Below are 115,343 nucleotides of genomic sequence, written 5' to 3' on the forward strand. Positions count from 1 at the left end.
TTAAAATCACATTTACATTGGGAAGAGGGCATGGATGATTCTATGCTCTCTTTTTATCTAGAATCAGCAAAAAAATATGTTATTACTGCTACAGGTAAGGAAGTTGAATACCTGGTAATAATGGTTGCTGGCATTATGTACGAATATCGGGTGTCTGAAAAGGAACTCGAAGAAGCCTTAAATGCGTTAACTCCTTTCTTTGTCCAGGAGGTGTATGCAGATGCCGAAGAGACAGACGAACAATCTTAAGTGGACAGCTGAATTAATGCTCCTTAGTGAAACAATTGATCCAGACACGGACCGTCCTATTTTGGACTACGTAAAAGTAAGGGATATACGGTATAACAACTTAGGGGTTACTTCTACAGACAAGATTTTTGCAGATCGTGATACGAATGAGATTGTTAAAAAGATTGAAACTCGTTTAGATCGTTCTGTGGAAAATAACCAAAAAAATTATCGTGTGAAGGTTGCAGAAAGAACCTACAACATTGAAAGAATTTATGTACGAGAACAGGATAGAGTGATGGAGGTGTCATTGTCTTATGCAGATTAATTTCCAAGAATTAAGAGACATTATGAAACAATCTGGTTTGCCTGTGTATCGTGATGATGCTCCTACTACTGCAACCTATCCCTATATCGTTTACGAATATGTCAATGAGACGCACAGAAGGGCTTCGAATAAAGTTTTAAAGTCTATGCCCTTATATCAGATCTCAATTATCACAAATGGAACAGAGAGGGATTATGAGCCTTTAAAAAAGGTGTTCAATGATAATAGAGTGGAATACTCCATGTTCACTGGCATTCCCTATGATGAAAATGACGATACAATTACTCAATTTATCACCAATGTTAGGTGTGTGAATTAATTATGGCAGCTAATAACAATGGATTTGCACAAGCATTAGAAGATATAAATACTATTGTTCGAACGAACCAAACAGTAAGTAAGACGAATCTCGAAAAGGCTGCTGAATATTTTGTGAGCAAACTGGACGAAAAAATTCCTATGACTACAAAAAATAAAAAGCATTTAAGAGATAGCTTAAAGGTTGTAGTTAAAGAAGATTATGTCTCCGTGCAATTTGAATCTGATTTATTTTATTGGTATATGGTAGAACATGGCCATAAGAAAGCAAATGGAAAAGGAAGAGTAAAGGGACAACATTTTATTCGAAATACCACTGATCAAGAGCAGGAAAAACTTTTAGATTTAATGATGGATAGATTATAGATTAGGAGTGAAAAATAATGCCAAAAGCTAAAGAAATGTTATACCCAGTTGGTGTTGAAAATCTTTTTATTGCATTTATGACAGATGGAAAGGATACTGCTGATGTTGCTCCAACATATGACGAGCTTATTTATAGCCTTCCAACTATTGAAACAATCGGAATAGCTGGTGCACCTACAACAGCTAGAAAATGGGCTAGTAATAAGATTTTTGTGAACGTTACAAAGAATGGTCAATTCACATTGACTTTAGATCATACTGCTATCCCAGTTGAAGTTGCTGATAAAATGAATGGGAAAACAGCTGAAAAAGGTGTGGTATTTGAAACTGCCGCTTTAATTGAACTACCTTATTTTGCTATTGGATTTATTGCACCCCTTAATGATGGTTCTAAAATCGCTCGCTGGTATCCTAAATGCCAGGTAACAACGAATGATGAATCTTATACAACAAAGAATGATGAAACCACAATTCCTACTCAACAACTTGTTATGACTGCAACCCCATTATTGTTCAATGATGTAACAAAAGTTGATTTTAATAGTGCTCGTGATTCTGCAACTGGAGTAACAGCAGAAGACTTTATGAAACAAGTTATAACTTCCCAAGCGCAATTAGCTACATTAGGTAGCTCTGCCCCAATAGATGGAGGTGAATAATAGTTGGCTAGATTAAGTGATTTAGTAAATGTCAATATCAACAGGGATGAAATAAAAATACAGGGAGTAAGTATCCCTGTTATTTTTACAATGAAGTCATTTCCTTTTGTAGAGGAAGCATACGGAAAGGCATATCATATATTCGAAAAAGATATTCATAAAATGTTAACTACAGGTACTGTAGTTCTCGGTAAAAAAGAAACAAAATTGATGTATTCACTTATATATGCAATGGTGAAAAGCGGCGGAACAGATTGTACTCCATATGAATTAGAAAACTCCATTCCTATTGCGGACTTAGAAGGAATATTTCAAACGGTGTTAGATATCTTTAACAGACAAAATTTCCAAACGGAAGATATGGAGAAGATTAAAACTGAAAAAAAGTAACGAACATACTAACAAAAAATGATGAATCTCAGTCTGAATTAGATTGGGATTTTTATTTTTTTGTTGGTAATACGTTACTTAATTTAGATATGGATACATTTTGGAATATCACTCCTAACCATCTTCTTAAACAATTCATTTTATTTTTACGATTCAACAATCCAGATGCATTAGTTAAAGAAAAACAGGTTTATACATTAGATCAGACTCCATACCTGTAAAAAGTGAGGTGAGAATATGGCTGATCGTGAACGTGATGTTGTTCTTAATTTTAAGATGGATGGTCAAATACAATATGCTCAAACTCTTAAGCAAATAAATTCGGTTATGAATACAGCAGCTAAAGAATACAGAAATCATATTGCAGCAATGGGCCGTGATGCTTCTGAAACAGATAAATTAAGAGCAGAAAAGAAGAAGCTTGAAATCCAAATGGAAGGTGCTTCAAAACGTACAAGATTACTTCGTGATGAGTATGAAAGAATGGCAAATGATACAAATACCACAACCGAAGAACTAACTAAAATGTACAACAAATTGTTAGATGCCGAAAAAGCAGAAAATAGTTTGCGTACTTCATTGGATCGTGTAAATGCTGGTTTGTCTGATCAAGCAATTGAAGCGAGAGATGCGAAAAGTAAAATAGAGGATTTAAAAGATGAAAACAAATTATTAGAAGCAGAGCAAAAAGCTTTGACAAGTTCTTTTAAATTGCAACGGTCTGAGTTGGGTGATAATGCCAGTGAAGCTGAAAAGTTAGAACTTGCCCAAAAACAATTAAGAGAACAAACGGAATTAACTGACAGAGTAATCAACAATCTCGAAAAGCAATTAGAGCAAGCTAAAAAGGCCTATGGAGAAAATTCCATTGAAGTAATGCAGTTAGAGACAAAACTAAATGATGCCAAGACTACTCTTCGAAACTTTAGTACACAGTTAGATAGAGTCGAAGACAGTAGTGATGATGTAGGAGAAAGCTTAGAGTCCTTAGGGCAAAAGATGGACCTTAACAATATGATGGAAGCAACTCAAATGTTACAAGGAGTTACTGACAAACTCTTAGATTTACAAAAGGCAGCCTTCGAAACAGCGTTAGAATTTGGAGATTCTCAGACGTTTTTGCAAGCAAATTTAGGTGTTACAGCAGATCGTGCTGAAGAACTGAATGAAATTGTAGAAAATGTGTTCAGAAATGGTGTAGTTGGTTCTGTTGATGAAGCAGCCGAAGCTGTTAGTTTAGTAGGCAAGTCTTTTAAGGATCTAAACAATACTGAATTAGAAAAATTGACGAATAGTATTGTAACTATCGCAAAGCGCACAGGAACAGATGTACAAGAAAATGTTGTTGCTGCACAAAAATTAATGTCGGAATTTGGTTATAGTGGCGAAGAAGCAATGGATTTAATTGCATATGGATATCAAAATAACTTAAATAAATCAGGAGACTTCTTAGACACCATTAACGAATATTCCCCATTATTTGCAGATGCACAATTCAGCGGTGAACAAATGCTAGATGCGATAAAAGAAGGCTTAGACGGTGGTGCCATGAATGCCGACAAAGCAGCCGATGCTATTAAAGAAATGCAAATCCGTTTTGGGGATGGTTCTTTTAAAGATAAGATTGATATGTTTTCTAAAGGAACTGCTGACCTTTTTAAAAAGTGGGAAAAAGGCGAAGTTACCATGACCGATGTAATGAATAGTATCCAAAAAGATATTCAAAAAATGGATTCCTCTAAACAACAGGAAGCTCTAACAGCTCTTGGAACCCAATTCGAAGATCTCGGGATTCGCGGTACTGTATCCATTTTAGGTATTGGTGATGCTATGGTGGATGCAACAGGTAAAGCGGAAGATATGGCCAAAAAAAGCCCGGGAGAAGAATGGGAGTCCTCATTACGTGAATTGCAATCTTCTATGGTGCCAATTGGACAAATACTTGTTGATAATATAACTCCAGTAATAGACGGATTAGCGAAAATGGGGGAATGGTTTGAAAAGCTACCTGGACCAGTACAAAACTTCATTGTTGTTTTTGGTGGAATTATTACGGTAGCAGCTGTTTTAGCTCCACTGATCTTAGGTGTTGTTGTAGCAGTGAGCGCACTGGAAATTGCATTGTTACCTATTATAGGAATAGTAGTTGGTGTGGCTGCTGCTATCGCTGGTGTTATTCTTGTAATCAAAAACTGGGGAGAAATAACCGATTGGTTAGGCGATAAATGGGACCAGTTCACCGGATGGCTTTCAGATGGAACTTCCAAACTCGCTAAGAATTTTTCTGAAAAGTTTACAGAAATAAAAGAGGGTACGGTAAATAAATTTAACGAACTAAAAGATAAATCAATTCAAAAAGTAACAGATTTGAAGAATAAAGGAATCGAAATGATTGCTTCATTTGCAAGAAACGGTATTAAAAAAGCAGTCGAAATGAAAACAGGTTTTACTAATAAAGTGGAAGAGCTAAAAAATGGAGCAATTAACAAGTTTAACAATCTCCGTGATCGAGCAGCAGAAATTATGAAGACAACAAAAGAAAAAATACTATCTCCAATTCATGCTGCACGTGATGCAGTTAAAACAGCTGTAGAGAAAATGAAAAGTTTTTTCAATTTTAATTGGAAGTTACCTTCGATTAAAATGCCAAGATTCTCGGTAAGCGGAAGTAAAAACCCACTAGATTGGATAGAACAGGGAGTGCCTAAATTAAGCGTTAAATGGAATGCGAAAGGTGGTATCTTCACTCGTCCAACTATATTTGGTGAGAATAACGGACAATTACAAGGAGCTGGAGAAAGAGATCCAGAGGGAGTTTTACCTTTAAACGAGGAAACATTAGGAGCAATCGGTAAAGGGATCGCTGCCACAATGCAACAATCTAGAGGGGATAATAGACCAATTATTTTCCAAATAGACGGTAGAACATTTGCTCAAGTAATTGGTCCATATACAGATGCAGAAGGCGGTATACAAATTAGAAAAATAGAAAGAGGGTTGGCATAGATGTATGGTATTAAGTTTAATGGAAAACATTCATATACTGATATGGGCTACACTATGCCAATTGATGAAAGGGAAATAGGTTTTCCAAGCAAAGAAAAAATCTTAGTGAAGGTTCCCTTTTCTAATGTTGAATATGATTTTAGTGAAGTTTATGGCTCGCAAACTTATTCATCAAGAATGTTGAAATATGGTTTCAATGTTCTAAAAGAAGGTAACTGGACACATCAAGCCATGGAATTTCAAAAAACTAAGTTGATAAATTGGCTTATGAATAGCAACGGAAAACAAAGGCTATATGATGACGATATTCCAGGTTATTATTTTTTGGCTGAGGTAGAAAGTGAAGCAAGTTTTGTGGATGACTTTGAAACAGGTACTCTTTCAGTAACATTTAAGGCATATCCGTTTATGATTGCAGATCTATCAGAAGGACACGATATTTGGGATGAGTTTAATTTTGAATTAGATGTCTCTCAACAAGTGGACTTTACAGTAACAGGAACATTATTAGTCACATTGATTAATAATGGTACACCAGAAGTAGTGCCGGAAATAATATCATCTAGTCAAATGAAATTGGTTAAAGAAGGAACTACTTATACAATTAATGCTGGTGTTACAAAAAGTAGTGAATTGGTACTCAAAAGCGGTGAAAATGTAATTAATATCACTGGAAATGGTAAGATATCTTTTAAATTTTACAAGGAGTTGATTTGATTGTATAAGGTTACGATTATTAATGACGGTAAAGAAACAGTCATTCATTCTCCTGTTGTAAATGAACTGAAACTACCTTCAGGAATAATAAAAAAAGCGATTAATGCTATAGATTCCTTCATTTTTTCATTTCACTTAAATAATCCTGGATATGGAAAAATGAAGCCATTAAGAACGTTAGTCAATGTATTAAATATAAAGACAGGTAAATATGAATTTGAAGGACGCGTGTTGGGACCTAGTGAACAGATGGACCCCAATGGACTAATTATTACTTTTTATGAATGTGAAGGAGAATTAGCCTATTTACATGATTCTCAGCAACGTCATTTAGAGTTTAGAGGAACACCAAAGCAGCTCTTACAGTCGATAATCAGTTATCATAATCAGCAAGTAGAAGAATATAAACGTTTTGAGGTTGGAGAAGTAACAGTAACCAATTCAACAAATAATCTATATCTCTACTTATCTGCTGAAAAAGATACTTATGACACAATAAAAGAAAAATTAATTGATAATGTTGGTGGCGAACTTCAAGTCCGAAAGGAAAATGGGGTTCGCTATTTGGATTGGCTTGTGAAAATAGGTGTAGACAGCAATACAGAAATTAAAATTGCGAAGAATTTACTTACTATGACTAGAGATGTGGATCCATCGACTATAATAACTCGTTTAACTCCACTTGGAACTCGTATTGAGTCCAAGGAAGAAGGAGCGACAGATGCTAGTGAAGCCAGATTGACCATTGAATCTGTCAATGGCGGTAAACCCTATATAGATAATCCTGCTCTCGTTGCTGAATTTGGAATACAAGGTGGTTCGGTTATTTGGGATGATGTAACAATTGCTAGTAATTTATTGTCAAAAGGAAAAGAATGGTTTGCTAATCAAAAGACTTCACTCAATCAATATCAAATATCAGCTATTGATCTGTCTTTGATTGGATTGGATATTGATAGTTTTGTGGTTGGTAATACTCATCCTGTCATTAATCCCATAATGGCAATTGATGAGCGTCTAAGAATTGTAGGGAATTCCATCGATATAAACGAAGTTGAAAACTCTTCTTTAACAATTGGAGATAAGTTCAAAACTCTTTATCAATATCAGAGTGAAGCAAATAAAGCACAATCTAAAGTTGCAGAACTTCAAAATGCAGTATCTCAACAAACAAACAGAATAGGCTCAATTTCGACTGAATTATCTTTAACTAAGGAAGAATTGAATTCAACAAAAGAAATGCTACAGCAAACGCAAGAACGATTAGAAAGTTATGAAAATATCACGGACGAAGATATTACATCAATTAATCGATCTGTAAGCGACTTATTAGATGCTATTAATGACATTGAACAAGCAATTGCTGACATACCACAATACCAATTAGCTACAAGTACAACAGATGGCCTTATGAGTGCTTCTGATAAAAGCAAATTAGATTTAATTAAACTTTTAAACTCGATTGATTTAGATGTGTTAAAGGATAAATTAGATTTAATTACTGTTTCATCCCCAGTTAATTTAGATACTTTAGTAGAAAGAGTTACAAAGTTAGAAGAAGGAGGGCAATAAATGGCATATAGAGATCCGACCCCTGTATCACCTAGTAAAATTGATTACAATAAAAGCAAAGTAGATCCACGAGTTTCTAATTATACAAAGCAAGTTAGAGAAAAACAGCATGGTATAGACACACGAGAAGCTATGGCAAGAGCCGAGGAAATATCAAGTGTAGTATCTACTGAAGCGAAAGAATTAAGCGAGAAAACTAAAGTTAGACAAGATGTGTTAGAAAAGCAATTCGATGAACAGATAGAAAATATGACATTAGAAGATCCATCATCTGCCGAAATAGTTGCTGCACATGTAAATGCTAATACTGGGGAAAGTTGGACGACCGTTGGCAGAAGGTTAGATGATGAAAATAAAAAAGTTAACGAACAGTTGGGAGAGGCTGGAGTTTATCCTAAAGCATTAGGAGCTAAAATAGATGGCTCTACAAATGATACGGGTTATATTAATGAAGCCATAGCGACAGGGAAAAAGTTACTTGGTAATGGGAAGGCTGTGGTTACAAGTATAGAAGCGCCAAAAGGCTTTGATTCTTCAAATACTCTAAAAATTATAAGAGAAAGTGATGGGTATTTATATAACTCTTACGCGGATAAATACAATAGATTAGTATTTGGACAAGAATATTTATCTTATTTTCACCGTCGTATTGCTGCTGGTAGTAGTGTATCCATCTGTTTTAGTGGAGATTCTACAACTGCTAATACAGGATTTATAAATGGGTATAAAATAAATGAACTTATACAAACATTAGCAACCAATGATGGATTTTATAATGTAATGACTGTCAATCGAGGTCAGCCTGGTAAAACATCATGGGATTGGATTAATGATTATCTTGACGGAGACTTAGCAGTAAATGCAGACATGATGGTCATAAGATGGGGGATTAACGATCCAGAAAAAGGCTCTGATTTAGATGATTTTATGAAAAATATGAGGGCTGGGTTAGAAAAAATTCGTCAAACCAAAACTTACGCTCAAATGTCGGTAGTTCTAATGATGCCTAATACAACTAGTGATCATGAACACGGTCGCGGTGAGGTGTGGTATGAAAGTATGGTAAATGGACTAAAACGACTTGCTAGAGAATTCCAGTGCGTATTTATTGATACTTATGCTTATTTACAGTCAAGTCGTAATGCTTATGATTACATGGATAGCGCATATGATGGGGCAAGCTCAATACATCCAAAAGAAATAATGAATATTTGGATAGCAGATATTATTTATGAAACAATTTTTCCGAGGGCAATGAAGCTACTTTTTGCACAAACTGAACCAATATCTTTGGCAGGATCTTTACAAAACGGCTGGTTTGTTCCAAGTGGATTTAGATCACCCGGATACTGGTTTGAAAATGGCTCCATTAAATTTAGAGGAGTAATAAAAGCAGGTATCCTTACTACAGGTACAACTATATTTACGTTACCTATATCTTTGGCAACTGCAACGTTTTTAGATGTTGGAACTCGTGGTGGGGGCGGATCATTAATGCTTGATATTAATGGAAATGTAAAAATTGAAACATTAATTCCTCCTCAAAGTGGGGACCAGTGGGTTACCTTTGAAGGTGCAGAAGCAAAATTAAATAGAAACGTTATTAATTTACCTTAGAAAGGAGATTATACGATGGGATTGTTAAAAAGAAATGTTCAAATGGATAATGGTCTAGTTGCTCCAACTGTGTATTACAATATTTCTTATTTTCAAGGTAATAAAGAAAATGTAACTTATAATGTTTATGCATATGCCTCCCGAGAATCTTATTTGACTGGATTTCCTTTGTTGTTTACGCGTTCATATAATTTTCCCTTTACTTCAGGTGATATAATTAAAAGTGGTTATATTCATCTTAAAGATTTAGCTGAATTTAAGGATGCAGAGGATGTAATTGATTAGTTTACTTAGTAATAATAAAAAAATTTAATTTTGTGATAGAATTGAGGGAAACTTACAAAAAAAGGAGAAATAACAAAATGTTTGGAAAAGTGGATCCTGATAAATATCTATATCATTTCACTTCATACACAACAGCATTAGAGTATATATTACCTCAAAGAACTTTAAGAATTAATTCATACTCAAATATGAATGATCCAAGAGAAAGTAAAAAATGGAATTTTAATGTTTCATATTCTAGGGATAAATTAGATTATATAGGGTTTAATGAAATTCAAGAAAAATTCCATTCTAATTTAAAAATGAAAACTAAGGTACTATGTTTTACAAAGGACAATCTAGATTTTAATGAAATGGAGTTCATGACTAGAGGATATTTACACCCTAGAATGTGGGCTCAATATGGTGGTAATCATAAAGGTTTGTGTTTAATGTTTGATAAATCTAAGCTAGCAAAAATTATTGATGATAACCTTTCACCGAAAGGAGACATTTATCAAGGCGCAGTTAGATATGGCAAGTTTTCAATAAATCCATTTCATGTAGATTATGATGAATTAAAATCATTAGGATATGAAAAATTTATTAAAAAACAAGTTAAAGAAAATTATCAGGAACTATATTTTGAAAAAATGTTAGATTGGAAGGATGAATGTGAATACCGTTGGGTTCTCGTTTCTGATGAAAATAGTGAATTTGAATATGTTCATTATAAGGATTCTTTAGTAGCTATTATTTTAGGAGTTGATTTTCCACCTGTATACGAAACTATTATTGAAAGTTATTCTAAGAAGTTTAAAATTAATGTAGTTAGAATGTATTGGAATAATGGGCAGCCTAGTGTATTGCCTGTATATATGTTTGAAAATGAGGAACTAACGGATTTCAAAAAAGTATTTTAAGAATTGTGAAGTAAGCACATTAACTGAAAGAAGGAAATAACTCCCTAGTGTCGAATAATGTTGCAAGGGAGTGGTGTTATGAGTGAAGAGTACTTTCATGTGTCTAGAGACGATCTTAAAATTGGTTCGATATTAGAAGCTAAATATGGACAAATCATACAAGATAGCCGATATTTTATGTTTAACGATTTAAACTATTCTCAGTATCTAAAAGAAATGATAATTGAAGAGGAAAGGGTACAATCTTTCCCTAAAATACCTTCTAGATTAAAGTGTATATATGTCGTTGACAGTATAGAGCTTGCTAAGAAATATTTAAAGGAGTTTAATAAAGAGTTTATTTATAGAGTTAAAATTACAGATGGAATAATTCATAAAGTGGATATGAAATGGATGGATTATAATAGACAATCTCTTGAAAATATAAGAGAGATAGCTAGGAGATATTTTAGCGGACAAACAATAGGACAAGATACTTTTATTGAATGTTTAGTTGAAGGCACGGTTGTTATAGAAAACAAAATTTATATCTAATAGTACCCATCTAGGGTACTATTTTTTATTTCATTCAAGGAGGTGAGTCCATGATTACAGAGAGAAAAGGGGGATGGGAAAATGCTAACAGAGGTGCCTACATTGGAAGAGATAGTTGATGATCACGAAGGAAGGATAAAAGCACTTGAAGATTATCAGAAGGAACAAGAAAAGCTAAATCAAGAAATTAAAACACAGTTATTAGCTACTGAAAACACTGTTTTAAAGGAATCTGGGAAACAACAAGGTTTAGTGCAAAAGCTACTCGATCATGTCTTAGAAGAGGATAAGGAAGACCGTAAATCATCTAGGAACAATAAGACATATACACAACAGCAAATATGGAAAATAGCAGGAGTCCTTGCAGGAAGCGGAGGGCTTTTTTATTTATTGCTGGAAAAATTATTAGCTAGATAGGGGGGGGAACTGTGAAAAAGAAACTAAGCGCCTTACTAGAAGTGCGTAAGATTATTGCGTTGTCTGTGATAATTTTGTTTATAATCTTGTCACTTAAAAATGTACTACAAACAGATTTTATACAAACTGTGATAGTAACTATTGTGTCTTTTTATTTTGCTAAATCAACAGCACTAGACAAATCAAATGAGTAGCTTAATAGCTGCTCTTTTTCTTTTATAAAAAATAAAAAAATGGAGAGTGAAGTAAAAATGACGAAAATTTTAGGTATTGATGTATCAACTCATAACGGTAAACCAGACTGGGCAAAAGTTAAAGCTGATGGAGTTAAATTTGCAATGATCCGGATGGGGATTGGTAGTGATATTTCATCACAAGATGATAAAGAATTTGAACGAAATGTTAGTGAGTGTGACCGTTTAGGTATACCTTGGGGAGCATATTTATATAGTTATGCATTAAATGTTAACGATGCAAAAAGCGAAGTAGAACATGCAAAGCGCTTGCTAAAAGGGAAGAAACCAACTTATCCAATCGCATTTGATATGGAAGATGCAGACGGATATAAAAAGAAAAATGGAATGCCTAGTAATTCTACATTAGTTGATATTTGTGAAACCTTTTTAAGTGCCTTAGAAAAAGAAGGTTACAAAGTTACTTTGTATGCAAGCTTAAGCTGGTTAGATAATCAACTAAATAACAGTAAGTTAGACAAATATGACAAATGGGTTGCCCAATGGGGGCCTAAATGTACGTATGGTGGAGAATACTCATTATGGCAGTACACAAGTGATGGAGAAGTAAATGGTATTGATGGAAGAGTAGACCTGAACTATTCTTACAAAGATTTTGCTGCTAAATCTGTTAGTGAAACTAAAAAAGAGACGAAAAAAGAAGTGAAAAAAGAAGTAAAGTCTAAAACAGCGACAGTAAAAACTTATCAAGTAACTAAACAACATAATGGTTATGCTACTGCTAACGATGCTAAGTATAAGAAAAATAAAAAGACAACTGTACCAAAAGGTAAATACTATGTCTTTAATGAATCTCAAGGAATGATTAACGTCACAACTAAAAAAGGGGTGCCAGGTAGCTGGATTAATCCTTCTGAAACTTCTGCTAAAGCAACTAATCCAGAATATTATGTTGTAAAAAACAATGATAATCTTACTAAGATTGCTAAGGAATATAAAACATCAGTAGCTTCTATTTTGGCGTTAAATCCAAGTATCAAAAACAAAAACCTTATTTATCCAAAACAAAAAATTAGAGTAAAGTGATTATTATAAGCCCTGCTCTTAATTGAGTAGGGCTTATTTTCTTTTTATATAAAGTTCTCGAACCTTTTCAGTAATATCATTTGTCTCATTATAAATTATCTTTCTAAGAGTGACCTTATTAACGTTATCTCTAATCAATTTGTCACAAGCAATCTTAGCAACTCTTGCTGCTTCTGCATCTGGGTTTACTTCATATTCAAAAGAATCTACTTCATAATTGCCACGTTGTAAACTGTTGTTTGAACCTAATCCAGGATAGTGAGTAGTGTAATATATAGCGATATGTATTTGCATAATTATCTCCTTTAAAAAAAGCCCTTCTCTAATGAGTTGGGCAATTTCTTTATATATTTAGGATTTGCTTTTTCTTTAGATCAAATTCCTCTTGAGTAATAATTCCCTCATCTAACAAGGATTTCAATTCTTTAAGAGAACCGAGATCAGATTTAGAACTTTGATTTTTCATTCTTGCTTCTATTTCAGATTTTAACTTTAAAGCTTCTTCATTTTGATTTCTCTTAAACTTAACAGCATTTTGTGGTTGATCTACTGTTCTTAAAATCCCCACCATAGAACTTCTTGGAGTTGATAATTGAAGATAGCCATTTGAAGTTAAAGAAGCTTCTTTAAATTTGATTTCTTGGATTTGACTATATAACACTTTAGTATCTCCACGCAATGCCTTATGTATCATTAAATCATTCTTTCCTCTTTTGAAAATTACACCATCATCGGTTAATTCTACAGTTGTGTTTGGCTTCTTAAAAGTGTAACTCATTTACATTCCCCCACTATATTTATACCTGTATTGTACAGTTAGTATAAATTTCTTTCCATGGATTCGACAAAAATAGACATAAGATTATTCGTCTTTCCATTCATATAGTTCATCGACTTTAACATTCAATAATTTAGCTAATTTAAATAACTTTGGAGTAGGGGGATATACTTTTCCGTTTCTCCAATTGGACAAGGTATTTCTTGATATCTCCATATATGACATAACATATTCGTTTTTGAAAGGAGATTTGTCTATTTTCTCTCCAACCTTACATATCAACATATTCATCACCTATTAATTACTTTCCACAAGTAGATGAGAAATCCTTTAACAATATAGTGAGTAATAATTTTACAACTATTTTGTGATAGACAGGCATAATAGTATTCCAAATCCCATACCATTTACTATACCAAATGAATTACCACCCTAGTAGCTCGTTCGGGAATATGCCAGATACTATTATATCTTTCTTTAAAGCTATTATTTTGAATGCTAGATAGATGGGATAGATTCTAAAGAATCTATAAAGAGGTGGCGCAGGAAGGAGGAAACCAACTTGATTTTTGAAGTGATCACAACAGCTATCATGGGAGGGCTTGCCTTTCAAGCTCACTTGTCAAAGAACGGATTGAGTAACGACTCTAAAAAACTAAATAAAATTTTTGCTCTTTCAGGTCTTAATGTGAAGGATGGTAAACAGACTTTAACCACTCAATTAGTGAAGAAACGTAATTACGAATGGGGTACAGAATATCGCTATCGTATTCCACTAGGTAGAAGTTTCGAAGATTATTTATCTAAGCAAAAATCAATTGAAGCAGGATTAAATACACGTTCAGTAAAGCTTCAATTAAGAGACCTAAAAGCGCTCAAATTAGACTCGAAAATACTTTCGAATATAAGAAGCCTATATCAAAAAAAACTCGCTGACAGGAAGGAAATAGAGCTCGCTTATGATGGTATGTTAGTTGTCAGAGTATATAACGAGCCAATGCCAAAATTAGTGGATATGTTCGAAGGCAAAGCATGGGAAGTACCAATAGGAATTATGAGAGAAAAGAATAAATATATCCTTCATGATTTTGAAAAGATTCCACACTTTGTATTAGGTGGAGCTACTAGGTACGGTAAATCGAATCTTATTAACGGAATAATTACGTCTCTAATTAAACAGCAGCCGAATCATGTCAAACTACATCTTGTGGACTTAAAAGGCGGGGTGGAACTGTGTGACTATGAAAAAATTAAACAGACAGTATCAATCGCATATGAGCCGGAAGAAGCTAGGGATATATTAGAGAATGCTTATAACGAAATGAGGAAGATGCAGCAGAGGGTAAGAGAGATAGGGAAAAAGAATATACAAGAAGCTGGGATATCAAAAAGGCATTTTATCTTCATTGATGAAGTTGGGGAATTGAATCCAGAAGAAGCAGTGGATCGTGAAGAAAAAGAATTAAAGAAACAATGCCAAAAGTATATGAGTCAAATATCAAGGCTGGGAGCTGGACTTGGTTTTAGGCTAGTATTAGCAACGCAGTATCCAACAGGCGACGTTATCCCAAGACAATGCAAACAAAATAGTGATGCAAAACTATGCTTTCGTGTACAGTCTTCCACAGCTTCAAGAGTTGTGTTAGACGAAACAGGAGCAGAACAATTGCCACAAATAAAAGGTCGTGCAATATATCAAACAGCAGATAAAAGAGTCATCGTTCAAACACCATTAATTACTCCAAATGAAATTCAATCCACAATTAATCCACACATCATAGAAAAAGGAGGCAAGAAGATTGAAACCTCTAAACAGCCGACAAGAAGCAATACTATTGTCATTGAAAAAACTGGACTTTCTTAATCGTGATCAGCTGCAAATCATCCACAATCTAGGGAAAGTACGAAACACTAACAGAATCCTAAAAGAACTATCTCCATACTTAGAATCATTCCGGGAAGAGTATTCCACCATTTATTATTTAAACAGCGAAGGAAGGGCATATGTGAACTCTAACAAGGTACGTAGAAAGAACCCTTTTGTTAATCACACTATCCTTAGAAATTACTTTTATATATTTGCTAAAAAACCAACTGAATGGACTAATGAAGTGAAAATAAGTGATGGTATCACAACTTTAATAACTGATACCTGGTTTAAAGCAGGAGGAAAATATCATTTCTTAGAAGTGGATTCGTTGCAAAAAATGAAAGAGAACAGAGTGAAAGTAAATAACTATAAAGCCTTGTACACAGCTGGACATCTAGCAAAACACTTCGGCTATTTTCCACCTTTAATATGGCTTACTACGACTCAGTTACGCAAAAAACAATTAAAAGAATTGTGTAAGGAATTGCCTTGTGCTGTCTATATGATTGATGAAATCAAATAAGGGAGAGATTCTAATGGAGACTATCGCTTTTAACGACTTTATGAGTCGCAAATATAAAGAAGATCAAGTGAAAGAAAAGAAAAAATCTAGTGTAGGCAAGGTTATAAGAAGAGTAGGTACATCTATTACTATTCCATTGTTGTTAGCTAAACCAGCCTTTGCTGCTACTCCTGAAGCTATTCCAGTTGGCGCTAAAGAATGGATGGGAGAACAGGCATTGTCTACATTGGCCCATGCATTGGATCCATTAGTTGATGTTCTTGTTGCTTTATCATTTCCAGTAGCGAGCGTAATTATTGTAGGTGGTTGTTTCTTCTTTATGCTAGGGAACAGTGAGAAGGCTTGGAGTACAATCCAAAACGCAGGCTTAGGTTATGTATTGATTCAGATATCTCCATTGATATTAAATGTCTTGAAACAGATTGGTAGTGCTATATAATTAATAAAAAGGATTTCTAATTTATAAAATGTCTTTTATCGGTGTTGGAGTTCCGCCTCCAACCCATATGGCAGCAATTTGCCCTAAAGCAGTTAATGTGCTTATTCCACTACCAATTGCATGGGCAAACAGACCGGCAATAGAACCCGCTAATGAAATGCCGGAGAAGCCAGAACCATCTAAGCCGGTAATAACTCCTACAGCTGTAAGCGTAACGGCGCCAATTTCTTTCGTTAATGGAACAGTGGAAGCAAGAGCAACACCGAGATCATTGACGATTCCGTGGGATTCTTTTGGTAGAAAGTCTCCGATAATTGTACTAAAACCAGAGTCACCTAAATAGAAGAAGGCAGCGATTGGAATAACCGGTCCAAATACTTTAAAACCAAATTGGAATCCTTCGATCAAATAAGTCGTTGTTTTTTCCAAGCCTTTATTTTTATAGCTTACTAATGTTATTAAAAGAAGAATAAAAATGGACGTTCCACCAACCAGCGCGGTAGCATCTCCCCCTTGTAAATCTAATAAAAACATGGCTGCAACGTCAAGAATATAGAGAATGGGAATTAGGATGGCGAACAGTTTCTTTTGTGTATTACTCAGTAGTAATTTATTTACTTGGGGAAGAATATCTGATTTATTAATAGAGGTGACTCCAGTTGCAAAAGTCAGTGTTCCTCTTTTCATATCGCGTTTAATAAAATAGAACGCAGTAATAGTTGTCACAACCCCCATAACAATCACAAGGGGAATACTTGCATGCATGACGTCTTCGACAGGTATGCCGGCAGCATCTGCTGTAAGTTTCGGTGCAGCTTGGATGATAAAATCTCCTGATAAGGCAATTCCATGGCCGAACAAATTCATCGCCATTGCAACGGCAATTCCTGGCAGACCAACCCGTAAAGCTACTGGTAAGAGAACAGCACCAATCAATGCTACTGCGGGGGATGGCCAGAAAAAGAAAGAAATGAGCATCATTACTATTCCGATCGTCCAATAAGCGAGTCCAGGTGAACGAATAAGTTTGGAAAAGGGAGAAATCATTACATCGTTAATACCAGTTTTCGTCAAAATTCTACTCATTGCCACAATAATAGAGATGACAGCAATAGTAGGTAACAATTCTGTAATGGCAAAGATGAAACTATTGAAAATACTGCTAATCGAGGTACTTAAGGATCCGGTCGCTGTTATCGCTAATAGAAAGATTCCAACGATACAAATAAAGGTAGTATCTCTTCTGATTACCATAAAGCCGATGATAAAGACAATAAAAAGTACATATATCCAATGAAGTGCCGTTAATTCGATCCCCAAATAAATCCAGCTCCTTTCCCGATTTGAAGTCAATGATGCTATAGGCATCTATCACTATTCGGTTAATACAGATTATGTGGTTATAGGTAAAAGGTGATTGGTTCCTTTTTAAAATATAGTGTGTTTCACTTCATAGCCTTGGAATGGGAGGAAGGAGCTGATCTAAAACTCATGGAAGAAAAATTGGCCAAAGACTCCTTCTTAAGATGGAGAAAAAAACATCGAAAGAAGGAACAAAAAATTACATAATGGTAGTACAATAGATTTGTAGTTGAAAGAGCACTATTTTTTAGAATTACACAACAATTCTATATTTAGATGTCTAGGAAAGAAGGGGAGTTTTTGAGAAAATCAATCTCCAAAATAATGTTTTCAATTAGTTTACTTATTGTAGGAGTAATTTTATTACTTGTTAATATTGGTGTCATTTCCTTGGAAATAAAAAAATTATTTGTCATAATATATCCGTTTTTGCTGCTTGTTTATGGGCTGCTTTCTCTCTATCAAATAACATTAAAGCAAAAAAGTAATTTATTTTTCACTTTATTTATTCTTACTTTCGCTACTCTTCTCCTTTTGGATCGTTTTCAAGTATTAGAATTTAGATTTATTGACTTTTGGAAGTTATGGCCATTAATTCTTATTTTAATGGCACTTGGACTCATCAAACCTAAGTTCACTTTTGAGGATGACAGTGGTGGAAAAAGTTATACAAAGAAATCCAACCTCATGGGAGATGTTAAATATAATACAGATAATTGGGCTGTCGAACCGATGGAGATTTCTCATGGGTTAGGGGATGTCTATATTGATTTTAGCAAAGCTTTTATTCCTGAAGGAGAAACCGAGCTGTTTATCCATGCGAGGATTGGTGATGTGAAAATTATTGTTCCAGATGATCTAGCCATTTATGTTCATGCCGAAGTGAAAATTGGAGAAGTACGAATTCTTCAGTCGGTTAAGGAAGGAATTGGAAATACTTTAGAGCATAAATCTGCCTATTATGAAGAGGCAATAAAAAAAATAAAGCTAAATATTTTGCTTGATATAGGCGATATTACAGTGCAAAAGGTATAAGGGGGAAACATGAGACAGACAATTAGTCGTTATGGATATTATCGAAATATCGTTTTAACAAGTTTGAGTATTTCTTTGCTGCTATTTATTAGTATCTATTTATTTCCGAATTTTGTAACGTCTAGGATAGGGAATATTATTTTTGCTGTCAACTGTTTTTTTCTGATAACATTGGTGGGTTTTTATTTTGCCTTTAAATGGAGCGGCAAAATAAAGAAACAATTAGATGAAATATTTTGGTTTATATCGTCTTTAAGGAGAGGAAAAATACCGCAAAAAATGCTGCTTGCATCAAGTGAGTATGTTTATGATGTAAAAGAAGAACTTAATCAACTTGCTGATTATCAACAAGAGCAAATTCATTCTTTGCAGAGATTAGCAAATGAAAAAACAACGCTTGGACAAACAGCCCACAATGCTGCAGTAATAGAAGAAAGACAACGACTGGCAAGAGATTTACATGATGTTGTTAGTCAGCAATTATTTGCATTAAATATGATGTCTTCTGCTGCATATAAAATTTTTGACCAGGATCCTGCTTTAGCAAAGCAACAGTTACAGGAGATTGTTTCGATTGCAGGCAAGGCGCAAGGGGAAATGCGTGCATTATTGCTTCATCTAAGACCAATTGAATTAAGCAATGATACGTTGTGTGATGGCATAATCAAACTTATTCAAGAGCTGAAAGGAAAAACAATGCTTCATTTTTCTGCAAGCATCGATGAAATAGATGGTCTATCTACGGCTGGGCAGGAACATCTTTTTCGCATTGTTCAAGAGGCTTTATCCAATGTGCTTCGTCATTCCCATGCAGATAAAGTAAGAATCATTTTGGAAGAGCGAGGTGAATATGCTTCTCTACATATAAGTGATAATGGCAAAGGCTTTGATCCGACGATAGAGAGGATTGCATCATATGGGTTAAAGACAATGAGAGAGCGCTGTGAGGAAATTGGTGGTGTGATGGAACTTCGATCAAAAATTGGGGAAGGTACCTATATTGATATTAGAGTGCCAACAAAGGGGTGGGAAAATGATTAGAGTGGTAGTGGTTGATGATCATGAAATGGTGAGAAAAGGAATTATTTCTTATTTAATGACAGAACCAAATATTCATATTGTAGGAGAGGCAAATAGTGGTCAGACGGCAGTTCAGCTTGTACTCAAGGAGAAGCCGGATATTGTGTTAATGGATTTATTAATGGACAATGGGAATGGTATCGAAGCGACAAAGGATATTTTAAAGGGGTATCCTAGCTGCAAAGTTATCATTATCACAAGCTTCTATGATGAAGCACAAGTTATTCCGGCAATAGAAGCAGGCGCATTTAGTTATTTATTAAAAACAGCAAGTGCTACAGAGGTTGTACGGGCAATTAATAAAGCTTATAGTGGCGAAGCAGTGATTGAGCCAAAGGTTGCTAACGTGATGGTGAAAAAATTGCGAGCAACAGAAAGAAAACCACATGATGATTTAACAGAAAGAGAATTAGAAGTATTAATGTGCATTGGAGAAGGAATGACTAATCAGGCCATTAGTGAAGAACTATATATTGGAATCAAAACAGTAAAAACACATGTAAGCAATATTTTATCGAAATTAGCAGTAGCCGACCGAACCCAAGCTGCTGTATATGCCAATAGAAATGGCATTATTAAAACAAGATAGTCATAAGTTCAGGTGGCTACTGGATTAATTACGCTTTTTCTTCATCTGGAATTGTTAATTGTACGAAATACGGTTTTCCATTAAAGATAGAATGCTGGGAACTATTCCAGCTTTTTTCATTACTTTTACCAATAGGAGCTTCTGCATTTGCTTCTTGCTGTTTCCATTTTATATAATTCGCTTTTTCTTCCCATAGACAAAAGAGGATATATGTGTCTCCTTTGGCAGGGCGAAGGAAGCGAATAGCTGTCATTGCTTTGTTTGCGATAGATGTGAAGTATTTCATCATCTTATGTTCGAAAACAGGTTTATTTTCTTCACTTACTGGAATATGATTCATGGTAATAAATCCTTTATTTTCTAACATTCCATAACTGAATAAAATGTCATAGCTTCTTGGTTCTTGGAAGAAAGAAGGAGCTTGACTTTCGTGTAGTAGTATCGCCCGATCGCTGGCTTCTTCCTGCATTAATAACAAGGTTTCAGTCGAAAATTTATTTTCGTATTTCTTCCCTAAATAATCATAGGTTCCGCTAGTAAGATAAATATTCACTAATCTCCCTCCAAGTTATAAGGATATATAAAGCATACAATAGAAAGGGGAAAGTTACGATAGATCCTCTTAAATTACCCATAACTAATGAAATACTCTTATTTGTTTATATTAACATTAACAAACCATGTTATTCGAGATAGCTGGTTTCATTCAAAGCTTTTCCCTTATGTTCTTATGATTTAACTTTTTGTGTGCGCTACCACATAATTCATAAGAGGTGTAATCTCCTTTATTTTTGGGTAAAAAATGTCTAAATTGTGACAAAGTGATAAGTTATCTATGCAAAGATAGTAAAAAAGATATATTATTGAAATATATGCATGATTGAGAATGAATATTTTTACATATAGTAAGGAAAAAAGAATGGAATGTCTAGGACAGGCATTCCTTTTTATTGGGATGGTAATAACTTGGAAAGAAACATAAAAAATTAGTTTAAAAACTTTTTACTTGCATATTATTTATAAATATTATAACTTAATAATTATTATAAATAACATTGATCACTATATAGAATGAAATACATACCTTTGAAAGGTGGACATCAAAAGGATGAATAAACAGATGAAAGATACATTTATTAAAGCGGCAAAAGGACAGCCCACTGAATATGTTCCGGTATGGTATATGCGACAGGCAGGTCGTTCGCAGCCTGAATACCGAGCAATTAAAGAGAAATATTCTTTATTTGAAATAACGCATCAGCCAGAGCTATGTGCTTATGTTACGAAATTACCGGTTGATCAGTATGATGTCGATGCTGCAGTATTATATAAAGATATTATGACACCACTGCCTGCCATTGGGGTAGATGTGGAAATAAAATCAGGAATCGGACCTGTGATAGAGAATCCTATTCGGTCAATGGAGGATATTACAAGACTTGGTATGTTACATCCTGAGCAAGATATTAAATATGTCCTTGACACGATAAGACTGCTTACAACCGAGCAATTAAATGTTCCGTTGATAGGCTTTTCCGGTGCTCCTTTTACTCTTGCTAGTTACATGATTGAAGGTGGACCATCCAAAAACTATCATAAGACAAAAGCGTTTATGTATGCTAAACCAGACGCTTGGCATGCTTTAATGGAAAAGCTTGGTGATATGGTGGTTACTTATGTGAAGGCGCAAATTAATGCAGGTGCTAGTGCGATTCAAATTTTCGATTCATGGGTAGGCGCATTAAATGTGGAGGACTACCGCTTATTTATAAAGCCTGTTATGCATAGAATTTTTTCTGAGCTGGAGAGTGAAAATGTTCCCTTCATTATGCACGGAGTCGGGGCGAGTCATTTGGCACTTGAATGGAATGAGCTTTCCTTGGATGTAGTTGGCTTAGATTGGCGCTTACCTATATCAGATGCAAGGAAAATGGGAATAACTAAAGCTGTCCAAGGAAATCTAGATCCCGCAGTCCTTCTTGCACCATGGAGTGTTATTGAGGAAAGAGCGAAACAAATCATTGAACAGGGAATAGAACAGCCAGGCTTTATCTTTAATTTAGGACATGGTGTGTTCCCAGATGTAGATCCAGCTGTGTTGAAAAAATTGACTGGTTTTATTCATGAATATTCCGGTGACTTACTAAGTAAGCGTGCGCGCAAATAAAAGATATATTAAGGATAGCTAAAGTTAAAAAAATACAAAATAATACAATGAAATGAGGTAATGAAAAATGAGTCGAAAAAAAATGGGCCTTCTTGTTATGGCATATGGAACACCATATAAGGAAGAAGATATTGAAAGATATTATACAGATATTAGACATGGAAGAAAGCCGACAGATGAAATGCTTCATGATTTAAAGAGTCGCTATGAAGCAATTGGAGGAATCTCTCCATTAGCAAAAATTACGATGGAACAAGCAAAGGGACTAGAAGCGCATCTTAATGAAATACAAGACGATATTGAATTTAAAATGTATATAGGATTAAAGCATATTGAGCCATTTGTAGAAGATGCAGTAAAGATGATGCATGAAGATGGAATCAAAGAGGCAGTGAGTATTGTGTTAGCCCCTCATTACTCTACCTTCAGTATTAAGGCATATAATAATCGTGCAAAAGAAGAAGCAAAAAAATTAGGCGGCTTAACCATTCATAGTATTGAAAGCTGGTATAAGGAGCCAAAATTTATTAGCTATTGGGTTAATCAATTAAAAGAGACCTACGCTAAAATGTCGCAAGAAGAACGAGAGAATGCAGCGTTAATTGTCTCTGCACATAGTTTACCAGAAAAAATCCTTCAATATGGAGATCCATATCCAGACCAATTAAAGGATACAGCAGAGTTAATTGCAAAGGGAGCAGGTATTTCTACTTATTATCTAGGCTGGCAAAGTGCGGGGAATACACCAGATCCTTGGCTTGGTCCAGATGTTCAGGATTTAACAAGAGATTTACATGCAAAATATGGATATAAAGCATTTGTATATGTGCCAGTAGGATTTGTAGCGGAACATTTAGAAGTCTTATATGACAATGATTATGAGTGCCTTGTTGTGACAGAAGAAGTTGGAGCAAGCTATTATCGACCAAAAATGCCAAATGCTCAGCCGGAATTTATTGATGCATTAGCGACAGTGGTTTTAAAAGAAATTGCAGTGCCAATTAAAGGATAAAATGCCTCAAAATTATTTTTTGTTGATGCTATTATGTTGTAAACGGAACCAAGTGATTTTTTCGAAAATCACTTGGTTTCTTTTGTTGCAACGAGTTTAACTCTGTGATATATTCTTTTTTGTACTAACTGACCGAAATGTTATTTTAGTCAGTTTTTTTGATAAATCAATAATTAAGCTGTAATGGCGAATAAATGGATGGAGATAAAATTTATTCTACATAACTGGAGAGACTATCTTTATTCGCATGGAAAGAAAGAGGTGGAATATTTGGCTGTTGACCGTAGGAAGCTTATTTTAGAAGCGGCGACTAAATCATTTTCTATGTTTGGTTATAAAGCAACAACTATGGATCATGTTGCTAAAATTGCAAATGTAGGTAAAGGAACGATTTATACTTTTTTTAAGAATAAGGAGGAGCTCTTTTTTGAAATAGTTAATGATTTAATTACAGAAATGAAGGAAAGAGCTGATGAGTCATTTGATTCTTCTTCTACGTTTATGGAAAATGCCCATCGTGCAGTGATGAATATGCTTGAATACCGCAAAGAGCATCATCTGACGGTTAAGCTTTTTCAAGAACAGCGTGAAATTGGTACGCTGGAAGTAAAAGAAGTAATTAGCCATTTAGAAAATGCGATCTTAAATTATATGAAAACACGTGTACAAGAAGCAGTAGATAAAGGAGAAATTCACACACAGAATCCAGAGCTGACATCCTTTATTATTATTAAAGTATACTTAGCGCTCATTTTTGAGTGGGAGAAACATCATCCACCGCTTACTACAGAGGAAATCGCATCGAGTTTTGAATTACATCTATTTCATGGAATAGCAAATCCGCTTAATAAATGAGAAAATAGTCCGTTAGTTATTTTTCTTTTAACAAGCTACTAGAATTGTTTTTTAAAGGATAAATGATTGATTAAAAATGGAGGGAATTATATGAAACAAAGTTTACTAAAGGCAGAGCTGTCCTCTATTTTTAAAAATAAAATGGTGCTGATCTCTGTTATCGCTATTGTGTTTGTTCCAATACTATATGCAGGTATTTATTTATGGGCCTTTTGGGATCCTTATGGAAACTTAGACAAATTGCCTGTTGCTGTTGTAAATGAAGATACAGGGACAGAGATGAATGGAAAATCATTAGATATCGGAAAAGATTTAGTAGAAAATTTAAAGGATAGCGAAGACTTTAATTTTAAATTTGTCGATAAAGAAACTGGTTATAAAAATTTAGAAAATCAGAAGTATTATATGCTGATAGAAATTCCAAAAGATTTTTCAAATAATGCGACAACATTGCTTGAAGATAATCCACAAAAATTGGACCTGAAATATGTTTCTAATCCAGGATATAATTTTATTTCTTCTCAAATAGGGAATTCCGCAATTGAAAAAATAAAGCAAGGTGTTAGTAAAGAAGTGACAGAAACTTATGCGGAATCTATTTTTGAAAATATTACGAAAATGTCAGACGGCTTAAAAACAGCAAGTAATGGTGCAAAAGATTTAAAAGATGGAACAGATAAAGTAAAGTCGGGTACCGAAGAAGTGTATAAAAATCTAGAAACACTTGCTGAAAAGTCTATACAATTTTCTGATGGTGTTAATAGTGCTAATAATGGAGTGAAAGAGCTCGCCAATGGAGCAGATGATTTAAATCAAGGATTAACGCAATTGCAATCAGCCCAAGGGAAATTAAATGATGCTGCACAGAAATTGCAAGGGGGAGACCAGGCAATTCTTGATGGTGTTTCGCAAGCGAAAGATGGAATCAACACAGTTAAAGCCAATATTCCTTCGTTAATTGAAGGGACAAATAAGCTGCAAACAGGCTCCAATACTTTAACGCAAGGCTTAACAGACTGGAGCGATAAATCAGCACAATTGGCTGCTGGAGCTAATCAGTTGCATGAAGGTGCAACAACCTTACAGGAAACAGTTAATGCGATAATGCCCATGCTGCAAGGTTTACCAGAAGAAAATAAGCAACAGCTTGTAGCAGCACTTAAAGGGTTGGTGGATGGCAGTTCTTCCATTGCCACCAATACAAAAGCGTTAAGTCAAGCAGCAGACCAGCTGGCAGCAGGCGGAACAAGCTTGTCTAATGGCATAACAGACTTAAATAAAGGGCAAAAACAATTGCAAACAGGCATTAATCAGCTGAGTGATGGAAGCAGCCAGCTAGAAAATGGGGTAAAACAGCAGGTAGCTGGTCAGGAACAATTTGTGGCTGGTATGAATAAGTATGCTTCTGAATTTGCAAAAGCTGTTAATGGTTCTACTAAATTGTCCACTGGTGCAAACACCTTAGTATCAGGAATGAATACACTTGCAACAGGATCGAATGCTTTATCAGATGGAACCGATTTGCTAAAAGACGGATCAAAAAAATTGGTAAATGGAACATCTTCTTTATTAGATGGAAGCAAGGAGCTTTCGTCTAAATTATCAGACGGAGCTGAGGAAGCAAGTTCCATCCATTCTGATGAAAAAACATATGACATGATAGCAGAACCAATCTTAGTTGACCAAGATAAAGTATCGGATGTGCCAAACTATGGAACAGGCTTAGCGCCATATTTCATTTCGCTAGGACTATTTGTTGGTGCATTAATGCTCTCTATTGTGTTCTCTTTTGCAGAACCAGAAGAACAGCCGAGAAGTGGAATTCGTTGGTTCTTAAGCAAAACGATTATTTTGATTGGGGTAGGAATCTTACAGGCTTTAGTTGCCTGCTTTGTATTGCTAGTCATCTTAGGAATGGAAGTGGAAAGTGTACCATTATTTATCCTATTTACCATTCTAACTAGTTTAGTATTTTTCTCGATCATTCAATTTTTGGTTACTTTATTTGGAAATCCAGGACGATTTATTATCGTCATCATCATGATTTTCCAATTAACAACTAGTGCGGGTACTTTCCCGTTAGAGTTAATACCAAATGTTTTACAACATATTCACAATCTCTTGCCAATGTCTTATTCAGTAGCTGGATTAAAAGCAGTTATCTCTACTGGTGATATGGACTTTATGTGGCATAATGCAGAGATTCTTGGTATTTATCCACTTATATTCTTTGCGGGTACAGCTGCTTACTTTATTTTTAAATACAAACGGTATTATACAAATAAGGAAGTAGAAGTAACGGTAGAATAATTTGAAAAAGCTGCTAACTTTATATCTTCCTAAGTCACATCTATTGTGCGAAGCCTTGATAGAGTGTGGGGAAGATACATAGTTGCAGCTTTTTATATTGTGCTTAAAATATCACTCCAATTCTTAAACTTTGCCAATTCTATGAAAAAAGTACAAATGAAGTGATTATTTCCCGTTTTTTCGTTATAGTATAAAAGGGTAATTAAATTCGGGAAAATTGGATATAATTCTACAAAATTATAAGGGGTGTCTTTTTATGCTGTTTATAGATAATAAAGGGATAACAGATCCACGCATTAATCTAGCAATTGAAGAGTATGCTTTGAAAAACTTAGACATAAATGAAACGTATCTTTTATTTTATATAAATGAACCTTCTATCATTATTGGGAAAAACCAGAATACGATAGAAGAAATTAATACTGATTATGTAGAATCAAATGGCATACATGTTGTTAGAAGATTATCTGGTGGCGGTGCCGTCTATCATGACTTAGGTAATTTAAGTTATAGCTTTATTACAAAAGATGACGGGAATAGCTTCCATAACTTTAGAAAGTTCACTGAGCCTGTTGTTCAAGCACTTAAAAGCATGGGAGTAAATGCTGAATTAAGTGGTCGTAATGATCTTCTTGCTGAAGGTAGAAAAATTTCTGGCAATGCACAATTTTCTACAAGAGGAAGAATGTTTACGCATGGAACATTATTATTTGATTCTGAAATGGATCATATTGTGTCAGCATTAAAAGTGAAAAAAGACAAAATTGAATCTAAAGGGATCAAATCAGTAAGAAGCAGAGTAGCGAATATTACTGAATTTCTTCCAGAAAAAATATCTATTCAAGAATTTCGCAACCTATTATTAAGCTATCTCTTCGATGGGGAAGAGAATATTCAAGAATATGTCTTAACAGCAGAGGATTGGGAAAAAATTCATCAATTATCTAAAGAAAGATATCAAAACTGGGATTGGAATTATGGCAAATCTCCTAAATTCAATTTACAGCATTCTCATCGTTTCCCAGTTGGTCAAATCGATGTAAGATTTGATGTAGTAAAAGGAATTGTGAAAAACTGCAAAATTTATGGTGATTTCTTTGGAGTTGGCGATGTAGAAGATATTGAAAAACGACTGATTGGGGTCCGCTATGATCGCTCCGAATTAGAAAAGGCATTAGACGACATTTCTATTAAGCATTATTTTGGAAATGTGACAAAAGAAGATTTTCTGCAATTGATTTATTGATGAGATAGAAGAATAAAAAAAAGCATCTTAAATGATAGGAGGTATCTTATTATTTTAGATGCTTTTTTTATACCCTTTTTGAAAGTAAGAGTGCAACGGGGAGCTGGACACGCTTTTTTTACATCAAAATAAATAGTGGAAATATCTCCTTTTAGTTCTAAAACAATCCTTTTTGGACTACTTATTAATAATAGGTTGTACTAGGCTGGCAGGAGGGAGATTATGACTAGAAAAATTGGCTTTTATGCAGTAGTTGCCTATGTGTTATATGGTTTGTTTTTTTATTGGTATTTATTTCAATATACTAGTCCAGCTTTACCCTTTGAATATCAAGGATCTCAAGCAGATCCAAGTACTTTTTTAAATAGCAGAGAATTGGTATTAAGTGAGGAATATTCACGGGTAAGGAACTTCTTGTTTTTTATTTCTACACCATTTGAATGGCTTTTTTACTTATTTGTTTTGTTATTTGGCTTTTCCAAAGTATTTAAAAAATGGGGAGAGGCTTCTGCGAAATATAAGTCGATGCAAACGGCTATTTACTTATTCTGGCTGAATATTACTGCCTTTATTATCACCTTTCCACTTAGTTATATTAGTTACTCTGTATCAAAAACCTATCATATTTCTACCCAGAGCTTTCCTTCTTGGATGAAGGATCAATTTATTGATTTTTGGGTGAATTATGTCATTCTGTTTCTTATTGTTTCCGTTTTATACTGGCTAATGAACAAGAGTCAAAAGAGATGGTGGCTTTATGCCTGGGTTCTATCCATTCCTTTTACCTTATTTCTCACGTTTATTCAGCCTGTCGTCATTGATCCGCTATACAATGATTTCACTCCTTTAAAGGATAAAGAATTAGAGGCAGAGATATTGAAGCTTGCGAGTGCTTCTGACATTCCAGCCGATCATGTTTTTGAAGTAAATATGTCAGATAAAACGAGTGCATTAAATGCTTATGTTACAGGAATAGGGAGCAATGCAAGAATTGTGCTGTGGGATACTAGTTTAAAGGAATTAGAGAATGACGAAATTTTATTTGTAATGGCACATGAAATGGCTCATTATGTAGAAAAACATATTTATATAGGAATAGGTATCTCCTTATTTACCTCTTTATTTGGTTTATATTTCATTTATAAATTGCTGCACTGGATTGTAAATAGATGGGGGGCAGCACTTAAAATTGCAAAAGTAGAGGATATACAATCCTTTCCTTTAATTCTTTTATTAACTTCCATGCTGCTATTTGCTGTAAACCCATTAACTAATGTCATTTCAAGATATGAGGAAAAAAGAGCTGATCACTATGCGGTCGAATTAACAGAAAATCCAGAGGCTGGTATTGTGACATTTCAAAAGCTAGCAAAAACGGGACTGAGTGAAGTAAATCCACCTTTATTGGTGAAAATATTCCGCTATAGCCACCCGACGATGCTGGAGAGAATTAGTAAGTTGGAAGAAGAAAGCATTCGATTACAAAATCAGAAAAAATAATAATACAAAAATAAAGGATGACTCAAAGAGTTTAATCATCGTAGTGATTAGGCTCTTTGGGACATCCTTTGGCTTTATTTATTGGTATTATCAAGTTCCGAAGCGCTTACATAATAAGTTAAATTCGTTGCTCAGTTCGTTAAATGTTTTTCTGTCATGTTCATCAATGGCTTTATCAATCAAGGACATCAAATTTGCTTTTTCATTTTTTAATTGAATTTCAGAAAGCAACATTTCAATATAGAGGTCTTTTACATAAGTATTTGTGTTTTTTTTCTGGCCACTTAACTTTGTAAACTCAGTATAGGGCTTATCATTCATTGTCTTTCCCTCCTGATGCCTTTTTAATATTATATGGGAAAAATTGATAATTATCAATTTGTTTTTTTAAAATTATGAAATTTGATTATAAAGTATGTCTATATTCTGAAAAATTATTTTGTCTTAAGATTCATTAGGTAAAAAGTGCTATTATAGGGGAAGATTACTAAAAAAGGAGGATTTATAGTTGGAAGAAAATTATTTAATAGTCGAAAAGTATTATATTAATTATCATACGCTTGCAGTCTTACCATACATTGTAGCTAATGGCGATATCTATTCAAAGGTATATGAACATAATAATGTTTTTTTATGCAAACGTAGTCCATTAATGATTGTGAAAGCAACATGTGGTTATCTGGGAAGTTCTTACGAAGGAAGAAGGGAGGGAACTCGCCAACTAATGACCTATTATCATAAGCTGCCAATTGTAATTGATGATTTTAATTCCGTTTATTTTTTTCCCACTCATTCTCCTAGAAATAACAACTGTGCATGGATTTCTCTTCATCATATTCTTGATACCAAAAAAATAGAAGCCTCTAAAGTGAGAATAACATTTCAAAATTTGCAAAGTGTAGAAATAGGGGTTTCACTCTATACCCTAAGAAATCAAATAATGCGGACGAACTCTCTTAAAACATTACAGCGTTATAATCATGAAGCAAGTATTAATCCTAAGTTAACATATAAAAGTTTACTGGTGGATAAACAAAAAAAATTAGCAGAAGCTCAAGGGATGTATAAAAAAAAGTAGGATAGCAATTTAATCTTTTTTTATTTGTTTTTGTTAGCTAATAGTAAACCTTTTGTATAAATAATGCTCCAATAATTCTTGAACTTTATTGCGAAGGCGGGGGTTAAAGTAGTTATGATATTCTTCATAGCCGTTATAAATAAATAAAAACATGGTAAATGCTTCATCACGATTTACTTCTTGAATCTTCATTGTATGCTTATACATATAACTCTTCGTTTTTTTTAACTCCGATTGTACTACTTTCATTGCATTTTCGAGTAGATCTATATAAGGTTGTTTTAATTTTAAATTACTTATTTTGATGACCTGCAGATCTCGATTAAGTATTGTTAAAAGCATAGGAAGATAAATAGCTTTTTCCATAACATCTCTTTCTATTTCAGGAATTCTTGTCATACTCGTTACCCCTTTCCTTTCACATAAACAGAACATTTGTTCTTTGTTTATGATAATACCTTTTTTATTTCCTATTTTCAAGTGAATAATGACAATTTTAGAGTGGCTTACAGAATTGCTTCAATAATGTACAAAGCTCCCTTGCTATCTTTGATAAAATATAAAAGAAAAAAGACAGCTTAAGAAGGGAAAAGTATTTCAGTTGTCGAAATATATAACTACTTTAATTAAGGAAGGAAGATGGAAGTGAAAGAAAGTAAAAGAATAAATGCAGAAGATTTGTATGAATTAAATTCTGTGGTGGATCCTCAAGTAAAAGGGGAAGAGTGTTTGTATGTAGTCACTTCCATTTGCCAAGAGACTGATAAGTATTATTCCAATATTTATTATAAAGATCTAAACACACTTGAAACAATGCAATGGACGTTTGGGAAACATCAAAATCATTCTCCAAGATGGTCACCGACTGGAGAAGAAATTGTCTTTATTTCTAATCGATCTGGAAAAAATCAATTATTTTTATTAAGTAAAAAAGGTGGCGAAGCGGAGCAGCTTACTTATTTAGTGAATGGAGTAAGTAATCCTGTATGGTCACCTGATGGCACAGAAATAGCTTTTCAATGCCATTTTAAAAAAGAAGAGACAGTAGACGATAAAGAGATGAAAACAGATGAGAAGGAAGAAAAGCTCTCTGCTCTAGAAGTGACAAATATGAAATATAAATCAGATGGAAAGGGTTTTTGGGATGGCAGCTATGATCATATCGCTGTCTTAAATATTAAGAATAAAACAATCAAACAACTTACTTCTGGAGAAAATAATTATTATTTGCAAAGCTGGTCACCTAATGGTCAATACATAGCAATTAGTGCAGATGAAAGCAAAGAAAAGGACTTCAGTTTTATCTCTGATATTTATCTCTACAATAGAAAAGAAGAAAGTTGGAAGAAGATAACGGAAAGCAACGGAAATTATGGAAAAGCCACATGGACCCCTGATAGTAGAAGATTAGGATTAATAGGGAGTGACAGAGAGTATGAAAATGCCACTCTATCACAGCTATGGGTGTATGAGGTAGAAGCTGATTTTCTCCAATGTTTAACACCAGAATGGGATGTGAATGTTGGGGATTATGCAATCGGTGATTTTCAACAGGGAACTGTAACACCTGGTATGCTGTGGGGAGAGGACAATGAAAGCTTTACCTTTTTAGCAACAGATCATGGAAATACAGTTGTTTATTTTGGAAATACTTCTGGAGCGATCTATCCATCTCTTATTGATAACCAGCATGTATATGGCTTATCTACAGGAGGCAGTCTAAAAAAAGCGGTGGTGGCCATTAGTACACCTACACATCCCGGAGATTTATATACATTAAATTTAGAGACTGGAGAAACTAAGCAAATAACCAATGTAAATAAAGTGTTTGTGGAAACACGGGCATTTTCTGAAGCAGAACCGCTTCAATTTACGTCTCGGGATGGTTGGGATCTTCATGGGTGGTTAATGAAGCCACAAGGTTTTAAAGAGGGCGAAAAATATCCGATGGTAGTAGAGATTCATGGAGGACCGCATGCAATGTATGCTAATTCTTATTTTCATGAATTTCAAACATTAACATCCAATGGTTTTGCTGTACTATTTATTAATCCGAGAGGAAGCCATGGATATGGACAGCAATTTGTAGATGCTGTCCGTGGAGACTATGGTGGAAAGGATTATGAAGATATTATGGATGCCATTGATTATGCAATAGAAACATTTGATTTTATTGATGCTTCTCGCCTAGGGGTTACAGGAGGAAGCTATGGCGGCTTTATGACAAACTGGATTGTTGGACATTCAGACCGTTTCAAGGCAGCTGTTACACAGCGCTCCATCTCTAATTGGATTAGTTTTTATGGGGTAAGTGATATAGGGTATTACTTCACAGATTGGCAAATAAAAGCAGATTTAAATGATATAGAAACACTGTGGAAGCATTCTCCGTTAGCCTATGTAAATAACATACAAACACCTTTACTAATATTACATAGTGAAAAAGATTATCGTTGTCCAATTGAACAGGCAGAACAGTTGTTTATTGCCTTGAAGGTACAAAAGAAAAAAACAAAATTTGTCCGTTTTCCAGAATCAAATCATGAACTTTCCAGAAGTGGCAAACCTGCACTTCGAATAGAGCGATTAAACTATATTAACAATTGGTTTTTAGAGTACGTATAATTAATCAATAAAAGAGGGCGCCGTTGGGTGCCCTCTTTTATTGATATGGGATAATTCTTTTGGAATAAATACTTTGATTTTAAGAGGAGCGTATATGGAGACAGAGAGAGAAAAGGACAATGTTACCTTGCGATGTAATTTTAAGCAGAAAAAAATGTAGAATGGAACATTTTTTGATATGATAGTAAAAAGAAAGATAATGACGAAGAAATTAAGGGGCTAGATAAAGCATAGGAATTTACATGGAAAAGAAGGTCTATAAATTTTTTGCAAAGGCTACAATTAATAATGAAATAATTAAAAAATGAGATTGATATAGAAAGGATTAAAAGAAATGGGGAGAGAAGAATATAGAAAAGGAAAGAAAAGAAGGAGATTACGAAAAGGAAGAGTTTTTTTCCTGTTCCTTATTCTATTTATATTAGCTGTAACTATATATAGTATTTTTCAATATAAGCAAGGTGAGAAGCAATCGTTAGGGAAGATAGGAATAGACGAGGTTAAATATGAATTTAATGGGGAAAAAGATAGTAGCGGAGGCACAAATATTCTTTTATTGGGAAGTGACCAGCGTAAAGGGGAAAAACAATCTAGAACCGATACGATTATGATTGCCCAATACCATCCAGATAAAGGTACATATAAAATCATATCGTTAATGAGAGACATGTATGTAGATATACCAGGATATGGACAAGGTAGAATAAATACAGCTTATACGGTAGATGGTCCTGAATTACTAAGACAAACCATTAAACAAAATTTCGATATAGATTTACAATATTATGCAATTGTCAATTTTGAAGGATTTGAAGCAGTAATTGATGAAGCATTCCCAAATGGTGTAGAAATCGATGTAGAGAAGCAAATGTCTAAAAATATTGGTGTGACATTAGAGCCGGGACTACAGCATTTAAATGGAAAGCAGTTACTGGGATATGTACGTTTCCGACATGATGCAGAATCGGACTTTGGAAGAGTAGCAAGACAACAAAAGACATTACAAGCGATCGCTGATCAGGTTTCCGCTGTTCAAACATTTGCTAAATTGCCTAAATTGGCAGGGGTTATTATGCCATATATTAATACGAGCATGGATACTGGTGATATGCTATTTATCGGCAAAGATTTACTGACTTCAAAAAGTCATGAGGTAGAATCGTTAAGAGTTCCAGTAGACGGAACTTTCCAAGATATGAAAGTGAATGGGGCTGCTGTATTATCTGTCGATTTAGAAGCAAATAAAGCAGCGATAAAAGAATTTTTAGCGCAATAAATGGAGTTTTTTTAACATACTCTTTATATTTAATTAGCGATGTACGAATTAAAATGGTATAGGCAGAGGGATTTTGGGGCTGCCAATGTTAAAGCGAAAATGTCTATATAAGGAGCGGAAAGATCCTTGTATTTTATTAGATTAATTAAAAAATCAACACTATTAAAAGAATACACATACGAAAAGATGCGTAAGTTATACAAGGGGTTTTGTGCTCATGGATATGAACTTAATTAAAGAATGGTTTACGCTTGAAAGAATAATGGATTTAATTGATAGTTATCGTTCATTTGGACCGTTGCCAGGGGTCTTACTTCCGCTGATAGAAGCGTTCTTTCCTTTCTTGCCGCTGTTTGTTTTTATTATGGCTAATGTGAACGCATTTGGGTTTTGGCTGGGATTTCTCTATTCATGGGTTGGAACAATTTTAGGAGCATTGCTTGTATTCTCTATCATTAGGAAATATGGAAAGAAAAGAATGCTGAGATTTTTAAGTAATCATAAAAAAGTGCAGAAGCCAATGATCTGGATTGAAAGACATGGATTTGGCCCATTGTTCTTGCTTTTATGTTTTCCATTTACACCATCTGCACTTGTAAATATAGTAGCTGGTTTATCGAGAATTAGTACGAGCCAATATATTCTGGCAGTAATTGCGGGTAAGCTCGTTATGATTAGCACGATTAGCTTTATCGGTTATGATTTACGCTCCATGATTGCCCAGCCATTACGTACGATACCTGTCGCGATTGCTATCTTTATTCTTTGGTTTATTGGAAAAAGGATCGAAATTAAAATGAATAATGTTGGGATTGATGAGAAAGAGAGAAGCCATTAATAAAATGGTTTGTAAATATTGTTTGGAGGAGATAGAGGTTGAAAGAAGCAATAAAGAAAGAAAGCATAGAATGGTTAAAGGCATTTGCTATCGGAATTATCATCTTTATTATAATTCGTGCTTTTTTCTTCTCCAATTATGTAGTGGAAGGTGAATCGATGATGCCTACCCTGCAGGACGGAAATAAATTAGTTGTTAATAAAGTTGGTTATAAAATGACTGACTTTAATCACTTTGATATTATTGTTTTTCATGCAAATAAAAATGATGATTATGTGAAACGAGTAATTGGCATCCCTGGAGATAAAGTAGAGTATAGAGATGACCACCTATTTATAAATGGGAAAAAGTATGAGGAGCCTTTCTTAGATGATTACCGAAAACAAGTATCTTCTGGAAGGCTGACAGGGAATTTTACATTAAAAGAGATTACTGGTGAAGCTACAGTTCCAAAGGGGAAATTATTTGTATTAGGGGATAATCGATTAGGAAGCTGGGATAGCCGACATTTCGGATTTATTTCTATTGACCAAGTAGTTGGGAAAGTAAGCTTGCGCTATTGGCCATTTAATGAAATACAATTTTCTTTTTAGGGAAGGGTGGACGTAAGCATCTTTTTTTAAATAAATAAATAGCCAAAAATTATATGAATCTTTTTTTATAATTGTTTGGGTCTATCTTAAGCTGGGATAATTATGTCCCAGCATCTTTTTTTTGTTAAAACTAGCTCTTCGAAAAAGAGAAAAATTATCCAGCAGCACTTTTCTATAGAAACATGTGTTTCTATGTTATGATGATAATTACATAAAAGGAATAATGGAGATAGAAAAAAAGGGGGTTATTGGATGACTGTTCGCTTATTAACAGGTCGGTCTGGAACCGGGAAAACAACGTTCTGTATAGAAGAAATTCAAGCGAAACTTGCTGAAAATCCAGAAGGGAATCCGATTATTTATATCGTTCCAGATCAGATGACCTTTATGTCAGATCAACGTTTATTGTCTGGCTCGAATGTTCAGGGAATGTTTCGTTCGCAAGTATATAGTTTTACCCGCCTTGCATGGAGAGTACTGCAAGAAACAGGCGGAATCAGCCGCTACCACATTAATAGTATGGGTGTAAGCATGCTGATTCGAAAAATAATAGAAGAGAATAAAAATGAACTAACTCTATTTAAAAAAGTTGCCGATAAGAACGGATTTATTGATCAGGTAGAACAATTAGTCACGGAGTTTAGACGATATACTGTTACTCCAGAGGAACTGTTAGCAACGAAAGCGCAATTAGCAGGAACAAAAGAATCAACCAAGGCTTTACAGGATAAAATCAGTGACCTTGAATTAATCTATGAAAAGTTCGAAGAAAGAATTATTGGGAATTACATTGATGGGGAGGATTATTTCCGTTTGCTTGCGGAAAAGATTAGCGAGTCCTCTTATTTGCAAAAAGCTGAAATTTATATTGATGGTTTTTATAGCTTTACACCTCAAGAGTATTTAATCATTCAGCAGTTAATGCATACATGTGAAAAGGTCACGATTACGAATACACTCGATCCTTTTTCTTCCCAAAATGATGACTTAAGTTTATTCCGAATGACTACAGAATCCTTCCAAACTATTCAAGCGATGGCTAAGCAATTAGGAGTAGAAGTCGAGGTTGTCAAACTCGCAAAATTCAAAAAAAGTAGCCATCCATCGTTAGTTCATATAGAAAGTCATTTTGATAGCAGACCAGCTAGAGCTTTTACTGAAGATGCAACTATTAAATTTGCTGAAAGCGTAAATCCGCGTGCAGAAATAGAAGGGATTGCACGGGAAATCGTAAAACTTGTTAGACATAAGAATTACCGCTATCGAGAGATTAGTTTACTGTCTCGAAATTTGTCAGCCTATCAAAATATTATAGAAACTGTATTTAGAGATTATCATATCCCTTTTTTTATTGATCAGAAAAGTAGAATGCATGATCATCCTTTGGTGGAGCTGATCCGTTCCTCTTTAGAAATTTTCGATACAAATTGGCGCTATGAGCCGGTGTTTCGTTCGATAAAAACGGAGTTACTATTTCCACTTCATGAACGTAAAAATAAGATTAGAGAAAAAGTAGACAGGCTTGAAAACTATTGTCTTGCATATGGAATAAAGGGAAATAAGTGGACTTCAAAAGAACGCTGGAAGTATCGAAGAATTAAGGGGCTGGAATTTGAACAAGGTGTACAGACGGATGCAGAAAAGGAATTCGAACAAGAATTAAATGAACTGCGTCTCTCTTTAACTGCTCCTCTAATCCGTCTTCAAAACCGTTTGAAAAGAGGAAAAACTGGTAGAGCGAAATGTGAAGCACTATATTTATTTTTAGAAGAGCTTGAAGTGCCGGTGAAGATGGAGTATTGGAAGAATGAGTTAGAGAGCAAAGGGGAGCTAGTAAAAGCTGGAGAGCATGATCAAGCATGGAACAGTATAGTAGATCTATTAGATCAATTTGTGGAGATACTCGGGGAAGAGGAATTTTCAACAAAGCAATTTGCAACGGTGATTAGTGCAGGGCTAGATACATTAAAGTTTTCTCTTGTTCCTCCAGCACTGGATCAAGTATTGATTGCTGACTTAGAACAGTCTCGTTTAAATGATATAAAGGTTGCGTTTGTTATCGGTCTAAATGAGGGTGTTTTTCCATCGAGATTTCAGGATGAGGGAATACTTGCAGACACAGATAGAGAATCATTACAACAAAAAGGGATGAAGCTTGCTCCTACAAGCAAAACAAGGTTATTAGACGAGGAGTTTCTTGCATACAAAGCATTTACAACGCCAACGGATTATCTTTATTTAACCTATCCACTAGCAAATGATGAAGGAAAGTCTATCTTGCCATCTACTTATATCAAAAGAATGCAGGATCTATTTCCAAAAGCTGAAACTGTCTATTATATGTCTGATCCGAAAGAATTGTCAGAAGAAGGCCAGCTTGATTATGTGGTTCATTTACAAACAACTTTGTCTTACCTTACTGGCCAGCTTTATTTGAAGAAAAGAGAGTATCCTATCTATGATTTCTGGTGGGATGTTTACAATGAGTATATCGAACACCCAAATTGGAGAGAACCAGCCAAAAAGGTTTTTTCTAGTTTAACTTATCAAAATAAAACCGAGAAATTATCGGAACAAACAAGCAGTGAATTGTATGGAGATACTATTTCAGCAAGTGTTTCGAGAATGGAGTTATTTCATGCTTGTCCATTTTCGCATTTTGCTACCCATGGATTAAAGCTCCGCGAACGGCAAGTATATCGTTTAGAAGCACCTGCTATTGGTGATTTATTTCATGCAGCCTTAAAATATATTGCGGAAACAGTTATGCATCAAGAGTTAATGTGGTCTAGTTTAACAAGAGAGCAATGTGAAAGTTTAGCAAGAGATGCGGTAGAAATGCTCGCACCTAAATTGCAGAATGAGATATTGCTTAGTACTAATAGACATCATTATATAAAAAGAAAGCTAGAACAAATCATTAGCAGAGCTTCTCTTATTTTAAGCGAACATGCCAAACATAGCGGTTTCTCGCCAATTGATTTAGAACTTGAATTTGGACCAAAAGGTAAGCTGCCATCGATTTCTTTTCCGCTGAAAAATGGCACAAATATGAATCTGATTGGTAGAATTGACCGTGTTGATAAGGCTGAAGTTGGGGATGAAGTATATTTACGTGTAATTGACTATAAATCAAGTGGTCAAGAATTAAATATGAATGAAGTTTACTATGGCTTGTCCTTACAGATGCTTACTTATTTGGACTTAATTATTACAAACAGCACAATTTTGGTGGATAAGAAAGCGAGCCCGGCTGGAGTATTATATTTTCATGTTCATAATCCGATGATTTCAAGTAAAAAAATCCTTACATTAGATGAAATTGAAGAAGAGCTATTAAAGAAGTTTAAAATGAATGGGTTAATGCTGGGAGAAGAACGAGTCATTCAGTTAATGGATGAAACATTGGAAAAAGGGAATTCGCCAATTGTCCCGGCAGGTTTTAAAACTGATGGCACCCTTACGAAGGCATCGAAGGTAGCTACAAGAGACGACTTTAGCAAAATGCAAAAATTTGTACGTCACAAATATAAAGATTCAGGAAATAAGATTATTAGTGGAGAAGTAGGTATAGAACCTTATCGATTAAATGACAAGAAGCCTTGTACTTTCTGCTCGTTTAAGTCTGTCTGTCAATTTGATGAAGCATTAGAAACAAATCAATATAGACAATTGCCAGCCTACTCAAAAGACGAGGTACTGCAATTAATTAGAGAGGAGGCTAATACAAGTGAAAGAGATTAATATACCGGACAAGCCAGCAGATGTTACCTGGACAGATGATCAGTGGAAAGCGATTATGTCTAGTGGACAGGATATCTTAGTCGCAGCGGCAGCTGGCTCAGGTAAAACAGCCGTATTAGTTGAAAGAATGATTCGAAAAATCGTTTCCGATCAGCCAATCAATGTGGATGAATTGCTCGTTGTTACGTTTACGAACGCATCAGCAGCAGAAATGAAGCACCGGATCGGCGAAGTGCTGGAAAAAGAAATCAATGCAAATCCAGCCTCCCAGCATTTAAAAAGACAGCTGGTACTTTTAAATAAAGCCCATATCTCCACCATACATTCTTTCTGTTTAGAAGTTATTCGAAAATATTATTATCTAATTGATTTGGATCCAGGCTTTAGAATTGCTGATGAAACAGAAGGACAATTATTAAGAGATGAATGCTTAGAAGATCTTTTTGAAGAGGAATACGGGAAGGAAAATAATCTCGCCTTTTTTGATCTAGTAGATGCTTTTACAAATGACCGCAGTGATGATGCTTTGCAGCGAATGATTCAAGAAATATATGATTTTTCCCGCTCTAATCCATTTCCGTCTGCTTATTTACAGTCTTTAATCGAGATGTATGATAGGAAAGAAGATGCAGATATTACTGAATTGCCATTTATGAAGCATTTAATTGATGATGTGGAGCTGCAGCTAGAAGGTGTGAGGAAGCTGCTTGAGTATGGCTACGAATTGACAAAGCTTCCAGGAGGTCCCGCCCCGAGAGCGAGCAACTTCTTGGACGATTTAGAATTAGTCTCTATTTTAGAAAAGGCAAAGGCGCATTCCTGGGAAACTTTATATGAGGCCATGCAGTCATTGAAATTTTCACGGGCAAAACCTTGCAAAGGAGACGAATATGATCCAGCGCTAGTGGAAGAGGGACAAAGAATCAGAGATCGCGCAAAAAAAATATTGCAAGAAATGCAAAGCGATCTTTTTACAAGAAAACCACAGAACTTCTTAAAGGATATGGCGGCGATGAAGCCACATGTAGAGACACTTGTTTATTTAGTGGAGGCCTTTGGGCAAAGATTCCAACAAATAAAAATGGATAAAGGGTTAGTGGACTTTGCTGATTTAGAGCACTTTTGTCTAGCTATCTTAAGTCAGCCAGAAGAAAACAATACGGAGCTTATTCCATCAGAAGCAGCATGGTTTTATCGAAATCAGTTTAAAGAAGTGCTTATCGATGAGTATCAGGATGTAAACTTAGTGCAGGAATCTATTTTAAAGCTAGTAACAAAGGATAGTGAGTCGGAAGGAAATCTATTTATGGTTGGCGATGTAAAACAAAGTATTTATCGCTTCCGATTAGCAGAGCCTAATCTATTCTTAGCGAAATATCTTCGGTTTCAAGAACGGGAAGATGCTGGTTATAAAATCGATTTAGCGAAAAATTTTCGCAGTAGAAAAGAAGTATTAGAAGGAACTAACTTTCTCTTCAAACAAATTATGGGTGTAAAAGTAGGCGAAATCGAATACGATGAAAGTGCAGAATTAAAGCTAGGTGCAAGTTATCCAGAAGAAACTCCTTATCCGATTGAAGTTGCATTAGTAAATCAGCGTGATTCAAGCGAAGACATGGAGATGGACGGAGAATCAACGGGACTTGATGCAGCAGAACTGGAACAATCCCAATTAGAAGCAAGAGTAATTGCTGAAAAGGTAAAAGAATTATTTGAAACAAACCAAGAGGTATATGACGCAAAACAAAAAGCATATCGACCAATTCGTTATAAGGATATGGTCATCTTATTGCGATCCATGACATGGGCTCCGCAAATAATGGAAGAATTAAAGCAGTATAATATCCCGACCTATGCGAATTTAACAACTGGCTATTTTGAATCCACAGAAGTGGATATCATGATGTCTTTACTAAAGATTATCGATAATCCATATCAAGATATTCCGCTTGCTTCGGTTCTTCGCTCTCCCATCGTGGGATTAACCGAAGAGGAATTAAGTAAGCTGCGGATTGCCAAGAAACAAGGAGCTTTTTATGAAGCTATCCAAGCTTTTATTCAATCCAATAATCAGAAAGAAGAAGCTTTGTATGCAAAAATAAGACCATTCTTTGATAAATTTGCAGATTGGCGCTCTGAGGCAAGAAGAGGGGCGTTATCTGAACTAATTTGGAGGCTTTATCGAGAAACATATTTTTATGATTTTGTGGGGGGATTACCAGCAGGAAATCAGCGTCAGGCGAATTTGCGTGCACTTTATGACAGGGCTCGGCAATATGAAGAAACATCGTTTCGCGGGTTATTTCGCTTCCTGCGATTTGTAGAGAGAATGAGGGATCGCGGCAATGATTTAGGTGCTGCAAGAGCTTTAACCGAACAAGAAGATGTTATTCGAATTATGACAATTCACAGCAGTAAAGGTTTAGAGTTCCCATTTGTATTTATGGCAGGGTTGGGCCGGAATTTCAATACAATGGATTTAAGAAAGAACTTTTTATTGGATAAGGATTTAGGTTTTGCTACGAAATATATTGATGCCAAAAAGCGAATATCTTATCCGTCCCTCCCGCAAATTGCATTTGCTAAAAAGAAAAAAATGGAGTTGCTGGCAGAGGAGATGCGCGTCTTATATGTTGCATTAACTAGAGCAAAGGAAAAGCTGATTTTAATAGGTGCGGTGAAGGATATCGAAAAGGCAAAGCAGAAATGGTCCCAAATCGCAGGGCATTCAAACTGGCTTTTAAATGAATTTGATCGTGCCCAAGCGAAGTCATACTTAGATTGGATCGGTCCTGCATTAGTAAGACATCGTGACAACAAATGGATTCATTTAGAAAGTTGGAGTGAGAAAGAGGAAATTTCTTTCCATCCATCTAATTGGGAAGTGAAAATTCTTCAAAAAGAGGAGCTTCTAAACCGATCGGTGGAGGAAGAAAATAAAGAAAACGAATGGCTAGAAAAAGTATCGGAAGGAAAGCGAATGGATCGTTCCTCTGTATATAAAGATGACATTAAGGAAACTTTCGGATGGTCCTATTTTTCCAAGGAAAGCACCTCTCATCGCTCTAAGCAGTCTGTATCCGAATTGAAGCGTCAAGGAGAACTGCGGGATGCTCAAAGTGGGACAGATCTTGCTAAGAAATGGAAGCAAACGGTCTGGAATCGACCGAAGTTTATGCAGGAAAAAAAATTAAGCCCCGCAGAAATCGGAACTGCTATGCATATGGTTATGCAGCATGTAGATGTAAAAGCGATAGTTACAGAAGCTAGTCTGACGCAATTATTAGAAGATATGGTCAAAAAAGAACTATTATCGTCTGAGCAGGCAGAAGTTATTGATATTGCTTCTATTTTATCCTTTTTCCAATCACCTTTAGGAAAAAGAATGCAGCAGGCACCAAAGCTTGTAAGAGAAATTCCTTTTAATATTGCTTATCCAGCAAGCCGAGTATATGCAGACTGGCAGGGAGAAGAAGAGCCAGTTCTCGTTCAAGGAATTATTGATGTATTCTTTGAAGATGACTTAGGTACTGTATTGCTTGATTATAAAACAGACACAATATCTGGTCGTTATAAGAGTGGATATGAAGAAGCAAAACCAATATTAGAATCACGCTATAAAGTGCAAATAGAGCTTTATACAGAAGCATTGGAAAAAATCTTAAAGCGAAAAATAGAAGAGAAATACTTATTCTTTTTTGATGGTGCACATGTGTTGAAGTTGTAAAAATTCTCGTGTCCTATTCGTATAAAATGGCCTCCTGCAAAGCTTGTAGGAGGCCGAATTAATGTAGAAAGCGGAGTGGGATATTTATTAATTATTACCGGAAATAGGCTGATCAACCCCGCTGCTATCTGTATAATTGCTGGAATTGACTGCATTATTAGTGATTACAAATGCACCATTATTTCCAGTACCTGAACCTACTGTTGATTTTGCGTTGTCCTTAGGAGAAATAAATAGAGAATCTCCAAATTGCACAATTCCCTCTCCCGTGTTAACAATTTGAATCGGACCTATTATAGTAGGCATAATTATTTCCTCCTTGAAAAATATAATGGAACCTTAAGGGGCTTAGCAGCTAGTTATTTGCAACAACTGGTTGATCAAGTAAACTTGTATCTATATAGTTACTAGCGTTTAATCCATTATTTGTTATAATAAATGCTCCCGTATTGGAGGTACCAGAGCCTAAGGTTGCCTTTGAATTTCCTTTTGGAGAAATAAATAATGAATCCCCAAATTGTACAATTCCTTCCCCTACGTTAACAATTTGTACTGGTCCTACAATTGCAGGCATTTTTTTACCTCCTTGTTTCTATAACATGTTATTAGTTTATCTTTAGCCAGTATGGCCTATTAACATGGAAGATTTGGCTTTATAAAAGAAAGTGTAATTCCGAATGCATACACAATGGCATCTTTTTGATTATTCCGGTGCTGATGTTTCCACGTCTGAAATAGGCGAACCAGAGAGAGCCGTGCCAGTAACAGAGACAGAACTTTCACTTGCTGACATATCTAATTGGCCAGGTTCATTTAATGGAATTAAGTTATTTCCAGCTTCTGTCGCCATATCTTGCTCGAATTGACGAATGTGTTTAATTCTTGCTTCGGTATATATATGACGGCAATTCCCTATTTGAAGCAAGGAAGCAGAAGATATTCCTGTAATATTTATATGATGAACTTTAATAATCGGTTTAAGATTTTCAAAATGACATTCTACATTTTCCATAACCGGAATTAACGGGATAGGCTCCTTAAAAACATCATAGTCTTTATAATCACTTTCCGATCCATAAAAGAGTTCCTTTTGTCTTTGAACAGCTATAGCACGTGAAAGGGCTTGATGGTAAGTGGCGTCACCAAGCTCCACAATGGAAGAAAAGGACACAGTACTAATATTAATCGAATCGACAACAGAAGTACGTTGAAACATCATTAAATTTTGGGATGCAGTGGAACAAAGGGACCGATAATGAGAGATTCAGCAGGTGTATCAAAGGTGGAAGCTAATTGAATAGTTTGGGCATCACCCACTAAGCAGATAGAGGAGCTTGCAACCCCAATAATATTTATATTTCCTACTTGAAGCTCTCGATTGTATACTTGAAAATTCATTCTTTTCCACTTCCCTTCATATTATCCGGTATATTGCTTAAAAATAAATGCACGCCATTTTCCATTTCTTCCTTTAACGCTTTGATAATCGCTTCATTTGTTAAAATACTTCCATTTTGTTTACGGTTAGCACCTTGTTGTAAGTAATATTGAATTCTAGTGGGCAATTGTTTAGAAATATCATCTTGAATAAAGGTGACATATGATTCTTCTTCAGACATATTCAACTCTAATTGTTTCTTTCGAATGATATCTGGTAGTTCTAATTGAATAAATTGATTCATTTCCTCTTCTATATCCATAGATCGATTCATCATTTGCTTTGGATCAATTGGCGGATAGAAAGGGGCATGTGATTGACTAATTGGTGAACTTGGATTAATAGCCAGCTCTTCGATGTTGCTTAAATCCTCAGGGTTAAGTCCAATATTTAACGTTCCTTCTAACGTCTCTACTTTTAATTGGTCGAAGCTATAATCTATTCGTTCAATATGAACGGTTGGTTTTTCTTTTATCGCTGTAAGATCGTTGGTTAAGGCAGCCACTTGTTTCTCTAAATCGATTATTCTCTTTTCAAGCTGCTGTAAATAATGACGCATTTTTTCGCTGTATTCATAAAAATCATATGACAATTCTATCCCCCCTTTCCTTCGTGAAAATTAGTCCTATTTACGAGGAGACTGCAAGGGAACTGCTGGCGTAAAAACTGTTTCTTCTTCTGCAATGTTTAGTCCCGGCTCACTTGGAGAAAGCTCAGGAGCCGATTCTGTGAATCCACCTGTATTATATAAATAAGAAGCGGGTTTAATAATACCTGCACTTCCTATTTGTAATACGGAAGAGTTAGAGATACCTCCAATTTTAAGTGTATTTATTACGATAGATTGTTGAATAAAGTAATTCATGTTCACACACCTTTTAGTCTACTTACGCTACGCATTTGCTGCAATTGGCTGATCTATGCCATCATTATCATACGTATTAGTAGAACTACGATAGTTAGTAACATTTAATCCATCACCCGTATTAAAAGAGCCAGATCCAGAAAAAGTTTTCGCGCTAGAGATAGGCATCATTTTGTATACATCACCAATATTAAAAATAGAGCTACCTCCAACTGATATAACTTGAGCTACTCCAACAATAGCTGGCATATACAACATCCTTTATCCAATATTCTTATACATACTATGGAACTCAACGGAATAGGTGATACATTTACCTAGATAGATAACTTCACCAGTGAGTTTCCTTATCGATATTGATGGGTTAGTTGAACCATTCGGCCCATTACTAAGGCAATTCTTTCACCCGTCCTAAAGTCTTACTGTTCGTTATGAGTGGAGATTATCTTCTCTTAATTAGCCTATTCTTATGAATGGTTGTACTATGACAAGAAAACTGTCCATATGGATTGGCAAAAAATACTTATGACAGGACTATATTTTTTGTTAGGTTTTTTCTATTTGGAAAAAACATTTAGAAAGTTTATAATTTTCTTAAATGAGATAGCATGAAAAATGGAGGAGAAGCGAATTGAAATTTGCGACAGTTGCTATAGAGGAAAGAGTTTTGGTGGGGATAGTGGAGAAGAAGGGAATATTATCTTTAAATGATGTAGAGGAAAAACGTTCAGGAAGACGTCCTTATGCAGATGATCTTGTGATATGCCTAGAACAAGAAGATTTTTTAGAGAATGTGAAAGGTTTAATCGAATGGGTGGAAAATCAAAATAATAAAGATAATCTTTTTATACCAATCGAGAAGGCGAAGTTTCTAGCACCTATTCCTAGACCGCGAAAAAATATCTTTTGTGTTGGCAAAAATTATGAAGAACACGCAATAGAAATGGGAAGTAAAGCGGACATTCCTGAGCATGTGATGATTTTTACGAAAGCTCCAACAACGGTTATTGGTCATATGGGGGACATTATGGAACACAAACAAGTAACGGAGCAGCTTGATTATGAAGGGGAACTAGCTATTATTATTGGGAAAAAAGGAAAAGGAATTGAGAAAGAGAAGGCATTGGATTACATATTTGGCTATACGATCTTAAATGATATCACCGCTAGAGATCTACAGAAGAAGCATAAGCAATTTTTCATTGGAAAAAGCTTAGACACGACGGCGCCAATTGGACCATGGATTGTAACAAAGGATAAAATTTCTAATCCGAATGAATTAAATATTATTACTAAAGTAAATGGAGAAATAAGACAACAATCTAATACAAAGCATTTTATTTTTCCGATCGAGGAAATAATAAGTGTATTATCTAAAGGGATGACATTAGAACCTGGAGATATTATTGCCACAGGAACGCCTGCTGGAGTTGGGAAAGGATTTAACCCGCCACGCTTCTTAAAGGCTGGGGATAGCATTGAAATATCAGTGGAAGGCATTGGTACATTGATAAATCAAGTGGTAGCTGAGGAATAATGAGTCGAAAATAGAGCGATTAAAGCGATCTATGTTAAAATAATGGAGAAAAGGAGGGGATATATATGAGTTCAACAGATGCTCATGTACTGACATGGATTATCGGGCTAATTCTATTTGCCTTGTCATTCGGTTTACATAAAGCAGGAAAAGAAAAAGGAAGTAAAATCGTACATATGGTGTTACGGGTAGTGTATATTCTGATTATTGGTTCTGGAATTGGCCTACTTGCCAAAACAGGGATGGATTTCATGCATACAATTAAGATGCTTGTAGGCATTTGGGTTATCGGTATGCTTGAAATGGTACTTATTCGCACTAAAAAATCCGAAAATACAAAAACACTATGGATTTTATTGGTAGTTTCTTTTGCGCTTGTGTTAGTGATTGGATACAGCATTTAATAGAAACGAGCTTGTAGAAGAGATATCTTTTACAAGCTTTTTTATAAAAGAAGATCAAGGAGAAAAGGGAGAAACAATGAAGGACTTTTCGATAAAAATAGTGGTTCTGATTTTTTTATGTTTGGGCGCTTTATATCAGGCATATAACATTGATGCTTGGCATTTTGCTATGCACTTATTTCTATTTTCAATTATTATAGGATTCTATTTTCTCGTTCCTGTATTTAAAAGAAAAAGCATACCGTTTCTTGCTATCGTTGTTATGCTTGAATTAATCCTGTTTACAGTAGGAAGAGAGTTATATAGCTATCTATTACTAATGCTTTTGTATTTTATGATAGTAATGAGTAGGTATATATCAACCAATTTATTTCGGATTGTTATTAGCTTGTTTCTTATAATAAATGCTGCAACAGTTATTATAATTTCTCCCTATTTAGCTTTGATTTGGATAAGTTTTCTCCTGTTAATCTCCTATTTACTTATACATGCAAATGAACTGGAGGAGGATTATCGCCAAATAAGAAATACATATGAATCTTTACTAAATGATTATCGTATACAGAAAAGACAATCTTACTATAATGAGCATGCAGCAAGAGTGGAGGAGAGAAATTTAATTGCCAGACAGATGCATGATTCCGTCGGTCATAAATTGACTGCTTTAATGATGCAAATCGAACAATTTTGGATTAAGGAGAAAAAGGATCAATATTTAACTTTGAAAAATATGACAGCTGACAGCTTAGAAGAAACAAGAAAAGCAGTACGTCTTTTACAAGTAGAAGAGCCAAGAGGAATTGCTTCTATTATTACGCTGATAAAAAAATTGGAAAGTGAAAACAATATTCACGTCCATTTTACAACAAAGCAGGGGGTACTCCAAGCAAACCTGAGTAATAAACAAAGTGCTGTTCTCTATCGATCCGTACAGGAAGGTATCACCAATGCAATGAAGTATGGAAGTTCGAAAGCTGTCCATATTACACTAGGTGTTTCCCCGATTGGGCATTTGACATTTGAAATCAGAAATCCTTATATTCATAAGCATCCCTTTCATTATGGTTTTGGTTTAGAAAATATGAAAAAAAGAATAGAAGAAAGACATGGGAAATTAGAGGTTCTTCAATCAAATGGAGAATTTATCCTGCAAGGAAATATTCCTGTTGGGGAGGAATGAAGATGATTCGCGTGTTAATTGCGGAGGATCAAGCAATTGTTAGAAATGGCTTAAAGATGATTATTGAACAAGAAGAAGACATCAAGGTGGTTGCTGAAGCGGAAAATGGAAAAGAAGTGTTGCTTTTATTAGAAAAAACAATCGTTGATATTGTTTTAATGGATATTCGTATGCCAATTATGGATGGAATGGAAGCAACGAAACAAATTCGTCAGCAATTTCCACATATAAAAATACTTATCCTCACTACTTTTAATGATGAGGACTACGCAATAAAAGCATTCCAAGAAGGAGCAAATGGTTTTCTGCTAAAAACGACAGATAATACTACTTTAGTAAATAGTATCAAAAGTTGTTTGTCGGGTGGCATGTCGATACATGATCAAGTTGCCGCAAAATTAATGCCAAAGCTGTTAAAAAAAGAGAACATGCCTGAGAAAGAACGGGATCAGACGGTTGTGTTAACAACACGGGAAATTGAAATCCTCAAAAAAATAGGCCAAGGGAAAACAAATAAAGAAATTTCCCGTGAGTTATTATTATCTGTTGGAACGATTAAAAATCACATCACTCAAATTCTAGCAAAATTAGAATTAAGAGATCGAACGCAATTGGCTATATATGCGGTGCGGAATGATTATATTTGATCTCCTTGCCTGCTAAGTAATAGGAAAGCGAAGTGGAGTCATTTGCGGCTGCTTTCTTTTAACCTTCTTTTTTGAAATCAAAACCCAAACGATTATACAAGAGGTTTATTAACATTTCTGTATAATGGTTCGGGTTTATATGCTGACTGAAATAGCCTCATTATGCTTTAGAAAGGTGAATAAACCCTTCGCCAAAGACGTCTCTTACATCATGAATGGTAATAAAAGCATCCTCATCTGTTTGTTTTACTATTTTCTTTAGTTTTACAACTTCTTGTTTATTAATAATAATATAGAGTATTTCCTTGTTCTCTTTTGTATAGTAGCCATGACCTGATAGTACAGTAACGCCACGGTTTAATTGTTCGTTTACTTGATCCGCAATTTCAGCAGGATGATTGGAAATAATCGTGACTGCCTTCTTCGGATTAACTCCTTCTATCACAAATTCCATCACCTTTGTTCCCACATAGAGCATAATAATTGTCAGCATCACACCTTCTGCCTTTATTAGGAAGAAGGAGGCGAAAACAACAAGGAGATCAAAAAACAGTAAGCCATAACTAATACTCCAGCCGAGATATTTATTGGTTAGTCTTGCTAGAATAGTCGAGCCAGCTGTTGTCCCGCCTACTCTTATAATTAATCCAATTCCAACTCCGGCAAATACACCGCCGAAAATAACATTAACAAATAATTCGTCAGAATGGATCGACCATGTCTCTGTTAGATGCAAAAATAAAGAGTTGAAAAAAACAGCAATAATGGTATAAATAATCATTTGTTTATTTAAGAATTTATAACCGATTATAAGCAGAATGGTGTTTAAAGCAAAGTTGACGATACCTGGAGACCATTGAAATAAGTAATAAGCTATAATGGCTAACCCGGTTACTCCTCCTTCTCCCAAATCATTAGGAATAACAAATAAATTGACAGCTAATGCAAAAAGGAAGGCTCCAAAAATAATCACTAGGATATCCTTTCCGTATTTTTTCATGAAAAAAACCTCCAATAATAACAGAAACTTAATGCAAACTATTACCAGTATAATAAAGAGAGAGCCTAATTCAAAGGAAAAGTTTTAGAAGTGATTAGATTTAGTTACTCAATTGGATAAATGTTGGTATAAAAGGGATAGATGCGGAAAATATGGAGAAGGGAGTTTAAATGGCGCTGTAATCTTTGTAAAAGACACCATGAAATAGAGAGTAGGCGAAAGACAGGGGTTTTCATGTAGTCTAATAGAAAGAGAAGTATATTCAGCCTGTGGGGATAATCACAGATATTTATATTTATGGCTGGGAAACTTATGTCCCAGCCAAAACATAAATTTAAGTCAGTTCATTGGAAAACTTATGTTTCTAAAGAAGTATTTGATGGGAACTGCTCTTCGATTATTTTTGTAACCTTCACTTGGCTGATTCTGCGGTCCACAATTTCCTCGACTTGAAATTCGAAATTGTTAAAGAGGATGGTTGGTTTTTCATTCTCGTTAGGAATATAGCCAATCTTGCTGATGAGAAAACCACTCAATGTATCATAAATTTCTATCGGCAAGGTAATTTTCAATAATTCTTGCACATCATCTAGACTGATAGTCCCTTGCAATAAATAGGTATGTTCCCCGATAATCTTAATCTCAGGAGGTTTTGGTTCATCATATTCATCAAAAATATTGCCGACGATTTCTTCCACTAAATCCTCCATTGTCACAATACCGTCTGTTCCACCGTATTCATCAACGACAATTGCGAAAAGGACATTATTTTTTTGCATCTGGATAAATAGTTCATCAATTCTTTTTGATTCTAATACAAAATATGGTTCGCGAATAATCTTACTTAGTTGAAAAGAGGTCTCTTCTTTCCCCATATATGCTAAAAGATCTTTAGAATGGAGGATACCGATAATATTATCCATATTTCCCTCATATACGGGATAGCGAGTATACATTTCACGATTCACAAGAGTAGCTATCTCTTTTAACGTATAATGGGAAGGAATAGCTACCATATTAGAGCGATGGGTCATAATATCTGTGACATCTTTATTATCCAATTCAAAAATATTATGTATCATCATTCGCTCATCTTCATCAATACTTCCTCTTTCATTTCCTACATCTATCATCATTTTTATATCTTCTTCTGTTACTTCCTCCTCTTCATCATCTGGACGAACGCCGAAAAGCCGTGCAACTAAATTAGTAGAGAAAGTTAAGAACGCGACAAATGGTGCTGTTATTTTAGAAAGCATTGTTAGAGGACTTGCAGCGAACATCGCAATTCCCTCTGCTTTCTTCAAAGCAACTCGTTTAGGAACTAACTCACCAAAAACAAGCGTGAAATAAGATAATAACAGTGTAATAATAATGACGGAAATAGAATCAAGCAAACCTTTAGAGAGAGGAATCCCCATCCTTAAAAATAACTCTGTTAAGTGACCAGAAAAGCTGTCCGCGGCAAAGGCACTGGCTAGAAATCCTGCTAAAGTAATTCCAATTTGGATTGTCGCCAGAAATTTACTCGGCTCTGACAGCAATTTATGGACTATTATAGCCTTCTTATGACCTGTGTCAGCCATATGTTTAATTTTATTGTCATTTAAGGAAATGAGCGCAATTTCTGCTGCAGCAAAGAAAGCGTTTAAAGCAATTAAGATGACCAGAACTAAAATGCCCAAATCTTTCAGCTCCTTTCCGATGAGTATCTTTTATTTGTTTTACCCTTTTTAAACGAAAGTATGCTTGTTAATAAGCAGCAGCTTATTGCATTAGCATAAAAAGAAATGACTGTAGTAAATGACTATAGTCATTTTATTTTTGGAAAAAAATGACCTTTAGGTATAGGAATGGAAGAGTCTTTTCTTTATTCTGTATATAGAAAGGATGATTGCCTTGTTAGAAATAATGAATTTATCTAAATCATTTAAAGGGAAGCAAGTTGTGAATTCTGTCAATTTATATTTAGAGCGTGGAGAAATTGTAGGCTTACTTGGACCGAATGGTGCAGGTAAATCTACAACAATATCTATGATATCTTCTTTGGTTTCTCCTCAAGAGGGGGACGTACGTTTAAATAATGAAAGTATTTTAAAAACACCGCAGGCATTACGGAAGGTTCTTGGAGTAGTACCACAAGAACTTGCTGTTTATATGGATTTATCTGCTCGAGAAAACTTACTATTTTTCGGTAAAATGCATCGTATTCCTAAAAAAATTTTACAGAAGAGAGTAGATGAAGTTCTTGAAATAATTGGTTTAAAAGAACGGGAAAAGGATTTGGTCAAAACCTTCTCAGGCGGAATGAAACGAAGATTAAATATTGGTGTTGCTTTAATCCATGAACCAGAAATTATTATTATGGATGAACCAACTGTTGGAATTGATCCACAATCCAGAAATTATATTTTAGAAACAGTAAAAAGACTAAATAAGGAAAAGCAAATGACAGTTCTTTATACAAGTCATTATATGGAAGAAGTAGAGTTTCTTTGTAATCGAATTTATATTATGGACCATGGTGAAATCATTGCTTCGGGAACGAAGGAGGATATTAAAAATATTCTTTCGGCAGAAACAGCCATTAACATTAAGGTGGAAATCGTCAAACATGAATTTACAGAAGCCCTCCGTCATCTTGAAAGCATTAAGAATATCTCGATTCAACAATCAGTGATTACGGTTATTGTACCAAGGGAAGTGAATTTGTTAAAAGATATATTGCGGATTGCCGAAGAACAGAAGACAAATGTACTCTCTGTAAATATTGAGGCGCCTACTTTAGAAGATGTGTTCTTGCATTTAACAGGCCGTCAATTAAGAGATTAGGAGGATTCCAGATGCTTTGGCAAATGATAAAAAAAGAATTATTACTGATTTGGAGAAGACCCCGAGAGCTGGTTGTCTTGTTGTTAATGCCATTTGTGCTTATCACGATTCTTGGCAGCGCATTAGGAGCTTTGGATAATGATAGCGAAGTGGAAGTAAAAGCGAAGCTAGCTGTGGTGGTAGAGGATCAAGAACAGCAAGCCCAACAAGAAATAATAGAAAAAATAAACCAGTCTCCTTTAAGCAATCAAGAGAAAAATGCAAAAATAGCGCATATTCAGGCTCTGCAGCCGATAGCTACATTTATGAAAGCAGTCGGGGAAAGTCCTGATTTGAAGAAATTCCTTTCCGTTACGGAATATAATGACCGGACCAAAGTAAAGGAAAAGGATTTTGACGGTGTATTATTGATTCCCGAAGGATTTACTTCTGACTTTTATACGAATTTTTTAGAGGAAGAAACCGATCTTCCATCGTGGATAATAAAGACAAAAAACCAAGAGTCCCTTCAGGCAACTATTATTGAGGATATTTTGGCGAATTATCAAAAAGAGTGGACGTATCTAAAGACAGCCCAAGATCTTCAAATTGATTATTCAACATTAGTTAGCGAAAAAGCAAATGGACAAATCAAAAATATCGAAAAGAAAAAGGAAATCAGCGCTTTTGCTTATTATGGAGTGGGCATGTCTGTGATGTTTGTATTCTATATATCTACAACGGTAGCAGGCTTTGCGTATCAGCAAAAAGAAGAGCTTTTGTATGAACGTATCTTACTAGCAAATGTTCCGAAAATCATGTTTTTTGCTGGTATTTTTATCTCAGCCTTTATTCTGTCTTTTTTACAGCAGACCATTCTGTTTAGCTTAATAGCATTGATTTATGGAGTCGTCTTTTCTAGTATGATAAATCAATTAATTGTTATTTTAACGGTAAATCTAATGGCAGCAGCATTTGCTACTATAGCAACTGCAATTTCCTTTGCTGCTAAGTCACGAAATGTGGAAAGTATTTTTTCTTCTTTAATTGTCCCTATTCTTGCGTTTATTGGCGGCAGCTTTTTTAATGTTAGTGCGATTGGTGGATTTATGGAAACATTAGGCGAATATTCTCCAGGAGGAGCAGCACTTACTGCCTATTTAAAAGCATATCAAGGCTACCCATTGGTGGATTTATGGAGCCATCTTAAAGCAATCCTCCTATTTTCTCTTGCTTTGCTGTTGATTAGTGGGATTACCTTGAAAACAAGAGGAGGGGTTCGCCGATGAATGCAATTTTATGGGGGAAATGTAAGAAATTTATCAGACAGCCGGGTGGATTTATTATAACCTCCTTCATTTGTATCGTTTTTGCTTATTTAGTTGGAATCTCCTCTTTCACAAAAGTAGAAGTGCCAGTTTATACAGAACACTCGGAGAAAACAACTGATATTCTAGAATTTTTAAATCAAAGTGAAAGTTATTCGTTTGTTATGTATACAGAAAAAGAAGTAAAGGAACAGTTAGGAAAAGGAAAAACAGATATGGGAGTGGCGATAAATCCAGATACTTATACTATGTTTCGAGTAGCTGATACGTCCAATGTATTAATGGTTCAAAATTATCTTCAAACCTATTATGCGAATATGCTTAAGGAAAAGGCGCTGATCAATGAAGCTGCGGATAAAGAAGAAGCTAAAAGGGTGCTTGCACATAATAAAGAGACACCAATTATACCTGTTGAAACAGAACAAACATTAACGGAAAAGGAAGCAAGCTATAATCAATCGCTCCAGTCGCTCTTTGGGTTTACTTTATTCTTTTGTATTTTTACCGTTTCCTTTACTGTTATTGAAATTCTAAGAGATAAACAAAATGGAATATGGGATCGATTTATCTTATCCTCTACTTCCAAAGCACAAATATATTTGGGGCATTTATTATTTAGTTTTTTAATAGGTTATGTCCAAATAATCATTATTTTTCTTCTTTTTAAGTATGGATTAAATATTGATTTTAATGGAAATTTCCATCTGGTATTTGTTCTAATCATTCCATATTTGTACGCTATTGTAGCATTGACTATTCTCTTAACAGGTCTTGTGAAAACACCAAGCCAGTTTAATGCCTTCATTCCGTTGGTATCTGTGAGCTTTGCGATGCTAGGCGGAGCCTACTGGCCAATCGAAATTGTTACATCCAAAATAATGATTTTGTTATCTAAAGTTGTTCCTATTACTTATGGAATGGAACTATTAAAAAAAGGTGTTATCGACAGTGCTTCTTGGAATGATATCATGGTTCCAGCAGGGATTCTTTGTTTGATGGGAACAATTATGCTAGGTATTGGTATTCAGCTTATAGAAAAAAGACATGTATAAGAAAATATAAAGTGGAATATTTCGAAAAAATAAAAAATAGTGTATAATAAAGGAAAAAGATTTCCAAGTTTAGGAAGAGGGAGCTGGAACAGTTGATCCGAAAAATAGTGAAAGGCTATTTATATGTTGTAGTTCTTCCTTTGACATTTTTAATCTCTGTTATTTTTGAGCCGAGTGGAAATCTTGTTTGGTTAACAAATGACACCATTAGAGATTTGTAGGGCTTAATGGTAGTTGATAAGCTTCTGATAGTCTTTATAGAGATTAACAGAAGGAATAAAGGAGAGAATATGAGATTATGAAATCGCTGGAACATGAAATATAAAACCATTATTGTAGAGGACCTCCTCCCTATTCTTTATTGAAAAATAAAAAATAGGGAGGAATAAAAAGTGAAAGATATTAATTTTCATAGGTATTTAGAGGAAATAAACGAGAAGTTTTCAGGATGGGACTTTTCTAGCATTTATGATACAGGCAGAATCCAAAACAGCATGATTTCTTGGTCTTACGGGAGCAAAGTGATTTCTGCGATGCAGGAGGCCACAGCTGTATTGGATATGGGAACGGGGGGAGGAGAGTTTCTTTCTTTATTGAAAGGCTATTTTCCAAGTACCATTTATGCGACTGAAGGGTATAAGCCGAACGTACCGATTGCCAAAAAGAAGCTAGAGCCTTTAGGAGTGAGAGTGATGGAAGTGGTTGATGAGAATGAATTGCCATTTCCCGATAATCATTTTGATTTAATCATTAATAGACATGAGTCTTACTCCGAGAAAGAAGTGAAAAGAATTTTAAAGCCAAAAGGTATTTTTCTTACCCAGCAAGTTGGAGGTTTAGATTGCAAGGAAATAAATGACTGGTTTGAAGTTCCGCTCAATCCTGAATTTAAAGAGTGGAAACTTTCCATTGCTCTCAACCAGTTTCCTAATGCTGAATGGGAGGTTCTGGAGCACCAGGAGGAGTTTCCTGTCCAGCGTTTCTATGACTTGGGCGCACTTATTTATTATTTAAAGGCGATACCTTGGCAAGTTCCTGATTTTAGTGTGGAAAAGTACCAAAATGAACTCTATCGTTTGCATCAGTACATCGAAAAAAACGGCTTTTTTGATGCCAGCCAATCTCGTTTTTATCTAAAGATGAGAAAGAAATAACATAAGAACTATACGAGAAACTCAGTTAATACCTTAAAGGTTTAGCTGAGTTTTTTTTAGTTTTTCTAAAAAAAGGAAAATTTATTACAAGGAGAATGGAGAAATGTTACAATAAAAGAAGGATTAATTCTTTTTTTGTAAATTGGAACAATTATGAAAAGGGAGGGGAGTTAGTGGCTGTGGAAGAAATCATTACGATAAAAGGACTATGGAAAAACTATGGTGCAAAGGAAGTTTTAAAAGGAATAGATCTTCATGTTTCTCGAGGGGAGATTATTGGATATATTGGGCCAAATGGGGCTGGGAAAAGTACCACTGTTAAGATTCTTCTTGGGATTGAAACGTATGTCAAAGGGGAAGTAAAACTTTTTGGTAAGGAGATTAACCAAAATTCTATCGAATATAAACGGAGAATTGGTTATGTGCCAGAGATAGCAGAGGTTTATGATAATTTAACTGCATATGAGTATTTAACCTTTATTGGTCAATTGTATGGGATGAAGGTTGAATTTGTTGATCAAAAAGCCCAAAAGTTAATGGAACTCTTTGGAATTGGGGAGGTCTATCATTCAAGAATATCTTCTTATTCAAAAGGAATGCGGCAAAAACTACTAATTATTTCTAGCGTATTGCATAATCCGGATATTTTATTTCTAGATGAACCCATCAATGGGCTTGATGCCAATAGTGTGATGATATTTAAAGAAATTCTTGCACAGCTGGCATCCTCTGGCAAAACAATCTTTTATTCTTCGCATATTATGGATGTGGTAGAAAAGATAAGCAGTCGGATTATTTTATTAAATGACGGAAAGGTTGTAGTAGATGGAAGCTTTAAAGAGCTGCAGGCACAAAATCAACAAGGTAGTTTAGAAGGTATCTTTAACCAACTTACAGGCTTTTATAATCATAGAGAAATAGGTGAATCCTTTGTGTCTGTTGTGCAAGAGGTGCAGACATGACAGATTATAAGGTATTAAAACTTCTTGATCACTTTAAAGCTTTTTTTCTGAAAATAGGCATCGATTATGAGGTGTTAAGAGCCATTTTGCAAGTAAAGCTTATAATGGATCAACGGAAGCTGCCAACTATCTTTTCACAATCCATTCAAAAGAAAGAAAAAAAAGAGGATAAATACGCCTATATCAAATCTTTGTGGTTATATGCCTTAATGGGATTAATTCTTATTCCCTTTATGGCTTTCGGGGATAATTATCTTTTTCAAATGAGTATCTCTTTTGGAATCATTTTATTTCTTGTTATGACCTCTATGATTTCCGATTTTTCTGCTGTCTTATTAGATGTTCGCGATAAGCATATTGTCCATTCGAAGCCAGTTAATAGAAAAACCATTAATGCAGCGAAAGTGTTGCATATAATGATTTATTTGTCACAACTAACGATTGCCATAACGCTTGTTCCGCTAATGGTAAGTTTGATCAAACAAGGAATCGTCTTTTTTCTATTAACCATTGTTCTTCTTGTGTTAGCCAATTTATTTATTGTTGTTATGACAGCATTATTATATTTGGCTATTTTGCGTTTTTTTGATGGGGAAAAGTTAAAAGATGTTATTAACTATGTGCAGATCGGTCTATCTATCATGATTATGATAGGGTATCAGATTGTAATTCGAAGCTTTGAATTTGTTGATTTAAATATTATTTATGAAGTGCATTGGTGGCATCTATTCATTGTTCCTATGTGGTTTGCAGGACCGTATGAATGGGTTTTGAACGGAAATACGGAAATGATGATGATCCTTCTTGCGACAATCGCCTTTGTTTTACCGATCCTCGCTATTATTATTTATGGAAGGCTAGTTCCTGTTTTTGAGAAAAGTTTAGAAAAATTAACAAGTCAAAGTAAGGCGAGAAAAAGAAAGATATTGAAGATTAAAGAGTGGGTATTATCGCTATATATAAAAAGCAGGGAAGAAAAAGCCTTTTATCATTTCACAGAGCAAATGATCAGCCAGGAAAGAGATTTTAAGCTAAAGGTTTATCCGTCAATCGGTTTTTCGATCGTTATTCCCTTTTTATTTCTTTATAGTGGAACGAATTTGGAGGATATCGATTTTTCCACGAGTTCGGCTTATTTAACGATTTATTTTACCATGATTAATATCCCAACAATTATTTTTATGTTGAGGTTTTCCGGAAAATATAAAGGGGCTTGGATTTTTACTATTCTCCCCGTCGCTGACTTTTCTGCGTATTATAAAGGTTCATTAAAAGCAGTCATTAGCAAATTATATTTACCTATTTATTTTTTATTAAGCTTTGTGTTTTTATTTCTGTTTGGAATAAGAATTATTCCTGATTTGCTAGTAGTCTTTCTATCTGCTTTCTTTTATGCTATTGTTTGTAATTTGTTATTAGATAAACAAATCCCTTTTTCACTGTCTTTTGAATCAGGTGGAAATCAACAAAGCTGGAGATTATTCCTTCTGCTCATTCCATTGCCGATTTTAGCAGGTATCCATTATATCAGTAGTACTTTTCCTTATGGTGTATATATTTACGCTCTGTTGCTTTTCTTTGTAAATCTTTTATTTTGGAAGAAATGGAAGCCTTAGCAGATAGTGTCGTTTTTAAATCCCCTAGTTTAACTATATTTAGACTAAGGGATTTTCTTATATTTTAAAAAGAAAAGCGATCTATTAATTCCGTACTTTTTCTTTGATGCTCTCTGTTCTGTGTGTAATTTATTTGATACAAGCTGGAAAATAAGACATTAAGTACATAATCAATGGATACTTGTGATGCAAAGGTAGCGATTTTGTCTGTTTCTTTCTTTTCTAAAGCTGGTATGGTTAAAACAACATCTGCCATTTTGGCTAATTTACTTTCAGGAAAGGCGGTTAACAATAAAATCGGCACCTTTCTTTCTTTTAATATACGAGCAGCAATGAAGTCCTCATTTGATTTAGCTTCATAAGTAATAAAAAAGGCGCAGTCATTTCTTTTAATGTTAACAGTGTTGTTGGCAAATTCATTACGGGCCGTTGCGATTATGGCATATTTATTTATCTTCAAAAGTTTATTTTGGAAACTTTCGGCCCGAATTTGCGAATCTCCTACAGCATACATAAAGATGCGGTTTGAATTGTATAGATACTTAGTCATTTTAAAAAGGGATTTTTCCTTTAAGAGCTCATAGCTTTCTTTGATGGCCTGTTGCGTTAAATACATCATATCCTGGCTGATTTTCATAAGAGAAGCATCATCCTCAAATGGGATATTCGGATTAATTTCAGATAAAACATGGTTTTTTTGCTCGATCGATTTAACAAGCATAATTTTAAAATCTTTAAAGCCCTTCATTCCTAACTTTTGTGCAAAGCGAATGATAGAAGTATGAGAAGTAAATGTTTTTTGTGCTAACTCTTGGATTGTCATTCTCTCAATTAAGTTAGCATTCTCCAAAATATATTTTGCAATATTTTTTTCTGCTGCTGTATAATCCGTTCTATTGGCAATTTGTTTTAGCAACAAATCGGCTCACCCCTTTAAAATTGAACATTTTGTTCATTAAATCAGCTTAATTTCAGATGGAAGCTTGAACATTTTATCCTAAATCCATTAATGCAAAAGCTTTACATGGAATTCTCTGTTATTCCATCCTATAATAATCCCATTAAGGAAAAAAGGAGTGCCTTTTATGCTGACAATTGGATACATAGGAAATGGCAAAAGTACAAATCGGTATCATCTTCCTTTTACTTTACAAAGAGACCATATTAAGGTGAAAACAATTTATCGTAGAAACCCAGCCCATGATACATGGAAGAAACATAAACATATTCATTATACTACGGATTTAAATGAGATACTCAAGGATCAAGAGATTCAATTACTCGTAGTAACAACATCTCATGACTATCATTATGCATTTGCTAAGTTAGCTTTAGATCATAATAAACATGTGCTAGTGGAAAAGCCATTTATGATGTCGGTAGAAGAAGCCGAAGAAATATTCCTATATGCAAAAGAAAAAGGACTTGTTGTTCAATGCTATCAAAACCGCCGTTATGATTCAGATTTTCTGACAACAAAAAAAGTGATAGAGAGTGGTAAATTAGGAGATTTATTAGAAGTAGAATTGAATTATGACTATTATCGACCAGAAGTGCCAGAATCAGTCCAGGTTTATAATAATTATCGCAGCTTTATGTACGGACATGGTACCCATACGATCGACCAGGTCATATCTTATTTTGGAAAACCGCAGCATGTTCATTATGATGTAAGACAATTACTAGGACAAGGACGAATGAATGACTATTTTGACTTAGATTTTTATTATGATCAGTTAAAGGTTTCGATTAAGTCAAGTTACTTCCGTCTAAAAGAAAGACCAAGCTTTGTTGTTTACGGTAAGAAGGGAAGCTTCATTAAACATTCGAAAGATAGACAAGAGGAACATTTAAAACTTTTCTATATGCCTGATGGAGAGAGTTTTGGGATAGACCAACCAGAACATTATGGTACCCTAACTTATATAGATGAGAACGGAGATTACCATGAAGAAAAAGTTGTATCAAAGGCAGGGGATTATGGGCGAGTGTATGATGAAATGTATAATACAATCATCCATGGGGAAGAAAAAATAATAAAAGATGAGGAAACGCTATTACAATTGGCAATTTTAGAAGCGGGAATGAAGGGATGTAAATAAAATGAAACTTGGAATAGTGGGAGCAGGAAAGATTGTTCAAGATTTATTACCTATGTTTAAATCTATTCCACAAATTGACTTGATGGCGATTTTTGGAAGACCCAATAAAAAGGGATTTTTGTTAGACTTACAAAAGGAATATCTTATAAACAAAATATATGTTGATTATAAAGAGATGCTTGCAGATACTGATATAGATGTCGTTTATATAGCATTGCCTAATCAGCTTCATTATTCCTATACAAAACAAGCTTTGGAAGCCAGAAAACATGTTATTTGTGAGAAGCCTTTTACCTCTAATTTAAAGGAATTGCAGGAATTAGAAAAGATTGCCCAAAGGAATGATCTTTATTTAATAGAAGCAATTACTAATCAATATAGAGGGAATTTTTTACAAATAAAAGAGTTGCTTCCTAAGTTAGGAGATATCAAGGTGGTAGAAGCAAATTATTCACAGTACTCCTCACGTTATGATGCTTTTAAAGAGGGAAACATTTTACCAGCTTTTAATCCAGAGATGTCAGGTGGCGCCTTAATGGATATTAACAGTTACAATATTCATTTCGTTGTTGGATTATTTGGAAAACCAATGGAGGTGCAGTATTATCCCAATTTGTCACGAGGGATTGATACCTCTGGAGTCTTGGTTTTAGAGTATGAGCGCTTTAAAGCGGTATGTATAGGTTCTAAAGATAGCAGGGGAGCATCATTTGCGACTATTCAAGGCGATAATGGCTTTTTGACAATTGATGGGCCTGTTAACAGCATAGATTCATTTACTATCAGCAATGCAAGTAATGTAGAAGAGAAGATAAATAAAAATGAGCATAAACATCGAATGTATGAAGAATTTGTTGCATTTGAAAAAATAATACGCGAGAAAAACAAAAGTGAAATGCTAAAAAGACTAGAACATAGTCTTCAAGTGATGGAGATTCTTACAATGGCAAGAAAAAAGGCAGGAATCATTTTTGCTGCCGATAAAGGGATAAACGAATAGGCTTGAAAGAAAGTCTTCTATATAATAGAGGACTTTTTTAATTGGGAAGGAAGCAACGAGGAAGGTAAGGGAAACAAGTGACTGTTTCCCAATGCATTAAAGTAAGTCCTTCTCTTATAAATAATAGACTTTGAAAATAATGTCCTGTGGGTGATTTCCGAATTTCTTCCCAAAAATAGTGGCGCCTCCAACATATTCAGCATCTTCTTTCACTTCAATTCGAAATGTCCAGCGATCACAGTTGTCATCCAATTCATTGATGGTAACTGCGGATATTGGATCTCCATCAATATATGTACCATGGTTTGTAATTCGCAGTGTTTTAAGAAGCCCGTATTGATTTAGATTATGCGGCCACCATTCAGGTGTAAGTTTACCTCGTGTATCTGCAAAGTCTCCAGGACTTCTCCAAGTTCCAAGTTCTAATCCATTTAGTGAAAAGGTAATATCAGAAGGCCAATTATCATTAGAAAATGGAAATTCTGAACACACTTCTAAACTAATTTCAAATTGCTGGATTTTTTCTTCCTTTTTTAAAAAGTTTGGGATGGTGTATTGGATAAAGCCTTGAGTAAACCACAAAATTTCTGCTTCCACTCTTTTTGGATCCATAAAGAGTTTCGGTTCATCTACTCTGCCAATAAAATCCTTTTCAGAAGCTAATCCACAGGTTGGTTTTAAATCATAATCTGTGTAATGACCAATTGGAACAGAGGTTTCGTAAGAAGCAAAAGAATGATAGATTTTCTTCGGAAAATTGATTTCGATGTGGTCTACTTTTAACATGGAAATTTTTTGTAATCCGGACTTTCCTGGAATCTTTTCAGTCTTTATTAGACCTGCATCTTCTAATTTTTTTACATGCTTTGTTACAATTGCACTGCTGATGCCCAATTCTTTGGCAAGCTCTTTTATATTCATTTTATTTTTAGACAGTAACTGAATAATTGTCATTCGAACTTCACTTGCTAAAGCTTCGTACACGACTAAAGAGGATTTATCGATCCCCAATTGCATATAGACCCCTTCTTTCAGTATGTTTGATTAACTGTAAAGTTTCTTTCTTATACAAAAAATAACACGGAAATTAATCTCTGTAAATGTTTTCTTTTAATCCAAAGAATGATTAATATTAATGTTAATATTTTTATTGATAAAGTTTATTAAGTTTATAGTATCATTATCTTAAATATTATTTAATTTAATATGCCTTAAGGCAGAACGGAAAGCAGTTGGTGTCATGTTTTCTGTTTGCTTAAATACTCTCATAAAATATTTCTCATCTTTAAAACCACAGTCGGCAGCAACTTTCGTAACAGTATCATTCGTGTTTAATAATAATGATTTTGCCTTCTCTAATCTAACTTGAAGAATAAATTGGCTAATTGTTGTTCCGATATTTTTTGAAAAAGTATGTGATAAGTAAGCTTTATTATATCCAAAATGATTGGCGATTTCTTCTATTGTTAAGGGGTGATTGCTGTTCATCCGAATCCATTCTTTTACATAGTGTAAGAAACGATTATGTGGTTCTCTCTCTGCAGAATCTTCATAGACACTACGGGCTTCCTCACTAAGCTCTAATAGGATAGCTGTTACTAAATAATCAAGAAAACCATTATTTGTTTGAGATGATTTCATGCTTGCGATTAATTGATTTAACAAAATGATGGTTTTAGAAAGATTCATTTCAGATGAATACAAAGGTAAATATATTTCTGGAGAGGAGCTTTTTTGTGCGTAGGGATTTGAAACAGCCTTTTTTCCTTGTGGAAGATAAAAGTGGAACCAATAGAATGATAGGCCCTTTTCTGAGTGTTTACTACCTTTAAAGGATGTGTTGGCAGGAATGAAAAGAAATTCATTTTCTTTTAATTCATATGCGGTATTATCTACCTCTAAATAGAGAGTACCAGAAATACATAGGATAATTTCTTCATTTGGATTTTTTCTTGGTGCATGAGACCATGGAACATCTGACACAAATAAACCAGCTGAATGAAAGGGTACCGCTCCTGTTAGACGGGAAAGTATATACGTTTCTTGCATCTTTTTTCCTCCTTTTGAAGATATGGTAGCATGATCATCTAGTTTATGTCCACCACATCTATTTGTTATCCTACTTACATCATACGTGAAAACAGTTAAACTATTGAAAACGGTGTCAAAAAGGAATGGAGGAAGTAAATTGTTAAGTGAATTTGCCTTAAACAAGGTGCATATAAAGGATACATTTTGGAATTATTATGTCAAAAATATTAAGCACAAAACAATTCCCTTTCAATATAAAGTGATGGATAACGATATGGATATTAATATTGAGAGGGAAAGAGAGGATGAGAGTTTACCAGCAGAGAAAAGCAATGCTATCGAAAATTTTCGCATAGCAGCTGGATTAAAAGGTGGAGAACATTACGGCTGGTTTTTTCAAGATAGTGATGTGTACAAATGGCTAGAAGCAGTTTCATACAGTTTGCAAATTTCTCCAGATAAGGAATTAGAGGAGCTTGCTGACAGTGTCATCGATTTAATTGGCAAGGCACAAGAAAAAGATGGCTATTTACAAACTTTTTTTCAAGTGAAATTTCCTAATAGAAAATATCGTGAGCTGTACTATAGTCATGAATTATATTGCGCTGGACACTTAATTGAAGCGGCTATAGGCTATACAGAAGCTACAGGGAAAAGAGCATTATTGCAGATTGCATTAAAGGTAGTAGACAATATTGCAAAGCATTTTGGTTATGAAGAAGGAAAAATACAGGGAGCTGATGGTCACCAAGAAATTGAACTAGCGTTAGCAAAATTGTATGAGTTTACTGGGGAGAAGAAATATTTAGATTTAGCAGCCTTCTTTATAGATGTGAGAGGAAAAGATCCATTATTCTATGACAAGCAAGTAGAGCAAAACAATAAAGACGGAATAACAAATGAGCATCCAAAGATTGATTTAAAGTATTTACAAGCATATATTCAGCCGAAAAAGCAGACAACAGCAGTTGGCCATGCAGTTCGAATGTTGTATATGGCAACTGGGATGGCAAGGATTGCAAAACATTCAAACGATGAACAACTATTTATGGCTTGTAAAGAAATTTGGCGGGACGTTATCAAGAAGAAGATGTATATAACTGCTGGTGTTGGTTCTACTGTTCATGGGGAGGCATTTACAGGTGAATATGATTTGCCGAATGACACCATGTACTGTGAGACATGTGCCTCTATCGCTCTTATTTATTTTGCGTATGAGATGTTTAAAATAGAACAAAAGGCAGAATACATAGAGATTATGGAACGGGCATTATATAATGGTGCTCTTTCTGGAGCATCTATTGATGGAGAACATTTTTTCTATGTGAATCCACTGGAAGTATATCCGTCCATAAGTAAGAATAATCCTGGGCAAGGGCATGTGAAGTCCCAGCGGCCAAATTGGCTTGGTTGTGCTTGCTGTCCGCCAAACTTTGCGCGAACAATCGGTTCCATCCAGCGTTACTTTTATACATGGGATGAAGAAAGACAAATCATTTACAGCAATCTATTTGTTTCTAGTAACCTAGACTTTCCGGGAGGCACCTTAGAGCAAATGACAGAATTTCCGAAGCAAAATAGGGTGAAATATCGCCTCAAAACGGATGGGCAATTAGTTACTTTAAAAATTCGTATTCCCGAGTGGCTAAAAAATCCATTACTATATGTGGAAGGAACTACAATCGAAATAAATATGATTGATGGCTATATGGAATTAAAAAGGAAGTGGAATGGAGAAATAGTGGAACTTGTCTTTGAGACACCAGTGTTGGCTGTCACGGCAAATCCTAACGTAGTTGCCGATGTTAATCGTATAGCTATACAAAGGGGCCCTTTTGTTTACTGTGCAGAATCGATAGATAATGAAGAGAAACTACAAACCTATCATATCAACCCCAAAAACCTTGAATGGGCAAAGGTATGCTATCAGCCAGGTGTATTAAATGGGATTACTCAACTTATGGTGGAAGCAGATCATGAACTAGTCGATAGAAGTTGGCATGAAACATTATACCAATTTAATTTCAGGGGGAATACAGAAAAGAAAGAACTTACACTCATTCCTTATTATTCCTGGGGAAATAGAGGAGAATGTGAAATGGTTGTATGGCTATATAAGTAGAGTGCTTAAAGCATAAGGATAGATAGACTTCCTTATGCTTTTTTACTTTTTTGGAGAAATAATGGATACATGGGAGAAGGCTTCCTTCTTTCTGGAAGCATGCTGACTATAACAATAGTAGTTGGTTTTAGAGAATGGAGTAAGCTTTTGAATTCTGATAAAATCAAGTTAATTATCTTTAGAAAGAGTGCAATCAAATGAATAGGGGGGGATAGGATTGAAAGAAGAGAGAAAGTTTCATCGGCCGTTTGGGGTGTATGGGGTTAACACGGAAAATGATAAATTACTCGTAATACATAAGAAAAGAGGACCTTATGCTAATCGCTTTGATTTGCCAGGAGGAAGCTTGGAACCAGAGGAAAGTTTGGCGACAGCCATGAGGAGAGAGTTTCTCGAAGAGACGGGGATAAAGATTGCCATAGAGAAGCAAATAGGTATGGCTGATTTTTTATTTCCTTGTATATGGAGAGAATATACTCATATTCATCATATCGCTGCTTTTTATACAGTAAGGAAAGTAGGCGGGGAAATTTCAATACCAAAGCAATTTGAAGGACAGGATTCGTTTGGTGCGGAATGGGTCGCCTTAAACGATCTGTCTATACATAATGCTTCTCCACTTGTGCTAAAGGCAATAGAGTGGATACAAACAGGTTCAATTGGACTTGAAGTAACTTGGTTTGAGAAATGGGAAGTGAAGAAATCCCTCCAAATAGAAGGAAAAAAGGAGAGCACAGATGATTATTAGAAAAGCGAAGGATGAGGATGCCAAAAGGATTGCAAAAGTACATGTAGATAGTTGGCGCACTACTTATAAAGGAATAGTTCCGGATTTATTTTTAGAAAGGCTTAATTATGAGGAAAGAGAAGAGATATGGAAGAAAGCAATCCCGACTGGAAGTGTCTTTGTTGCTGAAAATGAAACTGGAGAAATTATTGGTTTCGCTAATGGAGGAAAAGAAAGAAGCGGACAGTATCCAGGTTATGTTGGTGAGTTATACGCCATCTACCTTTTGGAAGCATTTCAAGGACAAGGGATTGGAAGCTTGTTAGTAAAAAAGGTAATGGAATATTTAAAGGAAATCGGTCTCTTCCCGATGATTATTTTGGCTTTAGCAGATAATCCGGCTTGTAAGTTTTATGAAGCCAATGGCGGGAAAAGAATCGGGACTGAAGAAGTTGAAATAGGCGGCAAAAAATTAACGGAAGTTGTTTTTGGATGGAAATAAGGGAGCTTCGATTGCTTATCAGACAATGAAAACTGTCGGCAGGCATTCATTCTGTCGACAGTTTATTCAGATCATTTTTAAGAAGTCAATTTTTCCACAATCATTCGTTTTCCAGTATTTAAGGTGAATTCAAAGCGGTCTGTGCTTTTTTCATTATAAAAGAAATGATGATTAACACTACAAAGTCCTTCTTCATTATCAAAAATCATCATATTAACCCCGTTCTTTCGTTTTTCATCCTTTAAAAAAGTAAGATGATTATAACAGTATATACAATCGTATATGGAGAACTTCATCGAATTTAAAGTAGTGATAAACTGATAAAAGCTATCGTCGCTTAAGTCGTCTAATAATTCTTCTAAAGCAAACACAAGGTGTTTTCTTATGCGGATAGGATCTTCGTGCTCTAGAAAATGAATGGTACCAGAAACATTTACTTTGCCATCCTCCAGGAGAATGCCTTTTCGCCAGCGATTGAAAGAACGTATCTCAATTTCTTGGTGTAAATATTCATCCAGCATGGCTGCTTCTTCTGTTTCTTCATCAAAAAAAATCCATTGATTATTTATATATTCGACTGTACCTTTCGTAAAGGCACGTGTTTGAAATTCAATAAGTTTTGATCTATGCTGATTGTTCATTGTAAACCTCCCAAAGATTACACGCCCATAAATTCTTTTTAGACAGATAAACAAAATTTTATAACTAATCCTTCTTTTTCCTTCCTTAAAACATTGAAAACGATTAATTTCTCTTTTTTGAATGGAACATATATAAACCTGTTATGGACAAATAACCATTTTTGATTTGGTGCATAGAATACCTCATACTGATTGATTGGTATCTAATCATAAGTTCCACGAAAGAAAGGATGATAATCATGTGTGGAATAACAGGTTGGGTTGATTACAAAAAAGATTTAAGAAACGAGTCGGAAATTTTATCGGCTATGGCTGAAACATTGGCAAAAAGAGGCCCTGATGATACAAATGTTTGGACTGCATTACATGCAGGATTCGGTCATAAACGCTTAGTGGTAGTAGATCCGCTAAATGGTATTCAACCAATGACAAAAGAAAAACAAGAATTTCACTACACTATTTGCTACAATGGTGAGTTGTATAATACTGAAGACATAAGAAAAGAATTACTAATAAAAGGATATTCATTTCAAGGTCATTCTGATACAGAAGTTTTACTTACTTCCTATATGGAGTGGGGAGAAGATTGTCTGCAATACTTAAACGGAATATTTGCTTTTGCTGTTTGGGATGAGAAACGGAACTCCTTATTTATTGGAAGAGATCGTTTAGGAGTGAAACCATTATTTTACACGGAAATTAGCACTGGTTTTATTTTTGGGTCGGAATTGAAGGCATTACTAGCCCATCCAAATGTGAAAGCAGAGCTGGATAGAGAAGGGTTAGCTGAGGTGTTTGCACTTGGACCTTCTCATACACCAGGAAGTGGTATTTTCAAAGGGATTAAAGAGCTTCGGCCAGGGCATGCATTAAAATTTACTCAGGATGGACTTAAAGTATGGCGTTATTGGAATGTGAAGAGTGAAGAACATACGGATACTTTTGAGGAAACGGTCGAAAAAGTACGCTTTCTTTTTAAAGATGCTGTGAAAAGACAATTAGTATCAGATGTACCATTAAGCACGTTTCTTTCAGGTGGAGTGGATTCAAGTGCTATTACAGCAATTGCTTCCATGGAATATAAAAGAACAGGGAAAGGACCGCTTCATACGTATTCCATCGATTATGAAGGCAATGATAAGTTCTTTAAAGCAAATGAATTTCAGCCAAATTCAGATGGTGTGTATATAAAAAAAATGACAGATACATTTGGAACCATTCACCATAATTGTATCATCACCCAAGAGACATTAGCTGACTTTTTACATGAGGCAGTAACAGTCAGAGATGTGCCTGGTATGGCAGATGTAGATTCTTCCCTTTTATGGTTTTGTCGAGAAATAAAAAAAGACTTTGTCGTTAGCTTATCTGGGGAATGCGCAGATGAAATTTTTGGAGGCTATCCATGGTTTAGAAGAGAGGCCGATTTGCAAAGAGGAGGCTTTCCATGGATGAGATCGATCCAAGAACGACAAAACTTATTGAAAGATTCGTGGAGCAATAAATTGCAATTAGAAGATTATATGATGGATAAATATAATCAAACCATTGCAGAAACACCAAAGTTAGCAGGAGAAAGTAAAGAAGATGCTAAGCGTCGAGAATTGTTTTATCTCAATCAATTATGGTTTATGACTACTTTATTAGAGCGGAAAGATAGAATGAGTATGGGAGCAAGCCTAGAGGTGCGTGTACCATTTGCTGACCATCGTTTAGTTGAATATGTGTGGAATGTACCATGGGAAATGAAAAATTACATGGGAAGAGAGAAAGGATTATTACGGAAAGCGTTAGAAGGAATCCTACCAGATGAAGTGCTCTATCGCAAAAAAAGTCCATATCCTAAAACACATAATCCCATTTACACAAAAACAGTAAGTGATATGCTGAAAAGTGCTTTAGCAGATAAAAGTTCTGTTTTATATGAATTCTTTGATAAGGAAAGTCTCACCGAAATTATTGAAACAGAAGGCTCTGCATTTAAAGAACCATGGTTCGGCCAATTGATGACAGGTCCACAATTACTTGCCCATTTAGTACAAATCCATTATTGGTTTAAAGACTATCAGATTAATATTGTCGAATAAAATAGTGAATAATTAAACAATCCCTAGCTAGCAGGAATGACTCTGCTAGCTAGGGATTGTTATGTGATTTAACCTTCTTGATTAATAGAATAAATAATAAAAAGCAAGGGAAGGCAAATTGCAAAGGTATATATAGGAGATACGGAACAACCACTGCACCTTCTCGAACATGGTCATTTATTTCCATACTAATGAAAATAGAAAACATCGAAATAAGACAAATAATAGGTACAACATAGAAGCGATAGGGCTGTTTAAAAATATATTCTAATCCCTTTAAGCCGGAATAAATAAAGATAGAGCTCTTGATAACTATTCCTAATATGATAATAAAAACAGCTAGAGCATCTATTCTTTCAATAAACTCTCCAATTGAAATAAGTCTTGTCGTACTTAAAAGGGGAAATGTAGCCCTGGAGGAAGTATTAATCCCTAATGATAAAATAATAATTAATGTAGCAATGGTGAGCAAAAAACCTGATACAGCTACGGAAGCTAGAACAGATTTTTTTCTCCATTTTACATTCGTTATGAGAGGAAATATACACGTCATAACAAGCATTTCTCCATAAGGTCTACTCACTTCGATTGGAAATATAGCCTTCACTATTGGTAGTATCCCTCTTGCTAATACAGGTTGAATCTTTGTAATAGACAGATTGCCACTAGCAAATAAAAAGATAATAAGCAAGATCAGAAATACTGCTGAGTATGGAGTAAATATTTCTGTTGTCCGCCCTAAGATTTCAATTCCCAAATACAAAATATAGCCAATAATAAGCATTAAAGTAATAACGATGATTTCAATAGGAGTTAAAGGAAGGATAAAGGTAGATGTTAATTCCCCAAAATCCCTGATCGTTCTTGCGGCTAGATAAAAAAAATAAAGGGAATAGACGAGGGTAATAGGGATTGCCATAAATCTATTGAATCCAAACTCAATAATTTCAAACAAATTTTTAGAAGGTACTAGCTCATTTATATGAAGAAAAAAGGAGGACACTACTAAGCCGATAATGGTAGATAGAAGAACGGTAATCCAAGCATCCTCTTTTGCTGTAATACCAAGCACCACCACAAGCGTTGTCCCTAAGTTAAAGCCTATAATAATGGCAAATAACTGACTTAAAGATAGATTTTCTTTTAGCATGAAAAAGAATCTCCTAATTAGAAATATGGTATATGCTTAAAGTAGTATTTGCTAATTTACTAGGAATATGCAGAAGAGGAAAAGATTTTTGCGATTTTTAAAGGATTGATTGGTGAGGTTTGGAAAGAAAAAGGGCCGGAATAATATTTCCGGCCTAAGATTTACACTATTATCTATTGCACTTAAATATATTGAATAGCTCGCCTTATAAAAATCATATTTGATTATATTCTAGTCTTGCTGTTTCCTTGTTAATCTAACCAATTGGTTTTTCTTGCGTAATGGTAGATTTAGGTTGCTTTTGTAGGAGGAAAAAGAACACCCCGAACAAAACGAGTAATCCACCTAAAAGTTGTGCGAAGATTAATTGCTCATTCAATAGTAAAACAGCTAAAAGTGTGGCTCCGACTGGCTCACCGAGAATACTCATGGAAATAGTTGTTGCATTAACATAATTAAGTAACCAATTATTAATGACATGTGCAAGTGTTGGAACAATCGCAAGCAAAACAAATATACCCCATTCTCTGCCAGAATAGCCTGTTAATGCCTCACCAGCCAATAGATTATAAACGGTTAACAAACAAGCAGCGAAAAAGAAAACAGTAAACGTATAGATCCAGTGAGTCATTTTTTTGATAATATTTTGACCGATTAATAAGTAGCCGACTACAGCAATTACACTTAAGAAAGAAAGAACATCTCCTATAATAGCATTGCTGTCTAATCCAATGTCTCCCCAGCCAATCATTATCGCCCCAATAATGGCAATCCCCATAGTCATAATAGCAGTAGAGGTAGTTCTCTCCCGAAAGAAAATAAACCCGCCAAGAAGAGAAACAATAGGCTGTAAAGCCAATATAATCGTAGAGCTGGCTACCGTAGTAAACTTTAGAGAACTAAACCATAGGGCAAAATGCAATGCCAAAAAAGAGCCTGAAAAAAATAAGAATGCCCAATCTCTTTTTGTTAGTTTTTTAAAATCATTTCGATGGATGTAGACCATAGGAATCATAATAAGACAGGCAAGCCACATCCTGTACATACTTAAAATAGTGGCAGGTGCCTCCGACCATTTTACGAAAATCGCAGAAAATGAGATAGCGATAATCGATATAAGGAGTGGAATCCCAATGGATTTAGGTACTGTTTGCTGATTCACTTTGTTTCCCCCTGACAATTGTAACAATTCGATATAATAGTAAATATAGTACGTTCAAAGATAGGAAACAATCATTATTTTGCATCTTTTGGAAAAAAGAATCAGGTGATCATCTTAATCGATGTTCGCCTGATAGATTACCTTGTATGGATATATTCATAATTCATATTGAAACGAAGGATACTGCATTCATATGGTCCTAGTATTACGGCAAGATCATCTGATTCAGCAGCATACTCTTCTTCTGTTAATAAAAGAGAGATTTTTTTTCCGCGTAATGGAAAGGGGAGAAGAAATTGTGCTTCCTTGTCACTCTTATTGATAACCGTTAAAAGAATTTCCTCTTCCTCTTTTGTATAATAGGCTAAACAGGAATCAGACTGGGATAGAAAATAAAAAGTGCCATTATTGATAAGAGGGGAACTTTGTTTGTGTACTTGAATCAATCGCTTAACAAATTCTTTTAGCTCCGTATCATGTTCTTCTGTATTCCAAGGCATACATTTTCGACATCCAGGATCGCTGCCGCCACCTAAGCCGATTTCATCTCCATAATATATACAAGGGGTGCCAGGGTAGGTGAAAAGAAAGGTAAATAAAAGCCTCACTCGTTCTTTCCGGTAGCTGCATTCATGAAGAATTCGTGGTGTATCATGACTGCCGATAATATTAAATAATACATTATTGACTGTATCTGGATAGGCTTGTAAGGTTGTGGTCATTTCTTCCATAAATTGTTGAGGGGAAATCATATCATATGCAAAAAATTGTAATGCTTTTGTTAGTAATGGATAATTCATTACCGAATCAAATTGATCTCCTCTTAACCACGGTAAGGAATCATGCCAAATTTCCCCGAGAATGAAAATGTCAGGCTTTAATGATTTTACAACAGATCGGAAGGAACGCCAAAATTCATGGTCAATCTCATTGGCAACATCTAAGCGCCAGCCATCAATATCACATTCTGTAATCCAATATTTCGCTACATGAAGTAGATATTCTTTTACTTCTGGATTGGCTGTATTAAATTTAGGCATGGCTTCATAGAAACCGAATGTTTCATAATGCAGCATATCATTTTCTTTTAACGGAAATTTATGTATATGGAACCAATCTTTATAGCGTGAACGCTCTTCATTCTTTAGTACATCTTGAAAGGGCGGAAAATGATAGCCGCAATGATTGAAAACGGCATCAAGCATCACTCGAATCCCTCGATTATGACATTCTTTCACAAGGTACTTAAGCATCTCCCTATCGCCAAATTGCGGGTCTACTTCTAAATAGTTAATCGTATCGTATTTATGATTGCTTTTAGCGTGAAAAATTGGAGTAAGATAAATCCCTGTAATCCCAAGGTCTGTAAGATAGTCTAGGGAGTCCATAATACCTTGAAAGTCTCCGCCGAAGAAATTATATAAGCCAGGCTCCTCTTGTCCCCATTGTGCAGTATCAACTGGATTTAAAGAGCTATCCCCATTGCGGAAACGCTCTGGAAAAATTTGATACCAAATCGTTTGTGATACCCAAGATGGTGGAGTAAAAACGTCTTTCAGATGAAGATATGGCAAGCAAAAGTAAAAGCCAGCATCTTCTGGAATAAATGGAAAGAATCCCTTTTCGGTATAAGTTACTTGCTGTTCCGAATCTCGGAGAATAAAGCCATAGCGAACTCTTTTTTTATTTGTTATCGTACAATGCCAATAATCAAATAGAGAATCAGAACCGCTTTTTTCCATCGATAACCGCTGGGATACCCACTGATAGTCGACTATTTCGTATTGATCTCCATAGATTAATTCTATTTCAGTGACATTTGCCTTTTTTGTCCGGATCCGGATATGGAGAGTGTCTTTATTTTGTAAATAACAGTAATTATCTCCACTGCGATGGTAAATAGAGGCTAAATCAATCACTTTTCTCACACTCCCTTTGTAATCTTGCTATCTCTTTTGCCACTAGTGTTGCCAGTTTAGCTAGATTTTAAAAGGAGAGAAGCGAATTGTTTACATTAAAAAAAATCGCTCGCAAAATGCATGCGAGCGATTCTGAGTGAATTTATATAAAAAGATTAGCCGTTAACAATCGTACCGCCGTTGACATGGATAACCTGTCCAGTTACATAGGTAGAATCATTGCTAGCTAAATATACATACGCTGGGGCAAGTTCACAAGGTTGGCCAGCACGTTTAAAAGGAGTATTTCCTCCAAAAGAAGCAACTTGCTCACTATCAAAAGTAGATGGGATAAGTGGCGTCCAAATTGGCCCTGGTGCTACCCCATTGACTCGAATTCCTTGTTCCGCAAGAGAGCCTGATAAGGAACGAGTGAAAGCCGTAATAGCTCCTTTTGTTGCGGAATAATCAATTAATGTCTCATTACCTTTATACGCAGTAATAGACGTTGTATTAATAATCGCATCTCCTTTTTGTAAGTGGGGCAGAGTGGCTTTTGTTAAGTGAAACATTGAGAAAATATTGGTGCGGAAAGTTTTTTCTAATTGTTCTGACGTGATATCTAGAATGCTTGATTGTGGATGTTGCTCTGCAGCATTATTTACAAGAATATTAACCTTGCCGAATTCTGAAACGGTCTTTTTTACAACCTCTTTACAGAAGCCTTCATCACCAATGTCCCCAGCAAGCAGTAAGCACTTTACTCCTTCAGCTTCGACTAATTCTTTCGTCTTTTGGGCATCGTCATGCTCATCTAAGTATACGATAGTGATATCAGCACCTTCTTTTGCATAATAGATAGCAACAGAACGTCCGATTCCACTATCGCCTCCAGTGATGATAGCAGTTTTTCCTTTTAATTTTTCAGAGCCTTTATAAGAGGGATCGACATCTTTAGGTATAGGATTCATCTCTGTCTGAATGCCTGGCTGCTGATCTTGATGCTGTGGTGGAAATGTTTGTTGTAATTGTTCCTTATTACTATTAGTCAATTCAATCACTCCTTCTAATTCTGTACATGTTTACTTATTTTTCCCAAATTCTTTTAAATAAACATGGTAAAAATAGGGTTGAGTGATATGGAGTTGTGGAAAGGAAGGGGTAAGCATGATGAAAGTTGTTTGATTAAAGTGGCGTTCCTTTGTTTAATGAACACCATAACTATCTTGTTTGGAAAGAAAAGTGGTGTTCATCCGCCTGATGAACGCTATAAATACCTTTTTTTGAAGGAAAAGTGGTGTTCATCCGCCTGATGAACACCATAAATACCTTGTTTTGAAAGAAAAGTGGCGTTCATCCGCCTGATGAACGCTATAAAAACCTTTTTTTGAAAGAAAAGTGGCGTTCATCCGCCTGATGAACGCTATAAAAACCTTTTTTTGAAAGAAAAGTGGTGTTCATACACATGATGAACACCATAAATATCTTGTTCTGAAAGAAAAATGGCGTTCACCAGCTTGGTGTCCGCTGTTATTTTTCATTAACGATAATTGACAAACTGTACATCAATCGTAATTTTTGATTCATCTTTCACAGCAGCAATAATTTTTTGTAAATCATCACGGCTTTTAGCAGTAACCCGAATTTGATCGTCCTGTTGTTGAGTTTTCACTTTTAAGCCACTGTTTTTAATTAATGAATTAATAATTTTGGCATTATCTCGATCAATTCCCTGCACTAATTTCGCTCTTTGACGAACTGTACCGCCGGAAGCACCTTCGATTTTGCCATAATCCAAGTTTTTAATAGGAATACCACGTTTAAACATTTTGCTAATAAGAACATCTTTAAGCTGTTCTAATTTATATTCATCATCAGAAATAAGAACCAATTCTTCTTTATCCAGCGTCACATTACTCTTGCTACCTTTAAAATCATACCGATTTTGAATTTCTTTCATTGCAAGCTGGACAGCATTCGTAACCTCTGAAAAATCTACCTTGGATACAATGTCAAATGAACTTTCTTTCGCCATATTTACCTCCTGATTAATTGGAATTTAACACAAATTAAAAGCAACTCTGTAGTAAATCCAATTTCTTTTATGCTTGTATTATAGTAAAATGTAGCGATTTAATAAAGCCCGGTATTATCAAGGTTTGAGGGGAATCGAAATAAAACCTCCCCAAAAACCTCCCCCAATTAGCTATTTAACGCTTGTTCGAAAGCTTCAACAGATTCTCTTTCTAACTCGTCATAGTTATGGCCATATACTTCATATATCATCTTAGGAGTATTGCCCAATCGTTCAGCAATTGTTTTAACTGGAATTTTCTTTTTGCTTGCAACTAATATCGTTGCGTGACTGTGTCTAAACCATGTGGTGTAATTTTTTAAAACCAGTCTCTTTAATCGCATTAGCTATTGCGTGTTGATAAGGGATTCGGATATTGGTGTGCCACGCTGATATGAGATAAAGTCTTCTGTAAAATGATGTTATAAGAGTGGGGAATTTGATATCATTCACATTTTTTGGAGAACCAGTAGCGCAATGGAGACCTCGTTTTAGTAATCACGGCGGATGGAATCTTTGGTAATGATACTAAAAAAGCTGTACAAGCATATCAAAAATGGCATGGATTAGAGTAGATGGAGTTGTCGGTACAAATGCTTGGTTTAGTAAAAGTTATGTTATAGTACATTCAAAAAGCCTCTCATCTATGTATTAGAAGGAGGCTTTTTCTTAACTATTTTGTTTTTTTGATTTAAATTCTAAAAGATGAAAGATGAAATAAGAACTAATGCCTAATGCTGGAATTCCAATAATGAAATACCAAATGTTTTTGGGCATATAAATATTAAAATAATATAAAAATAGCACTGCCCACGCAAATGTGATTTATATATCTTAAGCTTTTTTTCATAATTTTCGCCCTTTGTTAGTATATGTTTATCCATCCATTTTTAGGTTTAGAGTCTCTTTTGTCAAGCTCTTTTGCAATCTTAGAACCGATATCATAATAGTCCATAGCAACAGCTACAGAAGCTCCAACAGCCCAAGCTAATTTATTTGCTCCCCAAGCTTTTAATCTGCTTGTTACGGTTTTAGTAAATATTCTTTGAGCTTCTTTAACACCTTTTTTCTTAATAAAACCTGTAATTGCACCAACCCCACCACCAACAGCTGCACCAATAGCTACATTTAGTACAGAACCAGCAAAATTGACGCCGATTTTTATTTTACCTTTAAATGGGTTTGCTGCTGATGCTGTTTCAGCTCCAAATAAATTTTTAGTAATAGTACTTGAAACACTTGAGACTTCGGTTGTGGAATTACTTTCAGTAGATAATTCTTCAAAACTTGTTGTTACTTCTTCTTGTGCCGCACTTAAATTATTATATGTTTCAGACTCTTCATCGAAGAAGTTTATTAAGGCTTCTTTATATGCTTCTTTTTCTTCTTCACTAACTTCTAAGAAAGAAATTTGCTCATTTACAGCTTCATTAAAATTTTTTCTTTCTTCTTTGTCCATTGATTGAATGGATATATCAGCAACAGCTTCTTCTAAATTAAAATCACTAGATAAAGCTTCTTTGCTAACTTGAGCATTCGATGGTGTTTCATCCTCCGATATTAAAAGATTTTCTACTGATGAAATAGGCTGGTTTGTCGTAGTTAATTCTGTATCAGCAAAACTTGAAATACTTGAAATACTACTAATAGTTAGTACTAAAGCTGTTAAAAAAGAAACTTTTTTACAAAACCAAATTTTTTCATTAAAATCCACCTTTTTTAGTATTTTGTGAAACTACTAATATTTTACAATTGGTAGAATAGTTCGTAAATTGATTCGACAAAATAAGTCAAAATATTAGGCGCTAGTTATGTATTTTTTGTGAACTAATAGGATTAATGAGACACAATAAAGAATCCGCGAAAGACTCCACAGACCTTAAACTTCTAATTTGAAAGCTTCTTAAATAACTTTCCTATTGATCAATCCAATAACGATGCAAAAAGTAATAATTAAGCAGTTTTTTCTGTGTTATTCCTTAAATTGTCATTAAAAAATCTATGTACCTCGTGATATCCATCAAAGTAAAAATTATACTCGGTAAAATAACCGTCATTCTCACCTTTTGCTTTTGCTAACTTCCCTCTACGTTTATACATCTTAGTATTATTCTCACGCATGTCTTTTTACACTTGCTTCAACGTGTGTTCGATTAAGTTTAGATAGACTTGCTTTAACTTAAAGGAGCAGCAATAGCAACCTTTAAATCACGATCAAGCACAGTCAACAACATTGGAAAATATATTGCATTTTCGAAAATATCTCTTTCTTCTCTCTACTCATTATTTCTGCTCTAATTATCTGCAAAGCTGAAAATAAATAAATTGCATATAACCCTTGATATATCAGTGTTTTAAATGATTTCATCATTACGTTCATTGAGCATTATTTCTCATTATAGTAAAATTAAGCAGTTGTAACAACTTTAGGCATGAAGTATTCGTTAATAAGGGAATAATTAGGATAGCAGAATATAGATAAAGTTGAAATAGACAAGAATTTAAGGAGGAAACAAAATGTCGTTAAGAGATTATATGGGACGCGTAGAAATATTAACAGTTGCTAGGATTGCATCTTTTGGGTATTTTTTGACAATTGAAGAGGAAGACGAAGATGTGCTTTTACACTTCAGTGAAACTGATCAAAAATTTGAAGAGGGGGATGAAGTCCGCGTTTTTATATATAGTGATTCACAGGGAAGAGCTTGCTCAAGTACCTTTATTCCGTCCATTGCAGTAGGTAAATACGATTGGGTGAAAGTAACAGACCGCAAAGAAGGAATTGGCTGTTTCTTTGATATAGGGCTAAAAAAGGACATGCTATTAGGGGAAGATGATTTACCAGTACATGAAGAGGTATGGCCAGAAGTGGGCGATATGCTTTATATAACATTAAAGGTAAATAAGAATAACTATTTATATGTAAAACCAGCAACGGATCCTATTATTGAAGAAATGGCAGCAAAAGCAACAAGAGAAGATTTTAATAAAAATATTCATGGGTATATTTATCGAACAGCAAAAGTAGGAAGCTGGATTTATACAGCAGAAGGCTTTAAAGGATTTATTCATGAATCTGAGCGAGGCAAGGAACCAAGATTAGGGGAAAAAGTAAATGGGCGTATCATTGATGTTAAGCTAGATGGAACTGTAAATGTTTCATTATTGCCGAGAAAAGAAGAAGCGCTTGATAAAGATTCCCAACTAATCTTAGACTATTTAATAACTCGTAAAGGCGCAATGCCTTATGGGGATAAGAGTATGCCTGAGGACATTAAGGAACGTTTTAATTTAAGTAAAGGTTCGTTCAAACGAGCGCTTGGGAGACTAATGAAAGAAAATAAAGTGTACCAAGAAGAAGGCTGGACGTATTTAAAGGAAGATAATCAAAATAATTAAAATGTAGGCGGATATAAGGGGATTTCAAAGTGGTTATAGCTTTGGAATGCCTTTTTTATTTAGAAAGATCTAGGAATTCAGGAGGTGCTCGCCTCAGAGCCCGTTTCGGCAGTAGAGAACGATAAAAGGGAAGAGAGAAGCAATCTCAGAGCCCGTTTTGGGAAAGAGAAAGCTAAAAGGGAACAGAGAACTCGCCTCAGAGCCCGTTTTGGGAAAAGAGAAAGCTAAAAGGGAACAGAGAACTCGCCTCAGAGCCCGTTTTGGGAAAAGAGAAAGCTAAAAGGGAACAGAGAACTCGCCTCAGAGCCTGTTTGGTAAAAGAAAAGCTAAAACGGGAACAGAGAATCCACCTCAGATCCCTTTTCCGCAAAACGGAATAGAGGATGATTTAGATAACTTTCCATCAGCTAGAGGTAGTGCCAAAACTGAACTGAAATCTTTCAATCAAAAAGAACTGCCTATAATCTGGCAGCTCTTTTTCTTATTCATCTAGCAACCATTTTCTTACAAATGATCTGTCTTTTTACTGTATTGATGTTTGCCTTTTTTGCGGTTTTTTTCACGCATCATGTTCTTTTCATGACGCAATGCATTATTGTCTTTTGCTTTTTTATCATTATCAGAAGTATGTGGCATAAAAAAATACTCCTTTCAACGTCAGCTTTTGTTCAGTTAGAACATTGTTAGTATGAGTGAAAGAAGTAAATTTTATACTTTTTACCGTGCTTATTCAGGTAGCTTATTTAAGAAGAAAATAGCGATTGTTCCAGCACCAGTGTGCGAGCCTACGGAGGCACCGATAGAGGAAATGAATACTTCTTTTGGCTGGAATTTTTCCATAATCATTTCTTTTACTTCCACAGCTGTTGCTTCATCATCTGCGTGGCTGATCGCGAACACTTGTTGATCCAGCTTATCTCCTCGTTCTGCTATTAGGTCAATCATTCTGCGCAGGAGTTTCTTTTTGCCGCGAATTTTTTCAAGAGGAACTAATTTCCCGTCTTCAACATGTAATAAAGGTTTTATATTGAGTAATCCGCCAAGGAATGCAGAGGCCTTCGAAACACGTCCGCCTTTTGCTAAATATTCTAGATCTTCGACAGTAAATAAGTGCTCCATATGCTCGCATAAGAATTGGAGTCGTGGTATAATTTCACTTACGTCTTTACCTTGATCGCGGAGTTTCACTGCTTCTTGAACCACTAAACCAGCACCTAATGATGCACATTTGCTATCAATGATGGTTAAAGCAAAGTCGGGATATTCCTCCTTTACTTGCTCTGAAATCATTACTGCTGTTTGGTATGTTCCAGATAATTGCGAAGAAAAAGCAATATAAATACCTTTTTCATTATTTTGAGCTAATGTTGTAAAAACATCTTTAAATAAAGCTGGCGAAACTTGTGATGTTTTTGGAACTTGTCCACTGCGTATAGCATTATAAACAGTAGCTGGTTCAATCGTTTTTAAATCCTCGTATTCTTTACCGTCTAAGTTAACCTTTAGCGGTAATAGTGTAACCTCGTTCTTCTCATAATAGGATAGAGGTAAATCACTCGCACTATCTGCTAGGATTTTAAAAGTCATATTCATTCCACTTCTTTCTTTTTTTTATAAAAACATATGGTTATTGGAGTACGGTTATGATAAATAACGATAATCTCTTTGAAAATGCCTTGTTTTTTGAAAACAAGGCATACTTATTTGTAGTTTATAAAACTTTTAGAGAAAAAACAAATGAATAGTTAAAGTGAAAATAGTAAAAATTACTATATATCGTATTGGAGGACACTTATGTATTGGTTATTAACAAAAAAATTAATCGTTGTTATCTTTGGAGCGCTATTAAATGCGATTGCTATGAATTTTTTCTTGATACCTGCTGATGTATATGCCAGCGGTTTTGCAGGAGTGGCTCAGCTTATATCCAAAATTACGCCTATTTCTACAGGGCTTTTACTATTTATCCTGAATGTTCCAATTGCAATAGTTGGTTGGATTAAAGTCGGAAAATCATTTACCTTCTTTAGTTTTTTAAGTGTTGCTTTTATGTCTTTATTTATGGAAATCATTCCGGAAACAAGCTATTCCCATGATATATTGTTAAATGCTGTATTTGGCGGTGTCATTGCGGCTGTGGGGGTTGGATTAACGTTAAAGTGGGGTGCATCAACAGGAGGCATGGACATTATCGCTATGATTCTGTCCCGTGTACAGGATAAGCCTGTCGGTACTTATTTCTTTATTCTAAATGGAGCTATTATTATCACAGCAGGTGCTATGTTCGGATGGGAAAAAGCGTTATATACGCTCGTTAATCTATATGCAGCAACGAAAGTGATTGATACGATACATACAGCCCATCAAAAATTAACGGTAATGATTATTACGAAGAAAACAGCTGAGCTAAAAGTAGCAATCCATGAAAAATTAGTAAGAGGAATTACGATTTTGCCAGCAAGAGGAGCATTTTCCAATGAGCCAAAGGAAATGCTAATGATTGTCGTGACTCGTTATGAGCTATTTGATATCGAACGAATCATTAAAGAAGTGGATCCCCAAGCATTTACAAATGTTGTGCAAACAACAGCCGTACTAGGTTTCTTTAGAAAAGCTTAAAGGAGGAACGATATTGAAAAAAACGACTGTCGTATTCTTATGCATGTTAATTAGCAGCTTCCTGCCGTTTCTTACCATAACAGCAGCAGCTAACTCAGGAAAAGAGCAAGTCAAGATAGAAGATGTAACTGTTAGTGGTACAAGAGGGAATTATCTTGTGGAAGGAAAAGCAACTACGACAGGCACCATTTTTTATTCTGTCGAAGATGGTCACAATGAATTCATCGCAAACCAGAAATTACAAGTTAGTAATAACCAATTCTCACTGCAAATTCATATAGAGGAAAAAGATTTACCGACGAATGGAACAATCATTATATTTTTTTCTGAAGAGGGAAGAGATCCCTATTCCGTAGTGCTAGAAACATTTTCGTAATTGATATAAAAAAGCGAATTGCTACTCCGGAGTAAACTTTCGGTAATGAAAAAGCAGCCCCTAAAAGGCCGTTCTCCCAAGCATTTGTTTTTCTATCGCTTATGGAGGGTTCCTTCTTGGACTGCTTTTTTATTAGTGTGTCTGAATTTGCTCTAGCTCTTTTTGTAATGCAGCTAATTGGTGTTGTTCGGCTGATGTGGTATTTGCGTAAGCAGAGCTTATGGCATTTTTTGCTTTATCCACTAAGCCATCATTACCATTTCCATATTTAGCTGCCTCAACTGCTTGTCTGGCTTCTTGAAAAAGTCTATTTCCCATTTATTCTAATCCTCCATGAGACTGTCTTTCATTTGACATTTTATAGCTCTCAGCTTCAGCATATGTCATATGATAAGGGATACGTTCGGAATGCTTGGATACGGAATCTACTCCTTGTTGTACGAAGCGTTTCGATTTATTTCGTTTTCCCATTGATGATCCCTCCGAGTGTTAGAGTATAATTGGAAAGACAGAAAGAAGCATTGATTTTCCCGGAAACAGTAGTGACTGTTTCGCTTATAGTATGGACGATATTTTAGTCTTTAAAGACGGTAATGATAACCAGCTTTAGCGAACACGAAGATTTAAAGCTTCGTTTAAATATACAGCAATTCCGTCTTCTTCATTGGATAAAGTAACATCCTTAGCAAGGGTCTTTAGTTCATCAATCGCATTTCCCATAGCAACACCTTTACCGGCATACTCAATCATTTCAAAATCATTGTCTTCATCGCCGAATGCGATAATATTTCTTTGTGGGATTTGGTAGTAATCAGAAACTTTTTGTAAGCCAATCGCTTTATTTATTCCTAATTTAACAATTTCGATTACATGAAATGGATCTGCCCAGCGGCGATGTTCAATTAGATCGGCGTGAACTTCAGATAAATGCTTGCGAATGGCTGCAACATGTTCTTCCTCCGCATGAATAAGGATAGAAGTAGGTGCTGCTTCTAAAAATTCTAATAAATTTCCGACAGTTACTTTTGGATTTCCTAATGAAAAAATATCAATCAATTTCTCATCGTGATAATGATAATAAACCTCATCCATTACTTCCGCAATAATATTGTGAAATGAGTAATCATTGCAGGCGGCGACAATATCCCTTGCTGTTTGTATATCAAGGGGAGAATGATAAAAGCCCCAATCGGTATCCTTTGGATGATGAATAAAAGCTCCATTAAAGTTAACGATAGGAGTATGTAAATTTAATTCATGATAAATCGCTTCACTTGCGCGGAAGGGTCTCCCTGTTGCAATCATTACTTCATGACCATCCTCCATTGCTTTTTGGATGACTTTTTTGGTAAGAGGAGAAATAGTTTTATCGTCTTTTAATAACGTTCCGTCAAGGTCTAAGGCAATTAGATGTTTTTCTGTCATAATGTCTCCTTTAGTGTCAATATAGTAATTTTTATTCTAGCTTTAAGGGGCGTAATTTTCGAAAAAAAAGCCACTTCATGTTACACTTACTTATACATATAAAATATTATTACACTTTATTCGTTAATTCTACTTTCACTTATGTTAAGTTATGTAAAATCAATGATAGAGATAAATCCCTTTCTATTCTTTGCCGTTTTTTCGCTTATGGCATGATTAGGGGGAAATAACAGTCCTTAAAGTCCGATTGGTTTCCCTAATCATCAAAGAGGAAGTTATCCTTTATTTTACATGAATCATTTATTTTTTTCCAAAAAGGAGGGCTGAACGATGATTTTGGTTGAAAAATTACATATAGAGGAAATACCTGTACTGCATATTGTAAAAAAAGACCACTATGATCAAAAACGACCATATATTCAATTTTCCCATGGCTTCACTAGTGCAAAGGAACACAATCTTCATTTCGCTTATCATTTAGCAGAGAAGGGGTTTCGTGTTGTATTGCCTGATTGTTTGTATCATGGAGAGCGAGACCAAGGATTATCAGCGATGGAATTAAACATGCATTTCTGGAATATCGTGATGAAAACGATTGAGGAAATAGAAGTGATAAAAGATTATTTCAGCGAAAAAGAGCTAATCGATGAACAATATATTGGGATTGTAGGAACAAGTATGGGGGGAATCGTTACATTAGGTGCATTAAGAAAGTATCCTTGGATTAATACGGCAGTAAGCTTGATGGGAATGCCATATTATGAGAAATTTGCCCATTATACCATTTCGGAAGTAAAGAAGAGGGGCTACGAGCTTCCATTAAGTGATTATGAAATTGAAGATTTAATTAAACAGTTAGAGGAATTGGACCTAAGTAAGGCACCAGAAATGTTACAAAAACGTCCTCTTATGTTCTGGCATGGTAAAAAAGATGAAGTTGTTCCTTATGCTTATTCCCACCAATTTTATGAGCATATAAAACCTTTATATAAAGATGCGCCAGATCGCCTAAAATACCTTTCTGAAGATAATACTGGCCATAAGGTAAGCAGAAGAGCCATGCTGAAAACGGTGGAATGGTTTGAGAAACATTTAGCAGAAGGATTAGTAAAAGCGTGATTCAAATCCTTTTTTTAAATCATAATTATTTGTTATAGTGTAACTATAAAGATAAAGCTTCCTTTTTAGAAGATAGATAAATACGTTTTACCATAAATAAAAATAAGGGGTGCCTTTGAATGAATGAAGAATTAAAAGACAGTATAATGGGTGCACTAGAGCTTGTTATCGATCCGGAGCTTGGAATTGATATTGTAAACTTAGGATTAGTTTATGACTTAGAACTGAATGATGAGGGATTATTGGTTGTAACCATGACGCTAACTGCAATGGGATGTCCGCTCGCAGGCGTTATTGTGGATCAAGTAAAAGCAGCTTTAACAGATATTCCAGAAGTTAAAGATACAGAAGTAAATATCGTTTGGTCGCCAGCTTGGACAAAAGATAGAATGTCCAGATATGCAAAAATTGCCTTAGGCGTACGATAAACCGTGAGTGAGGAAGAAGGGAAACCTTCTTTTTTTCTTTGTTTTTAATATACTGTATATTATGAAAAATGGTATGATAAAAAGATAAATGTGAAACTTTGGTGAATGTATAGGGAAAGGGAGTGAGCATGATATGAAGGATCTTTTAAATCGCCCATTGAGAGATTTGCGCATTAGTGTGATTGATCGTTGCAATTTAAGGTGTCAATACTGCATGCCGAAAGAAATTTTTGGTCCAGATTATCCCTTTCTTCCTCCAAGTGAATTATTAACTTATGATGAGATAGAAAGAATAGCTAGGATATTTGTAAAATTGGGAGTCGAGAAGATTAGGTTAACTGGTGGAGAACCATTGTTACGCAAGGACTTGCCAGTGCTAATTGCCAGACTTATTCAACTAGAAGGTCTAGAGGATATTGCATTGACTACAAATGGAATTTTTCTTCCTAAATATGCCCGTGATTTAAAGCAGGCTGGTCTTAAGCGAGTAAATATTAGTTTAGATAGTATAAATGATGAATTATTTGGTCAGATGAATGGACGCAATGTAGGGGTAGCTCCCGTAAAAAAAGGAATAGAGGCAGCGCAAAATGCTGGCTTAAGTATAAAAATAAACATGGTAATCAAAAAAGGAATGAACGATTCCGAAATAATTCCAATGGCAACCTATTGTAAAGAAAATGAGCTAGAACTTCGGTTTATTGAATATATGGATGTTGGCAGTACTAACGGATGGAAAATGAAGGATGTTATTACCAAAAAAGAAATATATGCGAAATTACAAGAGTCTTTTGAATTGGAGCCTGTAGAGGCTGATTATTTTGGGGAAGTAGCTAAAAAGTATAAATATAAGGATGCAAGTGTGCTGGTCGGCTTCATTACCTCCGTTTCCGAATCGTTTTGCTCTAGCTGTACAAGAGCGCGGCTCTCTGCAAATGGCCAACTATATACCTGTCTTTTTAATGGGAATGGCCATAATATTCGTGATTTTCTTAGAGAAGGAGCAGATGATCCAGCTTTAGAAGGCTTTATAAAAAACATTTGGGAACAAAGAAGGGATCGTTATTCCGATGAAAGAACGGAAGAAACAGTAAAACAGCGAAAAAAAGTCGAAATGTCTTATATAGGCGGATAAAATGTCGCAAATTAAATGACAAAATCAACAGAAGAGATTTGGAGGAATGGTGGAAGGATATACATCATTCTTTTTGGTTCATGGAAATAAGGAGTGAAAGTCGATGACAGTGGAAAATAGAGTTCCTATCCTAATAGAAGAGGCAATAAGCAGAGTGATGGAACACAAGAGAGAAGGAGAAAAGGAATATGTTTCAATCTATCATTGTAATGGCCGTTATTTAAGTGAAGATATAAAAGCAATACATGATGTGCCTAAATTTAATCGTTCCAGCTATGATGGATTTGCAATACGAGCAAAAGATACAAATGGAGCATCATGTGAAATGCCTGTTGAGTTTGAAATAATTGATGAAATTGGTGCTGGGCAAGTTTCGACCAAAAAAATAGGTGAGTACCAAGCAATCAGGATTATGACAGGAGCCATGTTACCACGTGATGCCGATGCAGTAGTTATGCTTGAGAAGACGGTAGAGCGGAAAAAAAATGGCCAAACATATATAAAAATAGATCATATGTTACGTAAAGGAGAAAATATCTCTTTTCAAGGAGAGGATGTAAAAAAGGGGGAAGTCTTATTAAAAAAAGGAACTAAAATCAATCCAGGAGTAGTGGCGGTTTTAGCAACATTTGGTATAGAACAAGTTCCAGTTGCCAAAAAACCAACTATAGGTTTATTTGCAACTGGAACGGAATTATTGGAAGTGCATGAGGAACTGGAGGAAGGAAAAATAAGGAACAGCAATGCCTATATGATACTAGCACAAATTGAACGAGCAGGAGCGGTTCCTCGCTATTTCGGCAAGTTGCCAGATGTCATGGAAACAAGTTTTGAAGCTATTCGCCAAAAAATAGATTCGGTTGATATGTTGATAACAACAGGTGGTGTTTCAGTTGGCGATTATGATTTATTGCCAGAAATTTACCGTAAGCTTGGAGCAGAAGTTCTTTTTAATAAAATTGCGATGAGGCCTGGCAGTGTCACTACGGTAGCGAATTTAAATGGAAAATTATTATTTGGACTTTCAGGGAACCCATCTGCTTGCTATGTTGGTTTTGAGTTATTTACAAATCCGATCATAAAAAGCCTTTTATTTATAGAAAACCCGCGCTTACCTATTGTGGACGCGGTATTAAAAGAGAATTTCCCAGATGCCAATTCCTTTACTCGACTTATTAGAAGTAAGGTATCTATTGTAAATGGAAAGATAGAAACTCGGACTAGCGGTATGGACAAATCAAATATTGTTAGTAGTTTGGCATCTGCCAATGGGCTTACAATTTTGCCAGGAGGGGAATCTGGATACAAATGTGGGGATATAGTAAAGGTAATACTGTTGGAAGAGGTTCAGAATCAATTATTATTGTAGATCGGAAAAAGAAGAGCATTTTCATCTAAGAGACTGCTCTTCTTTTTAATTTTTTTAAGGGATCATCCAAGAAAGTACATTGTGTTGCAGGAAAGTAATGAGACATACTATTAATAGTAGGAATACACTATGTTTTAAGGTAAAGCGTAGTAGCTCGGATTCTTTACCAGCAAGACCAACAGCTGCACAAGCTACAGCGATAGATTGTGGAGATATCATTTTTCCAGTAACTCCTCCACTTGAGTTAGCTGCAATAGCAAGGACAGGATCCATACCAACAGACATTGAAGTTACTTTTTGCAGATTTCCAAACATTAAATTGGCAGATGTGTCAGATCCAGTAATAAATACACCAAGCCACCCCAATACGGGAGAAAAAAATGGAAATAAAGCTCCTGTCTTAGCTAAGGTCATTCCAAGTGTTGTCGACATACCAGAGGCATTTGTTACATAGGCAAAACCGACTACAGATGAAATGGTTAAAATTGGAAATTTCAACTCATGAAGGGTCTCCTTTGCTGTTGCATACACATCTTTCCAAGAAAGGCGGGCAATATATTTTGTTACAATACAAGAAAATAAAATGGCAGTTCCGGCAGCTCCTAACACTTCTAATTTGAAAATAGCTGCAACTGCTTCACCAGTGCCATTAATAATTTTATTGTTAAGTAATGGAACTTCTGGCAGAAAAGTCAATCGTTCCCCCAACCCATTAATACCTTTTAAAATAAAATTTGTCCCTTCATAATGGCCAGTTAGTGCATTTTTTATAACAGGTATCCCCCAAAGGGAAATGAAAGCAGTTAATACTAAAAAAGGAGACCATGCATGAAAAATCTGACCAGGAGAGTATGTAGGATCTGGAGCTTTTTTTATCTCAGCTGAAGCGGCTGTTTCTAATTCACCTTTAAATCGGAAAATTGTTTTTGGTTTCCAGAACTTTAGTAAAATAACTAATGCAAATAAGGAAACTAACGCAGATAAAATATCAGGCAATTCAGGTCCGAGGAAGTTAGAAGATAAATATTGTGTAAGTGCAAATGATATACCTGATACTAAAATAGCAGGAAGTACTTCCCATACACGTTTAAAACCCGCCATAATAATGACAAGATAAAATGGAATGAATACGGAAATAAAAGGCAATTGTCGACCAACCATTTTTGATATTTCAAAAGCCGGAATACCAGTTGGTCCCTCAACAGCAGTAATTGGGATACCTATCGCTCCGAATGCAACAGGTGCCGTGTTAGCTAATAAACAGATGCCTGCAGCATATAATGGATTAAAGCCTAATCCAGCTAAAAGAGCAGCAGAAATAGCAACAGGTGCTCCAAAGCCAGCAGCGCCTTCTAAAAATGCCCCAAATGAGAAAGCTACAAGCAATGCTTGAAGTCTACGATCCTCTGTAATAGACAAAATAAAATTTCGTATGATAGAAAATTGTCCGCTTTTCACTGTTAATTTATATAAAAGCACTGACGTGACAATAATCCAGCCAATAGGTAATAAGCCATAAACAATGCCTTGGCTCGCAGACATAATACTCATTCCAACAGGCATATTGAAAGCGGTTACGGAAAGGAGTAAAGCAAGAAGCAGGGTTGTAATTCCAGCCATATGTCCCTTCATGCGTTTGATGGCAAGTGCCCAAAAAAAATATAAGATTGGAATTACGGCAGCTATCGCGGATAATGCTAAATTGTCGCCAACAGCAGTGAAGTCTTGAGTAAACGTCATTATTTCAGCCCCCTTAATTTTTTACTTACGATTTCTTTCTAATGAATGTTTGATCTAAATTATCAGATGAAGTAATCGTTATCATAAATAAATTGTAAAATATTAGGTCATCTGATGACTCGATGAACCTATTATAAAATGAGAGTTTTTAAAAAACAACATAAAATTGACAATATTATGTCTTTTTTTATGCAAAATGTAACTTTTAGCAGTATAATAACAATAAAAAGGATGAACGCGTTGGAGGTAGAACGATGGAATTTAAGCAGATCCGTCCAAAAAAAATTTATGAAGAAATTGCAGAAGCCTTGCATGAAGGAATTCGCTCAGGAGCTTTAAAGCCTGGAGAAAAGTTGGCATCTGTACAGCAGCTTGCCGAAAACTTCCAAGTAAGCCGTTCAGCCGTAAGGGAAGCACTTTCCGCATTAAAAGCTAAAGGGTTAATTGAAATGAAGCAAGGGGAAGGTACTTATGTGAAAAGGTTTGAAGCCGATCAAATTTCTTTTTCTTTTCCTACAGCAATTTTGATGAAGGAAAAAGATCTAAATCACCTCCTTGAAGTAAGAAGGATTATGGAGGTAGGTGCTGCAGCTGCAGCAGCGAATAAACGTACAAACGAAGATTTGCAAAAAATGAAACAGGCGCTAGAAGAAATGAAACAGGCAAATGGAGTAGAAGAATTAGGTGAAAAGTCAGATTTAAACTTCCATTTAGGCGTAGCAGCAGCTTCACAAAATCCTTTGCTGGTAAATTTATTGCTCAACGTTTCTGATATAATGCAGGAAGCAATGAAAGAAACAAGACGTTTATGGCTGTTTTCTAAACAAACAACAACGGAACGACTTTATGAGGAACATCTTACTATTTATGAGTCTATTTTAGAAAAAAACGCGGAAAAAGCGAGTGAGGCGATGCTTTATCATTTACAAAAGGTAGAAGCAGTGCTTCAAAAGTATTTTGCTGAAAAAGAACAGAAGGTATGATCCGCTATTGCAAAATTGATATTTGCATTTTTTATTCTTGCAAATTTTAGCGACAAAGTCTATATTAATGAAAGCGCTTCATGGAAATATTTATTTAAAATTACTGTAATGAGGATGGAACATAAAATATATAGGACTTGGTATAAACCGCTGTTTATTTAGACATACATAATCTCAAATGTCTCACTAATCCCAGCTGAGTATGCTTGTGTTCTGGTTGTTCCAACCTTCCAACTAATTCATTTTTCTAAAATCTACTAATTTTTAGGAAGTAGTCTAAATAAGCAAAATCAAATAGGGGGGAAGTATGTAACTCTTTTTATCTATTTATCGTGAGCCAGTCTTATTGTAAACAAGTCATCTGATGACCTGTTCATAGGAATATAAACATCAAATGGGTAGTACATTTATTCTTAAAAAGGGGGATATTTAGGATGAAAGTGACATTATTTGCTACATGTCTAGTTGATATGTTTCAAAGTGATGTGGGAAAAGCAACGGTGGAATTATTAGAAAGACTAGGATGTGAAATCGATTTTCCTGCGACACAAATATGCTGTGGCCAGCCATCTTATAATAGTGGGTATGTAAAGGAAACAAAGGAAGTGATGAAAACAATGATGAAATCCTTCCAAGATGCAGAATATATTGTCTGCCCTTCTGGTTCTTGTGCCTATATGTTCCATGAGTATCAGCATATTTTTAAAGGGGATCCAGTATGGGAGCCCATTGCAAAAGAACTTGCTGCTAAAACATTTGAACTAACACAGTTTATTGTTGATGTTTTAAAAGTGGAAGATGTGGGAGCAACTTTCAATGGGAAGGTCACCTATCATACATCCTGCCATATGACGAGATTACTAGGGGTAAAAGAGGCTCCTATTAAGCTATTAAAAAATGTAAAAGGAGTAGAGTATACTGAATTACCATTAAAAGAGAATTGCTGTGGTTTTGGAGGAACTTTTTCTGTGAAAATGGGGCAAATATCTGAGCAGATGGTGGACGAAAAGGTAGCTTGTGTAGAATCAACAAATGCCGAGTATGTAGTTAGTGCAGATGCAGGCTGCTTAATGAATATTGGGGGAAGAATTACTCGCAAGGGTAAACCAATTAAAGCTTTACATATAGCAGAAATTTTAAATAGTCGAGCCTAACAGGGGGATGAAAAGCTATGTCGATGAAAACAAGTTCACAAAAATTTAAAGATAGGGTGTCTACAGAACTAGGAAATGACTTTATGCGTGGAGCTGTCTCCAAAGCACAGCAAACGATTCAAACGAGAAAAAACAATGTGACAGAGGCAATGGGAAACTGGGAGGATTGGCGTTCGCACGGGGAAGAAATTCGCCAGCATGTTTTAGAAAATTTAGATTATTATTTATATGAATTAAGCGAACAGGTGGCAAAACGTGGCGGTCATGTCTATTTTGCTAAAACGGCAGAAGAGGCAAGTGCCTATATTGAACAAGTGGCAAGAGATAAAAACGTGAAAAAAGTAGTAAAAGCAAAGTCTATGGTAACGGAGGAAATCTCGTTAAATCAAAAGTTAGAAGAGGCAGGCTGTGAAGTAATTGAAACAGATTTAGGAGAATATATTCTGCAAGTAGATGACCATGATCCTCCATCTCATATTGTGGTTCCGGCCTTGCATAAAAATAAAGAACAAATCCGGGATGTATTCACAAAAAAATTAAACTATACAAATACTGAAAAGCCAGAAGAATTAGCATGGCATGCAAGACAAGTGCTTCGAAATCAATATTTAACGGCAGATATGGGAATTACAGGCTGCAATTTTGCTGTAGCAGAAACAGGCTCGATTACACTCGTAACAAATGAAGGTAACGCTGATTTAGTTGCAGCACTTCCGAAAACACAAGTTGTCGTAATGGGAATGGAGCGCATTGTTCCCACGTTTAATGAAATGGAAGTATTAGTGGGGATGTTGACAAGAAGTGCCGTTGGCCAAAAGCTTACAAGTTATGTAACAACATTAACGGGTCCAAAAGAAGCTGGGGATGTGGACGGACCAGAGGACTTTCATCTAGTGATTGTAGATAATGGTCGTTCAGATATTTTAGGTGGAGAGTTTCAATCTGTTCTCCAATGTATTCGCTGTGCAGCATGTGTAAATGTTTGCCCTGTATATAGACAGGTTGGTGGACATTCCTATGGCTCTATTTACTCTGGACCAATTGGAGCAGTACTTTCTCCACTATTAGGTGGATATGAAGAATATAAAGAGCTTCCCTATGCTTCTACTCTTTGTGCTGCATGTACAGATGCATGCCCAGTTAAAATCCCGCTTCATGAGCTGCTGCATAAGCATCGACAAGTAATAGTCGAAAAGGAAGGGAAAGCCCCAATCTCTGAAAAAATGATATTCAAAGCATTTGGCATCGGTGCTTCTTCGCCAAAGCTGTATAATATAGGCTCGAAAATCGCACCAGCTATGACGAAACCATTAGTAAAAGGAGACAAGATTACAAAAGGGATCGGAATGTTAAAAGAATGGACAGATATTCGTGATCTTCCTGCCCCAAATAAAGAGAGATTTCGTGATTGGTTCAAGAATCGAGAGAAGGAGGAGGAAAAATAATGACAGGAACAATCCATAACAGAGATGCTTTTCTTGAAACCATTGCATCGAGATTGGGCAGACAAAGAAAAATAAAACTTGAAAAGCCAAAATGGAATTATTGCCCACAAGAAGAAGTGCTTAAAGATGCGTCAAAGGATGAGTTAGTTGAAGTATTAAAATCCCAATGTACACTTATTCATACTGATTTAGTCATTACTTCACAAAAGGAATTGAACCATACACTTCATCATTTAATAAAAGAATTTGGTGGCGGGAAGATTGTTACTTGGAAAGATCCACGTTATCAGCAATATGGATTAGAACCACTATTAAAAGAGAAACTGCCTGATGAGAATATCGATGTCTTTGAATGGGATGCCTCCTTAGGAAAAGAAAATATTTCTAAAGCAGAACAAGCGAATATAGGGATTACCATAAGTGAACTTACGTTAGCGGAATCAGGTACTGTTGTTGTGTATAGTGGAAAAGATCGTGGCAGAACAGTTAGTTTTTTACCTATAAATAGTATTGTAATCGTTCCAAAAAGTACAATTGTGCCAAGAATGACGCAAGCAGCAAAAGTTTTACGGGAAAAAGTACAAAACGGAGAAGTACTCCCATCTTGTATTAATTATATCACGGGGCCAAGTAACTCAGCAGATATTGAAATGGATTTAGTAGTTGGTGTTCACGGACCTGTAAAAGCTGCCTATATTGTGGTAGAAGATCTATAGATAAGCATTTTGTGAAAATTTCTGACACCACGAGATAAAACCCTCATATGATGATGTTGTTAAATGAATTTCTATTGACGGAAATTTTAGGAAGAGAATGAGAGATTGATATTTGATTAGATTGTTTTTATAAATTTTGCTGTTTAGTGCCTGCAGTCTGAATACACTTCCCTTTCGACAGTCACTCGAGTATTTGCAAGAAGTAGAATGTCCCTTAAGTTTTTACAGGAGGCTAAGTGTATTTTGGCTGCTTTGTTTTTGATGAATTTTGTATTTTTATAAAAGGCATATATCGTGCAGGCTTAAAAATTTTTATGAAATTTCTGCTGATAATATCCTTTATTCTAATCATTTTCGTTTTGTTAAGTCTCTCTCATCGCTAATTATGGAAATGTTATCCTCAAATACCTTATTAATTATCAGAAAAATGAGAAAACTATTACTTTTATGAAAAAGTGTTGATTTTATATGAAGTAGTTTTTATAATAAGAGAATCTTAGGTTAATAAATATAAATAAAAATGATTAAATATACATTTATACTCGGAAGGAGGAAGTTATGAAAGTATCTATAATTGGTACAACAGGATATGGTGGTGCAGAATTAATCAGAATTTTGCATAGTCATCCTTCATTCACAATTAAGTCTGTACATACAACAAGAGATGAAGTCCCAGTATGGAATGAATATCCTCATTTATTTAATATAATGGACAACAAACTAGAACCAATTAATCCAGAAAAAATAGCAAAAGAATGCGATATTGTTTTTTTTGCTACTCCTACAGGTGTATCCGGAAAGCTCGTTCAAGAATTCGCAGATAAAGAGATTCAAATGGTTGATTTATCTGGGGATCTGCGCTTAAGGAGTACAGGTGATTATCAGACATGGTATAAAAAGGAGCCTGTTTCCACTGACCTTATTGATAGCTTTGTTTATGGGCTTTCTGAATGGAATAAAGAAAAAATTGCTACCAGCACGAGAATTTCCAATCCGGGATGTTATCCGACTGCCACCCTCTTAGGATTAGCACCCCTAGTAAAAGAAAACTTGATATTGCCAAATAGTATTATTGTGGATGCTAAATCTGGTATTTCAGGAGCGGGTAGGAGTCCCTCAAGAGCTAATATGTTTGCTGAGATGAGCGAAAATTTTAAAATTTATAAAGTGAATGAACATCAGCATATTCCAGAAATAGAACAACAATTAGCTGATTGGAATTCTGAATCGAAAGCTATTACTTTTTCTACCCATCTTATGCCGACAAGCAGAGGATTAATGGCAACCATATATGCTACCTTAAATAAAAGTGTCACAAATGAACAAATTCATGATTTATATACAGAAATTTATGCAAACAGTCCTTTTGTGCGGGTGAGACCACTTTTTACCTATCCTTCGATAAAAGAAGTTAAAGGCTCTAATTTTTGTGATATTGGAATAAATGTGGATGAACGGACTAGCAGGATAACGATCGTATCGGTTATTGATAATTTAATGAAAGGGGCTGCGGGTCAGGCTGTTCAAAACGCAAATATTATGAATGGCTATGAGGAAACAGCTGGTTTGCAGTTTCTGCCGCTTTACCCATAAGGAGGAGCCAACGTGCAGATTATGAATAATATTCAATCCCATATAGAGGAGATAAAGGATGGGAATATCGTATCACCAATTGGCTATAAAGCTGCCGGTGTCCATGCTGGACTTCGATACAATAAGAAAGATATTGGCGCAATAGTAAGTGCCGTTCCAGCAAATTGTGCCGCTGTATACACAGCAAGTCACTTTCAAGCTGCACCATTAAAAGTAACGCAGGAATCTATTGCCAAAGAAAAACGAATTCAAGCAATTGTCGTAAATAGTGCTTGTGCAAATGCATGTACAGGGGAAAAAGGCTTAAAGGATGCCTATGAAATGAGAAAGATCATGGCCAATTATCTTCAAATAAAGGAAGAATATGTGGCAGTTTCTTCAACAGGTGTGATTGGTGAATATCTGCAAATGGATAAAATGGAAAAAGGAATTAATCAATTAATCTTTCATTCTACTCCCCAAAATGCAGAAGCATTTCAAGAAGCCATTTTAACGACTGATACAGTAATGAAAAAATGTTGCTATTCTGCAACTATTGCGGGGGTAACTGTTACGATGGGAGGAACAGCAAAGGGATCTGGTATGATTCATCCTAATATGGCAACAATGCTTGGATTTATTACGACAGATGCAGCCATCCCATCGGAAGTTCTTCAAGCTGCGTTAAGTAAGGTGATTCCTACTACCTTTAATCAAATTACAGTAGACGGAGATACTTCTACAAATGATACAGTCCTTGTACTGGCAAATGGCATGGCAAAAAACGAACCTCTTACCGAAGAGCATCCGGATTATCCGGTCTTTTTGGAGCTTTTATCTATAACATGTGAGAGTCTGGCTAAACAGATTGCTAAAGATGGTGAAGGGGCAACAAAGCTAATTGAAGTAAAGGTTTCAGGAAGCAATAATGACGAAGAAGCACGCATTATTGCGAAACAAATAGTAGGCTCTAATTTAGTGAAAACTGCCATTTATGGATCAGATGCTAACTGGGGAAGAATTATCACCGCTATCGGTCAAACAAAAACAGCCGTTAATCCATCAAGAGTAGACATAGCGATTGGCGATATCCTTATGCTTAAGGAAAGTGAACCACAGTCGTTTTCAGAACAAACGGCAATCGAGTATTTAAACCAAGATTTTATTCAGATATTTGTAGATTTGCATAATGGCAAGGGCGAAGGAAAAGCCTGGGGCTGCGATTTATCTTATGATTATGTCAAGATAAATGCCAGCTACAGAACTTGAGGTGATACTGTAGTGAAAACCATTGTTATAAAATGTGGCGGAAGTGTAATCGATCAACTAACATCAGAATTTTTTACTAGTTTAAAAAGGTTAAAGAATAAAGGCTATCAACTAGTTTTCGTCCATGGAGGCGGTCCTGATATCAATGAAATGCTTGATTATTTTCAAGTGAAAGCTGCCTTTCACAATGGACTTCGTAAAACGACGAAAGAGGCGTTGGAAATAGTCGAAATGGTCCTGTCAGGCAAAACAAATCGTAAGCTTGTTCAGTTATTAAGAGAACATGATTTGAATGGGATTGGACTCAATGGAACGGATAATAATTGCATAAATGCTTCTCTTATTGATGAAGAAAAGCTTGGACTAGTCGGAGAGGTATCCCAAGTTAATATCAGGTTGCTTTCCTCCCTTTTAGAAGAAAATTTGATTCCCGTCCTAACACCATTAGGGATTACAGAAGACGGAAGAAAATTAAATATTAATGCAGATTATGTAGCATCGGCAGTTGCGAAGTATTTACATGCCGAACAATGCCTTTTTGTAACAGACGTGGCAGGAATTTTAATAGATGGAGAACTTCAAGCAAGAATGGCACAAGAGGAAATCACTCATTACATCAATACTGGACAGATCAATGGAGGCATGATTCCGAAGGTTACCTCTGCTATCGCAGCACTGGAAAGTGGGTTAAATAGTGTCATGATTATATCAGGAAAAAAACAGTTTTTTGATGGTGAAGAATTAATCGGAACAAAAATTGTTGTGAAAGAAGGGATTGTAGAATGAGTCATTTATTCCCAACCTACTCAAAATGGGAAATAGAGCCAGAATCTGCACAGGGGAGTTATTTGTATAGTAAAAATGGTGGCGTTTATTTAGATTTTACTTCAGGAATAGGAGTATGTAATTTAGGGCATTGCCATCCAGAAGTAAAAGATGCTGTTGAACAACAGTTAAATAAATTTTGGCATGTTTCGAATCTTTTTCCATTAGAAGTGCAGGAAAAGGCAGCAGAAATATTGACGAAGGCATCAGGGTTAGATCTTGTTTTCTTTGCGAATAGTGGGGCAGAGGCAAATGAGGCAGCCATTAAACTAGCTAGAAAAGCAACAGGAAAAACAAAAATTCTTACTTTCCAGCAATCCTTTCATGGCAGAACCTTTGCAACAATGTCAGCAACAGGTCAGGATAAAATAAAGCAAGGCTATGGACCGATGCTGGAGACATTTGAGTATATTCCATTTAACGATTTAAATGCATTAAAAGAACAATTAACAGAAGACGTAGCTGCCGTAATGCTTGAAATAGTACAAGGAGAAGGCGGTATATATGTAGCTTCTCAAGAATTTTTACAAGGTGTTGAAGCAATTTGCAAAGAAAAGGGTGTCTTGCTGCTAATTGATGAAATTCAAACAGGAATGGGTAGAACAGGAAAAGCTTTTGCCTTTCAACACTTTGGTATTAAACCTGATATTATTAGTGTGGCAAAAGGAATGGCAAATGGAATTCCAACAGGAGCTATTGTGGCAGATGGAAAGCTAAAGGAGTTCTTTGGTCCAGGAAGCCATGGCACCACATTTGGAGGGAATCCTTTAGCGATGGCAGCAGCTGTTAAAACGATGGAAATAATCTTTGAACCAGCTTTCTTAGAAGAAGTAAAGAAAAAAAGTGAATGGGTATTTAGCCTTTTAAAAGAAAAATTAGCCGGAAATCAACATGTAAAGGACATTCGAGGTTTAGGATTGATGATTGGAATTGAATTGGATATACCCGTTGCTTCGATATTAGGAGAATTAAGAAGAGAAGGCTTAATCGTTTTAAATGCTGGGGAAAAGGTTATACGTTTATTGCCAAGTCTTAATACTTCACAGGAAGATTTTATTAAGGGAATGGAAATAATACAAAAAAGTTTAAATATTCATGCAAAAGTAACAATCTAATATGTATTTTTTTGCATGATGATGTATAATTATAAGAAATAAAGAGTAACTATACATTCATTATAGAGGTGTTAACAAATGGAAGGTTATCTTCACTTAAGCAATGGTGTGAAATATAAAGGTGAGTTCGTTACAACTAGCGATGCCAAAGAAATAAAGGGAGAAATCGTATTTTTCACTGGAATGACAGGATATCAGGAAGTACTAACAGATCCCTCCTATAAAGATCAAATTATTGTTTTTACGTACCCGTTAATTGGAAACTATGGCATAAACAAAGAAGATTTTGAAAGTAAAAAGCCACATGTTGCAGGAGTTATTGTATATGAATCGAATAGTGACGCATTCCATTATCAAGCTGAATATTCCTTACAGCAATATTTAAATAAATGGAATATTCCAATGCTAGCACATGTTGATACCCGTTCTATTGTAAAAAATATAAGACAATCTGGTTCTATGCCTGCCGTTATCACAGGAGAAAAAGAGATTTCCATCCCTGCATTTTCTTTAAAGGAGGATGTCAAAGTAGCAAAGGTTTCGGAAATGAACTTTCAAACGTATGGACAGGGTGAATATCATATTGTCCTTGTTGATTTTGGAAAAAAGGAAAGTATGTTAACAGCATTATTAGAGCGTGAGTGTAAAGTCACGGTTGTTCCCTATAATACACCATTTACTAGCATTAAATCACTGCAGCCTGATGGCATTCTCTTATCAAATGGACCTGGGAATCCAAAGGAGTTAATCAGTATTTTACCAACGATTAAAGCGATGATTAAGCATTACCCAACTCTTGGTATTTGTTTAGGACATCAGCTTGCAGCATTAGCTTTAGGGGCAGAAACTACCAAACTATCATTTGGACATAGAGGAGCCAATCATCCTGTGATGGATCGGAAGAAAAAGAAAGTGATTATGTCCTCTCAAAATCATAGCTATGTAGTAAAAGAAGAAAGTCTATCTGCTACAGGTTGTGAAGCAAGATTTTATAATCTTCACGATGGATCAGTAGAAGGGCTGTCTCACAGCATTTATCCACTGCAAACGGTACAGTTTCATCCAGAGGCAAATCCAGGTCCTTCAGAAGGATGTTATATATTTGATGAATTTATAGAAAATGTTAAAGCAAATAATGGGAGAGTTTTCGCATATGCCTAAAGACACGACGATAAAAACCATACTTGTAATAGGATCAGGACCAATTGTAATTGGTCAGGCAGCTGAATTTGATTATGCTGGCACACAAGCATGCATGGCTTTGAAAGAAGAAGGATATAAAGTCATCCTTGTAAATAATAATCCGGCTACGATAATGACAGATGAAACTTTTGCTGATTCGATTTATTTTGAACCATTGACAGTAGATGTATTAGAAAAGGTTATTCAAAAAGAAAAGCCTGATGGAATTCTTGCTACTTTAGGAGGTCAAACGGGATTAAATCTGGCATTTCAATTAAGTGAACAAGGCATCTTAGAAAAGTATCAAGTGAAATTGCTGGGAAGCTCTATTGAATCAATCAAAAAGGGAGAAGATAGAGAAGCATTTAGAGAATTAATGTATCAATTAAATGAACCAGTACCAGAAAGTAAAATTGTGCATAAAGTCGATGAAGCGATAGAATTTGCAAATGAAATTGGCTTTCCTATCATTGTTCGTCCTGCCTATACCTTAGGTGGAACAGGCGGTGGTATCGCTGGGGATATGGAAGAATTCATTAGTCTAGTATCTGGCGGTTTGAAGGAAAGTGCCATTGGTCAATGCTTAGTGGAAAGAAGTATTGCTGGCTTTAAGGAAGTAGAATATGAGGTAATGCGTGATAGTATGAATACATGTATTACCATTTGCAATATGGAAAACATCGATCCAGTCGGAATTCACACGGGGGATAGTATCGTTATTGCTCCGTCTCAAACATTAACAGATGTAGAATATCAAATGCTTCGTTCTGCTTCTATTAAAATCATTTCCGCCCTAGGAATTATAGGTGGATGCAATATCCAATTTGCATTAGATCCGAACAGTAAGAAATATTATTTAATTGAAGTAAATCCAAGGGTGAGTAGATCATCCGCCCTTGCATCAAAAGCTACTGGGTATCCGATTGCTAGAATGGCTGCAAAACTGGCAGTTGGTTATTGTCTCAATGAGCTAATTAATCCAGTAACAGGAGATACATTTGCAAGCTTTGAACCGGCATTAGATTATGTCGTAGTAAAAATACCAAAGTGGCCATTTGATAAATTTCCTACTGTATCAAGAAAACTCGGCACGCAAATGAAGGCGACAGGAGAAGTAATGGGAATAGACCGCAACCTGGAGCGGGCCTTGCTAAAAGCAATCCATTCTCTTGAGATAAAAGGAAATGATTTAATTCTTCGAGAATTAAAAGATATGTCAGTGGAAGTATTATACGAGAAAATGCTGGAACAAACGGATGAAAGATTTTTTATCATTTTAGAACTAATTAGGAAAGAGGAACCAATTGCTAAAATACATGATTTAACAAAAATCGATTTATTCTTCCTTCATCGATTTAAAAGATTGATTGAGATGGAGAAAGAAATATTCCATACTTCCCTCCAAACAGTAACAAAAGAGAGTTTGCTGCAATGGAAAGAAAAAGGGTTTAGTGATGCTTTCTTAGCAAATGCGTGGAATTGCTTTGAAAAAGAGGTAAGAGAAAAACGCAAACAGTTACAAGTGATGCCTATTTATAAAATGGTTGATACTTGTGCAGCAGAATTTAAAGCAAAAACTAATTACTACTATTCCAGCTATTATGGTGAAAATGAGCAAAATAAAAGTGCTAAACGAAAAGTACTTGTTATCGGCAGTGGTCCCATCAGAATTGGTCAAGGAATAGAGTTCGACTATTGCTCGGTTCATGGCGTATTTGCCTTAAAAGATGAAGGTCTGGAAACAATCCTTATTAATAATAATCCAGAGACCGTGAGTACAGATTTTGCCACGGCAGATCGTTTGTATTTTGAACCATTAAGCGTGGAAGATATTATGAATGTTATCGAATCAGAAGGGATAGAAGATGTCATTGTCCAATTAGGAGGTCAAACTGCTCTTAATGTAGCAAAAGAACTGGAATCCTATGGTGTCCATATACTTGGAACAAACAGTGACACAATCGATGTTTTAGAAGATAGAGATTTATTTTATAAGCTATTGGAAGAAGAAGATATTCCTCATATCCAAGGAGATAACGCAGAAAATGAGCAGCAGATTATTGCTTCAGTCAAGAAGATAGGCTATCCAGTTCTTATCCGTCCATCTTATGTGATTGGCGGCAAGGGAATGGAACGGATAAATAATGAAGCAGAATTACAATCCTATTTACGAACGGATGTACCTTACCCTGTCCTTGTTGATCAGTTTATGGAAGCTTCAGAAGCAGAGTTGGACTTAGCAACAGATGGAATCGATATTTGTGTCCCGACGATTATGGAACATATCGAGAAAACGGGCGTACATTCGGGAGATAGTTTATCTATATTGCCTGCTAAAAATTTATCAGTAAGCGTAAAAGAAAAAATGATCACTTACGCAAAAAAAATTGTTCAGCATACAGGCTATAAAGGACTAATGAACATCCAGTATATTATCAATAAAGAAGAGGTATATGTATTGGAAGTAAATCCTCGCGCTAGTCGAACAGTACCGATTGTAAGCAAAGTAACTGGTGTACCATTAGTACAAATTGCGACAAAAATATTGCTTGGGAAATATACATTGACTGAAAAAGAAAAAACATATTCGGATGATATAGAATTTACTTGTATTAAGTATCCTGTTTATTCCAATTATGCTTTAAAAGGGCTAGATTCTAAATTGGGACCAGAAATGCGTTCTACAGGAGAAGGCATTGCACTTGCAGAAACGGTAGAAGATGCGTTGAGAAAAGTATTTCACCCTACTTTAAAGAAAATGCCAAAACAGGAGATGAAAATTGTTTTAAAAACAACAGAAGATCTAGCAGATCTTTATGAAAAAGCAGACCAAGTCCAATTATCAGTTGAAATCGCTGATAGCCAGACAGTCGAATCGTTATTAGCAGATAAGAGTACAGTTGCCTTTTATAATCCAACAAACTTACAAGAAGATCGACAATCTCGCGAATTAGCAACGAGAAATCGTATTATTACCTTCACGCAAAAAGAAAGTCTCGAAGCATTTATTTCCTCTTTTAAAGGAAAAGACATAACCGTTCATTCGATTCAGGAATGGCATACAAATATAAGAAAAGGAGTGAGTACAGTATGATGATTACATCTAATCTAGATTTAAAGGGAAAAGATTTATTAACATTGGCTGACTATTCAAAAGAAACAATCCTTGAATTATTAGATAAGGCGAAGGCAATAAAAGAATCACACTTAAAGGGAGAAATAATAGCCCCTCTAAAAGGAAAGACATTAGGAATGATTTTTGAGAAATCATCAACGCGAACAAGAGTCTCCTTTGAAGCGGGGATGACTCAGCTCGGAGGGCATGCACTATATTTAAATAGTCGAGATCTGCAAATTGGCAGAGGGGAAACTATATCAGACACCGCAAAAGTGTTATCCCAATATGTAGATGCCATTATGATACGTACTTTTTCTCATGATATTGTCGAAGAATTAGCAGAGCATGCAACCATACCTATTATCAACGGATTAACGGACTTATATCATCCATGTCAAGCATTAGCAGATTTACTTACTTTATTGGAAGTAAAAGGGAGTTTGGAAGGTCTAAAGCTTGCGTATATCGGGGACGGAAATAATGTGGCTCATTCTTTACTTATCGCTTGCTCGAAAGTAGGAGTCGATATTTCCATTGCGACACCACCAAATTATGAAGTCGATAAAAAAGTGGCGGAACTTGCCTATTCTTTTGCAAAAATAAGTGGCAGTAAAATTGTCCTTACTCATAATCCTATAGAAGCTGTTCGGGAGGCCGATGCTATCTACTCAGATGTATGGACCAGTATGGGGCAAGAAGCGGAAAATGAGCAGCGTTTAAAAGATTTCCAAGGCTTTCAAATTAATGCAGAATTAGTGAGCCATGCAAAATCGGATTACATTTTTTTACACTGTTTACCAGCCCATCGTGAAGAAGAAGTAACATCAGAAATTATCGATGGAAGTCATTCCTACGTCTTTCAGCAGGCCGGCAATAGATTACATGCACAAAAGGCATTATTGGTGGAAATTTTAAAATAATTTTTGTGAAGACTGTTAACAGATACATGTTTGTTAACAGTCTTTTTAGTTTTTTTTATAGGTATGTATTGTACTTATAGCATGCTCGAATGAAAATGTATTTATCTAATAAAAAGCCAGTCATTATTTTCCGTAATGTTCACTTTGAAAAAAGGTAATACTAATAAGCAGTTAAGTAACACGTTTTTTGCTTCGTGTTTACTTAGCATTTGAATTGGTAATGGATAAAGGAGGAGTTTATTTTGGGTCAAAATAGACAGTTTCGTCCAGGGCAAAAGGCACCAAACAATGGATTGTATATAGAAATTGGTGAAACCGGAAGTAACGTAAATAATCCTCAAATGCTAAAACTGAAAGCTGGAGACCGCTTTCCAGAAACATCGAATCATAATCGATTATGGACATATCAAAGAAAACCATAATAAGGTAACCCCAATATTATACGATGATACCAATACTCGTATAATGATTTAAAAAGGGATTTCTCTAAAGAGTCTGCTTCATGATGATTATCTCCTTGAGATCATTGTTTTGAATATACTCTTTGTCCAAGAGAGATCCCTTTACATATGGATAAATTATACTATAATAAAAACAAAGGTCAAAAAAGGTCAAAAAAGGAGTCTTGTAAAATGAACGTAGAGCAGATGACAGAAAGAGTCCAATTAGCCATAACTGAAGCACAATCCCTTGCAAGAAAAGAAAGTCATCAAGAAATAGATGATATTCATTTATTTATGGCAATTCTTCATCAACAGGATAATTTAATGACGGCCATTTTAAACAAGTTACAAAAAGATCCAAATAGAGTGAGCGATAAATTAGCGGAAGAATTAAAGAAAAAGCCACAAGTATCATTTAGTGGTTCTCAACAAGGTACGGTATATATAACTGCTGGTTTGCAGCAGCTTTTAATGAAAGCAGAAGAAGAGATGCGGGAATGGGAAGATGAATACTTATCTGTAGAGCATCTTATACTGTCAGCCTATAAAGTAGAATCCTCTGCAATAGGAAGAATATTGAAAGAGGAAGATATTTCATTAGCGGAAATAAAGAAAGTAATAAAAGAGATAAGGGGGACACAGAGAGTGACAAGCAAAAATCCCGAAGCGACATATGAAGTACTTAGTAAATATGGACGAGACTTAGTAGAAGAAGTAAAGTTGGGCAAGCTTGACCCAGTGATTGGTCGTGATAATGAAATTCGTAATGTAATCCGTATACTATCAAGAAAGACCAAAAATAATCCTGTTTTAATTGGGGAACCGGGAGTGGGAAAAACGGCTATTGTAGAAGGTTTAGCACAAAGGATCGTTCGAAAAGATGTCCCAGAAGGCCTAAAAGATAAAACTATTTTTTCTTTAGATATGGGGGCATTAGTAGCAGGAGCCAAATTTAGAGGCGAATTTGAAGAACGTTTAAAAGCTGTTTTACAAGAAGTGAAAAATAGTGATGGCAGAATCATTTTATTTATTGATGAATTGCATACAATTGTCGGGGCAGGAAAAACAGATGGTGCAATGGATGCAGGAAATATGCTTAAACCGATGCTGGCAAGAGGAGAGCTTCACTGTATTGGTGCCACAACATTAGATGAACATCGTCAATATATTGAAAAAGATCCTGCACTTGAACGCCGCTTTCAGCAGGTTTTAGTCTCAGAGCCGACAGTGGAAGATACGATTGCTATACTAAGAGGACTCAAAGAAAGATTTGAAATTCATCATGGTGTAAATATTCAAGATCGTTCTATTATTGCAGCTGCAACTTTATCGGACAGGTATATAACAGAACGCTTCTTGCCGGATAAAGCTATCGATTTAATAGACGAAGCTTGCGCGATGATTCGTACAGAAATCGATTCGATGCCAATTGAAATAGATGAACTAACAAGAAAAATTATGCAGCTTGAAATTGAGGAAGCGGCATTGCATGGAGAAGAGGATGAGCAAAGTAAAGCGAGACTTGCGGTTATTGCAAAGGAATTAGCTAATCACAGAGAACGTTCTAATGTCTTAAAAGCAAAATGGCAGCAGGAAAAGGATGCTTTACAATCCATCCATGAGAAAAAAGAACAGCTTGAACGAAAAAAGAGAGAGTTAGAGGATGCAGAAAATAATTATGATTTAAATAAAGCAGCTGAGCTAAGACATGGCAGCATTCCAAAATTAGAAAAAGAAATTAAGAAGATGGAAGAAAAGATAAAACAAGGACAAGAGAACCGTCTCCTTCGAGAAGAAGTGACAGAAGAGGAAATTGCCAATATTGTTGCAAGGTGGACTGGGATTCCTGTATCCAAGCTAGTGGAGAAAGAGAGAGAAAAATTATTACGCTTAGAAGCAATTCTGCAAGAAAGAGTGGTTGGCCAAGCAGAGGCAGTGCAGTTAGTCAGTGATGCAGTATTAAGAGCGAGAGCAGGAATAAAAGACCCAAACAGACCAATTGGCTCCTTCTTATTTTTGGGACCTACAGGTGTTGGGAAAACGGAACTTGCAAAAACCTTAGCGGCAACGCTTTTTGATAGTGAAGAGCAAATGATTCGTATCGATATGTCCGAGTATATGGAAAAACATGCTGTGTCTCGTTTAATCGGTGCTCCTCCAGGATATATAGGCTATGAAGAAGGGGGACAATTAACAGAAGCAATCAGAAGAAAACCATATTCTGTTGTCCTATTAGATGAAGTAGAGAAAGCTCATCCAGAAGTATTCAATATTCTGCTTCAAGTTCTTGATGATGGCAGGATTACAGATTCGAGAGGACGAACAGTGGACTTTAAAAATACAGTCATCATCATGACATCCAATATTGGTTCCCATCTTTTATTAGAAACGGGAGAAGCAGAGGAAATACCCGAAGTAATAAGAGAAGGCGTTATGAATCAATTAAATGGACATTTTAGACCAGAATTTTTAAACAGAATTGATGAAGTTATTTTATTCAAACCATTATCACTCGGAAATATTAAAGATATAGTATCCAAGCTAGTTGTTCAATTACAAGCACGCCTTACAGATCAGCATATCACTATTGATATGACGGAAAAGGCGAAAGAATTTGTTGCAAGAAATGGATTTGATCCAAAATTTGGAGCAAGACCACTTCGTAGATATTTACAGAAAACAATTGAAACACTGCTGGCAAAAGATATAATTGCTGGTAAAGTAAAAGAAAATGATCATGTCTTAATTGATGAAGAAGAGGAACAAATAATTTTAAAACATACTTTGTAATTTTCGACTATTAAGTGTTTGTAACAGCCTGAATACAATTGGACAAACGAGTAAATATTTGTATTCAGGCATGTTTTTATGGCTGCAATAAAAAAGGTGATTAAACAAAATACACGAATAGTATTCCCCTATTAGTGCATATATTTAATCACCCAATCTTACAATATACAGATTTTTAATGAGAACCTTTTTCATGAGCAGGTTCATCTGGAATAATTGCTGATAAAATGAAAACTAGTACGGAAAAGACAGCTGTCAGAATTAGCCCCATTGAAAAATTAAAAGGAACCCCATTCATTGAACCCACAACATAAACTAACATTTGAGCAAGTAAAAATGTCCAAAAAATTGTCATTATGTAACGCAACCGAAATCACCTCTTTATAGCTTGCTTATCATAACCATCTTACCACATCGAAGCTAAATAATAAATGTGAATGATAGAGCTTTCTTAAATTCTTCACTTTTTCCATTATAAATAGTATTTCCGATTCTGTTAATATGTCATTCCTTTAACAGAAATAGATAAAAAATCTGATTATTTTCTGAGATGACTCCGCATTTCTTCTTGAAATATAGGCAAACTCCCTTACGTTTTAATAAAAGAGACATACATTATTAGAAGGAAAATGCTAAAAAGGAGTTTTTAAGATGGAGAACCGGAACTTCCTGTTAGATACCGAATGGAACATGATACATTATCCTCATCGACCTAATGGTTTCGGTATCTTAATAATTGGAGACGAAAGAAATTATGTAACCGACAGTAATAGTTTTTGGAACCAAAATGAAGGAAAGCGGAATTTAATTGAATCGTTACGGGATAATGGATATACGATATTTTATTCCAATCTATATGGAAAGAACTGGGGCAGTGAAAAAGCTTTGCAATTGGCGAAAAGATTATATGAACATATTATTCGAACAGAAATATTAAACCAGAGAATTCATATAATTGCTGAAGGAATGGGGGCACTGACAGCGATCCAATTAATGATGGAGATGAAAGACAATATTCGATCTGTTGTTTTGCTAAACCCAATTTTATCTTTAAAAGAACATTTAGATAGAGAGAAAGAGCATAAGTTTTTTATAAAAAAGTTAACGAATGAGATAAGTATCGCTTTTAATACGAATAAGCAGGAGTTATTCGAAATGGTAAAGGAGAAAAAGGAGTATCAGTTAGATGAGGCAGACATCCCAACAAAAATTATTCACATTTTGCATAACGGTAGATCCTATTACCAATCAAATGGATTAAAAAAAGCTTCTGTAATTTGGGAAGAAAAAGACCTGCCTATTTTTGTTTCTTATGTATTACCGGAGAAAAGGAGTGCCATTCCGAAACAAATTGCTACGTTTTTTAAAAAATATGAAAAGTCGCTTTGAGAGAAAAGATGGTGTCCAAGTAGCATAGGCTATATTAGGCACCATCTTTTTTGAATTTTTCATAGAAGAATGGGTACTAAATCAAGCTTTTATTAAGCATATGAAATAATTGTCTTTTTTATTGCATATGATACATTAAGTAATTTTAATGGGAGGCTTTTTCATGAAGAAAGCTGTAATATTTGGCGTTTATCAGTTTGTGGGCTTTCATATATGCTCCGCATTATTAGAAGAAGGAGAGAAAATAATCGGCATCTCCTATCCGGAAGTTTCGATAGAAGATTTAGAAGATAAGAAAATGGAAATTGGGCGCAATGCGAATTTTAGTGAGAAAAGCTTGGATAAGCTCCCTTTTATTCTCCAAGATTCAAATGTACAACATATATATTTTGACCTTTATACATTAAAACAAATATCAATATACGAAAAGGTCCAAAGTCTGTTTTCAAATTTTCGAGATAAAGAAAAGAGCTGCGGTAAAAAGTTGATTTTTTTAGTGAATATTACTTCTATAGAGTCAGAAAGAGAGTTTGCAACCTTTTTAAAAGATAATTTAGTTGACCATGATATACAAGTAATTCATCTACCAACACTTTATGGTCCGTGGCAGCCAAATGATTTTTTATTTCAACAGATTGTAGAGGGAAAAGAGAAGAACGATATTCAGTTAAATGTACGCGAGTATACAATGGATGCAATTTTTATTGAAGATGCGGTAAGGGAAGTAGTAAAAATGACAACGAAAGGAAAAAATAATGATATTCTATTAAAGAGTAAGGAAATAAACCATTGGCAAAGATGCTTAGAACAATTACAATGGGATATACCAAAAACAAATAAGACATTGCAATTATCTCGAAATTTACAAGAAGTAATCATTGAAAACAAAGGGACGATAGAGGATAACATAGAAAAGCAAAAAAGGCATTACTTATTTAATAGAATTTAGCAGTATTATAGGAGTAAATACAATGAAAAGTGCATGGATGAACATTCGTAAATCAATAATTAGGGGAAAGCTTTTTTTTATCCTTCCTCTAATGGCGTGTGTTCTTATCCTTTTTCTATTCTTTAATAGTTCACTGGAGAAACAAGGGAAAATAGAAAAAGTTGGTCTTCTTGTAGTTGGAACAGTAAATGATCAGGCATGGGGGACGCAAGGATATAAAGGATTATTAAATATACATACGAAACTTGGGGTAGATGTGTTTTATAAAGAGTCTATTGATTCTTACACAGTTGCAGAAAGAGCAGTGAAGGAATTACAGGGAAAAGGGGTCAATTTAATTTTTGGCCACGGCGGAAACTTTGTGCAGTATTTTAACATTCTTTCTCATAAATTTCCCTCCATCCATTTTGTTAGTTTAAATGGAAGAGAACCTGCAACACAACCGAATACAAGTAATATTAGACTAGAGAATTATCCGATGGGCTTTTTTGGCGGGATGGTTGCTGGACATATGACAAGAACAAATAAGGTTGGGGTTATTGGTGCATACGAATGGCAAGAGGAAGCCACTGGTTTTGAAGCAGGCGTCCACTATATCAATAAGGATGTAGATGTCTTGAAAGAATTCGTTAATGATTGGGATAACCGTGAAAGGGCAATGAACCTGTTAGATAAGGAGATCAGTCAACATGTAGACGTGGTTTATCCAGTTGGTGATAGTTTTCATGTGGGGATCCTGGAAAAAATGAAAGAAAATGGTTTATACGCGATTGGATATATTTCAGATCAGTCCACTATTGGGAAGTATGCTGTCTTAACAAGCACCATTCAAGATATCCCCAAGCTTTATGGGCAAATTGCTCAAGCATTTGATGAAGGCAAACTAAAGTCTGGAAATCGCTCCTGTGGGATTAGAGATGATACCATTTTTCTAGGGAAATATAGCCCCAATGTAGATAAAGAGTTTATAGAACGATTGGAAAAAGACTTAGACCGCTATAAGAATACAGGCAAGTTGCCAGATGAAATTAAATTAAAATAGAAAATCAAAAACAATTTCTCGAAAGAAAGCTTGATATCTTTTGAAAAATTGTTTTTTTTTGAACAAAAAAATTTAAAAAATGACTAGGAATACTCGCTGCTTTGGCTGAAATGGAAGGAAATCATACATTTTTAAATTAATACAGGAGTCTGCACAATTATGTGCAAATAAAGGTATTAATGTAATAAAGAATGAGCTTTATACTAAAAAACATAGAAATGAAAACGCTTAATAATGAGGAGGGAAATTTAAATGAATAATTCATGGTTAGACCTGGAAGGGAAAGTTGCCATTGTAACAGGTGGATCTTCTGGGATTGGTTTTGCTATTGCAAAAGAGTTAGTTAATAATGGTGCGAAGGTGATTATCTCTGATTTAGTAGGAGAAGAGGGACAGCAAGCAGACGGTTCTTTTCTTATTAAATGTGATGTCACCAATAAAGAAAGTATTGATCGAATGTTTAATAAAGTTGTTGAACAATATGGAAAGATTGATATTTTAGTTAATAATGCTGGTGTGAACTTACCAAGATTGCTAGTTGATATAAAAGGAGAAAAACCACAATATGAATTAAATGAAAAAGACTTTGACTTTATGGTTGCGGTTAATCAAAAAGGTCCATATCTTTGTGCACAAGCGGCAGCAAAGGAAATGCTGAAGCAAGGTAAAGGGGTAATTATTAATGTTGCTTCTGAAGCTGGTCAAGAAGGATCGGCAGGTCAGAGTTGTTATTCTGCTACCAAAGGAGCGCTAATCTCATTTTCTCGCGCATGGGCAAAAGAGTTAGGGACATATAATATTCGCGTAGTTGCTATTGCTCCAGGAATATTAGAGAAAACAGGTTTACGCACGAGTGCTTACAATGAAGCTTTAGCTTATACTCGAGGTGTTACTGTAGACGATCTATCAACTGATTACAGTAAATCAATTCCGATTGGCAGGGAGGGGAAATTAAAAGAGGTTGGTGATTTAGTATCCTATCTTGCTTCAGATAGAGCTAGTTATATTACAGGGACAACCTTTAATATATCAGGTGGAAAATCACGTGGCTAATAACTAACCATTTAATGAATAAATCAGTTAATATACCAATGCTTTATGATATATTTAGTGAATTGAATATAAGCATAGTTCATATATGAACAACAGGATATAAGGGTGTGGTAATTAAATGGCTGATTTAAATTCCAGTAGTCGCATAGGGAAAATTATAGAATTAACAGCTAAAAAAATGTATTGTCCTTTAGATTATCTTGCGCAACAAATGGGGATAAGTGCAAGAACAGTTCGGCTAGTTATTAAGCAATTTAATAAAGAATTAGAAGGAATAGCTGAATTGATTAATGAAAGAGGGAAAGGTTTTTTTTTGAAAATCCACAATCAGGAAAAGCTTAATAGGGTTATAGAGCAGTTTAATAAACTCTCTCAAATGGTTGATTCACCTCAAAGAAGAATCGCAACTGTTATCGATATGTTATTGAATGATGATGGAATAATAACTATGGATGAAATGGCCTTTGAGCTAAATTTAGGAAGAACAACATTAGTGAATGAATTAAAAAAAGCTTCAGTGGCTCTTGAAACGTATAATCTTGCCATCAAAGGAAAACAGAACAAGGGAATGTACTTAAAAGGTAGAGAAATAGATTTGCGATTTTTTATACTGGATAATTTATTTCCATATCTTTTCACCGAAGATTCATTGGATAAAGATATTAAAGAAGCAATTATAGAAGTGGCCAATCATTATGACTTTGAGATAAGTACGAAAGATAGATTACTTCATTCTATTATTATTATGCTTGATCGTTTTTTAAAAGGTCACTCTATAAAAGAAATGGATGATAACTACCATAAGATAGTAAATTCACCTGATTTCAATATAGCCTTAGAAATAGGCAAAGTTCTTGAAAGGAAATTATCTATAAACCTACCTAGATGTGAGATTCTTTTTATTGCATTGCCAATCGTCGGGAGAAGGACACCAATTAATAGTCATTCCATTGAAGGTATTATAGTAACAAAGGAAATCACGAATCTTTTGGATAATAGCATCACTTATTTAGGGTTTAATTTAAATAAGGTAAAAGAAAGTGGAGATTTTTATAAGGATTTACAATATCATCTTACTTTTATGATAAATCGATTAATGTTTAATATCCAGTTGAAAAATCCTTTATTAGAAGATATCAAAGGAAAGTACCCCTTGGCATATCAAATGTCAGAAATAGTTGGAGAAAGTATTTTCAAAGAATATGGAATGAAAGTTTCAGAAGAAGAACTAGGATATATCGCATTATACTTTGGTATTTTCATTGAGAATAACAAGGACAATCTAAAGAAATTAGAACAGGTAGTAGTGGTATGTGGAACTGGTAGAGGGACAGCAAAAATTGTCGCAATGCAGCTGAAAAAAATACTCGACCCCCATACTAAAATAGATATCTTTTCTGAAAATGAATTAAGTAAGAATACATTAGATAAGTATGATATTGTCTTTTCGACAGTTAATATACCCTATGCCATTCAAACGCCGTTAGTTATCCTTAATGAAATCTTTGATGAGAAAAAGGTTCTGCAACAAATCGAACATATTAGTTACTTAGATAAATTTAAAATAAAAGAAAATAGTAGTACAAGTTTCCATTCTGTTATTAAACTACTGCTAAATAAACAAAAATTCTTTATTTTAGATAAATCGTTAAGTTACTCAGAAAATCTAAATTGGATGGTTGATCAGCTAACTTTAAATGGTTATGTGGATGATGGCTTCAAACAGCGCTTGCAAATAAGAGAAGAAAAAGGGTCGATGATATTTGATAAATATATTGCACTTCCACATACCCTCAATTATCAGTCAGACAAAATAGAGCTGGCGGTAGGGATTTTTCCAGAAACAGTCTGGCAGGATAATCATGCGTTAAAGTTAGTGTTTTTGTTAGCTTTACCAGAACATACAGAATATGATGCTAGTTTATTAGTGAAAATTTATGATGAAATTATTAATATATCTTCTAATACAAAATTAGTGAATAAATTAATTCAAGTTAAAAAATATGAAGATTTATGTCTTTATCTCGAGGATGGAATAGAGAAGGATATTTAGGATGTGAATGAATGGAACTAATTATAATTATGCTTTTAATAGCAGGAGCATTTGTTATTCAAATGGGATTGGGATTTTTACAGATTAAACATTTTACTAAAGGTTATTCGGAACTAAGAAGAATGGGAAAAGTAGCGATTGGGAAGAAACCTGGTCGGATTAAAGCAGGCACAATTGTTTTGTTTGCAATCAATAAAAATGGCAGAATCCTTGCCGCAAAAAAAATGCAAGGAGTCACCGTAATGGCGAAATTTCGAGATTTGCCAGGTTTTCTTGATAAGAATATTAGAAATTTAAAAGAAGAAGATTTAAAGCATTGCAATAAATTACTAAGAGATGCAATTTTAGATGCCTCGAATAATTACAAGATAATTATGAATGGTGGAGTCGTGCCAGAAAAAGATAGTTTCTTTAAAAGAATGATGATACGAGCAGAAAATGCCGTTTCATTTAAAAAATAAGAAGAGGTGTAATTCATGGATTATATCATAAAGTTTGCTGAAGGATTTAGAAATTTATTTGATACAGGAGCAGAGACGTTCATTTCCTGGATGACAGGTATAGTTCCAGTAGTGTTATTACTACTGGTAGCGATGAATACTATCATTCAATTAATAGGTGAAAATCGCATTAATCGTTTAGCGTCGGCTTCTTCCAAAAATCCATTATTAAGATATTTAGTTTTGCCATTATTAGGGACATTTATGTTAGGTAATCCAATGGGATTATCGTTAGGAAGATTTTTACCAGAGAAATATAAACCTAGTTATTATGCATCTGCATCTTACTTCTGTCACACAAGTAATGGACTATTTCCTCATATTAATCCAGGAGAGCTATTTATTTTCCTAGGAATTGCTGCAGGAATAGAACAATTAGGCTTTAGCACGGCTGATTTAGCGGTTAGGTACTTCCTTGTGGGATTAGTTATGAATTTCTTCGCAGGTTGGATTACGGAT

115 protein-coding genes (2 of these 115 cut by a window edge) are annotated in these 115,343 nt (G+C 35.2%); 80 read left to right on the plus strand and 35 right to left on the minus strand.

Features of this window, described 5'->3' with window-relative positions; genetic code table 11:
- The 16 genes from NX902_RS06280 to NX902_RS06355 form a co-directional block, all read left to right on the plus strand.
- Positions 1 to 249: the 3' portion of a head-tail connector protein gene (locus NX902_RS06280; RefSeq protein WP_341160637.1), read on the plus strand. It extends 24 nt beyond the left edge of the window; the window shows 249 of its 273 coding nt (coding positions 25–273); its start codon lies beyond the left edge, outside the window; the stop codon is at positions 247 to 249.
- A complete protein-coding gene (locus NX902_RS06285; RefSeq protein ID WP_341160638.1) occupies positions 221 to 556 on the plus strand; it encodes a phage head completion protein in 336 nt (111 codons plus the stop codon). The genes NX902_RS06280 and NX902_RS06285 overlap by 29 nt, the downstream gene beginning before the upstream one ends.
- Complete coding sequence (locus tag NX902_RS06290) at positions 546 to 875, plus strand: hypothetical protein (protein WP_341160639.1); 330 nt, start codon at positions 546 to 548, stop codon at positions 873 to 875. The genes NX902_RS06285 and NX902_RS06290 overlap by 11 nt, the downstream gene beginning before the upstream one ends.
- A gap of 2 nt (positions 876 to 877) precedes the next feature.
- A complete protein-coding gene (locus tag NX902_RS06295) occupies positions 878 to 1,240 on the plus strand; it encodes an HK97 gp10 family phage protein (protein ID WP_341160640.1) in 363 nt (120 codons plus the stop codon).
- Positions 1,241 to 1,257: 17 nt separating this feature from the next.
- Entirely contained in the window at positions 1,258 to 1,899 is a 642-nt protein-coding gene (locus NX902_RS06300; protein WP_341160641.1) for a major tail protein, read from the plus strand.
- A gap of 3 nt (positions 1,900 to 1,902) precedes the next feature.
- Positions 1,903 to 2,289, plus strand: a complete 387-nt coding sequence (locus NX902_RS06305; protein ID WP_047942516.1) for a hypothetical protein — start codon at positions 1,903 to 1,905, stop codon at positions 2,287 to 2,289.
- Between the two features lie 237 nt (positions 2,290 to 2,526).
- Positions 2,527 to 5,295 carry a phage tail tape measure protein gene (locus NX902_RS06310; RefSeq protein ID WP_341160642.1) on the plus strand — a complete coding sequence of 923 codons (2,769 nt, stop codon included), beginning with the start codon at positions 2,527 to 2,529 and terminating at the stop codon, positions 5,293 to 5,295.
- Positions 5,296 to 6,012: a phage tail protein gene (locus NX902_RS06315; protein ID WP_341160643.1), complete on the plus strand. Its 717-nt coding sequence runs from the start codon at positions 5,296 to 5,298 to the stop codon at positions 6,010 to 6,012.
- The gene (locus tag NX902_RS06320; protein WP_341160644.1) at positions 6,013 to 7,584 is read left to right on the plus strand and encodes a phage tail spike protein; all 1,572 of its coding nucleotides are present in this window, start codon (positions 6,013 to 6,015) and stop codon (positions 7,582 to 7,584) included.
- On the plus strand, positions 7,585 to 9,201 hold the full coding sequence (locus tag NX902_RS06325) for an SGNH/GDSL hydrolase family protein (RefSeq protein ID WP_341160645.1): 1,617 nt from the start codon (positions 7,585 to 7,587) through the stop codon (positions 9,199 to 9,201).
- 15 nt (positions 9,202 to 9,216) lie between these two features.
- Positions 9,217 to 9,486, plus strand: a complete 270-nt coding sequence (locus NX902_RS06330) for a hypothetical protein (RefSeq protein WP_341160646.1) — start codon at positions 9,217 to 9,219, stop codon at positions 9,484 to 9,486.
- Between the two features lie 77 nt (positions 9,487 to 9,563).
- Entirely contained in the window at positions 9,564 to 10,388 is an 825-nt protein-coding gene (locus NX902_RS06335; protein WP_341160647.1) for a DUF2971 domain-containing protein, read from the plus strand.
- A 78-nt stretch (positions 10,389 to 10,466) separates the two neighbouring features.
- Complete coding sequence (locus NX902_RS06340) at positions 10,467 to 10,922, plus strand: DUF2441 domain-containing protein (RefSeq protein WP_341160648.1); 456 nt, start codon at positions 10,467 to 10,469, stop codon at positions 10,920 to 10,922.
- Between the two features lie 81 nt (positions 10,923 to 11,003).
- Positions 11,004 to 11,339 (plus strand): hypothetical protein, encoded by a 336-nt coding sequence (locus NX902_RS06345; protein WP_341160649.1) that lies wholly within the window; start codon positions 11,004 to 11,006, stop codon positions 11,337 to 11,339.
- 11 nt (positions 11,340 to 11,350) lie between these two features.
- A complete protein-coding gene (locus NX902_RS06350; RefSeq protein ID WP_341160650.1) occupies positions 11,351 to 11,533 on the plus strand; it encodes a hypothetical protein in 183 nt (60 codons plus the stop codon).
- Positions 11,534 to 11,590: 57 nt separating this feature from the next.
- Positions 11,591 to 12,619: a GH25 family lysozyme gene (locus NX902_RS06355; RefSeq protein ID WP_341160651.1), complete on the plus strand. Its 1,029-nt coding sequence runs from the start codon at positions 11,591 to 11,593 to the stop codon at positions 12,617 to 12,619.
- A 33-nt stretch (positions 12,620 to 12,652) separates the two neighbouring features.
- On the opposite strand, the gene NX902_RS06360 is transcribed toward NX902_RS06355, so the two are convergent.
- The 3 genes from NX902_RS06360 to NX902_RS06370 all read right to left on the minus strand — a co-directional run bounded on the left by NX902_RS06360 (position 12,653) and on the right by NX902_RS06370 (position 13,622).
- Positions 12,653 to 12,913, minus strand: a complete 261-nt coding sequence (locus tag NX902_RS06360; protein WP_341160652.1) for a hypothetical protein — start codon at positions 12,911 to 12,913, stop codon at positions 12,653 to 12,655.
- A gap of 49 nt (positions 12,914 to 12,962) precedes the next feature.
- Positions 12,963 to 13,397, minus strand: a complete 435-nt coding sequence (locus tag NX902_RS06365) for an SHOCT domain-containing protein (RefSeq protein WP_341160653.1) — start codon at positions 13,395 to 13,397, stop codon at positions 12,963 to 12,965.
- Between the two features lie 84 nt (positions 13,398 to 13,481).
- Positions 13,482 to 13,622: a helix-turn-helix domain-containing protein gene (locus NX902_RS06370; RefSeq protein WP_341160654.1), complete on the minus strand. Its 141-nt coding sequence runs from the start codon at positions 13,620 to 13,622 to the stop codon at positions 13,482 to 13,484.
- Between the two features lie 337 nt (positions 13,623 to 13,959).
- On the opposite strand from NX902_RS06370, the gene NX902_RS06375 reads away from it, so the two are divergent.
- From NX902_RS06375 to NX902_RS06385, 3 genes are read left to right on the plus strand one after another with little or no spacing between them, the layout of a single operon-like run.
- Complete coding sequence (locus tag NX902_RS06375; RefSeq protein WP_341160655.1) at positions 13,960 to 15,261, plus strand: FtsK/SpoIIIE domain-containing protein; 1,302 nt, start codon at positions 13,960 to 13,962, stop codon at positions 15,259 to 15,261.
- Positions 15,239 to 15,790, plus strand: a complete 552-nt coding sequence (locus NX902_RS06380) for a replication-relaxation family protein (RefSeq protein ID WP_341161074.1) — start codon at positions 15,239 to 15,241, stop codon at positions 15,788 to 15,790. Before NX902_RS06375 ends, NX902_RS06380 begins: the two co-directional genes overlap by 23 nt.
- Positions 15,791 to 15,803: 13 nt before the next feature.
- Positions 15,804 to 16,229: a hypothetical protein gene (locus NX902_RS06385; RefSeq protein ID WP_341160656.1), complete on the plus strand. Its 426-nt coding sequence runs from the start codon at positions 15,804 to 15,806 to the stop codon at positions 16,227 to 16,229.
- 21 nt (positions 16,230 to 16,250) lie between these two features.
- Here NX902_RS06385 and NX902_RS06390 read toward each other — a convergent pair whose 3' ends face one another.
- Positions 16,251 to 17,549 carry a hypothetical protein gene (locus NX902_RS06390; protein ID WP_341160657.1) on the minus strand — a complete coding sequence of 433 codons (1,299 nt, stop codon included), beginning with the start codon at positions 17,547 to 17,549 and terminating at the stop codon, positions 16,251 to 16,253.
- A 366-nt stretch (positions 17,550 to 17,915) separates the two neighbouring features.
- Here NX902_RS06390 and liaF point away from each other — a divergent pair, with 366 nt between their 5' ends.
- From liaF to NX902_RS06405, 3 genes are read left to right on the plus strand one after another with little or no spacing between them, the layout of a single operon-like run.
- On the plus strand, positions 17,916 to 18,626 hold the full coding sequence (gene liaF, locus NX902_RS06395) for a cell wall-active antibiotics response protein LiaF (RefSeq protein ID WP_341160658.1): 711 nt from the start codon (positions 17,916 to 17,918) through the stop codon (positions 18,624 to 18,626).
- Positions 18,627 to 18,635: 9 nt separating this feature from the next.
- Positions 18,636 to 19,667: a sensor histidine kinase gene (locus NX902_RS06400; RefSeq protein WP_095330098.1), complete on the plus strand. Its 1,032-nt coding sequence runs from the start codon at positions 18,636 to 18,638 to the stop codon at positions 19,665 to 19,667.
- A complete protein-coding gene (locus NX902_RS06405) occupies positions 19,660 to 20,295 on the plus strand; it encodes a response regulator (RefSeq protein ID WP_095330097.1) in 636 nt (211 codons plus the stop codon). The genes NX902_RS06400 and NX902_RS06405 overlap by 8 nt, the downstream gene beginning before the upstream one ends.
- 28 nt (positions 20,296 to 20,323) lie before the next feature.
- Here the strand turns inward: NX902_RS06405 and NX902_RS06410 are convergent, their stop codons facing one another.
- On the minus strand, positions 20,324 to 20,848 hold the full coding sequence (locus NX902_RS06410) for an antibiotic biosynthesis monooxygenase (RefSeq protein WP_095330096.1): 525 nt from the start codon (positions 20,846 to 20,848) through the stop codon (positions 20,324 to 20,326).
- A 555-nt stretch (positions 20,849 to 21,403) separates the two neighbouring features.
- Here NX902_RS06410 and hemE point away from each other — a divergent pair.
- From hemE to NX902_RS06440, 6 genes are all read left to right on the plus strand, one after another.
- Positions 21,404 to 22,462 carry a uroporphyrinogen decarboxylase gene (hemE, locus tag NX902_RS06415; protein WP_123257220.1) on the plus strand — a complete coding sequence of 353 codons (1,059 nt, stop codon included), beginning with the start codon at positions 21,404 to 21,406 and terminating at the stop codon, positions 22,460 to 22,462.
- Positions 22,463 to 22,529: 67 nt separating this feature from the next.
- On the plus strand, positions 22,530 to 23,474 hold the full coding sequence (gene hemH / locus NX902_RS06420) for a ferrochelatase (protein WP_095330094.1): 945 nt from the start codon (positions 22,530 to 22,532) through the stop codon (positions 23,472 to 23,474).
- Between the two features lie 270 nt (positions 23,475 to 23,744).
- Positions 23,745 to 24,329 carry a TetR/AcrR family transcriptional regulator gene (locus NX902_RS06425; RefSeq protein WP_123259082.1) on the plus strand — a complete coding sequence of 195 codons (585 nt, stop codon included), beginning with the start codon at positions 23,745 to 23,747 and terminating at the stop codon, positions 24,327 to 24,329.
- Positions 24,330 to 24,419: 90 nt separating this feature from the next.
- Positions 24,420 to 26,639, plus strand: a complete 2,220-nt coding sequence (locus NX902_RS06430) for a YhgE/Pip domain-containing protein (RefSeq protein ID WP_341160659.1) — start codon at positions 24,420 to 24,422, stop codon at positions 26,637 to 26,639.
- A 256-nt stretch (positions 26,640 to 26,895) separates the two neighbouring features.
- The gene (locus tag NX902_RS06435; RefSeq protein WP_341160660.1) at positions 26,896 to 27,885 is read left to right on the plus strand and encodes a lipoate--protein ligase; all 990 of its coding nucleotides are present in this window, start codon (positions 26,896 to 26,898) and stop codon (positions 27,883 to 27,885) included.
- Between the two features lie 222 nt (positions 27,886 to 28,107).
- Positions 28,108 to 29,385, plus strand: coding sequence for a M48 family metallopeptidase (locus NX902_RS06440; RefSeq protein ID WP_341160661.1), 1,278 nt, complete (start codon positions 28,108 to 28,110; stop codon positions 29,383 to 29,385).
- Positions 29,386 to 29,475: 90 nt separating this feature from the next.
- Here NX902_RS06440 and NX902_RS06445 read toward each other — a convergent pair whose 3' ends face one another.
- Positions 29,476 to 29,706, minus strand: a complete 231-nt coding sequence (locus NX902_RS06445; protein WP_341160662.1) for an IDEAL domain-containing protein — start codon at positions 29,704 to 29,706, stop codon at positions 29,476 to 29,478.
- Between the two features lie 187 nt (positions 29,707 to 29,893).
- On the opposite strand from NX902_RS06445, the gene NX902_RS06450 reads away from it, so the two are divergent.
- Entirely contained in the window at positions 29,894 to 30,463 is a 570-nt protein-coding gene (locus NX902_RS06450; RefSeq protein ID WP_095330088.1) for a competence protein ComK, read from the plus strand.
- Positions 30,464 to 30,496: 33 nt separating this feature from the next.
- Here the strand turns inward: NX902_RS06450 and NX902_RS06455 are convergent, their stop codons facing one another.
- A complete protein-coding gene (locus NX902_RS06455; protein WP_095330087.1) occupies positions 30,497 to 30,862 on the minus strand; it encodes a hypothetical protein in 366 nt (121 codons plus the stop codon).
- Positions 30,863 to 31,102: 240 nt separating this feature from the next.
- On the opposite strand from NX902_RS06455, the gene NX902_RS06460 reads away from it, so the two are divergent.
- The 6 genes from NX902_RS06460 to addA all read left to right on the plus strand — a co-directional run bounded on the left by NX902_RS06460 (position 31,103) and on the right by addA (position 43,266).
- On the plus strand, positions 31,103 to 33,088 hold the full coding sequence (locus NX902_RS06460) for a S9 family peptidase (RefSeq protein ID WP_341160663.1): 1,986 nt from the start codon (positions 31,103 to 31,105) through the stop codon (positions 33,086 to 33,088).
- 334 nt (positions 33,089 to 33,422) lie between these two features.
- Positions 33,423 to 34,364: an LCP family protein gene (locus NX902_RS06465; protein ID WP_172866211.1), complete on the plus strand. Its 942-nt coding sequence runs from the start codon at positions 33,423 to 33,425 to the stop codon at positions 34,362 to 34,364.
- A 217-nt stretch (positions 34,365 to 34,581) separates the two neighbouring features.
- On the plus strand, positions 34,582 to 35,202 hold the full coding sequence (locus NX902_RS06470) for a TVP38/TMEM64 family protein (RefSeq protein ID WP_095330084.1): 621 nt from the start codon (positions 34,582 to 34,584) through the stop codon (positions 35,200 to 35,202).
- 38 nt (positions 35,203 to 35,240) lie between these two features.
- Positions 35,241 to 35,795 (plus strand): signal peptidase I, encoded by a 555-nt coding sequence (gene lepB / locus NX902_RS06475; RefSeq protein WP_095330083.1) that lies wholly within the window; start codon positions 35,241 to 35,243, stop codon positions 35,793 to 35,795.
- Between the two features lie 252 nt (positions 35,796 to 36,047).
- Positions 36,048 to 39,539, plus strand: coding sequence for a helicase-exonuclease AddAB subunit AddB (addB, locus tag NX902_RS06480; RefSeq protein ID WP_095330082.1), 3,492 nt, complete (start codon positions 36,048 to 36,050; stop codon positions 39,537 to 39,539).
- Entirely contained in the window at positions 39,526 to 43,266 is a 3,741-nt protein-coding gene (gene addA / locus NX902_RS06485) for a helicase-exonuclease AddAB subunit AddA (RefSeq protein ID WP_095330081.1), read from the plus strand. Before addB ends, addA begins: the two co-directional genes overlap by 14 nt.
- Positions 43,267 to 43,353: 87 nt before the next feature.
- Here addA and NX902_RS06490 read toward each other — a convergent pair whose 3' ends face one another.
- From NX902_RS06490 to NX902_RS06520, 7 genes are all read right to left on the minus strand, one after another.
- Positions 43,354 to 43,572, minus strand: a complete 219-nt coding sequence (locus tag NX902_RS06490) for a spore germination protein (RefSeq protein WP_095330080.1) — start codon at positions 43,570 to 43,572, stop codon at positions 43,354 to 43,356.
- 49 nt (positions 43,573 to 43,621) lie between these two features.
- Positions 43,622 to 43,840, minus strand: a complete 219-nt coding sequence (locus NX902_RS06495; RefSeq protein ID WP_047943094.1) for a spore germination protein — start codon at positions 43,838 to 43,840, stop codon at positions 43,622 to 43,624.
- A 129-nt stretch (positions 43,841 to 43,969) separates the two neighbouring features.
- On the minus strand, positions 43,970 to 44,482 hold the full coding sequence (locus NX902_RS06500) for a spore germination protein GerPE (RefSeq protein WP_163187682.1): 513 nt from the start codon (positions 44,480 to 44,482) through the stop codon (positions 43,970 to 43,972).
- A gap of 2 nt (positions 44,483 to 44,484) precedes the next feature.
- Positions 44,485 to 44,664 carry a hypothetical protein gene (locus NX902_RS06505; protein ID WP_016202027.1) on the minus strand — a complete coding sequence of 60 codons (180 nt, stop codon included), beginning with the start codon at positions 44,662 to 44,664 and terminating at the stop codon, positions 44,485 to 44,487.
- Positions 44,661 to 45,296, minus strand: coding sequence for a spore germination protein GerPC (gerPC, locus tag NX902_RS06510; RefSeq protein WP_095330078.1), 636 nt, complete (start codon positions 45,294 to 45,296; stop codon positions 44,661 to 44,663). Before gerPC ends, NX902_RS06505 begins: the two co-directional genes overlap by 4 nt.
- Before the next feature lie 33 nt (positions 45,297 to 45,329).
- Positions 45,330 to 45,569: a spore germination protein GerPB gene (locus NX902_RS06515; RefSeq protein ID WP_095330077.1), complete on the minus strand. Its 240-nt coding sequence runs from the start codon at positions 45,567 to 45,569 to the stop codon at positions 45,330 to 45,332.
- Between the two features lie 27 nt (positions 45,570 to 45,596).
- Complete coding sequence (locus tag NX902_RS06520; RefSeq protein WP_095330076.1) at positions 45,597 to 45,818, minus strand: spore germination protein; 222 nt, start codon at positions 45,816 to 45,818, stop codon at positions 45,597 to 45,599.
- Positions 45,819 to 46,200: 382 nt separating this feature from the next.
- On the opposite strand from NX902_RS06520, the gene NX902_RS06525 reads away from it, so the two are divergent.
- From NX902_RS06525 to NX902_RS06540, 4 genes are all read left to right on the plus strand, one after another.
- Complete coding sequence (locus tag NX902_RS06525; protein ID WP_163187636.1) at positions 46,201 to 47,106, plus strand: fumarylacetoacetate hydrolase family protein; 906 nt, start codon at positions 46,201 to 46,203, stop codon at positions 47,104 to 47,106.
- Between the two features lie 65 nt (positions 47,107 to 47,171).
- Positions 47,172 to 47,510 carry a YisL family protein gene (locus NX902_RS06530; RefSeq protein WP_095330074.1) on the plus strand — a complete coding sequence of 113 codons (339 nt, stop codon included), beginning with the start codon at positions 47,172 to 47,174 and terminating at the stop codon, positions 47,508 to 47,510.
- Positions 47,494 to 48,690, plus strand: coding sequence for a sensor histidine kinase (locus NX902_RS06535; RefSeq protein ID WP_123257226.1), 1,197 nt, complete (start codon positions 47,494 to 47,496; stop codon positions 48,688 to 48,690). The genes NX902_RS06530 and NX902_RS06535 overlap by 17 nt, the downstream gene beginning before the upstream one ends.
- Before the next feature lie 2 nt (positions 48,691 to 48,692).
- Positions 48,693 to 49,337: a response regulator transcription factor gene (locus tag NX902_RS06540; RefSeq protein ID WP_095330072.1), complete on the plus strand. Its 645-nt coding sequence runs from the start codon at positions 48,693 to 48,695 to the stop codon at positions 49,335 to 49,337.
- Positions 49,338 to 49,497: 160 nt separating this feature from the next.
- On the opposite strand, the gene NX902_RS06545 is transcribed toward NX902_RS06540, so the two are convergent.
- Together NX902_RS06545 and NX902_RS06550 are read right to left on the minus strand one after the other, a co-directional pair.
- Positions 49,498 to 50,337 (minus strand): YitT family protein, encoded by an 840-nt coding sequence (locus NX902_RS06545; RefSeq protein WP_095330071.1) that lies wholly within the window; start codon positions 50,335 to 50,337, stop codon positions 49,498 to 49,500.
- A gap of 356 nt (positions 50,338 to 50,693) precedes the next feature.
- Positions 50,694 to 52,022 carry a hemolysin family protein gene (locus NX902_RS06550; RefSeq protein ID WP_123259795.1) on the minus strand — a complete coding sequence of 443 codons (1,329 nt, stop codon included), beginning with the start codon at positions 52,020 to 52,022 and terminating at the stop codon, positions 50,694 to 50,696.
- Positions 52,023 to 52,236: 214 nt separating this feature from the next.
- On the opposite strand from NX902_RS06550, the gene NX902_RS06555 reads away from it, so the two are divergent.
- The 7 genes from NX902_RS06555 (at position 52,237) to NX902_RS06585 (ending at position 59,260) form a co-directional block, all read left to right on the plus strand.
- Positions 52,237 to 53,169: an ABC transporter ATP-binding protein gene (locus NX902_RS06555; RefSeq protein ID WP_095330069.1), complete on the plus strand. Its 933-nt coding sequence runs from the start codon at positions 52,237 to 52,239 to the stop codon at positions 53,167 to 53,169.
- An 11-nt stretch (positions 53,170 to 53,180) separates the two neighbouring features.
- Positions 53,181 to 54,437 (plus strand): ABC transporter permease, encoded by a 1,257-nt coding sequence (locus NX902_RS06560; protein WP_123257228.1) that lies wholly within the window; start codon positions 53,181 to 53,183, stop codon positions 54,435 to 54,437.
- Positions 54,434 to 55,528 (plus strand): ABC transporter permease, encoded by a 1,095-nt coding sequence (locus NX902_RS06565; protein WP_163187638.1) that lies wholly within the window; start codon positions 54,434 to 54,436, stop codon positions 55,526 to 55,528. Before NX902_RS06560 ends, NX902_RS06565 begins: the two co-directional genes overlap by 4 nt.
- Before the next feature lie 92 nt (positions 55,529 to 55,620).
- The gene (locus tag NX902_RS06570; protein ID WP_268877119.1) at positions 55,621 to 55,749 is read left to right on the plus strand and encodes a hypothetical protein; all 129 of its coding nucleotides are present in this window, start codon (positions 55,621 to 55,623) and stop codon (positions 55,747 to 55,749) included.
- A 171-nt stretch (positions 55,750 to 55,920) separates the two neighbouring features.
- Positions 55,921 to 56,682 (plus strand): class I SAM-dependent methyltransferase, encoded by a 762-nt coding sequence (locus NX902_RS06575; protein ID WP_249937916.1) that lies wholly within the window; start codon positions 55,921 to 55,923, stop codon positions 56,680 to 56,682.
- 179 nt (positions 56,683 to 56,861) lie between these two features.
- Positions 56,862 to 57,644 (plus strand): ABC transporter ATP-binding protein, encoded by a 783-nt coding sequence (locus NX902_RS06580; protein WP_095330123.1) that lies wholly within the window; start codon positions 56,862 to 56,864, stop codon positions 57,642 to 57,644.
- Complete coding sequence (locus NX902_RS06585; protein ID WP_171509434.1) at positions 57,641 to 59,260, plus strand: hypothetical protein; 1,620 nt, start codon at positions 57,641 to 57,643, stop codon at positions 59,258 to 59,260. The genes NX902_RS06580 and NX902_RS06585 overlap by 4 nt, the downstream gene beginning before the upstream one ends.
- Before the next feature lie 64 nt (positions 59,261 to 59,324).
- Here NX902_RS06585 and NX902_RS06590 read toward each other — a convergent pair whose 3' ends face one another.
- Positions 59,325 to 60,179 (minus strand): MurR/RpiR family transcriptional regulator, encoded by an 855-nt coding sequence (locus tag NX902_RS06590; RefSeq protein WP_171509435.1) that lies wholly within the window; start codon positions 60,177 to 60,179, stop codon positions 59,325 to 59,327.
- 166 nt (positions 60,180 to 60,345) lie between these two features.
- Between NX902_RS06590 and NX902_RS06595 the strand changes: the two genes are divergently transcribed.
- Together NX902_RS06595 and NX902_RS06600 are read left to right on the plus strand one after the other, a co-directional pair.
- On the plus strand, positions 60,346 to 61,362 hold the full coding sequence (locus NX902_RS06595) for a Gfo/Idh/MocA family oxidoreductase (RefSeq protein WP_171509436.1): 1,017 nt from the start codon (positions 60,346 to 60,348) through the stop codon (positions 61,360 to 61,362).
- A 1-nt stretch (position 61,363) separates the two neighbouring features.
- Positions 61,364 to 62,362: a Gfo/Idh/MocA family protein gene (locus NX902_RS06600; protein WP_171509437.1), complete on the plus strand. Its 999-nt coding sequence runs from the start codon at positions 61,364 to 61,366 to the stop codon at positions 62,360 to 62,362.
- A gap of 114 nt (positions 62,363 to 62,476) precedes the next feature.
- On the opposite strand, the gene NX902_RS06605 is transcribed toward NX902_RS06600, so the two are convergent.
- Together NX902_RS06605 and NX902_RS06610 are read right to left on the minus strand one after the other, a co-directional pair.
- Positions 62,477 to 63,379 carry an ArsR/SmtB family transcription factor gene (locus NX902_RS06605; protein WP_095330063.1) on the minus strand — a complete coding sequence of 301 codons (903 nt, stop codon included), beginning with the start codon at positions 63,377 to 63,379 and terminating at the stop codon, positions 62,477 to 62,479.
- Positions 63,380 to 63,547: 168 nt separating this feature from the next.
- On the minus strand, positions 63,548 to 64,411 hold the full coding sequence (locus tag NX902_RS06610; RefSeq protein ID WP_123257232.1) for an AraC family transcriptional regulator: 864 nt from the start codon (positions 64,409 to 64,411) through the stop codon (positions 63,548 to 63,550).
- 139 nt (positions 64,412 to 64,550) lie between these two features.
- Between NX902_RS06610 and NX902_RS06615 the strand changes: the two genes are divergently transcribed.
- From NX902_RS06615 to NX902_RS06625, 3 genes are all read left to right on the plus strand, one after another.
- Positions 64,551 to 66,515, plus strand: coding sequence for a glycoside hydrolase family 127 protein (locus NX902_RS06615; protein WP_171509439.1), 1,965 nt, complete (start codon positions 64,551 to 64,553; stop codon positions 66,513 to 66,515).
- A 217-nt stretch (positions 66,516 to 66,732) separates the two neighbouring features.
- Complete coding sequence (locus tag NX902_RS06620) at positions 66,733 to 67,263, plus strand: NUDIX hydrolase (protein ID WP_163187646.1); 531 nt, start codon at positions 66,733 to 66,735, stop codon at positions 67,261 to 67,263.
- Positions 67,253 to 67,744: a GNAT family N-acetyltransferase gene (locus NX902_RS06625; protein ID WP_095330059.1), complete on the plus strand. Its 492-nt coding sequence runs from the start codon at positions 67,253 to 67,255 to the stop codon at positions 67,742 to 67,744. Before NX902_RS06620 ends, NX902_RS06625 begins: the two co-directional genes overlap by 11 nt.
- A gap of 77 nt (positions 67,745 to 67,821) precedes the next feature.
- Here NX902_RS06625 and NX902_RS06630 read toward each other — a convergent pair whose 3' ends face one another.
- Positions 67,822 to 68,385, minus strand: coding sequence for a DUF2777 domain-containing protein (locus tag NX902_RS06630; RefSeq protein WP_095330058.1), 564 nt, complete (start codon positions 68,383 to 68,385; stop codon positions 67,822 to 67,824).
- 239 nt (positions 68,386 to 68,624) lie between these two features.
- Between NX902_RS06630 and asnB the strand changes: the two genes are divergently transcribed.
- The gene (asnB, locus tag NX902_RS06635) at positions 68,625 to 70,472 is read left to right on the plus strand and encodes an asparagine synthase (glutamine-hydrolyzing) (RefSeq protein ID WP_163187648.1); all 1,848 of its coding nucleotides are present in this window, start codon (positions 68,625 to 68,627) and stop codon (positions 70,470 to 70,472) included.
- Positions 70,473 to 70,521: 49 nt separating this feature from the next.
- Here the strand turns inward: asnB and NX902_RS06640 are convergent, their stop codons facing one another.
- The 6 genes from NX902_RS06640 to NX902_RS06665 all read right to left on the minus strand — a co-directional run bounded on the left by NX902_RS06640 (position 70,522) and on the right by NX902_RS06665 (position 77,100).
- A complete protein-coding gene (locus NX902_RS06640) occupies positions 70,522 to 71,622 on the minus strand; it encodes a GerAB/ArcD/ProY family transporter (protein WP_171509440.1) in 1,101 nt (366 codons plus the stop codon).
- 256 nt (positions 71,623 to 71,878) lie between these two features.
- Entirely contained in the window at positions 71,879 to 72,784 is a 906-nt protein-coding gene (locus NX902_RS06645) for a DMT family transporter (RefSeq protein WP_123259789.1), read from the minus strand.
- Positions 72,785 to 72,921: 137 nt separating this feature from the next.
- Positions 72,922 to 74,703: an alpha-glycosidase gene (locus NX902_RS06650; protein WP_445668895.1), complete on the minus strand. Its 1,782-nt coding sequence runs from the start codon at positions 74,701 to 74,703 to the stop codon at positions 72,922 to 72,924.
- Positions 74,704 to 74,858: 155 nt separating this feature from the next.
- Positions 74,859 to 75,734 carry an SDR family oxidoreductase gene (locus tag NX902_RS06655; RefSeq protein WP_047943119.1) on the minus strand — a complete coding sequence of 292 codons (876 nt, stop codon included), beginning with the start codon at positions 75,732 to 75,734 and terminating at the stop codon, positions 74,859 to 74,861.
- Positions 75,735 to 76,222: 488 nt separating this feature from the next.
- Positions 76,223 to 76,717, minus strand: coding sequence for a YajQ family cyclic di-GMP-binding protein (locus NX902_RS06660; RefSeq protein ID WP_163187649.1), 495 nt, complete (start codon positions 76,715 to 76,717; stop codon positions 76,223 to 76,225).
- Between the two features lie 167 nt (positions 76,718 to 76,884).
- Positions 76,885 to 77,100 (minus strand): hypothetical protein, encoded by a 216-nt coding sequence (locus NX902_RS06665; RefSeq protein WP_341160664.1) that lies wholly within the window; start codon positions 77,098 to 77,100, stop codon positions 76,885 to 76,887.
- 153 nt (positions 77,101 to 77,253) lie between these two features.
- Here NX902_RS06665 and NX902_RS25815 point away from each other — a divergent pair, with 153 nt between their 5' ends.
- Positions 77,254 to 77,331 (plus strand): peptidoglycan-binding domain-containing protein, encoded by a 78-nt coding sequence (locus tag NX902_RS25815; RefSeq protein ID WP_445668880.1) that lies wholly within the window; start codon positions 77,254 to 77,256, stop codon positions 77,329 to 77,331.
- A gap of 290 nt (positions 77,332 to 77,621) precedes the next feature.
- Here the strand turns inward: NX902_RS25815 and NX902_RS06670 are convergent, their stop codons facing one another.
- Positions 77,622 to 78,470 carry a hypothetical protein gene (locus tag NX902_RS06670; RefSeq protein ID WP_249937918.1) on the minus strand — a complete coding sequence of 283 codons (849 nt, stop codon included), beginning with the start codon at positions 78,468 to 78,470 and terminating at the stop codon, positions 77,622 to 77,624.
- Positions 78,471 to 78,709: 239 nt separating this feature from the next.
- Positions 78,710 to 78,856: a hypothetical protein gene (locus NX902_RS06675; protein ID WP_341160665.1), complete on the minus strand. Its 147-nt coding sequence runs from the start codon at positions 78,854 to 78,856 to the stop codon at positions 78,710 to 78,712.
- A 417-nt stretch (positions 78,857 to 79,273) separates the two neighbouring features.
- Here NX902_RS06675 and NX902_RS06680 point away from each other — a divergent pair, with 417 nt between their 5' ends.
- Positions 79,274 to 80,155 carry a CvfB family protein gene (locus tag NX902_RS06680; RefSeq protein ID WP_095330052.1) on the plus strand — a complete coding sequence of 294 codons (882 nt, stop codon included), beginning with the start codon at positions 79,274 to 79,276 and terminating at the stop codon, positions 80,153 to 80,155.
- A gap of 504 nt (positions 80,156 to 80,659) precedes the next feature.
- Here NX902_RS06680 and NX902_RS06685 read toward each other — a convergent pair.
- Together NX902_RS06685 and NX902_RS06690 are read right to left on the minus strand one after the other, a co-directional pair.
- Positions 80,660 to 80,791 (minus strand): DUF3941 domain-containing protein, encoded by a 132-nt coding sequence (locus NX902_RS06685; RefSeq protein WP_082138337.1) that lies wholly within the window; start codon positions 80,789 to 80,791, stop codon positions 80,660 to 80,662.
- A gap of 90 nt (positions 80,792 to 80,881) precedes the next feature.
- Positions 80,882 to 81,742 (minus strand): DegV family protein, encoded by an 861-nt coding sequence (locus NX902_RS06690; RefSeq protein WP_095330044.1) that lies wholly within the window; start codon positions 81,740 to 81,742, stop codon positions 80,882 to 80,884.
- 207 nt (positions 81,743 to 81,949) lie between these two features.
- On the opposite strand from NX902_RS06690, the gene NX902_RS06695 reads away from it, so the two are divergent.
- Positions 81,950 to 82,774, plus strand: coding sequence for a YitT family protein (locus NX902_RS06695; protein WP_095330043.1), 825 nt, complete (start codon positions 81,950 to 81,952; stop codon positions 82,772 to 82,774).
- A gap of 13 nt (positions 82,775 to 82,787) precedes the next feature.
- The gene (locus NX902_RS06700; RefSeq protein WP_095330042.1) at positions 82,788 to 83,150 is read left to right on the plus strand and encodes a hypothetical protein; all 363 of its coding nucleotides are present in this window, start codon (positions 82,788 to 82,790) and stop codon (positions 83,148 to 83,150) included.
- A gap of 132 nt (positions 83,151 to 83,282) precedes the next feature.
- Here the strand turns inward: NX902_RS06700 and NX902_RS06705 are convergent, their stop codons facing one another.
- The 3 genes from NX902_RS06705 to NX902_RS06715 form a co-directional block, all read right to left on the minus strand.
- Positions 83,283 to 83,468 (minus strand): DUF3813 domain-containing protein, encoded by a 186-nt coding sequence (locus NX902_RS06705; RefSeq protein WP_095258823.1) that lies wholly within the window; start codon positions 83,466 to 83,468, stop codon positions 83,283 to 83,285.
- Positions 83,469 to 83,621 carry a hypothetical protein gene (locus tag NX902_RS06710; RefSeq protein WP_162837581.1) on the minus strand — a complete coding sequence of 51 codons (153 nt, stop codon included), beginning with the start codon at positions 83,619 to 83,621 and terminating at the stop codon, positions 83,469 to 83,471. It abuts the gene before it with no gap.
- A gap of 135 nt (positions 83,622 to 83,756) precedes the next feature.
- Positions 83,757 to 84,575 carry a Cof-type HAD-IIB family hydrolase gene (locus tag NX902_RS06715; RefSeq protein WP_095330041.1) on the minus strand — a complete coding sequence of 273 codons (819 nt, stop codon included), beginning with the start codon at positions 84,573 to 84,575 and terminating at the stop codon, positions 83,757 to 83,759.
- 330 nt (positions 84,576 to 84,905) lie between these two features.
- Between NX902_RS06715 and NX902_RS06720 the strand changes: the two genes are divergently transcribed.
- The 4 genes from NX902_RS06720 to NX902_RS06735 all read left to right on the plus strand — a co-directional run bounded on the left by NX902_RS06720 (position 84,906) and on the right by NX902_RS06735 (position 88,626).
- Entirely contained in the window at positions 84,906 to 85,694 is a 789-nt protein-coding gene (locus NX902_RS06720) for an alpha/beta fold hydrolase (protein ID WP_341160666.1), read from the plus strand.
- A 119-nt stretch (positions 85,695 to 85,813) separates the two neighbouring features.
- Positions 85,814 to 86,122 (plus strand): metal-sulfur cluster assembly factor, encoded by a 309-nt coding sequence (locus tag NX902_RS06725; RefSeq protein ID WP_095330039.1) that lies wholly within the window; start codon positions 85,814 to 85,816, stop codon positions 86,120 to 86,122.
- Between the two features lie 133 nt (positions 86,123 to 86,255).
- A complete protein-coding gene (gene moaA, locus NX902_RS06730) occupies positions 86,256 to 87,257 on the plus strand; it encodes a GTP 3',8-cyclase MoaA (protein WP_095330038.1) in 1,002 nt (333 codons plus the stop codon).
- Positions 87,258 to 87,360: 103 nt separating this feature from the next.
- Positions 87,361 to 88,626 (plus strand): molybdopterin molybdotransferase MoeA, encoded by a 1,266-nt coding sequence (locus NX902_RS06735; RefSeq protein ID WP_171509442.1) that lies wholly within the window; start codon positions 87,361 to 87,363, stop codon positions 88,624 to 88,626.
- Between the two features lie 54 nt (positions 88,627 to 88,680).
- Here NX902_RS06735 and NX902_RS06740 read toward each other — a convergent pair whose 3' ends face one another.
- Entirely contained in the window at positions 88,681 to 90,366 is a 1,686-nt protein-coding gene (locus tag NX902_RS06740) for an L-lactate permease (RefSeq protein WP_123257238.1), read from the minus strand.
- Positions 90,367 to 90,620: 254 nt separating this feature from the next.
- Here NX902_RS06740 and NX902_RS06745 point away from each other — a divergent pair, with 254 nt between their 5' ends.
- The 13 genes from NX902_RS06745 to clpB all read left to right on the plus strand — a co-directional run bounded on the left by NX902_RS06745 (position 90,621) and on the right by clpB (position 107,898).
- Entirely contained in the window at positions 90,621 to 91,349 is a 729-nt protein-coding gene (locus tag NX902_RS06745) for a FadR/GntR family transcriptional regulator (protein ID WP_095330035.1), read from the plus strand.
- A 434-nt stretch (positions 91,350 to 91,783) separates the two neighbouring features.
- Complete coding sequence (locus NX902_RS06750) at positions 91,784 to 92,503, plus strand: (Fe-S)-binding protein (RefSeq protein WP_123257239.1); 720 nt, start codon at positions 91,784 to 91,786, stop codon at positions 92,501 to 92,503.
- A gap of 17 nt (positions 92,504 to 92,520) precedes the next feature.
- Positions 92,521 to 93,948 carry a LutB/LldF family L-lactate oxidation iron-sulfur protein gene (locus tag NX902_RS06755; protein ID WP_163187651.1) on the plus strand — a complete coding sequence of 476 codons (1,428 nt, stop codon included), beginning with the start codon at positions 92,521 to 92,523 and terminating at the stop codon, positions 93,946 to 93,948.
- Complete coding sequence (locus tag NX902_RS06760; protein WP_095330032.1) at positions 93,948 to 94,664, plus strand: LutC/YkgG family protein; 717 nt, start codon at positions 93,948 to 93,950, stop codon at positions 94,662 to 94,664. The genes NX902_RS06755 and NX902_RS06760 overlap by 1 nt, the downstream gene beginning before the upstream one ends.
- A gap of 558 nt (positions 94,665 to 95,222) precedes the next feature.
- Positions 95,223 to 96,257 carry an N-acetyl-gamma-glutamyl-phosphate reductase gene (argC, locus tag NX902_RS06765; protein ID WP_095330031.1) on the plus strand — a complete coding sequence of 345 codons (1,035 nt, stop codon included), beginning with the start codon at positions 95,223 to 95,225 and terminating at the stop codon, positions 96,255 to 96,257.
- Between the two features lie 12 nt (positions 96,258 to 96,269).
- Complete coding sequence (gene argJ / locus NX902_RS06770; RefSeq protein ID WP_283959615.1) at positions 96,270 to 97,505, plus strand: bifunctional ornithine acetyltransferase/N-acetylglutamate synthase; 1,236 nt, start codon at positions 96,270 to 96,272, stop codon at positions 97,503 to 97,505.
- A gap of 12 nt (positions 97,506 to 97,517) precedes the next feature.
- The gene (gene argB / locus NX902_RS06775) at positions 97,518 to 98,291 is read left to right on the plus strand and encodes an acetylglutamate kinase (RefSeq protein WP_095330029.1); all 774 of its coding nucleotides are present in this window, start codon (positions 97,518 to 97,520) and stop codon (positions 98,289 to 98,291) included.
- Positions 98,288 to 99,445 (plus strand): acetylornithine transaminase, encoded by a 1,158-nt coding sequence (locus tag NX902_RS06780; RefSeq protein WP_095330028.1) that lies wholly within the window; start codon positions 98,288 to 98,290, stop codon positions 99,443 to 99,445. Before argB ends, NX902_RS06780 begins: the two co-directional genes overlap by 4 nt.
- A 78-nt stretch (positions 99,446 to 99,523) precedes the next feature.
- Entirely contained in the window at positions 99,524 to 100,606 is a 1,083-nt protein-coding gene (locus tag NX902_RS06785; RefSeq protein ID WP_095330027.1) for a carbamoyl phosphate synthase small subunit, read from the plus strand.
- Positions 100,599 to 103,721: a carbamoyl phosphate synthase large subunit gene (locus NX902_RS06790; protein ID WP_095330026.1), complete on the plus strand. Its 3,123-nt coding sequence runs from the start codon at positions 100,599 to 100,601 to the stop codon at positions 103,719 to 103,721. The genes NX902_RS06785 and NX902_RS06790 overlap by 8 nt, the downstream gene beginning before the upstream one ends.
- Positions 103,718 to 104,665 (plus strand): ornithine carbamoyltransferase, encoded by a 948-nt coding sequence (gene argF, locus NX902_RS06795; protein WP_123257241.1) that lies wholly within the window; start codon positions 103,718 to 103,720, stop codon positions 104,663 to 104,665. The genes NX902_RS06790 and argF overlap by 4 nt, the downstream gene beginning before the upstream one ends.
- A 242-nt stretch (positions 104,666 to 104,907) precedes the next feature.
- Entirely contained in the window at positions 104,908 to 105,087 is a 180-nt protein-coding gene (locus tag NX902_RS06800; protein ID WP_047942478.1) for a YjzC family protein, read from the plus strand.
- A 210-nt stretch (positions 105,088 to 105,297) separates the two neighbouring features.
- Positions 105,298 to 107,898, plus strand: a complete 2,601-nt coding sequence (gene clpB / locus NX902_RS06805; RefSeq protein WP_123257242.1) for an ATP-dependent chaperone ClpB — start codon at positions 105,298 to 105,300, stop codon at positions 107,896 to 107,898.
- 175 nt (positions 107,899 to 108,073) lie between these two features.
- Here the strand turns inward: clpB and NX902_RS06810 are convergent, their stop codons facing one another.
- Positions 108,074 to 108,253, minus strand: a complete 180-nt coding sequence (locus NX902_RS06810; protein WP_235844452.1) for a YjzD family protein — start codon at positions 108,251 to 108,253, stop codon at positions 108,074 to 108,076.
- 296 nt (positions 108,254 to 108,549) lie between these two features.
- Here NX902_RS06810 and NX902_RS06815 point away from each other — a divergent pair, with 296 nt between their 5' ends.
- The 7 genes from NX902_RS06815 to srlA all read left to right on the plus strand — a co-directional run.
- The gene (locus NX902_RS06815; RefSeq protein ID WP_095330023.1) at positions 108,550 to 109,287 is read left to right on the plus strand and encodes a hydrolase; all 738 of its coding nucleotides are present in this window, start codon (positions 108,550 to 108,552) and stop codon (positions 109,285 to 109,287) included.
- Between the two features lie 163 nt (positions 109,288 to 109,450).
- Entirely contained in the window at positions 109,451 to 110,236 is a 786-nt protein-coding gene (locus tag NX902_RS06820) for a hypothetical protein (RefSeq protein WP_123257243.1), read from the plus strand.
- Between the two features lie 22 nt (positions 110,237 to 110,258).
- A complete protein-coding gene (locus NX902_RS06825; protein WP_341160667.1) occupies positions 110,259 to 111,278 on the plus strand; it encodes a BMP family ABC transporter substrate-binding protein in 1,020 nt (339 codons plus the stop codon).
- 252 nt (positions 111,279 to 111,530) lie between these two features.
- Entirely contained in the window at positions 111,531 to 112,331 is an 801-nt protein-coding gene (locus NX902_RS06830) for an SDR family oxidoreductase (protein WP_341160668.1), read from the plus strand.
- 118 nt (positions 112,332 to 112,449) lie between these two features.
- Entirely contained in the window at positions 112,450 to 114,384 is a 1,935-nt protein-coding gene (locus NX902_RS06835; RefSeq protein ID WP_123257245.1) for a BglG family transcription antiterminator, read from the plus strand.
- A gap of 11 nt (positions 114,385 to 114,395) precedes the next feature.
- Positions 114,396 to 114,845: a transcriptional regulator GutM gene (locus NX902_RS06840; RefSeq protein ID WP_095330021.1), complete on the plus strand. Its 450-nt coding sequence runs from the start codon at positions 114,396 to 114,398 to the stop codon at positions 114,843 to 114,845.
- 15 nt (positions 114,846 to 114,860) lie between these two features.
- On the plus strand, positions 114,861 to 115,343 hold the 5' portion of the coding sequence (gene srlA, locus NX902_RS06845) for a PTS glucitol/sorbitol transporter subunit IIC (protein WP_095330020.1). The gene runs 69 nt beyond the window's last position; the window shows 483 of its 552 coding nt (coding positions 1–483); the start codon lies at positions 114,861 to 114,863; its stop codon lies beyond the right edge, outside the window.

Origin of the sequence: Niallia sp. FSL W8-0954, assembly GCF_038005605.1 — a bacterium.
GTDB lineage: Bacteria > Bacillota > Bacilli > Bacillales > Cytobacillaceae > Niallia > Niallia circulans_A.

Bases quoted from the DNA above. Each gene is read 5' to 3' on its own strand.
- NX902_RS06285 (WP_341160638.1), top strand. From the start codon at position 221: ATGCCGAAGAGACAGACGAACAATCTTAAGTGGACAGCTGAATTAATG.
- NX902_RS06290 (WP_341160639.1), top strand. From the start codon at position 546: ATGCAGATTAATTTCCAAGAATTAAGAGACATTATGAAACAATCTGGT.
- NX902_RS06295 (WP_341160640.1), top strand. From the start codon at position 878: ATGGCAGCTAATAACAATGGATTTGCACAAGCATTAGAAGATATAAAT.
- NX902_RS06300 (WP_341160641.1), top strand. From the start codon at position 1,258: ATGCCAAAAGCTAAAGAAATGTTATACCCAGTTGGTGTTGAAAATCTT.
- NX902_RS06310 (WP_341160642.1), top strand. From the start codon at position 2,527: ATGGCTGATCGTGAACGTGATGTTGTTCTTAATTTTAAGATGGATGGT.
- NX902_RS06315 (WP_341160643.1), top strand. From the start codon at position 5,296: ATGTATGGTATTAAGTTTAATGGAAAACATTCATATACTGATATGGGC.
- NX902_RS06325 (WP_341160645.1), top strand. From the start codon at position 7,585: ATGGCATATAGAGATCCGACCCCTGTATCACCTAGTAAAATTGATTAC.
- NX902_RS06330 (WP_341160646.1), top strand. From the start codon at position 9,217: ATGGGATTGTTAAAAAGAAATGTTCAAATGGATAATGGTCTAGTTGCT.
- NX902_RS06335 (WP_341160647.1), top strand. From the start codon at position 9,564: ATGTTTGGAAAAGTGGATCCTGATAAATATCTATATCATTTCACTTCA.
- NX902_RS06340 (WP_341160648.1), top strand. From the start codon at position 10,467: ATGAGTGAAGAGTACTTTCATGTGTCTAGAGACGATCTTAAAATTGGT.
- NX902_RS06345 (WP_341160649.1), top strand. From the start codon at position 11,004: ATGCTAACAGAGGTGCCTACATTGGAAGAGATAGTTGATGATCACGAA.
- NX902_RS06355 (WP_341160651.1), top strand. From the start codon at position 11,591: ATGACGAAAATTTTAGGTATTGATGTATCAACTCATAACGGTAAACCA.
- NX902_RS06360 (WP_341160652.1), bottom strand. From the start codon at position 12,913: ATGCAAATACATATCGCTATATATTACACTACTCACTATCCTGGATTA.
- NX902_RS06365 (WP_341160653.1), bottom strand. From the start codon at position 13,397: ATGAGTTACACTTTTAAGAAGCCAAACACAACTGTAGAATTAACCGAT.
- NX902_RS06370 (WP_341160654.1), bottom strand. From the start codon at position 13,622: ATGTCATATATGGAGATATCAAGAAATACCTTGTCCAATTGGAGAAAC.
- NX902_RS06385 (WP_341160656.1), top strand. From the start codon at position 15,804: ATGGAGACTATCGCTTTTAACGACTTTATGAGTCGCAAATATAAAGAA.
- liaF (WP_341160658.1), top strand. From the start codon at position 17,916: ATGTTTTCAATTAGTTTACTTATTGTAGGAGTAATTTTATTACTTGTT.
- NX902_RS06400 (WP_095330098.1), top strand. From the start codon at position 18,636: ATGAGACAGACAATTAGTCGTTATGGATATTATCGAAATATCGTTTTA.
- NX902_RS06405 (WP_095330097.1), top strand. From the start codon at position 19,660: ATGATTAGAGTGGTAGTGGTTGATGATCATGAAATGGTGAGAAAAGGA.
- hemE (WP_123257220.1), top strand. From the start codon at position 21,404: ATGAATAAACAGATGAAAGATACATTTATTAAAGCGGCAAAAGGACAG.
- hemH (WP_095330094.1), top strand. From the start codon at position 22,530: ATGAGTCGAAAAAAAATGGGCCTTCTTGTTATGGCATATGGAACACCA.
- NX902_RS06430 (WP_341160659.1), top strand. From the start codon at position 24,420: ATGAAACAAAGTTTACTAAAGGCAGAGCTGTCCTCTATTTTTAAAAAT.
- NX902_RS06435 (WP_341160660.1), top strand. From the start codon at position 26,896: ATGCTGTTTATAGATAATAAAGGGATAACAGATCCACGCATTAATCTA.
- NX902_RS06440 (WP_341160661.1), top strand. From the start codon at position 28,108: ATGACTAGAAAAATTGGCTTTTATGCAGTAGTTGCCTATGTGTTATAT.
- NX902_RS06445 (WP_341160662.1), bottom strand. From the start codon at position 29,706: ATGAATGATAAGCCCTATACTGAGTTTACAAAGTTAAGTGGCCAGAAA.
- NX902_RS06455 (WP_095330087.1), bottom strand. From the start codon at position 30,862: ATGACAAGAATTCCTGAAATAGAAAGAGATGTTATGGAAAAAGCTATT.
- NX902_RS06460 (WP_341160663.1), top strand. From the start codon at position 31,103: ATGGAAGTGAAAGAAAGTAAAAGAATAAATGCAGAAGATTTGTATGAA.
- NX902_RS06465 (WP_172866211.1), top strand. From the start codon at position 33,423: ATGGGGAGAGAAGAATATAGAAAAGGAAAGAAAAGAAGGAGATTACGA.
- NX902_RS06470 (WP_095330084.1), top strand. From the start codon at position 34,582: ATGGATATGAACTTAATTAAAGAATGGTTTACGCTTGAAAGAATAATG.
- addB (WP_095330082.1), top strand. From the start codon at position 36,048: ATGACTGTTCGCTTATTAACAGGTCGGTCTGGAACCGGGAAAACAACG.
- NX902_RS06490 (WP_095330080.1), bottom strand. From the start codon at position 43,572: ATGCCTACTATAATAGGTCCGATTCAAATTGTTAACACGGGAGAGGGA.
- NX902_RS06495 (WP_047943094.1), bottom strand. From the start codon at position 43,840: ATGCCTGCAATTGTAGGACCAGTACAAATTGTTAACGTAGGGGAAGGA.
- NX902_RS06500 (WP_163187682.1), bottom strand. From the start codon at position 44,482: ATGTTTCAACGTACTTCTGTTGTCGATTCGATTAATATTAGTACTGTG.
- NX902_RS06505 (WP_016202027.1), bottom strand. From the start codon at position 44,664: ATGAATTTTCAAGTATACAATCGAGAGCTTCAAGTAGGAAATATAAAT.
- NX902_RS06515 (WP_095330077.1), bottom strand. From the start codon at position 45,569: ATGAATTACTTTATTCAACAATCTATCGTAATAAATACACTTAAAATT.
- NX902_RS06520 (WP_095330076.1), bottom strand. From the start codon at position 45,818: ATGCCAGCTATTGTTGGAGTAGCTCAAGTTATATCAGTTGGAGGTAGC.
- NX902_RS06530 (WP_095330074.1), top strand. From the start codon at position 47,172: ATGAGTTCAACAGATGCTCATGTACTGACATGGATTATCGGGCTAATT.
- NX902_RS06540 (WP_095330072.1), top strand. From the start codon at position 48,693: ATGATTCGCGTGTTAATTGCGGAGGATCAAGCAATTGTTAGAAATGGC.
- NX902_RS06545 (WP_095330071.1), bottom strand. From the start codon at position 50,337: ATGAAAAAATACGGAAAGGATATCCTAGTGATTATTTTTGGAGCCTTC.
- NX902_RS06560 (WP_123257228.1), top strand. From the start codon at position 53,181: ATGCTTTGGCAAATGATAAAAAAAGAATTATTACTGATTTGGAGAAGA.
- NX902_RS06565 (WP_163187638.1), top strand. From the start codon at position 54,434: ATGAATGCAATTTTATGGGGGAAATGTAAGAAATTTATCAGACAGCCG.
- NX902_RS06585 (WP_171509434.1), top strand. From the start codon at position 57,641: ATGACAGATTATAAGGTATTAAAACTTCTTGATCACTTTAAAGCTTTT.
- NX902_RS06595 (WP_171509436.1), top strand. From the start codon at position 60,346: ATGCTGACAATTGGATACATAGGAAATGGCAAAAGTACAAATCGGTAT.
- NX902_RS06600 (WP_171509437.1), top strand. From the start codon at position 61,364: ATGAAACTTGGAATAGTGGGAGCAGGAAAGATTGTTCAAGATTTATTA.
- NX902_RS06605 (WP_095330063.1), bottom strand. From the start codon at position 63,379: ATGCAATTGGGGATCGATAAATCCTCTTTAGTCGTGTACGAAGCTTTA.
- NX902_RS06610 (WP_123257232.1), bottom strand. From the start codon at position 64,411: ATGCAAGAAACGTATATACTTTCCCGTCTAACAGGAGCGGTACCCTTT.
- NX902_RS06625 (WP_095330059.1), top strand. From the start codon at position 67,253: ATGATTATTAGAAAAGCGAAGGATGAGGATGCCAAAAGGATTGCAAAA.
- NX902_RS06630 (WP_095330058.1), bottom strand. From the start codon at position 68,385: ATGAACAATCAGCATAGATCAAAACTTATTGAATTTCAAACACGTGCC.
- asnB (WP_163187648.1), top strand. From the start codon at position 68,625: ATGTGTGGAATAACAGGTTGGGTTGATTACAAAAAAGATTTAAGAAAC.
- NX902_RS06640 (WP_171509440.1), bottom strand. From the start codon at position 71,622: ATGCTAAAAGAAAATCTATCTTTAAGTCAGTTATTTGCCATTATTATA.
- NX902_RS06660 (WP_163187649.1), bottom strand. From the start codon at position 76,717: ATGGCGAAAGAAAGTTCATTTGACATTGTATCCAAGGTAGATTTTTCA.
- NX902_RS06665 (WP_341160664.1), bottom strand. From the start codon at position 77,100: ATGCGATTAAAGAGACTGGTTTTAAAAAATTACACCACATGGTTTAGA.
- NX902_RS06675 (WP_341160665.1), bottom strand. From the start codon at position 78,856: ATGTATAAACGTAGAGGGAAGTTAGCAAAAGCAAAAGGTGAGAATGAC.
- NX902_RS06680 (WP_095330052.1), top strand. From the start codon at position 79,274: ATGTCGTTAAGAGATTATATGGGACGCGTAGAAATATTAACAGTTGCT.
- NX902_RS06685 (WP_082138337.1), bottom strand. From the start codon at position 80,791: ATGCCACATACTTCTGATAATGATAAAAAAGCAAAAGACAATAATGCA.
- NX902_RS06690 (WP_095330044.1), bottom strand. From the start codon at position 81,742: ATGACTTTTAAAATCCTAGCAGATAGTGCGAGTGATTTACCTCTATCC.
- NX902_RS06695 (WP_095330043.1), top strand. From the start codon at position 81,950: ATGTATTGGTTATTAACAAAAAAATTAATCGTTGTTATCTTTGGAGCG.
- NX902_RS06705 (WP_095258823.1), bottom strand. From the start codon at position 83,468: ATGGGAAATAGACTTTTTCAAGAAGCCAGACAAGCAGTTGAGGCAGCT.
- NX902_RS06710 (WP_162837581.1), bottom strand. From the start codon at position 83,621: ATGGGAAAACGAAATAAATCGAAACGCTTCGTACAACAAGGAGTAGAT.
- NX902_RS06715 (WP_095330041.1), bottom strand. From the start codon at position 84,575: ATGACAGAAAAACATCTAATTGCCTTAGACCTTGACGGAACGTTATTA.
- NX902_RS06720 (WP_341160666.1), top strand. From the start codon at position 84,906: ATGATTTTGGTTGAAAAATTACATATAGAGGAAATACCTGTACTGCAT.
- NX902_RS06725 (WP_095330039.1), top strand. From the start codon at position 85,814: ATGAATGAAGAATTAAAAGACAGTATAATGGGTGCACTAGAGCTTGTT.
- moaA (WP_095330038.1), top strand. From the start codon at position 86,256: ATGAAGGATCTTTTAAATCGCCCATTGAGAGATTTGCGCATTAGTGTG.
- NX902_RS06735 (WP_171509442.1), top strand. From the start codon at position 87,361: ATGACAGTGGAAAATAGAGTTCCTATCCTAATAGAAGAGGCAATAAGC.
- NX902_RS06740 (WP_123257238.1), bottom strand. From the start codon at position 90,366: ATGACGTTTACTCAAGACTTCACTGCTGTTGGCGACAATTTAGCATTA.
- NX902_RS06745 (WP_095330035.1), top strand. From the start codon at position 90,621: ATGGAATTTAAGCAGATCCGTCCAAAAAAAATTTATGAAGAAATTGCA.
- NX902_RS06750 (WP_123257239.1), top strand. From the start codon at position 91,784: ATGAAAGTGACATTATTTGCTACATGTCTAGTTGATATGTTTCAAAGT.
- NX902_RS06755 (WP_163187651.1), top strand. From the start codon at position 92,521: ATGTCGATGAAAACAAGTTCACAAAAATTTAAAGATAGGGTGTCTACA.
- NX902_RS06760 (WP_095330032.1), top strand. From the start codon at position 93,948: ATGACAGGAACAATCCATAACAGAGATGCTTTTCTTGAAACCATTGCA.
- argC (WP_095330031.1), top strand. From the start codon at position 95,223: ATGAAAGTATCTATAATTGGTACAACAGGATATGGTGGTGCAGAATTA.
- NX902_RS06780 (WP_095330028.1), top strand. From the start codon at position 98,288: ATGAGTCATTTATTCCCAACCTACTCAAAATGGGAAATAGAGCCAGAA.
- NX902_RS06785 (WP_095330027.1), top strand. From the start codon at position 99,524: ATGGAAGGTTATCTTCACTTAAGCAATGGTGTGAAATATAAAGGTGAG.
- NX902_RS06790 (WP_095330026.1), top strand. From the start codon at position 100,599: ATGCCTAAAGACACGACGATAAAAACCATACTTGTAATAGGATCAGGA.
- argF (WP_123257241.1), top strand. From the start codon at position 103,718: ATGATGATTACATCTAATCTAGATTTAAAGGGAAAAGATTTATTAACA.
- clpB (WP_123257242.1), top strand. From the start codon at position 105,298: ATGAACGTAGAGCAGATGACAGAAAGAGTCCAATTAGCCATAACTGAA.
- NX902_RS06810 (WP_235844452.1), bottom strand. From the start codon at position 108,253: ATGACAATTTTTTGGACATTTTTACTTGCTCAAATGTTAGTTTATGTT.
- NX902_RS06815 (WP_095330023.1), top strand. From the start codon at position 108,550: ATGGAGAACCGGAACTTCCTGTTAGATACCGAATGGAACATGATACAT.
- NX902_RS06820 (WP_123257243.1), top strand. From the start codon at position 109,451: ATGAAGAAAGCTGTAATATTTGGCGTTTATCAGTTTGTGGGCTTTCAT.
- NX902_RS06825 (WP_341160667.1), top strand. From the start codon at position 110,259: ATGAAAAGTGCATGGATGAACATTCGTAAATCAATAATTAGGGGAAAG.
- NX902_RS06830 (WP_341160668.1), top strand. From the start codon at position 111,531: ATGAATAATTCATGGTTAGACCTGGAAGGGAAAGTTGCCATTGTAACA.
- NX902_RS06835 (WP_123257245.1), top strand. From the start codon at position 112,450: ATGGCTGATTTAAATTCCAGTAGTCGCATAGGGAAAATTATAGAATTA.
- NX902_RS06840 (WP_095330021.1), top strand. From the start codon at position 114,396: ATGGAACTAATTATAATTATGCTTTTAATAGCAGGAGCATTTGTTATT.